Source organism: Blautia sp. DFI.9.10, from assembly GCF_024461705.1.
GTDB lineage: Bacteria > Bacillota > Clostridia > Lachnospirales > Lachnospiraceae > Blautia_A > Blautia_A fusiformis.
The window spans coordinates 1-96915 of sequence record NZ_JANGAA010000013.1 but is presented as its reverse complement, the minus strand read 5'-3'; the positions used below and the strand labels follow the sequence as shown (position 1 = coordinate 96915).

Below are 96915 nucleotides of genomic sequence, written 5' to 3'. Positions count from 1 at the left end.
GAAAATCGCTATGCCATAGCCTTGGTAGGCCATCGCGCAGCGATTTTGTTCAATTCTTATTTTTCAGTACCCATGTCATGTAATAAATGCCAGCTCCAATCATGGCACTATATAACTGCTGTAAAATATATGTTCCACAAATCATCATGTAATATTTGTTTTTAACAAGAAGCTTGAATGCCTGTACCATTCCGTACTTTTCATTATCATCCTTTACTTCTCCTTCGTTAAGTTCTTCCTCAGGAAGTTCCTTAACTGAAAGTGCTGAAATCGTATTTATGACAAGACCAATGATTGCATAGATAATAGCAACCGTTCTCCATGCCGCAGCATCTCCACCACATTTATCTACAAATCCAACTGTAATCGCCTGAATCAGAAGACTTGTTGAAAACGCAAAAATAAAACGGTAAGATCCCATCTGCACACGCTCTTTGCTGTTCTTTGTAATCAGTGACGTAAGTGCTGAGTAAGCAATATTGTTTGCTGTATAAAACACACCATTTAACAGTGTATAAGAGATAAAGAACCATGCGTATTTAGCCGTTGTTCCAAAGCTGACTGGTACTGCAAAGCAGCAGACCAGCGTAATGGCACAACCAATGTATCCGTATAGCATCCAGGGTTTCGCTTTTCCCATTTTACTGTGTGTTTTGTCAATCATTGATCCAAAAAATATATCCGTAAAACCATCAAATAGTTTTGATACGGCAATCAGGGTACCTACGACACCTGCAGCAAGTCCTACTGAGTCCGTCAGATAGACCATCATAAAAGATGTCAGGAACGCATAGACTACATTACCTGCAATATCGCCTGATCCATATCCAATTTTGTTATACCATTTCAAATACTTTTTTTCTTCCATCGAATTTCTTTGCTCCTCATCTTCATCGCACTTAGAATTTCAAGATGTCTAACAGAGTATGATGTCTAATTCTAGTTTTTTCTCTGTTTTTGTCTGATTGCTCTGTATATCCGGACTTTACATAACAATCAGACTCTCTTTCCTTGTTTACGGGTTACATGAAACTTTATTATCCCTTTACATACGGTATCAGTGTAAACTGAAACCGGAATAATACATCATCAAATCGGTACTGATCCAATACAACTGGACCACAACTATTAGAACCAATGCCATTTAATGCGTAGTCAACGCAAAATACTACACTATCTGATTCTGTCAGTTCATAATTATGCGTTTTCTTCTCAAGTTCTTCCTGCGTATAATAAGAAGCATTGAATGAAAATGCCTTTTCTGCGGATGCCACAATTCCATATCGGCTGTTGTTAAGCTCTACATATTCACAATCATAATGGCTTCCATTTTCCTGTGGACGGATATAGTCCTCATGTAAATCCCCTACATCTGCCCGGTACAAACCGTGGCTCGCAGCCTGATGTTTATCACAATAACTTTCCTGTGGTCCCATTCCAAAGTATCTTACAGCTGAAAGTTTTTTATCCAGGAACATCCTCACACCAAATCTCGGAAGATCCGGGAATTCATCGTCTTTTGTTACTGCAATATCTGCATCAATCTTTCCAGCAGCTTCTATTTTCCATGTAATCGTCACATCAAGAATCTTCTGTACTGTCTCTGCCACAACGGAAGCATGGCTTGTAATCTTCACACCATGTTTTCCCTGCACAACCTCTGTCGTATAGGCTCTTGTGTAAGCCTTATCATAGTGGGCTTTCTTCCATTCAGACTTGATGTACATATCGTTATCTGTTGGAGCTCTCCAAATATTTAATTCCATCGGATGGTTCAAGTATTCCCGCCCTGCGAATTTCATCTCTGTAAAGAGTGCAGTACGTTTGTCTATGGTATAAGCAAATTCACGCCCCTTGATATGAATCTGTGTATCATTTTCATTTACCTGTAATTCAGAGTCCACTACTGTTTTTGGTATCCATTTCTCTGCAAGTTTACATTTTGTATCCTCTTTACTTACCTCAATTTCATCAAATCCAAGAATATGGTCTTTATCCAACAGTGGCAATTCTTTTTTCAGATGGTAAATAAGTTTTAAATAACATTTCCCATTCTCTGGAACATTGATCTTCAGGTTTGTTTTTCCTTCCCCATGTGGTGCCACAGAAAACTCCGGAAGTATGCCTTTGCTGATCACAAGACCATCCTGTGTCAGCTCATAACTGATCTTCACATAATCTTTCAAGTCATCAAAATCCATGTAGTTATGAAGCACCAGTTCTCCGCTTTCTTTGTCATAGGAAATAACCCTTGCCGGTCGATAAACATTCTTGTATTCCAAAAGTCCTGTATGTACCGTTCTGTCCGGATATACTAATCCATCCATACAGAAGTTGCCATCATGAATTTCTTCGCCATGGTCGCCCCCATAAGCATATATAGTCTTTCCATTCTCAGCAGTTCCATGAGCAATCGCATGGTCACACCATTCCCAGACAAAGCCGCCGCACATTTTATCATTATCCTGAATCATCTGGAAGTAATCTTCAAAATCTCCAGGTCCGTTTCCCATGCTGTGACAGTACTCTACCAAAAGGAAGGGTTTGCTTCCATCTTTATCCAGATATTCCTGAATTTCGGAAAGCGCTGGGTACATCCGGCTGTACACATCCAGATTGCTGTAATCATATGTTTCATCATAATTACGGTATCTTGCACTCTCATATTGTGTGATACGGTCTGGATCAAAATTCTTTGTCCATTCCAGTGCTTTTTCAAAGTTGCAGCCATAAGCACTCTCATTTCCCATTGACCACATAACAATACAGAAACGGTTTTTGTCACGTTCCACCATGAGTTTTACGCGATCAACGATTGCCTCTTCCCATACCGGATCATCTGCAATCTTCTCATTCCATCGTTTGAACCGATTGTAATCAGTGTCTTCTTTTCTGTAGATCATAAATGGACCATGAGCTTCAATATCTGCTTCATCTATTACCATGAATCCATACTTGTCACACATTTCATAGAAAAATGGTGCGTTCGGATAGTGGCTGGAACGGATCGCATTAAAATTATGCTGCTTCATTAACGTAAGATCGGTTGTAATCTGTTCCGGATTGATTGTAAATCCAGTAACCGGATCAGAATCATGTCGATTAACACCACGGAATTTAATCTTCTGTCCATTTAAATAAATAACCTGGTCTTTAATCTCTATCTTTCTTAATGCAATGTGATCTACAATTACTTCATTCTCTGTTTCAAGAATCAGTTTATATAGATATGGATTTTCTGTATTCCAAAGTTCCGGACTTGCGATTTCTAATACAGCTGTTCCTTCTTCAGCAATACTTCCTAGTGCTACAACTGCTCCGTTTCTATCTTCAATCGAAATTTTTACATTTAACGGAGAGTAGAATTTCATTTCAATTTCTACTTTCGCAAGCATATCCTCAATTCTTGTTTTAATATGATAATCACTGATTGCCTGTTTTGGGCGTTTCAAAATGTACACATCCCGGAAAATACCACTCATACGGAATTTGTCCTGATCTTCCAAATAGGAACCATCACACCACTTCATTACCAACACTGCCACCGTATTCGTTCCATCCTGAAGTACATCGGTAACATCAAACTCACTGGTCATATGCGAAACCTGGCTGTATCCTATGTAAGAGCCATTGATCCATACGTAAAAGCAACTGTCTACTCCTTCAAAGTTCAAAAAAGATTTTGGCGCTTTCTCATCTCTACTGTACTCAAAAGTATGTACATAGACTCCACACGGAATGTCCTGTGGCACATATGGTGGATCAAACGGAAATGGATACCGGATGTTTGTATACTGGTGTGTATCATATCCAGCCATCTGCCATACACTTGGAACCTGAATCTCATCAAAATTTTCTGTATCATAATTCTTCTCAAAGAAAGAATCCTGAATATCATAGATGCTGTTAAAATACTGGAATTTCCAAGTTCCATTCAATAACTGCATACGATCTGACTCTTCTCTGTGTTCCACCAAGTTATCCATTCTTTTGGATGACGGAATATAATAGGCTCTGGCTGGCATTGTATTTTCGTGCAGTACACTTAGATTTTCATAATAACGTGGTACGATCATAAATAGCTCTCCTCCAATACATATACTTTTTTGTTCTTTGTTTTCCTAAAGCAAACCTTATACTTTACTTTTTGTTTACGTTCCTTAGTTATGCTATATATAGCTTATCCTAATTCGCAAAATATGTCTATGAATTGGATTAGACAAAATATGCACTAAATGATACAATGATAAAAAGTACGAAAAGAGGTGCTGTCCTATGTATTTGAACACCGGTTATTTGAACCACTCACATATGGATTTCAAAGACAAAAGTCGTCCGCTGATTGTAGGTAGCTGTGGTACTTACCGTCTTTCCAGACATCCCAAACTTCCGACCTACCGTCCAAAGGGTCGTCTGGATTATCAGATTATATATATCACTGCTGGTTGTGGGCATTTTCATTTTGATAATGTAAATAATGAAACGATTGTTCCAGCCGGCAACATTGTACTGTACAGACCGAAAGAACTCCAAAAATATGAATATTACGGAGAAGATAAGACAGAAGTATACTGGATTCACTTCACAGGAAGCAATGTGAAAAATATCTTACGTCAATATGGGTTTCCGGATAAAGAACGTGTCTTTCAAGTGGGTACATCTAATGAATATGAACAAATTTTCAAACGTATCATTATCGAGCTGCAACGCTGTCAAGACAATTATGAGGAAATGCTTGTCCTTTTGCTACGTCATCTTCTGATCAGTTTCCACCGGGAACTGACAAGAGAGCACATATTAAAAAATGAATACCTTGATCATGAGATGGATAATGCTGTTACCTTTTTCAGTGAAAACTACAATCAAAATATCAATATTGATGATTATGCTGCCTCACGAGGCATGAGTGTCAGCTGGTTTATCCGAAATTTCAAAAAATATACCGGTTCTACACCAATGCAATTCATTGTGGGAATCCGCATCAACAATGCTCAGATGTTACTTGAAACAACAACTTATTCCATCCATGAGATTTCTAAGATTGTCGGATATGATAACCAGCTTTATTTCAGTCGGCTTTTTCACAAGTTGAAAGGATATTCGCCGAGAGAATACCGAAAAATAAGAAATAGGTTATGAAATCTATAATGTCATAAAAAGTGAACTACTCGGCAACTTAGTTACCAGAGCATCTGAAATCTGGCGGGATACCGCCTTTTTTCAGGGTGCGTCCATGACACCAATACTGCTTGCCTTTCGGCTATACAGCTACTTTTATTACTTCTGGATTTTTTAGTCCGGTTACGGACAGTTCCTTCTGCTTTCCGGATACGGAAAGATATTTCCGCAGGATATTAAATGCGCCTACTGCATCTGCATTGTAGCTTACTCTGTCAGTTATATACATACCCCGTTCTTTTCGGTTTGTTGCTTCTGCATATCTTTTTGATACTTCCGGTGATAACGGGCTGCACTGACTGGTATAGCTTTCCTCCTGTTTTATCAATTGGATCCCATACAGTTTCAGCTTATATCCCAGCATGATATACAGCCTGTTATATGGCAGTCCGTGAAACTTCTGGTTGACCTTATGCCCCATATCTTTCTCTTTACGGATATTTCGGATATCTCCCACAACCACACAGCGGATATCTTCTTTTCTGCAGTATTCTGCAATCCATCTGGTCACTTTATGAAGATAATCCTTCACTGTATTCTGCTTTTTTCTGTAAAGTCTCTGGATATGTTTCGATGATCCTGGATATCTTATCCCTCTTTCCGATTGCTGCGCATACCAAACAGACTGCACTCTGGCGATCTTTTTATGAAAGTATCTTTCCAATGAAAGATATTTCCTTCCAAGGATAAAAGTCCGGCCATTTCCGGAATCATAACAGGTCATCAGATTATGAAGTCCAGGATCAATAGATAAATAATGTCCATTCTGGGAAAGCTGCTCTGGTCCTTCGATCTCATAGATAACGATAAGGTCACATTTTCCGTTTTCCGGCGGATAGATCCGCAATTGTTTTATATGATCCATGTCCCTGAAAATCTTATTTTCAAGATATAGAAATCTTTCATGGATCCCATAGGTTTCTTCCATATAGATTTTCAGATTCTTTGGCAGAGACAGCCGCAGCTGGTCTGAACCTTTCTCATGCCGGATCCCCATCTGCATGTATGTGACCGGGATATTATCCTGTTTAAAACGGGGCGGATTTGGATCTTTGATCCCTCCAGTCTTTTTCAGGACATAGAAAGATCTCCATGCTTTGTCCAGTTGCTTGCAGGTCTCCTGTGCTGTCTGTGACGGAAGCTGCCTGTACCACAGATCTCCTTTATGCGCTTTTTTCTGATAATACCAGTCAGGATACTTTTCCAGTCCCAGCTCTTTATAATGATGACGTTCGTAGTTGCAGACATTCCAGAGTTTGGAAGCTGCATAACACATATGCCCTATGATATTGGAATATTCCGGCCGGATCTTTACAGATGTTCTGTGTGACAGCAGCATTCCTCTTCCCCCTTTGGACAGCTATGCAGATAGAGATCTACACTCCACCTTGGTTTAATACGACTTGCTCTGATGCTCAATATAACGGCGGATATTTTCCTCCGATACAGATCCGATCGTTTCCACATAATAGGAATGGTTCCACAGCTCTCCCTTCCATAGCTGGTCTCTTATTTCCGGAAAACGTTCGAACAGTTTTCTGCCGGTGATCCCCTTCAGATACTTGACGATCGCTGTTATGGACAGTTTTGGTGGAGCTGATACAAAACAATGGACATGATCACCTTCACCACATTCAAATAAATGAACAGTAAAACCTTTATCCTCAGCAATCTGCTGCACCAGTTCCTTTAGGTATTCCTCAATTTCTGGGTCTAATATCTTCCGCCGGTATTTCACCGACCACACCATATGGTAATTAATATTACACACACAAGTCCTGTAATGTATTAGATTTTCTTTCATACATATAGTATAACATAACAAGTAGAAATACACAATAAAAAACAAACATATTTTCGATTGATTATATGCCGGTTACGGCATTAATACCAAGGGATTGGGAGATTATTATATTATTTCAATGTGCAGATATGCACAATCCTGCGCTTTCATCTCGGTAATTGAATTGCCGAGGATTCCCGCTTATTGTCCTAAATGTCAAAAAAGGATGCCAACGAATCAAAGCAGATTACGTGACATCCTCTTCTTTTTATTAGTGCTATTTTATAAATTCAATCGAATAGTAATACATGTACTCATTATCTGTATCTATATGCTCCCCTGCAATATCCTGTATTGGCAACGAGCTTAACCCTTTTTCTCCATAAATCAGTGCTGCTAATCCTTGCTCTGTTCCATACTCTATCTTGCATTTGTTTTCAATAGTCGTTGCTGATCTTCCATAATATTCCCTGCTAAGAGACAAAGTATTCCACTGCGTTCTCAGGGAAGAATTCCTTAAACTCACCATATAACTGAGCCACAAGTGTTTTATTGTGCGCAAGTACCAAAGTTGGCTTGTTTAACTGGGCAATGACATTCGCCATGGTGAAGGTCTTACCGGAACCGGTGACACCCAGCAAAGTCTCGAACTGGTTGCCTTCCTTAAAACCCTTGACCAGTTTTTCGATAGCCTGAGGCTGGTCGCCTGTGGGTTGATATTCGGAGTGTAATTTGAAATGATCCATACGGTTCTCCTTGTTGTTCTGAAATTTGTGGATATGTAAATACTGCCTGTTACTATATGTAAAGAGAGTGCTTTTATCTTTATTATTGTTGCTTTTACAGTATATCGTTCAGCGTAAAAAAAGTATAGGTCAACCGAATATTTGTTCTATACTTTTTACTGCACCACACAAAAAGGCAGCGCCTGCTCCACTCAGACTCTGCCTCTCACTTTTTTCTTTTTATACTGCCGTCATTCTTCTACTTTTCTCTCATAAACGATCTCACCGCCAAGAACTGTCATATCCACTTTCGTGGTCTTGATCTCATCCGGATCAATCTTATAAATATCTTTCTCTAGAACTACGAAGTCTGCATTTTTTTCCACTTCGATGGTTCCGTTCTCGTCTTCTGTATAGGAAGCGTAAGCTGCGTTTTTTGTAAAAAGCTTCACCGCCTCATCTACAGACATTTTTTCGGATGGAATCCAGCCTTCCTGTGGCTGACCGCTGATATTTTTGCGGGTGACTGCAAAATAAATATTCTCCATGGCATCAAAGCTTACCACAGGAGCATCCGAACCGCCGGACGTATGGATTCCCATATCCAGCATGCTCTTCCATGCATACACCTTATCCATACGGTGTGCGCCGATGGCAGGTTCCACTGTGTTCATATCCAGATCGATAAATACCGGCTGGATATATGCCAGAAGATCCTGGTCTTTCATCCCCTGCAAAATACGCGGATTGGTGATCTGGCAATGTACGATACCATGTCTGCCCTTTTTATTATCCTTCCGGTAAGGAGATTTCGCTGCTGCCTCAATGACCATATCCATTGCACGATCACCGATACAGTGTACCGCTGCCTGCATCTGATGCCGGTCAAAAAAAGCAAACAGATCGTCAAGCTCCTCCTGACTGAATGTGATGATCCCGGTATTTCCCGGCGAATCCTCGTAAGGCTCATTCATGGCCGCTGTTCTTGCACCAAGGGAACCATCCTGGATCAGCTTCATCGGTCCGACAGTAAAGTGATCTCCCCTCTGCCCGGTACGATATCCTTCCTCAATAAAAGCCTTTGCATCCTCCGCCCGCTCAAAAAGGCACTGCTCATAATGGCGGATACTCAACTCTCCTCTGGCATCCAATGCCTTGTAGGAGGCCATGATCCGACGCCAGTTTTTTCCCGGAAGTGAAGCAAGATCATCGGACTGTACACCTGTAAATCCACATTCATTCAGCTTCTTCGCACTGTATTTGATGTAGTCTTCCACTTCTTCCTGGGATGGTGCTTCCAATACGGAAGAATAAAACTGTACTGCATTCTCCTTCAGAAGTCCGGTATCCAGGTCAACCTCCTTCTCAATCTCCGGGAACTCCGGGATTTTTTTCAGAAGCTCCAGACCGCAGCTGTTGCACACAGCCACATGCCCGCAGACACGCACCATAATGATGGGGATTTCCGTTGAGAGCGCATCCAGCTCATCCTTGTGCGGATAGCGTGGCTTATCAAAATGCTCCTCATTCCAGCCTCTGCAGTAGAGCCAGGTCAGCTTCTGACCTTTGCTCTCCTCCAGTCTTTTTTTTGCTGCGGCAAGCATTTCCTCAACACTTGTGCAGTCAAACAGTTTTACAGATCTTTCCACAAATGCATAATGCAGCATATGCATATGTGTATCCACAAAACCGGGCAGCATCAGCCTTCCCTTTAGGTCGATCCGCTTTTTGCAGGAAAAAGCTTCTGCTTCTTTATCAGTTCCCACAAAAACGATCCGGCCATTTTCGCTTCCCACAGCCTCTGCCACTTTTTCACTGTCATCCAGTGTTCTTATACATCCGTTAAAAAAAATTGTATCCACTGTTTATTTTTCCTCTTTTTCTTTTTTATCCTCGTAGAAAAGTGCCATATCCTTGTCTACCTTTCCGATTCCCATGTAACGCGCCTTGTAATCCTTCAGCAGTTTAAAGAAAGTACCACTTAAGATAAATAATGTGGCAACATTTACAAATGTAGGGAATACGGTTGTAAAGTCTGCAATTACCCACAGCTGCGCCGGTGTTCCGTTTCCGTAAAGAGTAAGCACTGTGACCAGAAGACCCCATAATGGTGTTCCAAGGATAAAAACCTTCTCTGCGATCTTCAGAACCTTCTGATTATTTTTCAGCCAGTGCTTCAGGATCACGCTGTAGTAGGTGAACCATCCGGTTGATGTTGTTAATCCAAAAAGAAAAATACTGATCGCGATCAGTGCTCTCGCAATGGAGCCCATTCCAGACTCAAATGCTGTCAGTGTCAGCTCTGATCCCTGAAGTCCTGAATTCCAGTAGCCGGTAATGATAACAACAAGACCTGTCATGGAGCAGACTACGATGGTGTCTGCAAATACCTCAAATGCTCCCATCAGTCCCTGTTTTACAGGATGGTCTGTCTTTGCGGAAGCATGGATCATAGGAGATGTTCCCCAGCCTGCCTCGTTGCTGTATACGGAACGGGCAAAGCCAAGACGCATTGCTGTTGCAACACCGGCTCCCATAAATCCGCCGACTGCCGCCTGTGTTGTAAATGCACCCTTGAAGATCAGTCCAAAGGTTTCCGGCAGCTTGTCAAAATTCACTACCAGTATTGCGAGAGAGCCTACAATGTAAAGCATGCACATGATCGGTGTCATATAGGAAGAGATCACGCCGACTTTCTTTACACCGCCGATGATGATCAGATAGATCGCTGCCACATACAAAAGTGACGGTACGATGTACGGCAGGTGGAAGGTACTTCCGACAGCCTCTGATACTGTATAATTCTGCAAAGTAATGAACCATGTCATGAAAATACAGCCGCCGAACAGTACTGCAAAAAGTTTCCAGAAGGGAAGCTTTTTCTCTCCGCCAAGCCCCTTCTGCATGTAGTAGGTCGGGCCTCCCTGGTACTCACCGTTTGGCTGTTTCTCTCTGTAGTATACAGCAAGTGTTACCTCTGCCATCTTGATGACCATGGCAAGAAGCGCTGCGATCCAGAGCCAGAATAATGCCCCAGGTCCTCCTGTTGCAATAGCCGTTGCAACACCGGACATATTGGATACACCAACAGTACCTCCGATCGCAATGGAAATAGCCTGGAACGGTGTCAGGCTCTTTCCGTCATCTCCGCCTTCCTGGCGACGTTCTTTACTGAACATGTTTTTCACAATGTAACCAAAATGGCGAAACTGGAAGAAACCGGAACGTACTGTCAGATATACGCCTGTAGCGAGGATCGTGATCAGCAGCGGCAGTCCCCAGAGCCAGTTGGTCAGATTTTCAAATAATTCAAACATCTTTTCCTCTCCTGTCCTTCTTATTTTTTGTCTTTTGCATCCATTCGGAAAATCTGTGTATAGAATATAAAAAATCCCCGGAACATGAAGGCAGATACGGATACCCGGTGTTCCCGACATACAGCTCTTCTGCCATATATCTGCGAGCCCCGTTTCTATCCTCTTTATCCTTCATGCTCTGGGGATCTTACATTTCAGCCCACGAATCTTCCAAACGATGACAGTATATCACAGTTCCGGAGGAATTTCTACTTTTTCTGTTTGAATTTTGTATTTTTATTCATTTTTCGTGAATATTACTATTTTACCGTATGGATTCCGGATACTCCACCCCTTCCGGCATGGAATCCCATTCGTTAAGGCCAAGGCTCTGCTTGAATTTCGCCTGTTCAAGCGTAAGCGTCGGGAGATCATCCTGCAGATAATCCATCAGCTCGCTGATGCCTTCCCTGGTCTTGTTATTTACCATGAAGATCCGTTCACAGCCCATGTTCTCCATCCACTGTCTGACCATGGGAATGTTGGCATGGGGAGAATCCACCTTGGTGATGATCCCGATCAGCGGCCGTAGTAGAAAATTCCTGCTGCCGTCACTAAACAGGTTAAAGGGCTCATTGGCTGCCTGTACAATGGCGATCACATCCGCCTCAAAGGAAAAGCAGGCCAGTCCTACGCTGAAATGCTTGGATTCCGCATATTCTCCCGGTGAATCAATAGTATCTTCATTTGTATTGGTATACTGAGTCTTATGATAATGAAGCTCTTCCCCTTTAAGCGCCTGTGTCAGGGATGTTTTGCCGGCTTCACTTCGACCCATCAGAAAAATTTTTTTCATTTTTTATCCCGTCCTGCCTCAGCTTCTGTGGATCTTACAGACATCGAATTTCAATGTCTCATGGAAAAATCGTACCACTTCCTCCACAGCTGTCATCACTTCCGTAAAACCGCCTGTCAGGATCAGCGTCCCGCAGAAACGATCCATAAATCCTACTTCCACATGAGCTGCCTTCACTGCAACATCTGCCGCAACTACAATCGCCTCCCAGGGTGTGACTCTGACCATACCAATGGCATCTCCCCTGTGGTCCTCGCCTTCATGGACACCGATATGTAACGCAAGATTCTCATAAACAGATTTATCACTTGGCGTAAAAACATGTGCAAAAGAAAGCTCTTTTCCAGGTACCCGCACACGTGTCAGTCGAAGTCTTTTTCCCTTAAGATTCTCATAATCATCATGAAACAGCCGCTCCAGCAGTTCTTCCTTCGTTATCCGTTCTTCCATGGTGCACTTCCTTATCTCTTGGTGATCTTGCAGACTACATATCCAAGAGTATCACGGAAATAGTCCACGATCTCTTCCATTGCTGTCTGCACATCGGAAATCTCTCCTGTTATGATCAGTGTTCCTGTAAAACGGTCTGCAAATCCAAGATACACATTACCGCTCTTCACAGCAATATCGGATGCGATCACAGCAGACTCGGAAGGTGTCATATTCATGATACCAATTGCAGATGATCCATAGTCCACCTGCGGATTCAGTCCAAGCTTCTGATATATGATAGGTGCCGGACCACCCATGATATGGGCAAATGTGATCTCCTTACCGGCTACGGTTTCCTGTACGATTCTGATCTGGTCTTTATGTTCATCTGCCATTGATGATTCCTCGCTTTCAAAAATTTCGCAACATAGCATTGTCAAGATCAATGCTATCGTTTTCTCTCTCAATCTAATATTCGATAAGCCGGATTTTGTCCATCCGGCTTACAATTTTCCTACGATAAATTTTACTATCTATACCTCTTAATGTCAATACAATTCTTTGAAAACAAGGCAAAAAACAACGTTCTTAAAAATTAAAATCCACATAAAACAACACTCATTTTCACATCAGTCTGGAAAACCAGTCAAAATCTGTTTAAAATTCAAACGCCTTCTTAATACTGTCATAATGCAAAAATTTTCCCTCAGCCGCAAACGCTTTGATCTGATCCAGTGTCGCAAACATATATCCGTCTGTCTCTTCTGTCTGAAGTTTCAGATCCTTGTCTTCCACATCCATGACAAACCGGTACACATCTACAAAGTAATTATCTCCTTCCCCAGGGTTCTCTCTTTTATAGGTAAAAAGATATCCGCCTTCTGCCTGGCTAGCATCCAGTCCTGTCTCCTCTTTTACTTCACGGAGTACCGCATCCCTGGATTCTTCACCTGCCTGGGCAGCGCCGCCGGAAACTTCCCACCAGCCTGGAGCCCAGGCTTTTGTCATCACGCGTTTGGTAATGAGAAAAGTTTTGTCCGGTCTTGCCACCACACCTAAGACTGTCAGATGATATTCTCCATCTTTCAGGCACCAGTCGTTGCGCTTCATGGTACGTCCTGTCGGTTTCTTATCTGCATCGTAAATATCCCAGAATTCCATTTTTCTATCTCCTGTCTTTTTTACATTTCACGGTAATATGGTCTTACATTTCCGTCTCCCCGTGTTCTGTATCTTTTTTATTTGTTATGATAACACGCTAAAGTCCTGTATGTAAACCCTGGAATCTGCTACCCTTTTCCAGTTATTTTTTTCAGCTGCTATCTGCACATTCTGCTCCTTTTATCTCATAAGAAAATCTATAGATTATTTTTATTATATCACTTGTATTATGAATTAGTTTTATAGATATTTTTGTTATATAATTAACACAAACAAACGATTCTATTTAAAATAACCAGGGAGGTTTTTTTCAGATGAAGAATGATTATCCGCATATTTTTTCCCCATTAACTGTTAAAAATATGACTATCAAGAACCGTATTGTTATGATGCCGATGGGCACCAACTACGGTGAACAGAACGGCGAAATGAGTTTTCTTCATATCAATTATTATGAGCAGCGTGCAAAGGGTGGTACAGGTCTCATCATCGTAGAGAACGCAAGCATCGATTCCCCGCAGGGCTCCAACGGAACCACACAGCTGCGCATCGATCATGACAACTATCTGCCACGTCTTTTCAAATTCTGTGAAAACATTCATAGATACGGAACAAAGATCGCGATCCAAATCAACCATGCCGGAGCTTCCGCTGTTTCTTCCAGGATCAACATGCAACCGGTTTCCGCATCTGACGTTCCATCCAAAGAAGGCGGCGAGATCCCGCGTCCTCTTTCCAAAGACGAGATCCTTCACATCGTGAAAAAATACGGTGAGGCTGCAAAACGTGCACAGACAGCTGGCTTTGACGCAGTAGAGATCCATGCAGGACACTCCTATCTGATCAGTCAGTTCCTCTCCCCGATCACAAACAAGCGTACCGATGAATTCGGCGGATCTGTTGAGAACCGTACCCGTTTCTGCCGTATGGTCATCGATGAGGTAAGAAAACAGGTAGGACCTTTCTTCCCGATCATGCTCCGTCTCAGTGCGGATGAGCTGATGGAGGGCGGAAATACACTGGAGGATACTCTGGAATACCTGGATTATCTTCAGGAAGAGGTTGATATCTTTGATGTTTCCTGCGGACTTAACGGTTCCATCCAGTACCAGATCGATGCAAATTATCTCCCGGACGGATGGCGTTCCTACATGGCAAAGGCCGTAAGAGAAAAATTCAACAAGCCATGTATCTCCATGGGTAATGTCCGTGACCCGAAGGTTGCTGAGCGTATCCTGGCTGACGGTGATGCAGACCTGATCGGTATGGGCCGTGGTCTGATCGCAGACCCTGCATGGGTAAACAAGGTTGCCACAGGTCATGAGTGTGACCTCCGCAAATGTATCTCCTGTAACGTTGGCTGTGCCGGAAACCGTATCGGTGTAAACCGTCCGATCCGCTGTACTGTAAACCCATCTGTTCTTGAGGGCGATGTATATAAGAAAAAACATGTAAATAAAAACTGCAACGTGGTCGTTATCGGCGGAGGCACTGCCGGACTGGAAGCTGCCTGTACAGCCGCAGAGGTTGGATGCAATACCTTCCTTCTGGAAAAAGGCAATGAGCTTGGCGGACTTGCATCTCTGATCTCAAAGATCCCTGCAAAGAACCGTCTTGCTGATTTCCCGCACTATCTCATGCATCGTGCTGAACAGCTTGATAATCTTTACATCTTCAAAAACACAGAAGGAACACCGGAAAACATCCGCAAGTTCCATCCGAATATCATCGTAAGCTCCACCGGCTCCGCTCCGCTTCTGCCTCCGATCGCAGGACTGAAGGATCGTATTGACAACGAGAAACATAATATTTATTCTATTCTTGGTATGATCAGCCACATTAATGATTTTCCGAAGGATCTGGAAGGCAAAAAGGTTGTTGTTGTAGGCGGCGGTGCTGTAGGTCTTGATGTTGTGGAATTCTTTGCTGACAGAAACGCAGACATCTCTATCGTTGAGATGATGGATCAGATCGGACGTGATCTTGACCCGGTAAGCAAAAATGATACAAAGACCATGATGAAAAAACACAATGTACATCAGCTTACAAAAACTGCTCTCCTTGAGGTTAAGGATTCTTCCTTCCTTGTCAGGGGCGACGGTGAGCCTTATGAGCTTCCATTTGAGTACGGCTTCGTATGTCTCGGAATGAGAGCTCAGGGACAGCTTTACCAGAACCTCACAGAGGAATTTTCTTCTGAGGATGTTGAGATCATGAACATCGGCGACAGCCAGAGAGCAAGACGAATCATTGACGGTACCCAGGAAGGACGCAATATCCTTACCATTCTTGAGCAGAAGGGATACCTTTAATATTTTTCCGCTATACCCTTTCCGGGAATATCTCAATCCTTCTACCGAAAAGTGTATATAGATTTGTTACAGTTCACTCGGTGATCCGTAACATAGTTTTTCCACGTCTTCCTCCCCAGCAGCCGTCCGGAGAATGTCCGCAACTTCTTCAGATCTATGTGGCGGGAGGTTTAAAAAAGACAAATCTTCATCCAGATTTTACCAATGAGAGGAGTTATTACCATGTCAGAAAGAATCACAGGACATACCGAACTGATTGGTCTTATGGCATATCCGATCCGCCACTCCAGCTCTCCTGCCATGCAGAATGAAGCTTTTGCAAAGCTTGGCTATGATTATGCATATCTTGCATTTGAGGTTAGTGCAGACGAGATCGAGGATGCTGTAAAGGCCATCCGTACTCTGAAAATGAGAGGTTCCAACGTTTCCATGCCGAACAAAACTCTGGTAGGCCAGTACCTTGACGAGCTTTCACCGGCAGCAGAAATGTGCGGCGCTGTAAACACCATCGTTAATGATCATGGTCATCTTACAGGCCATATCACAGACGGTATCGGATTTATGGCAGCACTGAAAGACAATAACATCAACGCCATCGGAAAGAAAATGACCATCGTAGGTGCAGGTGGTGCCGCAACTGCTATCGAGATCCAGGCAGCACTTGACGGTGTAGGCGAGATTGTGATCTTCAACCGCAAAGATGAATTCTGGGACCGTGCAGTATCTACGGTAGAAAAGATCAACACCAGAACTTCAAGCCATGCTGTTCTCTATGATCTGGCAGATCTTGACCAGCTGAAAAAAGAAATGGCTGACAGTTATATTTTCGTAAATGCGACAGGTATTGGAATGAAACCACTGGAAGGTCAGTCCGTTGTTCCGGACAAGTCTTACTTCCGCCCGGAGCTTATCGTTGTTGACGTGCCTTACTCCCCTCTTGAAACTGCTATGCGTTCTATGGCAAAGGAAGTTGGCTGCAAGACAATGAACGGCCTTGGCATGATGCTTTTCCAGGGCTCCGCTGCATTTGAACTGTGGACCGGCGAACCGATGCCGATCGAACATATGAAAGAGATTCTTAACATCAGATACGACGACTAAACTGCTATCTGTTCCTGTCGTATCAGAAAGGACCATTATGAAAACAGTTCAGGTAAGAAATATCACACTCGGAGAGGGAAGACCGAAGATCTGTGTCCCGATCGTGGGACAGACAAAGGATGATATCCTCCTTGAGGCAGGGACCTTCGCAAGGATCCCCGTAGACGTTGTGGAATGGCGTGTTGACTGGTTTGAGGACGTTTTTGACACAGACAAGGTTCTGGATGTGGCAAAAGATCTCCAGACCGTTTTAAAGGACACTCCGATCCTCTTCACCTTCCGTACTGCAAAAGAAGGCGGAGAAAAAGCGATCTCCAACGAAGCTTACAAAGCACTCAACATGGCTGTCGCAAAAAGCGGCTATGTAGATCTCATTGATGTAGAAGCCTTCACAGGTGAGGAGATCGTAAAAAGCATGATCCAGGAAGCACACAGCTATGGCGTAAAGGTCATCGCTTCCAACCATGATTTTGACGCAACTCCTGAGAAGGATGAGATCGTGCGCCGTCTTCGCATGATGCAGGACTATGGCGCAGATATCCCGAAAATGGCTGTTATGCCAAGAAACAAACAGGACGTGCTTACACTCTTAAGTGCCACGCTGGAAATGTCCGAGCAGTTCGCCGACCGCCCGATCATTACCATGTCCATGGCAGGTACCGGTGTTATCAGCCGTCTCGCTGGCGAAACCTTCGGTTCCGCCCTTACCTTCGGTGCAGCTACCAAAGCTTCCGCACCAGGACAGATCAATGTCAACGAGCTTGCACAGGTTCTTGACATTATCCACAAAAGCCTATGATCCTGTAACCTCCCATAAAAAGGATCTACGGTAGATTTTTGTAACAGAACGTGAATTATAAACCAATTTTCAAACCCAATTGATGTAACAAATTATTTCAATTTTAATCCCATAATAGCAAATCTATTAAAATAATAATTAAAAACAACAAATCTCATGACAAAAAGAAGAAGTGTGCTGACCCATCCAGCACACTTCTTCTTTTTCTTTTTTTATATCTTTGTTATTCCTCTAATCAATTTTTATCCTCGATGGCATTCTCCTCTTTCTTTCTGGGGTCCCAGTTTGAAAGGAAGATATTCAGGCCGAAGCCTACAGCCAGGGCCCATGCGGATGCCCATGCAGTTCCCTGGGTTGCAAGCACCGCTGCCATAACACCTGCGATCATCTTGTCACGGTCTGTTCTGCAGTAATCCATACCGATCCTTGCACAGACAAAGGCCTGGAACATCAGAGTAATGGAGGAACCGACTCCGAAGATCGGACGGAAGAAGCTTACAACCGGAATGATCAGCACACTTAAAAACGTTGCAATACGGAAGGATGCCATACCGCCGATCAGAGACTTCATGGCTTTCTTTCCCTCCTTGTAACGGATGGAAACAGATACTGTCATTCCAACCCATAACGGACCGGAAAGCGGCGGAAACGGCGCAATGACGGAAAGGATCAGGTTCCTGATGCCGCTGACCAGGTTGGAACGGCTGGAATTGAAATCAATGTACTCATCATCTCTGGACTGGCGTGCCTCTGTAACCAGTGTCTCTGTGGTAACAAAATCACCAAATGCGATAACATAGCATACAAGTGCCAGAGGAAGCGCTTTGACAAACATGGAGACCGGCGGGATTCCCACACCAAAGATACTTACCTGTGAGATGATCTCTTTGAACTGCGGGATCTTGATAAAGGTTCCCAACTCAAGACCAGGCGCATCCAGCTCTCCTACAAGAAGACCTACCACCATGGCGATCAGATACGGGAAAAGGTTTCCATACCTGGCAACAAGATCCAGGAATTTGTTGTTCTTTCTCTTCTCCTGATATTTATCTGAAAAGCTGATCAGGATCAGAAGGCCTACACCGGCAACGATCGCCAGCGGATACTTATGCATGTTGCCGCCCTCTCCCAGCTGTCCTGCCATAACCGTCACCGGCGCAGCAAGAAGGATACCACCCTTAACAGAATTTGGTACTGCATGGACAAATTTATCCGCAAGTTTGGTGATGCCCATAAATATGAACACGAGACCAACCAGCATCTGCAGGGCGATCATTGCCTGGATACGTTCTTTTCCCATAGGGAAGCCTTCCAGGAATACGATCGTCAGCGGAAGGGTCGGTGTGATCCATCCCGGTACAACCGGGTCACCAAGTAAGCTGTGTAGCATATACAGCATGGTCTCTATGATCACACAGCTCCATGCCAGCTCATAAGGCAATCCCAGATATTGTTCCAGATAAGGAACCGCCGCCAGTGCCGTAACCCCGAGGATCAGGCCCTGGATAAACTCTACGGACTCAATTTTATAGTGAATAAACGGAAAACGAATCTGAAATGGCCCAAACGGAATGTAGGGCAGTTCGTTTTCTCTTCGCTGTCTTGCTGCACGTGCCATAACGATTCTCCTTTGTCGTTTTTTTTGATAATACATATATAGTATCTTTTATTTTATAAGTTTGTTAATTAACAAACATTTTCAAAAACGGTAAAGTCCAATCCGGGAATTGTTCCCGAATTGGAACTTTGTTTTGCACAGATTCAGTCATCTTTGTCTGTATCCATACAATGATTCACTTTTTTTACTGTAGTCAAACGGATATTCACCCCAAGGGATTTCCTTGATTCAGTCAAGCCTCTTTTCCACGGTTCATCTTAACGAACAGTGCAAGAAGGATTCCTATGAATGTCACTGCCATATTGAGAAGCAGGATCATTCTCGGAGCACTGGTTCCGGCAGTCTTTGTAATGTAGCCGGCCAGTGTCAGAATGGTGTAGTTCGCAACGCTGGATGCGATCATGACCATGGATGTTGCAGTTCCCTTGTTTTCCGGGAAGAACTCCGCAGTTGTGGAAACAGCCAGCTGAAGCACACCGCCTGCGCCTGCAAAACCAATCACAAATCCACCGATAAGACAAATTGTCGGATTCTGGATAAAGTAGCAAAGTCCCAGCATGATGAAAGAGATCAGCGGATAAATGATCAGGATATTGATCTCCTTCAGTCCTTTTTTGATAAATACAGAGGAACACAGGATCGCTGCAAAGGTTCCTACTGCATAGAAGGACTGGATCTTGGAAGGATCACTTAAGTTATAAAGCTTTCCGAGCTCCTGGTTACAGTTCAGCCACAGCATGAATGTAGAAGAGCTTGTAAATCCGATGAGAATTGCTGCAAGAGCTGCAGGAGTGATCTTTAATTTTGCTTTTTCTTTCTTTACTGTACCTGCTGTATTTCTCTCCGGGAATGGCAGGAACAGGATCAGGATTCCATCGATAAAGATCGCAGCACCGGCAACAATAAAGATGGTTCTGTAGGACATATTCGCCGCTGCTACAAAGCCGATGAGGAAAGGAAGCAGAAACTGGCTGATACACATGGAGAATTTTGTAAACAGGTTCGCTACAGAAGGATTGTTTACATAAATCTCCATACATGTCGGGCTTACGCAGGTGTCTAGGAAGGAGTTTGCGATACCGCCTACAATGGCAAAGGCGTAGGCAACTCCCATAGACGGAGCAAATGCGATTCCCATAAAGTATGCTGCATAACAAATCACGCCGATGATTCCGCTTAATCTGCGTCCGAATTTGTCGGACAGGGGACCGGAAAACGGAAGAGAGATCAGTCTTCCAAGTCCAAGTGCGGCAATTACAGATACTACCATGCTGACATCCATAGTTCCATCACTTAAAGCCTTTGCTCCCCAGTGAGCAGCAAGCTCCGGCTTGTACTGACCCATGATGGAAGCTCCGATTCCATGGATGAAATATGTAAAATACAGCGCGATAGAAGTAATCACTAAATTTTTCTTACCTGTCTGGCTCATTTTTCTTATTTCCCTTCGTTCTCAGCCTGAAATTTCTGGTACTCATCTGTCGGCATCTCAAGACCTGTGTAAAGCTTGTAAGATGCTGCACCCTGCCACAGAAGCATTCCTTTTCCGCCTACAGCAAGCTTCACGCCTGCTTCTTTTGCTTCTTTTACCATCTTTGTCTCTGCCGGATTGTATACGCAGTCAGCAACAACAAGATCCTTATGGAACATGGATTTATCAACCAGTGTGATGTCATCATGTGGTTTCATTCCTGCAAGTGTTCCGTTCGCGAGGATATCTGCGTTTGCGATCTCTTCTCTCAATTTGTCCTGATCGTCAAGGCAATATACGCTTACTTTGCAGTCCGGTACTTCTTTTGCAAGCTTCTCAGCAGTTCCTTTTGCTCTGTCAAGGAATGGATCGTCAGGGTTGAAGATCGCGATGGATGCTGCTCCGTCAAGGGCACACTGTACAGTCAGAGCTGTAGCTGCTCCGCCTGCTCCGAGGACTACCATCTTTTTGCCCTTTACATCAACACCATGCTCTTTCAGGTTGCGGACAAATCCGATACCGTCTGTGATATGTCCAACAAGTTTTCCATCCTCATTTACGATAGTATTTACAGCGCCGATGATCTTTGCTGCCGGTGAAAGCTCGTCTACACACTGAGCTACTTTGTTCTTGCAAGGCATGGTTACATTACAGCCTCTCATTTTGAACAGACGCATTGCATCAAGAGCTGCCGGAACCTGATCCTCTTTGATATCAAATGCCATGTAAGCATAGTCCAGGTTATGGTACTGGAAGCTGAAGTTGTACATAGCCGGGGATCCGGAATGTCCTACAGGGCTTCCGATCAGTGCAAGTAAACCAGTTGTTCCTTTAATTCTCTGTTCCATTTCTTTTTACCTCCTGCATTTTCCCCTGTCAGACACCGGATATATTTTTTCCGGTGTCTGACAGGGCATCTTTTTAATTTTTGTACTGTCCGGTTTATTGGATAGATTGGCAGATCAGATCCTAGAAGCTACCTCATAAGCCTCTTTTGTTGCATCCAGTGCACGTCTTGCACGGATAGCATCTCCGATCACATGTGTCTCAGGTACAAGGTCTTTGATCTTCTCTTCCAGAGGATTGTAGTTACGGAATCCCATGGAAAGGATCACAGAATCATATCCTCTTGACTCGTGACGTACTCCGTCAGCGGTCTCATATTCTACACCGTCTTCATAGAATTTGCATACCTTTGCTCCGGTGATCTCCTTGATTCCGTAGTCCTCGAAATCCTTCATCAGATATACTCTGTGCTCGTGGATCACGTCTGCACCTACGGTATCACGGAACTCGATAACAGTTACATCATGCTCCTGCTCGCCTAAAAATGCAGCTGTCTCGCATCCAACCATTCCACCGCCGACAACGAGAACCTTTTTGCCTGCTGCTCTCTTGCCATCCAGAAGGTCAGAGCCGTGGATGATAGCCGGATTGTCGATTCCCTCGATCGGAAGGATCAGAGTCTTGGAACCGGTGGCAATGATCACGCTGTCCGGCTTCTCTTCTTTGATAAGCTCCGGAGTTACCTCACAGTTCATCACGATCTTAACGCCATCCTTCTGACAGCGATGGATGTAGCTGCGGATCATGTTTGTGATGTCACCTTTTCCCGGCGGATATGCAGCAAGTCTCATGTTTCCGCCGAGAACATCTCCTGCCTCATAAAGTGTTACCTCATGGCCTCTCTCTTTTGCGATAAATGCAGCGGAAAGTCCTGCAACACCACCACCGATAACCATAACCTTCTTCGGCTCTTCCGCTTTCTCAAGCGGCTCTGCCTCATGACCCAGGAACGGGTTTGTCAGACAGCATACCGGATTTCCTGCATACATGTTTGCAACACAGCCCTGAAGACAGGCGATACAAGGAGTCATATCCTCAAGACGCTCTTCCTGTGCTTTCTTCGGCATAGCCGGATCTGCAAGGCTCTGACGTCCGAATGCTACAAGGTCTGCTCTTCCTTCTTTTACCATCAGCTCTGCGAACTGTGGCTCTGTATAACGTCCAACTGTGATCACCGGGATATTTACCGCACGTTTGATTTCCTCAACCTCTGCTGCAGAGAATCCACCGTGGATAACAGTCGGTGCCCACATAAACTCATCCTTGATATGAACGGCACGGGATACATGGAGTCCGTCCAGTCCGCAGCTTTCCAGATATGCTGCGATTGCTGCACTGTCGTGGACATCAAGTCCTCCCGGAACCTCATCTGCACAGTTGATTCTTGCAAGAACTGCAATTTTTCCCTGTGTTGCTTTTTTAACTTCCTCGATGATCAGACGGGAGAAACGCATACGGTTCTCAAAGCATCCGCCAAACTCATCCACTCTCTTGTTTGTTCTCGGAGAAAGGAAGGTACTTACCAGATAACCGTGTGCCATATGGATCTCAACAGCATCTGCTCCTGCTTCCATTGCTCTTCTTGCTGCCTCACCGTAGCCTTTGATCAGCTCGTAAACTTCCTCAGTTGTAAGCTGCTTCGGAATATCACGGCCGCACACTGACGGGATACTGGTTGCTGCTGTGATCGGTGCTCCTGCGTTCTTTGCATTTCCTTCCGGACCTGCGTTCTGAAGCTGGATGGACACCTTTGCTCCTTCTGCATGACATCCGTCGATGACCTTGCGGAAGCTCTCGATCGTAGAGTCGTCATAAAGACATGGTTTACGCGGGCCACCCTTTGCGCCCTTGTGAACTACAGTAGCCTCAATGGTGATCAGACCAAATCCGCCTTTTGCTCTTTCTCTGTAATATGCAGCGGACTGCTCACTCATTGTTCCGTCTGTGTTTGCAAAGTTATTTCCCATTGGCGGAACAACAAAACGATTCTTTACTGTCATAGGACCGATCTCGATCGGCTGAAACATCGCATTGAATTTCATATGCGTTCTCCTTTCCTTTGAAACAATCTTTTTGTTTCTTTCACGGTAACGCCCTGTCACCGGTATGACGTCGGAAACAGGGGCCCGTCTGAAATATTCGTTTCTTATATTAATTACAGTACTTCCGGCCAAGCCTCTTCCAGTACCTTCTTTGTGTTCTCATATGTATGTTTTGCAGCATACCCGATACCTTTTTCAAGGTTTGCATCGCTGATAACCTCTACGCCGATGGCATTTGGTCTGATGCCTTTTTCTTTGATCATTTTTACGAACGGTACTGTTGTTCCGATTCCTGTTCCAGGAGCAAGACGGTCATGCATGGACTCATCTCTTAAGATCGTTGTTGCATATGGTCTTTCCCATACATCGTTGATCTGGATGGATACGATCTTGTCTGCCGGGATTCCCTCAAGTACGGAAAGCTCGATCGGCTGGTTTGCTCTTACCCAGTGCCATGTATCAAGGATCAGTTTCGCATTCCCGCAGTCAGCAGCTTTTACAACAGCCCAGCCCTTTTTCACATCCGGGATTCCGCTGTATGGCATTGGCTCAACACCGATGATGTATTTGCCTGCTCTGTGGCAAAGCTCACGAAGCTTCTGTGCTGTGTACTCTACGGAATAGTTCTCCATCAGTCCGCAGTTGATCTGTTTTACGTTAAATAATTCACACATATGGAAGCAGAGCTGTTCTTTGTATTTCTGCTCATAGGAACGATGCTCCTCTGCCCACTGCACGATGTACTCAACCTCTGTTACCTTCATGTCATATTTATCCAGGATCGCCAGGATATCCTCGTCGAAAAGTCCCTCATTCAGGGCATCTACGTAGGTTTCTGCTCTCAGGCCGATTCCCTCATAGCCAGCCTCTTTGGCAGCTTTTACACGGTCCTCAAATTTGCACTGATCTCCCAGTGTCCAGGAACTGATTGTGATTGGAAATTCTTTTGACATGATAATTCCTCCTGAAAATTTAAATAATTTTATTTGTTTTTTTTTAATTATTTTGTATCTTTTTTCTATAAGCATTATATAACTTTGTTAAATACAAAACAAATTGATTGTACCAGGAGAATCCATAGATTTTATCAATATATCATGTTATACTATATAAAACATATTCAGCCGTATTGCCGCCGTCACTGCATACGGCCCGGCAAATCTCTTATGTCTGTCAGACTTACCTGGGATCTGTCCGAAGTAAAACATTCAGATAAACTTACGAAAGGAGTATTGAAAAATGAATCTGTATCATCTTCGCTATTTCGTGACACTGGCTCATCTGGAACATTATACAAAAGCTGCGGATGTTCTGGCCATCACACAGCCCAGCCTAAGTCACGCGATCTCTTCTCTGGAGGAAGAGCTTGGAGTGAAATTATTTGAAAAAAACGGACGGAATGTTTCTCTCACCAAATATGGCAAGTCTTTTCTGGAGGATGTGGAACAAACCCTGAACCGGCTGGATTCCTCCGTAAACGGTCTCCAGCTTGCAGGAAAGGGAGAAGGACAGATCGATGTGGCTTTTCTCAGAACTCTGGGTGTTGACTTTATGCCAAAGATCATCCGCAGTTTTCTTAATGCCAATACGGGAAAACAGATCCATTTCAATCTGTTCTGTGATAAGGTGCTTACCGGCGATATCCTCACCGGACTGAAAGAGAAGAAATACGATATCGGCTTCTGTTCCAAATTTGACGACGAACCACTGATCGAATTTATTCCGGTTGCCAAGCAGGATCTGGTCGTCATCGTTCCGCCGGAACATCCTCTTGCTGAGAAATCCGAGATCCATCTGGAGGAAACACTTCCATACAAGCAGATCATCTTCAAGAAGAGAAGCGGTCTCCGCCAGATCATTGACCAGTTATTTAAGAGCATCGGTCAGTACCCGGATGTGGCTTTTGAGATCGATGAGGATCAGGTTGCCGCAGGATTTGTTGCCAATGATTTCGGCATCTGCATTGCACCGGATATCCCGATCCTTCACTCTCTGAACCTTAAGATCCTGCCCCTTGTCTCTCCAAGCTGGCAGCGGAATTTCTACATGGCCATGCTGAAGGATGTATACCATCCGCCGGTCGTGGAAGCCTTTAAGAAATTTGTGATCGAGGAAACCTCGAGGGAGATTTTTTATAAGACCAATTAAACGATCTGTTCATCTGCAAATATATGGTCCGGATCTTTTATATCATAAAGGACAGCTGCCCGATCTCCGTTCTGTTTCTGTACGGTTTATCGAACAGCTGTCCCTTTTATATGTAAAACTATTCTGTTTTATGATCAGCAGTTATTTATTTGCCTCTGCCTCACGAAGTCTGTGGATCAGCTCCTCGCAGATCTCAAGCTCACTCTTTCCGTCTGTCTCAACAACTATATCTGCTGCTGCCTCATATTTCGCGCGACGTTTTTCCAACAGATCAGCGATAAATGAAACATTTTTGTTGTTCTCAAGTAAAGGACGGTCATGATTATCCTTTACACGTTCCAGAATAGTTTCCGGCTTTGCAGTCAGAAGTACAACACGGCCATTTTTTTTCATCTCGGTAACATTGCGCTCCCGCATCGGAACACCACCGCCACAGGATACTACAACATTCGATCTGGACTGCATCTCGATCAGAAGATTTGTCTCGAGCTCACGGAAATACTCTTCACCGTAAGTCTCAAAGATATCGGAAATGCTCATTCCCTGTCTCTCCACGATACACTGATCCATCTCCACAACATCCATGGCAAGAACATTCTTCAGATAATCGGAGATCGTAGATTTACCAGCTCCCATAAATCCGATCAGGAAGATATTATAATTGAAAAGATTTCTGGACTGGATTCTTTTACTGTTCTGTGTGATGCTTGCAAAAACATCATTGACCTCTTTCTTATGACGTCTGCCTTCCATTCTGGCTTCCAGCCATCCTTTCTGCTTCGCCTCCTGTTCCGGCTGAAGTACCGGAAGATCGTTAGCTTCCTTGTATACCATGATGTCCTCTACGATCCTGTTTCTCATAAGGAGTGCGTCCAGGATGATCTCATCGCACTGTCCAAGGCTTTCTCTTAATACTTCTAACTGGTTCATAATATCTCCTTTACTTCGTTCATTTTATTACGGATTTCCGTCATCACTTTATCACTTTAAATCAAGTATCTGTCCTTATTATACCAACTGGTCATTTTTATCTCAACCCAAATTTTCATTGAATTTACACATGTGATCTATAGATTATTTTTATAATTTTTAGTCACGGCAAAGATATCTGACGCAGGACTTCACGCTATGATGGACTGGATTGTTTGCAGTAATTTATGGAATTGCTATAGTATTCATGCCAGGATCTGTGTCAAAAAAATCTCCGCCCTTTTACAGAAGCAGAGATTTTTTACAGAAATTTTATCACCAAGATTCTACTGTATCACTTCATAGATCCGGTAATGCTTGTATATATAATCCCGGAACTGCTCCACAAGCGCACTTGGGTACCGGTTTTTCATCATTCCCATGTATATGTAACGACGGCAGTGCAGATTCTCAATATTTAAGATTTTCACAGGAAGTGTATGGATCACCGGTACATCCGGCACAATGCCTACACCAAATTCCTCCGCCACCATACCTGCCAGTGCACCATCCTCTTCTACCTCAAAGGCCGTCTCCGGTGAAAGTCCTTCCTTTTCGAAAAGCTCCCGGATCACAAAATACAGTCCGCTTGCAGGGGTAAAGGTCACCTGCGGATACTGCCCCAGCTCTTTTATGGTCACTGAATTTCGGTCTGCAAGAGCATGGTTCTCAGGCACTACAGCCACCAGCTTTTCTTCTGACACCGGCACAAAGCTGATCTCCTTCTCGCCCTCTGCCCGGGAACAGAAGATCACGTCGAATTTCTCTTCCTTCAGACCCCGGATCAGACTTCCGGTAGCTGCATTCTGAAAACGGAAATCAATCTTCTTCCCCTCCTGTTCATTAAGGAACCCCCGGACAAGCTCCGGGATAAATCTGCGTCCCTGGGTATGGATATACCCGATGGAAATACTTCCTCCCGGAATCCTTGCCGCTTCCTGTATCCTCTCCACACCAAGATTCAGGATATGTAAGGAGTCCTGCACATATTTCAGAAACATTTCCCCGTATTTGGTCATGGTCACATTTCTTCCGTGACGCTCAAAAAGTGGAACCTGCAGTTCCTTTTCAAGGTTGGAGATCGCATGGCTCAGACTTGGCTGGGTTATATCCAGCCTCTTGGCTGCTCTGGTATAATTTTCGATCTGGGCAAGAGTCACAAAATATGTGAGCTGATTTAAGTTCATATGTCAAAAAATCCTTTCTTTCCTCCGTGCGAGAGACTTTCAGGCAGGTAAGCTCAGACACCTCGCTGCCTGGTCTGTTTCACACTCCAAGGCTCAGGAGTTCTTTTCCCGCCGCAAGTCTCTCATAAAACTGCTCATAAAAATCCCGCTTCTCATCATAAGGCTTCCTGTAAAACTGGTTCACCACATACATGTTCAGGTTTCGGATCAGGTCACTGTCCTCGCTCTCATAGAGAACCGACTGGACATCCAGAAGAAAATAATGCCAGTCACAGACAAATTTTTCGTAATTTCGAAAATCCGGAGTATCTACCCATTTCCGGACCTTGATCTTACTGCGGCTGGTCTTTTTGCACTCGTGGATCTGAAGGATGTATTTAAAACTCCCGTCCTCATAGTATCTTCCCAGCGGGAACAAACGGCAGAAGCCCGGACGAAAGCTGTGGATGGAGCATCTTCCGTTGCCATTCAGAAATACGCATCGTTCCTCTGCCCCTGTCATCCTAAGATGCGGCAGAATATTTCCGTCTGTGACGCCAAGCTCTATTTTTCCGGCAAGCAGCTGGTCCACACTTAAGTGAAGTCCCTGACTTAACCGCCATACATCCAGCGGATCCAGTACAACAGAATCTCCCATTCCCGTACAGCAGTCAAAACAGCCCTTACAATCCTGACAGTCTGCCTTTACCATGTCATTTGCCTCGTATAAACGACCGTCGGAAATTTCCTCCAGTGTAACCTCCCGCCGCATCAGACAAGTGCCTCCAGTCCTGTAACTCCCCAGTCCTCAGCCAGGCTTTTCAACCCGTCCAGGATCTCCTCCCTGGAATAATCGTGATCATCTAGGTAATCTACGTCCATATCATTGAGATGCAGATAAAAGGTAAGGGCAAGCTCCAGATAATCCGGATCATCTTCCTCCATGTTCATAAGAAGCTCATTTTCCGCTCCGTTGATGTCACCCTCATCAGCAAGTCCTATAACCTTCTTAAAAAGCTGGTCTGCCTCTGTATAATCTGCCTCTGCTGCAGGAAGTGTATACTGCGGCATATCTCCCTTAAGAAGAAGTCTTGTGATCAGTCTTGCGATATCCTGAATATTTCCTGACATTCTGTCATCCTGTAATCCCAAATCGTTTTCCTCTCTTTCTGCTGTCCTGTTCTGCCAGACGCATTTCTCCGACCGACGTATCTGCATCCGGTCCTCCGCTCATCCGAACCCCGGATATCTGGACAGGCAATTTATTTAATCCAGTTTAATTCCTGACAACGCCTGTGCAAATGCATTGTTCACCGGCTCATTGGCCTCTTTCTGCTGTTTCTTAAGATAACGCTGCACATCACGCTTATTCACACCTGCACCCTCTTTGGCTCGTCTTGTCTGAAAGGATGAAAGCTTTTCTTTATAGCCGCACTGACATACAAAGGTCTCTTCTTTTCCCTTCAGAAGCATCTCCATACGCTTATGGCATTTCGGACAGCGCGCATTGGTGGTCCTGGATACTGTCTCTCTGTATCCGCATTCCCGGTCCTCGCACACCAGCATTTTGGCATTCTTTCCGTTGACTGCCAGGAGATGTTTGCCGCAGTTAGGGCACTTCTTGTTTGTCATATTGTCATGGCGGAAGGTTCCCTGTCCGCCTTTGATCTCATCTACGATCTCACAGGCATATTTACGAATCCCTGTGAGGAATTTATCCTGACGGAGCTTTCCGTTTGCAATATCACTGAGCTTCATCTCCCAGTCTGCGGTAAGCTCCGGCTTTTTCAGTTCTTCCGGAACCAGCTCCAGAAGCTGTTTTGCCTTGGAGGTAATGTAGATCTCATTGCCTCTTTTTTCCATCATAAAGCTGTTGAAAAGCTTCTCGATGATGTCCGCTCTTGTGGCTACCGTTCCAAGTCCACCGGTCTCACCAAGGGTTTTTGCCGCTTTTTTGTCGTGGCTTTCCATAAAATGAACCGGATTTTCCATGGCACCAAGAAGTGTGGCCTCTGTAAATCTGGCCGGTGGTTTTGTTTTGCCTGCTGTAAGAGCTGCTCCTTCCACAGTAAGTATCTGACCTTCCGTAAGCTCCGGAAGCTTCTGGTCTTTCAGCTTATCACCGGATTCCTCTTCATCCTCATCCTGCCAGCCGCCTTCATAAACCTCTCTCCACCCTGCACTTTTTACAATACGTCCGCTTGCAGCGAAAGTTTCTCCTGCTGCAGTTCCTTCCATGCTTACCAGCTCATATACAGCCGGCGGATACAGCACGCTCAGGAAACGGCGTACTACCATATCGTAAATCTTCCGTTCCTCGTTGGTCATATGATCCAGCTGTACAAACTGTTCTGTAGGAATGATGGCATGATGGTCACTGACTTTTTTGTCATCCACAAAGCCAGCACTGGTCTGGATCGGTTTATTGACCAGCGCACCGGCAAGTTTTCGATAAGGACCTGTCCCGCATGCCTGAAGACGCTCTTTAATGGTAGGAACTACATCTTTTCCTATATATCTTGAATCCGTTCTTGGGTAGGTAAGGACTTTGTGATTCTCGTAGAGCCTCTGCATGATATTCAGAGTTTCCTTTGCAGAAAAGCCGTATTTCTGATTGGCTTCTCTCTGAAGAGTGGTCAGGTCATAAAGCCCCGGCGCATAGGTCTTCTTCGGCTTTCTGGAAACCTTTGTTATGGTAAGGCTGCTTTTTCCTGCCTTTGTCTGGATCTCCTGGGCACGCTCCTTCTTAAAGGTGCGGAGGCTTCCGCTTTTTCCGTCACGCCAGGTCCAGCGTACATTTCCCGCCTGCAGAGTGATCCCGTAATAATCCTCCGGCTTAAATTCCCGGATCTCCTGCTCTCTTCTTGCGATCATGGCAAGGGTGGGAGTCTGCACACGTCCGCAGGAAAGCTGGGCATTATATTTACAGGTCAGCGCTCTGGTCCCGTTCATTCCCACCAGCCAGTCCGCCTCCGCCCTGGCCTGTGCCGCACGGTAAAGATCATCATAATCATGGCCGTTTTTAAGGTGGGCAAAGCCGTCACGGATTGCTTTGTCCGTTACGGATGAGATCCACAGACGCTTAATAGGTTTATGGCAGTCTGCCTTTGCAAGGATCCATCTTGCTACCAGTTCTCCCTCACGTCCGGCATCTGTGGCAATGATGATCTCCCCGATATCCTTCCTGTAAAGCTGGGTTTTCACCGCATTGTACTGCTTGGAGGTCTGGCGTATCACCACCAGTTTCATTTTCTCCGGCATCATGGGAAGCGTGGAAAGCTCCCATTTGGTATATTTTTTATCGTATTCTTCCGGATCTGCCAGTGTTACCAGATGTCCCAGGGCCCAGGTCACTACATAGTCTTTTCCTTCCAGGGTTCCGTTCCCCTTCTGACTGCAGTGGAGGACTCTGGCAATGTCTCTGGCAACGGATGGCTTCTCCGCAATTACTAATGATTTCATATTTTTTTCTTTCACCTCTTACTCTTTGGAGCCTGTTTTTCAGAGCTCCGGGGTTCAACTATTATAGCATGAAAAAAGCACTTCGTCCAGAAAAGGGCCGAAGCCTTTTTCGTCGAAATGCTCTTTACTTTCATATTACTCTCAGCAGCTGTTCATGCACATTTTCCGCTGATCTTATAGCCCACTCCACGAACTGTTTCCACCAGATCTCCTGCCGGGCCAAGCTTCTGGCGAAGGGTACGGATATGTACATCTACGGTTCTGCTCTCTCCGTCGAATTCATATCCCCAGATCTGATTTAAAAGCTGTGTTCTGGAAAGAACCGTACCACTGTTTTTCAGAAGGAGACAAAGCATCTCGTATTCTTTCAGTGTCAGATTCACAGGCTCCTGATCAACAGTTACCTCATGTCTTCCCGGACATACATAAAGATTTTCCATACGATACTCCTCTGCACCATTGTCCTCTGATCTCCGAAGAAGGGCACGTACCCTGGAGATCAGTTCCATCATGCGGAACGGCTTCGGAATGTAATCATCTGCACCGCTGTCCAGACCTACCACGGTATCAAACTCACTTCCTTTTGCAGTAAGCATGATCACCGGAAGTTTCCGCACATCCGGACGGATACGGATTTTTTTTAAAATAGACAGTCCGTCTTCCTCCGGAAGCATAATGTCCAGAAGCACCAGTGAAGGCAGTTCTTTTTCCAGCGCTTTCCAGAAAAGTGATGGCCGTTCAAACCCCTGTGCCTCCAGCCCCTGACTGTTTAATGTATATACAACAAGTTCACGGATACTTTCATCATCTTCCACAAGATATATCATAATTTTCCTCCAGCTTCATTTTTCATCTGATACGTGCAAGTATAAAGTGCATTCGTAAAATCCAACATAGAAAAAAGGTTAAGTTTATGTAAAATATAGAAATCCTTAAGAAATTTTAATTTGTAAAAGCCGAACGTCAATGTTATGATAAAGCAGAGAGTTGTTTGGAGGTTTTTTATTATGTATTCTTTTATTGTGAATCCCAATTCAAGATCCGGTGAGGGACGTAATGTCTGGAACCGGCTTCGCAGCATCATGGAAAGTCAGGGGATCTCATATCAGTATTTTCTCACAGAATATGTGGGACACGCCACAGTACTGGCACGAAGGATTAGTGCCGCCGGAACACCGGAGGATCCGGTAACTCTGGTAACAGTAGGCGGTGACGGCACTATTTATGAAGTACTTACCGGGATCATTGATCTGTCTTCGGTTGTTTTCGGATTTATCCCGGTCGGGTCCGGCAACGATTTCTGCCGCAGTATGGGCCTGCCCTTTGATCCTTTTGAAGCGCTTCGCTCTATCCTTGAGAACAGACGGAACATTTTCATGGATGTTCCTGTTCTCCACCTTGGCAGCCATTCCTACCGTTTCGGCATCAGTGCAGGAATGGGCTACGATGCGGCAATCTGTCAGGAAGTCCTGATCACACCTGGCAAAAAATTTCTCAACCGTCTCCATATGGGTAAACTCATCTACCTTATGGTGGCACTGAAGCAATTTCTCTTCCTTACTCCGTCCCCGGTCACGATAACACTTGATGGGAACAAGCCACAAACCTTCAGCAGGACTTGGTTTGCGGCTGTAATGAACCAGAAATATGAAGGCGGAGGCTTTAAATTCTGTCCAAACGCCAGTCCGGAGGATGGTTTACTGGATGTGATCGTTATTGAAGGAATCTCCAAGCTGAAAATGCTGTTCTGCCTGCCGAGCGCTCTCTGGGGAAAACATACTCGCATTCGCGGTGTACATATTTTACAGTGCAGGAACGTACATATTACAAGTGCCCATTCCCTTCCTGTGCATAAAGACGGAGAATCCGGCGGAATCCAGCGTGAATTTTCTGTGACCATTGAAAAGAAACCTTTAAAAATCATAATGCCTGTGTTATAGTAGCAGGTAGATACTTAACAAAAAAGAAGCTTAAGGCTGACATCAGCCATACCTCAAGAAAAGGAGCGGCAAAATGTTGAGTAAAATAAAAAAATACAGGCACGGTTTTATCATAGCGATCTATTTCGTTGCCTATCTTATCCTGTTTGGATATCTGGAGCAGCGGCCTGTACGAGCCTACCATGTTGTACATACTGTTTTTGATGATATGATCCCGTTCTGCGAGATTTTTATTATTCCGTACCTTTTATGGTTTCCATATGTGGTAATGACGGTTGTGTATTTCCTGTTTCGCAATAAGAATAAAAAGGAATATTTCCAGCTGATCTTCAACCTGATGATGGGAATGACGGTTTTCCTTGTTGTTTCCTACATCTATCCGAACGTTCAGTATCTCCGCCCTGCGGTATTCCCCAGAAGCAACATCTTTACACGACTGGTGGCTGAGATCTATCGGACAGATACTCCCACCAATATCCTGCCAAGTATCCATGTATTTAATTCCCTGGCTGTTTATTTTGCCATTCATCACTGCCAGGCACTAAAAGACAGGAAATGGCTTCAGCGAGGAGCTCTGATCCTTTCTGTTCTGATCATCCTGTCCACCATGTTTATCAAGCAGCACTCCGTGATCGATGTATGTCTTGGTACCACACTGGCACTGTTCGGACATCTCCTGTTCTATCCACAGAGAGTGGAGGATTACGAGGAACAGCGCTCCCTATCCCATATGCGCAAGAAGAAGCCGGAACAGAATTTATAAAAAAAAGCCCCGTTGGGGGCTTTTTTTAATTAAATCCATAAAACTTCTGACAGATCTTATATGCTGCCACAAACATCTTTCTTCCACCTTTTCCGGGAAGATTGGACACTCTTCCGAAGAGACTTCTCCGAAGCTTCCGGTATAGTCCCATATTCTGGTCTTTGATGTAATCCTGCAGCTCCTGTTTTTTATCCAGGCATTCCTGCGTTGCAGCTCTTACCAGCATGATCGAAGAAACGGTTGTGATGATATCCAGATAGCTGAACATATAAGCACGAAGTCTGCGGTTGCTTACATTAGCCTTCAGATAGGCGTCCACCATCAGTTTGTTTACACGGATCTGCTGATCGATACGCTTGATCATCACTTTCTCATTGACAGACTGATCATCTCTTCCAATAAAATACCGATAGAAATTTACATCCAGATAATAGAGATTTTTTACATAGGGAAGCGGCTCAAACGCAAACAGGTTATCTACGTAGAACGTATGCTTCGGAAGCTCCATTCCACAGTCATGGAGAAGTTTTGTACGGTATATCATGGAATGCATAAGGAGATACTGGCCTTTTTTCATGTGGCGTACCTCATCCCATCCAAAAATCTGGTTTGTCGGAAAACAGTGTCTGTACTGCATGATCTTTTTGCGGGTAGCTCCCTGCTTCTCATAAACGAAATTACTGATGAGAAGATCCACGGTCTCAGCCCCACGTGTCAGTTCATAAAGTGTTTTCAGGACCTCATAGTAGGCGTCCTGATTTACCCAGTCATCACTGTCCACAACCTTGAAATAAAGTCCTGTTGCGTTTTTGATCCCTGTGTTGACTGCCTGTCCATGACCGCCATTTTCCTGATGTATGGCTTTTACGATAGTTGGATATTTCTCGGCATAATCATCTGCGATCTCGGCAGTACGGTCACTGGAGCCATCATCTACAATGATGATCTCCACTTCCTCTCCTCCGATCAGCAGGGAATTGATGCATTTTGACATATAAGCCTCTGAATTATAGCATGGTATTGCTACGCTCAAAAGTTTCATGAGTTTTCCTCCTTCATATATCTGGTGTATGCGCGAAACGCAGATGGTATTGCATATTTTTTATCGGATTCTCTCTTATCCACAAACAGGAACTCCCCCTGCGGTGCTTCTTCCAGAGAGGATACAGCGATACGATAAGCACACATCCTCCATTCAATATGGGAAAAAATGTGCTTCGCATCCGGCAGTGCTTCGATCCGCAGTGGTTCCAGCCCCATGGCTTTTACCCGGGCAAGTGCCGCCTTCTCCGTCAGATGTCCTTCCACATTTGGAAGCTCATAAAGGCCTGCCAGAAGTCCTGTATCCGGACGTTTACGGATCGCTGTACCTGCTCCGTCCTGGATCACAAGGACCGTTCGCTGTTCTATGGTGCGGGCTTTCTTCGGTGCTTTTACGGGAAGTTCTTCTACAGTTCCATGCTTTCTGGCAAGGCAAAAATGCCCCAGCGGGCATTCTTCGCACTTTGCTGCTCCGTTTGGAACACAGACTACAGCTCCCAGCTCCATCATAGCCTGGTTGAAATCCCCTGGTCTGTCCTCAGACATCTGCTCTGTAAGATCATTTTCCACCGATTTCCGTACAGACTGTTTCATGATATCTCCACGGTTTTCGGTGAGTCTTGCGTATACCCGCAGCACATTTCCATCTACTGCAGGGACTTTCTTTCCGTAGGCAATGGACGCAATGGCACCTGCCGTATATCTTCCTATTCCTTTTAACGAGAGAAGTGTCTCAAAATCCTCAGGGATCCTGCCTCCATATTCTTCCATGACCTGAACAGCCGCTTTCTGCATGTTGCGGACACGGCTGTAATAGCCAAGGCCTTCCCACAGCTTGATGATCCTCTCTTCCGGTGCCGCCGCAAGGGCTGTTACATCCGGAAGTTCCTGGATAAAGCGCTGAAAATAAGGTTTCACCGCTTCCACTCGGGTCTGCTGGAGCATGATCTCAGATACCCAGGTATAATAGGCATTGTCTTTATCTCTCCAGGGCAGGAGCCTTTTGTTTTTATCGTACCATTTCAGAAGGGGTTCTGCAATGTTTTCAGGCATATCATTTCCTTTCTATAATCTTACCGGTATCGGATCACAGATCTTCATGGAATCTTCCGTGACGGCACAGTCATAGGCCAGGATGTGAACACCGGCATCTGCTGCCGCCTTAAGTGTTTCTCCAAATTCCGGATGTGTCTCCCGATTTGGTTCAAAATACCTTACATCCTTCATCTGGATCACCAGAAGAAGATACGCCTCATAGCCGTCAGCTGCTGCATGCATCAGCTCACAGAGATGCTTGATCCCCCGTTCTGTAGGTGCGTCCGGAAAGCGCACGATATTATTTTCTTCCAGAGTGACGCCTTTTACCTCGATAAAAGCCTTTCGCTTCCCGGATTCCACATACAGGTCAAAACGGGAATTTCCGTATGTCTTTTCTCTCCTGACAGTCACTTTCTCCGGAAAAAGATTTCCGGCCGCCACCCACTCTTCTGCTGCTTTATTTGGGGCCTGGGAATCCATATTGATCCAGCGGCCCTCCTTGTTCACACTGATCAGATCGTATTTCGTTTTCCTGGCAGGATTATCACTCTTTTCCAGGATCACTTCTGCTTCCGGAACAAGAAGTTCCCGGCATCTGCCTGTATTCTTCACATGGACCGTTTCCAGCTGATCCCCGATCTGCACATGAGCGATAAAACGGTTAGGCCTGTCTTTGAATATACCTCTGATCGTATTCTTATAATTCATAGTTTTTCCCTCGTAACCCTTACTATAACATAAAATCTTCAAAAGCGCAGTTGCTTTTTTTTCTTTTCTCATATAGAATTATTTTGATAACTGTTCACTGGTAATATTCCGCGAGGTGTTTTTTGTGAGCGAAGGTCACAGAAAACCCGAAACATACCGCGCGAATTTATGCGATTAGCATAAATTCTGTGCATCGCGAAGCGTATTGCTGAGAACGGAGTGAACAGTAACTTTTTTGTACTATGTACAGTACAAAGGGTTGCTTTTTTTACATATCATAGTTTTTTGGGGAGGTTTTTCTGATGGACAGTATTATTTTTGATGTTGACGGTACGCTCTGGGATTCCACCGGAATCGTAGCTGAGGCCTGGAGTGATTACCTTATCCATACGGAGCACATGGATACCGACGTAAGTGCCAAACGACTGATGGGGCTTTTCGGCCAGCTGCTGCCGGATATCGCAAAGGCTCTTTTCCCTGAGCTTCCGGAAGCAGAACAGCTTCGTATCATCGACGGCTGCTGCCAGGCAGAGCACGAGGCACTGCTTCGCAAATGTGCTCCGCTGTATCCGGATCTTGAGAAAACACTGAAGATTCTTTCCAGCCGTTTTCCTCTTTTTATCGTCAGTAACTGCCAGGCCGGATATATTGAAGTGTTCCTGAAATCCACAGGCTTCGGACACTATTTCAAGGGCCATCTCTGTCCCGGTGACACCGGCATGGCCAAAGCGGAAAATATCATGAAGATCCGCGAGGATAATAATCTTTCCGATCCGGTTTATATCGGTGATACTATAGGAGACTTTAATGCCTGCCGGAAAGCAGGAGTTCCTTTTATCTTTGCTGAATACGGTTTCGGTCAGGTGGATAAACCGGATTACCGGATCACCAGGCCTTTTGACCTTACGGAGATATGCAGATGAGTATGAAAAGATCAAAATCCATAGACCTTACTTCCGGTCCGATCCTGAAAACGCTTTCAGAGCTTGCTCTTCCTATCATGGCATCTTCCCTTCTTGGAACTGCCTATAATATCACAGACATGGCCTGGATCGGGCTTCTGGGCTCCAAGGCAGTTGCCGGTGTCGGTGTGGGCGGCATGTATGTGTGGCTTTCCCAGGGACTGGTAGCCCTTCCACGAATGGGCGGACAGGTAAACACCGCACAATCCTGCGGCCGGAAGGATTATAAAGAGGCACGTTCCTACGCGGCCAGTGCCCTGCAGATGACCATTCTCTTCGGTCTCTTATTTTCTGCAGCAAGTATTATATTTCTTGATCCTCTGATCGGATTTTTTAATCTGACAGACCCGGAAGCATATTCTTCTGCCAGATCTTATATGCTGATCACCTGCGGACTGATCATTTTTTCCTTCCTGAACCTGACTCTCACCGGACTTTTTACAGCCCAGGGAGATTCCAGATCTCCGCTGATGGCCAATTTTCTTGGACTTGTGGGAAATATGCTCCTGGATCCGCTCCTGATCCTTGGCATTGGACCTTTTCCACGGCTTGAAACGTTAGGTGCTGCCATTGCCACAGTAACTGCACAGTTTCTGGTTTTTGCAGTGCTGGTTTTCCGGATCTTTACTTCCGGGCTGGAAACAAATGTACTTCGTGAACTTCATCTTTTTTCACGTTTTCCGGGAAAATTTTATAAAAATATCTTCCGCATTGGTTTTCCAACCGCTATCCAGAGCATGCTCTACTGTATGATCTCCATGGTACTGACCAGAATGGTTTCCGCCTTCGGTGCTGCTGCCATTGCTGTCCAGCGTGTGGGCGGACAGATCGAATCCGTTTCCTGGAACACCGCGGACGGCTTTGCCTCTGCCTTAAATGCTTTTACCGCACAGAATTTCGGTGCAAAAAAATACGACCGCATCCGCCAGGGCTACCGTATTTCCTTTGGTATCCTGACAATCTGGGGCCTTATCATAACTGCAGCCTTTGTGCTGCTCCCACGCCCGATCTCCGGACTGTTTTTCCATGATCCGGAATCCCTTGGGATTTCTGTAAATTACCTGATCATCATCGGCTTCTGTGAGGCTTTCATGGCCATTGAGCTGATGACCATCGGTGCACTGTCCGGCCTTGGTATGACCAAGCTCTGCAGTATCATCAGTATTATCCTGACAGGGGCCAGAATCCCGCTTGCCATGCTGCTGACTCATGCGGGAATGGGACTCAATGGTATCTGGTGGGCACTTTCCCTTACTTCTATCGTAAAGGGAATCATCTTTACTCTGACATTCCGGCAGACCAGCCGAACGAAATTAAACTAAATACAGACAGAAAAACTCCCCGCGGATACCGGAGCCTGATCAGACAGGTTACCGTTTCACGGGGAGTTCTGCTTTTTTACCTAAAGGATAGTTCTGATACTTCTGATCATTTTTTGATACATTTTGTTCTGAGTACAAACAGAAATACCGCAAGTATCACAAACAGAATTACTACATAGGCGATCTTTGCTGCTACACTTGTGGTGAATGCGTCAACTCCTGTAGCCACTCCGATAAGTATCAGACAGATTCCTGAAACCTTTTCCATTTTTTTCTCATCATACTTCTGGGCTCTGGCCTGTGTGTTTCCGCCTTTCATAAAAAAGGAACCGTGTCCGGTAAAAAGCATAAATCCTACTACCAGTGCTGCGATTGTAAGTATAAAGCTGAATGACTGATCAAACATAATATTTTCCTCCTGCTAAAGAACAGGAGCCACACACCGGATCACCGGCTGGCTCCTGTTTGTTTTTTGACTACAGATCCGATCAATAGAAACAGACGATCGGAACATTATACTGGATAATGTTGTAAAGCTCTCCCGCTTTATCCGGCGGCATATTGATACAGCCGTGGGAACCTCCGGTTAGATACCGGTCGCCTCCAAAGTACGGCTGCCAGTCTGCATCATGGAATCCAATGCCTCCGTTAAACGGCATCCAGTAGGTTACCGGCTGTTCATAGGAATAGGTTCCGTCTGGTTTCTTGGTGCCACGTAACACATCCGGGCTCTTCTTATAGTACAAGGTGAAGATTCCAGGAGGTGTTTTTCTCTCCGGATCACTTGCAAGTCCGGATACGATATCTGATTCAAAGATCACATTTCCATCCTGATAATACCACATATACTGTTCTGTAAGGTCCACTTCAATGTAGGTATTTCCCAGATCATTCACACCATAAGAATTGGCTCTCATGGAATAAACCGGCTCTCTGGTCGTCTGAGCTCCGGACTGGATCTCCTGGGTAAGCTGTGCCACCTCTCCGTCCTGATCGATCTTCCAGCCATATGCAGAACCGGAAACCGAAACGGTTCTTCCGCTTGTTGTCTGGAACTGACGCTCTGTACCTACTGTATCATGATCCGCTGCAAGCTGTGCCACATAATCCACGATATGCTGTTTGAAGGATGCATCATCCTGGATCAGCTGGCCCTTTTCGTCAAACTGCAGCCAGTTCTTGATGGTGCTTCCATCAAGTGTTACTGTCTCATCTCCAAATGTGTAGGTGATACTTGCCCTCGCAAAGTTATTATATGCATCCACCGTTGCCTGCAGATCTGCACTGTCGCTGGTCACATCTGCTTTCACATAAGCATCTGGGTTACTGCCAAGATCTACTTCCCCGTCATCGCTGCTGATAGCATCACTGATCATCTGATAGGCTTCTTTTACCTTCAGTTCACTTCCCTCTGTCTCCGGCACGATCGTAAACTCGGAATCATTAAAGCTTACGTACGCATTCTCCGGTGCTACCTGATTCTCTTTCTGGGCACAGTTCAGTGCTTTCACTTCTGACTCCAGCTTTGACTTGTCAAAAGCTGTCTGCTCACTGGCTGTGTAAGTCGTCTTTTCAAAAAATCCTCTCACCCATTCATAGGGCTTCTGCGCTTTCAAAAGCTTCAGAACTTCACCACTGGATATATAACGATAACTGATATCCGTTCCTTCTATAGTCTGCGGTTCCTGATCTCTGGCCTTTACCTGGATGGAATAGCCTTCCATTTTTTTTGCGATCTCCTGCTCAACCTCATATGCAGTCCTGTTGGAGCTGTCGATCCCGTTAATCGTTGTGCCCTCAAAGAAATGACTGGTGTAATAATAAGATACTCCTGCATATGCACAGCCTGCCACTACCAAAACCATGGCGGCGATCATTCCGGTTACCTTCAGTGCCTTATGCTTTTTCTTTTCGGGTATAACAATAGGTTCAAATTCAGATTCATCGATAGGTACGTAGGTGATCTTCCTTGGCCTTGCTGATTTCGAAGGTCGTGCCGACTTGTGAGCAGCTGATCTGTTATTTTTATTTTCAGGCTGAGGCTCTCCTGCAGTATCACTGACGATCTTTGCCATGGCATCATTGATCCTGTCCTCGATATCCCTCTTTTCATCGTTGCTCATATTTATTCACCTCTATGTTCATGTGCCTTCAAAAAAGGCATCTTTCCATTGATACTTTCTGGTCTTACTCACCAGCTTTTTCATTATATCATACTTTCCGGAAATTGCATCTCATTTCACGGTTTTTTTATAACTTATTTGTACCGTACAGCTTCCGCGCCATATCTTTCATAACATAGAAGTACATTACCCAAAGGAGCACTGACGCAAAGATCCAGGCCACCGGACTTGCAAGACACGTACCGATATAGCTGCTTTTTCCGGCTGCAACGGTAGCGGTGATCCCTCTTCCTGCAAGCTCAGCCACACCGGCCATCATAGGAAGAAGACCATATCCCATTCCCTGGATCCCGTTTCGCAGTACATTGACAAAATACAGAGGAATAAAAAACAGTGCCACACATTTTACATAGATTGCTACCATAGGAAGCACTTCTTCAATGTTATCTGAGATAAACAGATATGCAAAATATTTTCCCGCAAAGAACAGAAAACTACCAACAACAACAGAATATACAATTCCTATAAAATGCGAAGCCCGGAAGCCTTCCCGCACTCTCTCAAGCTTTCCGGCTCCGATATTCTGTGCATTGTAGGTAGCGCTGGCAGTTCCCTGTGCCACATATGCCTGGGTGAAGATCTGCTCGATCTTACTTCCTGCTGTAAACGCCGCCACCGCATAAGAGCCAAGCATATTTAAGGCTGACTGTACCATCATGGTTCCGATCGCCGTAATGGAATACTGCAGTCCCATTGGGATTCCCACACCGATCTGCTTGGCTGCGAGGTTACATCTGAAATACCAGTCTTCTTTTTTCATACGGAGCTCCGGCACAAACTTCCAGATATATACCAGACATAAGACTCCTGAAACTCCCTGGGAAATAATGGTAGCCCAGGCTGCTCCAGGCGCTCCCAGCTTAAACACGATGATAAATACAAGGTCAAGCACAATATTCAGCATTGCAGATAAGATCAGAAAATACAGTGGTACCTTACTGTTTCCCAGTGCACGGAGGATACTGGCCAGGATATTATATAATGCCTGGGCAAAAATCCCTCCGCAGATGATCATAACGTAAGCATATGCATCCTTGAAAATATCATCCGGCGTATGCATAAATTTCAGAAGTGCATGCATACCTGTCATGCTGACTGCTGTCATCACTGCCGAGATCAGCGCTGTCAGGATCAGTGCATTTCCCACGGTCTGACGCATCTCATCCATTTTTCCCGCACCGTACTTCTGTGCAGTCAGTACGGTAAAACCGGCAGTAAGTCCCAGAAGAAAGCCTATGATCAAAAAGATGATAGTTCCTGTTGAGCCAACTGCCGCCAGTGCCTTTGTTCCTACAAATTTTCCTACAACCACCGCATCTACCATATTGTAGAACTGCTGAAATACATTACCAATAAATACCGGGATCGTAAATCCCAGGAGCACTTTTATCGGTTTTCCCTGTGTCATGTCTGTTTTCATGAAATCTTTTTTCCCCCCATTTAATTTGATCGTTCCTAAACTTTGTGCTGCTTTTTGTTATTCTTTTTATTATTCTTTCTGTAACTTTACAGTTGCTCAAAAGTTACCTGTTTTTATGTATCAGAGGGATTATAGTTGAAATGGAATGATTTTACAAGATGATTTTGAAAATTTTTTTCATATGTGGAAACAGAAACAATCGGATGAAAAAATCCCGGCAGATCCGTAAAAATCTGCCGGGATTCCGTGAAGCTTATTTATTTCTCAACAAGAAGAGACTCTCCTGTCATTTCCTTCGGCTGCTCCATACCCATAAGCTGGATCAGAGTCGGAACGATATCTGCAAGACATCCGTTCTCACGAAGTGTGTATTTCGGATCTGCGTTTACAAGGATAAACGGTACCGGGTTCGTTGTATGAGCTGTCCACGGCTCACCTGTTTCATAATTTACAAGCTGCTCTGCGTTACCATGGTCAGCGCAGATAAAGAGCTGTCCGTCAACCTCTTTGATTGCCTCTACAGCCTTACCAACACACGCATCAACAGTCTCAACAGCCTTGATCGCAGCTGCCTCAACACCTGTATGGCCAACCATATCCGGGTTCGCAAAGTTGATGATGATCACATCATATTTGTCAGATTTGATTGCCTCTACAAGCTTCTCGCAAACCTCCGGTGCACTCATCTCCGGCTGCATATCGTAGGTCGGAACCTTCGGGGATTTTACAAGGATTCTGTCCTCTCCTTTGTTTGGCTCCTCAACACCACCGTTGAAGAAGAATGTAACATGTGCATATTTCTCTGTCTCGGCGATACGTGCCTGTGTCATATCGTGAGCTGCAAGGTACTCACCGAAGGTATTGTGAAGAAGAACCTTGTGGAATGCTACCAGCTTATTCTGGATGGTATCATCATACTCTGTGAAGCATACGAATGTGGTATCCAGTCTCTTTGCTCTCTCAAAGCCCTTAAAATCGTCATCACAGAAAGCTCTTGTGATCTCTCTTGCACGGTCCGGACGGAAGTTGAAGAATACAACGGAATCCTTATCAGAAATAGTTGCAACCGGTTTGCCGTCCTTCTCGATAACAGTCGGAAGCACAAATTCATCTGTCTTGTCATCATCATAGGAAGCCTGAACTGCTGCTGCAGCATCTGTTCCCTTTACGCCTTCACCCTGTGTAAGAGCTTTATATGCAAGCTCAACACGATCCCAGCGGTTATCACGATCCATTGCATAATAACGTCCGGAGATCACACCGATCTCGCCAACGCCGATCTCTTTCATTTTAGCTTCCAGCTGCTCTACAAACTCTTTACCGGATGCAGGCGGTGTGTCACGTCCATCCAGGAAGCAGTGTACGTAAACTTTCTTGAGTCCCTCTCTCTTTGCCATCTCAAGAAGTCCGTAGAGATGTGTATTGTGGCTGTGTACTCCACCGTCAGAAAGAAGTCCCATAAAATGGATCGCGGAATCGTTGTCTTTTGCATTCTTCATAGCAGAAAGAAGTGCCTCATTCTTGAAGAAATCGCCGTCCTGGATCTCTTTTGTGATCCTTGTAAGCTCCTGGTATACGATACGGCCTGCGCCCATGTTCATATGACCAACCTCGGAGTTACCCATCTGTCCGTCCGGAAGACCTACCGCAAGACCGCTGGCATTGCCTTTTACAAACGGATAATCTTTCATGAGTCCGTCCATAACCGGTGTTTTTGCCTCATATACAGCATTTCCGTCATGTCTGTCATTGAGTCCGTATCCATCAAGGATCATTAAAACTGTTGGTTTTTTGCTCATAATTTTCCCCTTCTTATCTTTGATCGAAAATCTGTCCGGCACAGCTCTTCACTGATTCTGAAACCCTCTGTACCATTCAGGATTCTTTTGTTTTCCATTTTATATAGTACCAAAATCCAGAAATTTTGCAACGTTTTCTTTGACAAAAATTTGTCTGTTTTCAATTTCCCGACAACTGATACGGCTGATCTGTAAATTTACGCGAAAGATATTATTTCTGGTATACACGGATCATAGAAGAAATCTTTCTTACAGATGCGCTGTTTTCCAGTTCTTCCTTAACCTTAAAGAAAGCGCCCTCGCTTACAAGTTTGGTGATCACAACAACCTCTGCGGTATCCGGTCTCTTGCTTTCTTTCTGCATGATCTGTGCCACGCTTGCCTGATATTTTGCAAAATGCTCCAGGATTTCAGCCAGCACACCGCAGCGGTCCTCTACCTGCAGGCGGAGGAAATAACGGTTATGGGTATCTGCCATATTTTTTACCGGAAGTGTCTTATAGCAGGTGCAGCCTACTCTTCCACAGCAATCTGCCTTCATATTACGGACTACCTCAAATACATCACCGGCAACCGCACTTGCTGTAGGAAGCTCACCTGCTCCACGTCCGTAGAACATGGTATCTCCTACTGCATCTCCGTGTACAAAAACCGCATTATAAGAATCATTGACGGATGCAAGGGGATGCTCTGCCGGGATCAGCATCGGGCAGACATAGGCCTCAACGCCGTCCTCCTGACAGCGTGCAACACCCAGAAGCTTGATCTCGCAGCCCATTTCTTTTGCGTAACGGATATCCTTTGCCGTGATCTTTGTGATTCCCTCTATATGAACATTATCAAGGGTAACTCTGGAATTAAAGGCAACTGATGCAAGGATGGCAACCTTTCTTCCAGCATCAATTCCCTCGATATCTGCAGTAGGATCTGCCTCTGCATATCCAAGTTCTGTAGCAAGAGCAAGAGCATCTGAAAATTCCATTCCCTCCTGGGACATCTTGGTAAGGATAAAGTTCGTAGTTCCGTTTACAATTCCCATAACTTCCGTTACATGGTTAGCCTCAAGACTGTTCTTCAACGGGCTGATGATCGGGATTCCTCCGGCAACTGCTGCCTCAAACAGAAAATCCTTCTGCGCTGCCCTGGCAGTTTCCAGGATCTCTTTTCCGTGGACTGCGATCAGATCCTTGTTTGCAGTTACAACGTTCTTGCCGGCTTTCAGTGCTGCAAGGATATAAGTACGTGCCGGCTCGATCCCGCCGATCAGCTCGATCACAATATCAATGGAAGGATCTCCCTCAATATCTGCCCAGTCTGTTGTAAGAACAGAAGGATCGTCTACCTTCCCGGACGCTTTCTCAAGGTTACGCACCAGGATCTTTGTGATCTTTACCTGGCATCCAAGCTTGGCTGTCATTTCCTGCTCCTGGCTTTTGATCACTTTATATACACCGGTTCCTACTGTTCCGAGACCAAGAAGGGCCGCATTTACGACTTTTTCGTTCATTTTCTGATGTCCCCTTTCCGTTTTTTCCAATTTTTATCAGAGTAACTCCTATGTTATGGCAGAAAACGCTTTTTGTCAAGTTCCGGCAGAGGAAGCAATTCCAGCCAGCTGCCAAAAAGTCCGGTGATCAGTTCCTGCACCATAGCTTTTGACTGTGGTTCCAGTTTATCCAGCTGGCGCACCATGGCAGCCAGACTTTTCAGACCACCTTCCTGGATTTGGGAAATGGTATCTGCTCCGGTTGCTTCCAACACAGAAAAGAGTTCCCCGATGAGATGCTCTCTCTGCTTTTCATCCATATGGTCGATCCATTTATGAAGACTTCGATCTGACGCCGCAGCTCTTCTTGTCAAACTTTCTTTCTCTATAAAGGATGGCCCCATTACCTCCCAGGTAAAAGCATCATGCTGCAGGATCCCCTTCTGTGTACTGGCTACAATCCGCGGATCTTTCTGGTGGCTGAGCAGCATACCGATCACAGATGCCTCGGGAATGATACGAGTGACTTTTGGCAAAACCCTTTCCACTCTTCCGGGACTGAAAAATCCTTCCGGGAAACCCGGGCCATCATTATCATAGACAGAAAGAAGCTTTTCCTGCAGGATGTCACTGCACTGCATCGCTGCATACATAGCCAGATTTCCGCCTTTGGAATGACCGCCGATCCGCAGCATGGACTGTATATAAGTTCCATGCGTTTCCAGATATCCCAACGCCTTTCTGTGCGAAGGAACAACTCCGTTGCTTAAGTTAAAATCCTCCTTCCATCCCACAATGGTATCATCGGTTCCCCGAAAGGAAATATATGTGGTTCCATCATCCAGTCCTATAGTCACTGCCGCAAACTGCTGAGCCTGACTGGAAAGGATTTCATTGACAAAGCCTCCTACTGTACATTTCCGGAATCTCTCCGCACAGGCCATTTTTTCAAGGAGCACCGGTGTATTCTGCAGAAATGCACTTTCTGCTTTCAGATCCTTCTTCATTTCCCGTCTGGAAAAAGCCGCAAAGAGTTCTTCTACAGAAAGAGTATTTCCGTTTTTTACTTCTGCCCTCTCATCCAGATCAAGATAGGAAAAACACGCCAGTATCAGATTGTCAACTTCATTAAAGGGTGACTGCTCAAAGGTAAGATCTCCTCTCCAGTCAAGATAATCCAGAATATTCCCCATAAAATCCTCCGCAAATGATCATATAAGCGTCTTACGCACAGCTGCAGGCTTTCTTTCTATTATAATACGTAACGGCTGCATCACAGCACAGCCATCTGATGCGTTTCTGCCGTTATCAGATAACCGTTTTCTGAAACGACATACCCTGCCAGATATTTATTGTTATCATACCATAAATCCTGATCATTTGCTCCTTTCATCCATTTTTTTTCTGAGATAAAGGATGTAATGAATGCAGCCGCAGGTAAAAGCTGGAAACAGTATCGACAGGCCTGCTGCTGACATCATATAGATCACTGCCCCTTTTCCGTCATCCGGTGTTCCTGCCACAAAGCAGTAGAACATGGTAGCTGAAAAATACAGTGTGATCACCACTGAAATTAAGATTTTAAAAAACTTCCTCATTGCTTCTCCTTTCTATAGTGTCGATATAAGGACACTGTTGTGATTCCAATTTTACCTTCATAATAAGATTAATTCAAGGATGAATCGGACAGGATATATATATGATAAAATATGACAGATTTTGGGTCACGATGAAGGAGCGTGGGATCACTCAGTATGATCTTTATGAACATTACCAGATCACCCGTTCACTTCTGGACAGACTTCGAAAAAATAAAAATGTTGAAATTTATACCATAGACAGGCTGTGTTCCATTCTCCACTGCGAGATCGAGGACATTGTGGAACACGTTCCCGAGCCTGACGAAAGGAACGAACATACAGAAAAAGCTTCAGAGAAAAACAATCCTTACTCTGAAGATAAGAAAAACTCTCTCTGACTGTGATCAGATGCAGCTTTTTTGTTGGCTGTGTTATCCGTGTCAGGGAGAGTTTTTCTGATTTTTTCTATAAGTAGATATAAAAAAAGGGGCCGAAGCCCCTTTTTAAATAGATCTTATTTGTAGTTTACGATCTTTCCGAAATCTGGTTTCAGGGAAGCGCCGCCTACAAGACCGCCGTCGATATCAGCCTGAGCGAATAAGTCAGGAGCTGTTGCAGCGTTTACAGATCCGCCGTACTGGATACGGATCTCTGCTGCTGTAGCGTCATCATAGATCTCAGCGATGCATTTACGGATATCAGCGCAAACCTCCTGAGCCTGCTCTGTTGTAGCTGTCTTACCTGTTCCGATAGCCCAGATCGGCTCGTAAGCGATAACTGCTGTCTTAGCCTGATCAGCTGTAACACCCTGGAATCCAACCTTAACCTGCTGACGGATGAAGTCCATTGTTACGCCCTGCTCTCTCTGAGTAAGTGTCTCACCACAGCACATGATCGGTGTGATGCCATGCTCGAAAGCTTTGAGCATTTTTTTGTTAACGTCCTCGTTTGTCTCACCGAAGTACTCTCTTCTCTCGGAGTGTCCAAGTACAACGTACTTAACGCCTGCATCTACGAGCATAGCCGGAGCGATCTCACCTGTGTAAGCGCCTTTCTCCTCGAAGTACATGTTCTCAGCACCAACCTGGATGTTAGAACCTTTAGCTGCCTCAACAACAGGGATGATGTCGATAGCCGGTACGCAGAATACTACGTCAACTTCATCGTTAACAACAAGCGGTTTTAAAGTCTCAACAAGCTTTACAGCCTCGCTTGGTGTCATGTTCATTTTCCAGTTTCCAGCAATAATTTTCTTTCTTGCCATTGTTTTTATCTCCTTTTCGTGTTCGCGGAACACTTTATTTTTTATCAGTCTTTATCGTTAGCTGCTGCTACGCCCGGAAGCTCTTTGCCCTCAAGGAACTCAAGAGAAGCACCGCCACCTGTGGAGATGTGTGTCATCTTGTCGCCATATCCAAGGATATTTACAGCTGCTGCGGAATCACCACCACCGATGATGGTTGTTGCATCTGTCTCAGCAAGAGCTTTGGCAACTGCTTCTGTACCATGAGCGAAGTTCGGCATCTCGAAGCATCCCATCGGTCCGTTCCATACAACAGTCTTGGCATCTTTTACAGCGTCTGCAAAAAGCTTCTCAGTCTCCGGTCCGATATCCATTCCTTCCCATCCGTCCGGAATCTCACCACGTTTTACAACCTGGATATTGCAGTCATTGGAGAAGTTATCACCGATTCTGTTATCTACAGGAAGAAGAAGCTTCACGCCCTTCTCCTCTGCTTTCTTCATCATGTCAAGAGCATACTGAAGGTAATCATCCTCGCAGAGGGATGTTCCGATATGTCCGCCCATAGCCTTGGAGAATGTATAGGACATACCACCACCGATGATTAGTGTATCTACCTTGTCAAGAAGGTTGTTGATTACAGAGATCTTGCTGGAAACCTTAGCACCGCCAAGAATTGCTACGAATGGTCTCTCCGGATTGTTTACAGCGTTTCCAAGGAAATCGATCTCTTTCTGCATCAGATATCCTACAACTGCTGTTTTTACATATTTGGTAACACCTACGTTAGAGCAGTGAGCTCTGTGAGCAGTTCCGAATGCATCATTTACAAATACATCACAGAGGGAAGCAAGATCTTCGCTGAACTTGTCTTCGTTCTTTGTCTCTTCTGCACGATAACGTGTGTTCTCAAGAAGAACTACATCGCCATCTTTCATCTCTGCTACAGCAGCTTTTGCGTTCGGTCCTACTACCTCAGGATCTGCTGCAAATTTTACTTCCTGGCCAAGAAGCTCAGAAAGACGAACTGCTACAGGTGCAAGAGAAAGCTCCGGTTTCGGCTCTCCCTTCGGTTTTCCAAGGTGGGAGCAAAGGATAACCTTTCCGCCGTCTGCGATCAGTTTCTTGATTGTAGGAAGAGCAGCTACAAGACGGTTCTCATCTGTGATCTTTCCATCCTGAAGCGGAACATTGAAGTCGCATCTTACAAGTACTTTCTGTCCTTTTACATTGATATCGTCAACACTTTTTTTGTTCAGCATCTCTATATCTCCTTAACTTTTATTTCTGCAAAAGCAGATGAATAAGGGCGAGCGGTATTGTTGTCCGCTCTGTTAACAGTCATTCCTCAGACATTTTTTTGTTTGGTCTTTTGGAAAAAAAGGGCCCGGTCCTCTTCAGACCGGACCCTTTCTGAGTCTATTCTTCTACACCCGTTCGCAGAAAATTAAGCGTTCAGAAGTTTTCCGAAGTGCTTGATTGTACGAACCATCTGGCTTGTGTAGGAGTTCTCGTTGTCATACCAGGAAACTACCTGAACCTCTGTTGTGCCATTCTCAAGTGGAAGTACCATTGTCTGAGTAGCATCGAAGAGGGAACCAAATCTCATACCAACGATATCGCTGGATACGATCTCATCCTCGTTGTATCCGAAGGACTCATTGGAAGCTGCTTTCATAGCTGCGTTGATCTGCTCTTTAGTAACGTTTCCTTCAACTACTGCTGTAAGGATTGTTGTAGAACCTGTTGGGGTAGGTACACGCTGTGCAGAACCGATAAGTTTGCCGTTAAGCTCTGGGATAACAAGTCCGATAGCTTTAGCAGCACCTGTGCTGTTCGGAACGATGTTAACTGCAGCTGCACGGGATCTTCTCAGATCGCCTTTTCTCTGCGGTCCGTCAAGTGTCATCTGATCGCCTGTGTAAGCGTGGATTGTGCACATGATACCGGATTTGATCGGTGCAAGATCGTTAAGAGCCTTAGCCATTGGTGCAAGGCAGTTTGTTGTACAGGAAGCTGCGGAGATGATCTTGTCCTCGTTTGTAAGACCCTGATGGTTTACGTTGTAAACGATTGTCTTAAGGTCGTTTCCAGCCGGAGCGGAAATAACTACGTGCTTAGCACCTGCATCGATATGAGCCTGAGCTTTGTCTTTGGATGTGTAGAAACCTGTGCACTCAAGAACTACGTCTACACCGATCTCTCCCCATGGAAGCTCTGCAGCGTTAGCCTTAGCATAGATTTTGATCTCTTTTCCGTCTACTGTGATGGAATCCTCGCCTGCTGTTACTTTATCAGCAAGAGCATATCTTCCCTGTGTAGAATCATATTTTAATAAGTGAGCAAGCATCTTAGGAGATGTAAGATCGTTGATTGCTACGATCTCAAATCCTTCTGCTCCAAACATCTGACGGAATGCAAGACGACCGATACGTCCAAAACCATTAATTGCAACTTTTACTGCCATGATAAATTCCTCCTATGAATTGAATGGTGATTTAAATCGTTCCTTTGTTAAAGAAACATCAACCTGTTTCATATTGTACCTAATTCCAAACAAAAATTCAAGAGCTATTTATAAAAAAGAACATTAAAATAAATATTAAGAAAATTTCTGAAAAATGTGCTATAATTCTCTGATAGAAAGTTCTGTCCTGCTGATTCCCAAAACGGATATCTATATTCCCGCTGGGAGTTTGACTTTCCCGGATTCATAACAGGCAGATACGATCATTGTCACAGAATATAAAGGCTTGAATATGGAGGTACAAAATGGACCAGAAAATTTTATGGGACTGCCATATGCACTCCTCTTTTTCCGCAGATTCCGATACACCGATGGAAGAAATGATCCAGACTGCCGCAGACCAGGGTCTCACGGGAATCTGTTTTACTGAACATTTTGATCCGGATTATCCCGATACTCCGGAAAATCTTGATTTTTCCCTGAACATCCCTGCATACCGCCAGAAACTTGAGAGTCTTGCGGATGCTTTTAAAGACCAGATCCAGGTTAACTTCGGGATCGAGCTTGGACTTCAGCCTCAGCTTGCAGAATCTTTTTCCGATCTTCTGAAAGAAGTTCCCTTTGATTTCGTTATTGGTTCCTCCCATGTGGTGCACGGATACGATCCTTATTATCCTTCTTATTTTGAGGGCCGTAAGGAATCCGCATGCTACATGGAATATTTTGAATCCATCCTGGAAAATATCGCTGCTTTTGACGAGATGGATGTGTACGGACATATCGACTATGTAGTACGTTATGGTCCAAATCAGAACCGTCAGTATTCTTATGGAAGATATAAGGAGATCCTGGACGAGATCCTGCGGACATTGATCCGCAAAAATGTGGGAATCGAGCTGAACACAGGCGGTTATCACTACGGGCTTGGTGAACCGAATCCATGTGTCAATATTATCCGACGTTACCGTGAGCTTGGCGGTGAGATCATCACCATCGGTGCAGATGCCCATACTCCGGATAAGATCGGCTATGCCTTTGACAAGGCGGCTGATGTTCTCCGTGAATGTGGTTTTTCCTATTATGCTGTATTTAAAAACCGCCGTCCTGTTTTTCATAAGCTGTAGCTCTGTTTCTCTCTCCGGTGAGAGAGTTTACATTTTATACCGAAAATATCATTTTATCTAAGGAGGAACTCTATATGTCAACAAAAAGACTCCAGAAAAAGAAAGCTGCCATGCAGGCAAAAAAAGAAAAGCAGCTGAAAAAAAATACCAGTGCTGCCAAATCTGTTGAAAATGCTAAAGCCGAAGTGAAAAAACTTGAAACCGTAAAGAAGGAAACGCTTAAAGTCGAGACTTCCAAGACCGAACCGATCAAAGTCGAGACTTCCAAGACCGAACCGATCAAGGTCGAGACTTCCAAGATTGAACCGACCAAAGTCGAGACTTCCAAGACCGAACCGATCAAGGTCGAGACTTCCAAGACCGAACCGATCAAGGTCGAGACTTCCAAGACCGAGCCGATCAAGGTTGAGACTTCCAAGACCGAACCGATCAAGGTCGAGACTTCCAAGACTGAGCCGGCGAAAGTTACTACTTCCAAGACCGAGCCTCTGAAAGTCGAAACTTCCAAGGAGGACACAGCTTACGATGCCCTCTACGAGAAACGTCTGAAACACTACTACAATGATCTGAAATGGCTTTACTGCGAACTGTTCCGCGATCACCCGGAAGTTACCGGCACATTCTCAAGCCTCACAAAAAAGATGAAAGAAATCTACCGTGAGCGTTCTCTTTCCATGAAGGAAGCCGACCAGAACTGCGCTGCAGATCCTGATTGGTTCCGTAAGACTACTTTCACCGGAATGGCTGTAAATCCTGCTGACTTCGCAGATACTCTTTCCGGGCTGTCCGATAAACTGGACTATATCAGTGAATGCAAAGCAGACACTCTGTACCTGACAGATCTTTTCCAGGCAACCTCCAACTGCTCCCTTCGCATTATCCCGGAGATTGGAACCTCCGAAGATCTGCATACACTTGCAGCTAACTGTAGGAAAGCAGGTATCCGCCTGGCTCTTGAGATCCCGTTAAGTCTTTCTGTGGATGACCCACAGTCCGGTGCGCCATGCGTGCTCCAGACTCCAGCTTATTTCAATGCAATGCTTCTTCAGATCCTGGAGCTTGCAAATGAAGGTGCTTCTATATTCAGCCTTGGTGTCCTTCCGATGATACCGGAAGAAAATCTCTGGAAGCTTCACTCTCTGCTGCGTATGACCCGAATGGTGTGTGAGATCGTATGCCCCGGAATTCTTCTCCTTGGTGAAACAGACCGCCCACCTGCAGAGGCTGCTGCATTTGGCGGAACTTCCGATATGCCGGAACTTCACATTGTAAACAGCACCCAGCTGATGTCCGATCTCTGGCATACCGTTGCCACAAAGGACACTGCCCTTCTCCGCCGGGGAATCGACAGAGCTGCAAACCTTCCGCAGGCACCGGTATTCCAGAATTACCTCCGTAACCGCAACACGGTACACTGGAATCTGGACTATGATTTCCTGAAAGGAAGCTTTATCACAGAAGGGCCTCACAGAGATTATCTGAATGAATTCCTGGCAGGTATTTTCCCTGATTCCTTTGCCCGGGGTGAAATTTATGTAAATCCGGAAACCGAGGAATCTGAGCTCTGCGGAACAACCGCATCTCTTGCAGGAATCGAGCGTTTTGATTATGAAGGAAATATGGAGGGTGTCAGCCGGGGAATCCGCTATGACGTAGCACTTCATGCATTGCTTCTTTCCCTCCCCGGAATTCCGGTACTTCGAAGCGGTGACGAGGTCGGACAGCTGAATGACTATACCTATAAAACAGACATTTCCAAAGCAGCTGATCCCCGCTGGCTCCACAATGGACGTTTCAACTGGGCACTTGCCCGGAACAGAGCCGATGCCGAAACGATCCAGGGACGCATTTTCAACAGCCTTGAGCAGCTGGAATCCATCCGTGCCAGCCATCCGGTATTTGCACCTGAAGTTTCTGCACATACACTGGAAACCTGGGAAAAAGCTCTCCTTGCCCTGGTAAGAGAAACTTCTGAAGAAAAGCTGATCTGCATCTACAACTTCAGCGACCAGGATAAGGTAGCCTGGATCAACGAACAGGACGGTACCTACACAGATCTTCTCACAGGAGTTCAGAGAGACGCACAGGCTGTAGAGATTCCGGCCTTCGGATTTATCTGGCTTATGCACACGAAATAATAGCTTTGTCAGGCGAATATCCACAATCTACATTCTCTACACAGCTCTGCACCGGATAACTGGATAACTGCTTCACAGTTTATTTGCAAAAAAGGACACTGCCATTTTCAACGGGCAGTGTCCTTTTTTATTTCTCATATTATTATTTTCTCAGCTTATCAATAAATGCAGCAAATTTCCCCTGTTCCCCACTATCCAGCGAACGGCTGTAAATATTTCTGAGCCAGGCCGTGATCACATCGATCAGGATCGGAGAAAATGTCATCAGAAGGAACACCAGAATGATCATTCCGAATTCCAGCGATCCCAGTGTCAGAAGATTCTGCAGAACCACCGCCGCACCGAAAAAGATCACCTGCATACTGTAAATGATCACCTTTCGATACTTATTCAGAGGTGCGTAAACTGTCTTAAGTGCCGCCATATAATTCCATCCTGTTACAAGCACACAGGCTGTATTCAGCATAGCATTGGAATGGTATACATTCTGGCATACCAGCATCACACTGAACACACAGCCCGTGATGGTCACAGCAGCCGGAAATGCATTCATAAATACATGACGCAAAAATGTATGGTCGATCTTCTCATAATTATTCTCCTGTGCCAGAAGGAATGTAGGAATACCAACAGCGCAGGCACTGATCAGAGACATCTGGATCGGCTCAAAGGGATAGGAATCCCCGAAGAAGATCGTGATCAGTGACAGCAGCACGGAAAAAATCGTTTTGATCAGAAACATAGATGCCGCAGTACGGATATTATTTACAACCCGGCGTCCCTGATTCACAATTTCCGGCATTGCTGCAAAATTAGAATCCAGCAATACCACATTGGCAATATTCTTGGCAGCATCACTGCCCTCAGCCATGGCAATACTGCAGTCCGCCTCTTTAAGCGCCAGAACATCATTGACACCATCACCGGTCATGGCAACCGTATGCTTCTGAGCCTGCAAAGACTTCACCATTGCCTGTTTCTGCTGAGGTGTTACACGCCCGAACACACTATATTCTGCAACTGCCTCGTCCATCTGTTCCTGAGTTGTGATCGTTGTCGCATCTATATAATGCTCTGCATTTTTAAGGCCGGCACGTCTGGCAATTGCAGAAACCGTCACCGGATCATCACCGGAGATCACTTTCAGATCAACACCCTGACTTTCGAAATATGCCAGCGTATCCGGTGCCTCTGCACGGATCACATCGGTAATAAGCAAAAGTCCGACAGGTTCCAGTCCCTCCGGAAGCTCCGCTCCCTCACTCACATTTACACTATGGGCAAGAACCAGCACACGAAGACCTTCCTCTGCAAATCTGCCACAATACTCCATCAACTCCGGGTTCCCTTCCGGAAAAAGAAACTGCGCTGCACCCATCAGATAAGTACCTGTATCTGTAAATGCAGCTCCGCTGTACTTCCTGTCAGAAGAAAATGGGATCACATGATCCAGCTCCATATCCTGAGATACTTTAAATCTCGCCCTGAGTGCATCGGCAGTGGCATTCTGATCCTTCAGCACAGAAAGCAAATTTCCCATGATATGCTCGATCTCCCGGATCTTCTCCGGATCTTCCTGACTATGTTTCTCCGGGTCAGCTTCTGACTTTTCCTGTAATACGAGATTCGCGCTTCCATCCTCCTTTGCGATCGCATCTGTTGCTGAAACTGCAGAAGTCGCAGAACTCTCAGTTCCATCGCTGTCACCTTCGCCGGATTCAGGATCTTTCCCGGATATTTTCTCTGAAATCTCATCATACACCGGCGGATAGCTCTCCACCGCCTCCACACACATGGTACCCTCTGTGATAGTTCCTGTCTTATCCAGGCAGAGCGTATCCACGCGTGCAAGAGTTTCTATACAGTACAGCTCCTGCACCAGCGTCTTCTTCTGGGCAAGCTTCAGCGCACCCAGAGTCAGTGCCACACTGGTAAGAAGGACCAGCCCCTCCGGGATCATTCCCAGGACCGCTGCAACCATATTGACAACAGAATCCCGGATATTGTCTCCCACAAAATAATACTGTTTATAAAAAAGCAGCGCACCCATTGGTACGATAATGATACTGATCACCTTCAGAATGGCATTCAGGGAATTTCTAAGCTCTGAATTATGGCGTTTGAATTCCTTTGCCTCGCTGGTGATCCTTGACGCATAGTTGTCACTTCCCACATGGATGATCTGGCAACAGGCCTGTCCCGCCGTCACAAAGCTTCCGGAAAAAAGCTCATCTCCCGGATTCTTCGGAAGATTGTCTGCCTCACCGGTAAGCAGAGATTCATTGACCTCAAGACTTCCCTCCAGGATCTTCGCATCTGCCGGAACCTGTTCTCCGGCCTTCAGGAATATCAGATCATCGACAACCAGCTTCTCTGTAGAAATTTTCCATTTTTTTCCTTCACGCAGAACAACCGTCTTGGATTCTGTCAGGATGGCCAGCTTGTCAATCGTCTTCTTAGCACGGACCTCCTGAATGATCCCGATCACGGTATTAATAAAAATGATTCCTACAAACATGGAGTTTTTGTAGGAACCAACCAGCAGTACGAGAACCAGCAGCACCAGGTTCAGAAAATTGAAGAATGTCAACGTATTCTCCAGAATGATCTGCTTATATGTCCTGGTGTTGGGGTTTTCGTTATTATTTACCTGGCCCTGCGCAATTCTTTCCTGAACTTCTTCGTTCGTAAGTCCTGTCATGCTTCTTACTTACCTGTCCTTTCAATGGCTTACGGTTCTGTTCGACTGAAGCTTGCTCATGCCCCGGTTATGATCGTAAATAAAAGGAATCAATACTCCTCTTCTGTATCCTCTTCACCCTCGTGGATATCAGACTTCGGTTTGGAAAGACCCTCGATCTTAATGTGATGTTTCTCTGCATAATCCCAGAGAGCTGCATGAATTGCTTCCTCAGCAAGCAGGGAACAGTGGATCTTTACCGGCGGAAGTCCGTCCAGAGCCTCCATAACGGCCTTGTTGGTTACTTCCATAGCTTCCTCAATGGTCTTGCCCATTACAAGTTCTGTTGCCATGCTGCTTGTTGCAACTGCTGCACCGCATCCAAATGTTTTAAATTTGCAGTCTTTGATAATATGAGTTTCGTCATCGATATCAAGGAATATTCTCATAATATCACCGCATTTTGCATTTCCTACAGTACCCACGCCACTTGCGTTCTCGATCTCACCGACATTACGTGGATGCTGAAAATGATCCATTACTTTTTCACTATACATTATTTTTTCCTCCTGGCAAGTATTTTTATTATTTTTTCTGCTTTTTAATAAAATCTTCATATAATGGAGACATGCTTCTTAAGTTTGCAGTAATATCTTTCAGCTTATCTACTACAAAATCAACATCCTCCATTGTCGTCTCCTCGCTTAAGGTCATACGGAGAGATCCGTGTGCGATCTCATGAGGAAGACCGATAGCTAACAGAACGTGTGACGGATCCAGAGAACCGGATGTACATGCGGAACCGCTGGATGCACAGATTCCGAAATTATCAAGCATCAGAAGAAGTGACTCTCCCTCGATGAACTGGATGCTTACATTTACGTTGTTCGGAAGACGTTTTACTTTATCTCCATTGAGACGTACGTACGGGATCTCTGTGAGGATCCTGCTGATCATATGATCTCTGATCTCGATTTCTTTTGCAGTACGCTCTTTCATGGACTTGTTTGCACGCTCTGCTGCAAGACCGTATCCTACGATACCAGGAACGTTCTCTGTACCTGCACGACGTTTTCTCTCCTGTGCTCCGCCATGTACGAAGGAGCGGATCTTAACGCCCTTACGGATATAAAGGAAGCCGATTCCCTTCGGTCCGTTGATCTTATGTCCGCTGGAGCTGAGCATATCAATATTGAACTCATCTACATTGATCGGGATCTGGCCGAATGCCTGAACAGCATCTGTATGGAACAGGATTCCATGCTCATGTGCGATCTGGCCGATCTCTTTCAGCGGCTCAAGAGTACCAATCTCATTGTTTGCAGCCATAACAGAGATCAGGATGGTCTCCGGTGTGATGGCTTTCTGAAGCTCATCCAGGTCAATGAAACCATTCTCATCTACATCCAGGTATGTGACCTTGGCACCACGCTCTTTTTCAAGGTACTCGCAGGTATGAAGGATGGCATGATGCTCGATCTTTGTTGTGATGATATGGTTTCCTTTATTTTTATATGCCTCAAAGGTCGCTTTCAGAGCCCAGTTATCAGACTCGGAACCACCTGCTGTAAAATAGATCTCCTCTTTTTTGGCTCCGATCACATCTGCGATCTGCTGTCTTGCCTTTGCGATGGCAGCCTTGCTGTTTGCCGCAAAATCATAAACGGTTGAAGCATTTCCATAAAACTCTGTAAAATACGGCAGCATAGCCTCCACAACTTCCGGTGCGGTCTTTGTGGTAGCCGCATTGTCCAGATATATCATTTTTCCCATTTTCTTTTCCTCCTGTTCAGGATAATTATTTTTCGTGTATTCTCCGGCTTTCTTCGATCAGCTCACTGAGCATCAGGGTATCCACTGCATCTGTGATGCTGTCGTTGATCCTCTTCCACACTAATTTAGCCACGCAGAGATCAGAACCCTGGCAGCCACCGTCACCTTCTGTTCCCGGACATGTTGCAGCCTCCAGGCCACCCTCCAGGACACGAAGGATATCTCCCACTGAAATCTCTTCTGCCGGTCTTCCAAGAAAGTATCCTCCGGCTGCGCCGCGGACACTCTTCACAAGGCCCGCTTTCTTCAAAAGTGCCATCAGCTGCTCCAGATAGCTGACTGATATATTCTGACGGCCCGCAATACTCTGAAGCGAGACCGCTTCTTTTTCACTGTAAAGACCAAGGTCTATCAAAGCCTTAAGTCCGTATTTTGCTCTTGTTGACAGTTTCATCCGCTCACCTCTTTTTTTCAATTCCCAGTGTTTCCCTCGGATTTCATGTTTACTCTATCAGAAACATATGGTTCTGTCAAGACTAACTTCTTCATATACTGACAAAAAAGACTCAAGGTTATCCATGTCAAAAAAAATATTTCTCAAAGGAACCCTGATTCTTGCCTGCACAGGCCTTATCAGCCGTATCGCAGGTTTCTTTTATAGAATATTCCTCTCCCATGCCATTGGTGCGGAAGGTCTTGGTTTGTATCAGCTGGTTCTTCCTCTCCAGGGACTTATGGCCGCTTTATCCTATACAGGGATCCAGTCTGCCCTTTCACGCCTGATCGCGTCCAGACTTGCCCTTCAGGAGAAAAAGGAGGCACGTTTTTCGCTTGTCACAGGAACACTTATGGCTGTCTTTTTTTCTGCTGCAGCCGGTTTTCTGCTTTTTCAGCACGCATATTTTTTTGCTTCCGCAATTCTGAAAACACCGCAGACTGCCGGTCTTCTTCGCATAACAGCTGTCAGTATTCCTCTCTGTGCCATTCATTCCTGCATTGACAGCTATTATTATGCCCGAAAAAAAGCCTCTGTTCCGGCAGCCGTGCAGCTTTCGGAGCAGTCTGCCCGGATCGGCACTACCTATATCCTGTATCTGATCTTTCTTTCCGAAGGACGTCCGATCACTGCATTGATCGCAGCGGGAGGTTCCCTTGCCGGAGAGACTGCCGCTTCGCTAGTGTCGCTGCTGGTAGTTTCCTTTCATTTCGGAAATCACCCTGTACACGAAAAGACTCCCGTCAGGATCTTTCCGCTGATAAAGGACCTTTTCACACTGTCTTTTCCCATTTCCCTGAACAGGATCCTTCTGACACTTCTCGGCAGCATAGAAGCGGTCCTGATCCCACAGATGCTTCTGCGTTCCGGCATGACAGCCTCAGACTCACTGAAGATCTATGGGATCTTTACAGGAATGGCACTGCCCCTGCTCCTGTTTCCTTCCACACTTACGTCTTCCGCCGCTGTAATGCTGATGCCTTCCATCGCACAGCTTGATGCACTGGGAAAGCAGAAGCAGATCCGCCGTGTCACAGACCAGACCTTTTTTCTGTGCATGTTCCTGGGATTTCTATGCGGAAGCGGATTCTTTCTTTTTGGCCCATTCCTCGGAACATTGCTTTTTCACAGCCAGACTGCCGGAATCTACATACGGTATCTGTCTTTTATCTGTCCTTTTCTTTATACAAACACCATGCTCACCAGCATCCTGCAGGGACTTGGAAAACCGGGGCTCTGTCTGATCCACAGTATTGCCGGCATTCTCATCCGTATTTTCTCCGTTGTTTTTATAATTCCGGCAACGGGGATCCGAGGCTATTTTTACGGAATTTTTCTGGGTGAGCTGCTGCTTACTCTTCTACACGTGAAAGCGCTAAAATTTCCCTATCGACAATCGGCCAATAATCGTTTATAATAAATAATCGAAATGTCTATAGTTATGGAGGAATAAAGTACTATGAGTTTTGAATTCATAAAAAAACTGCCAACTCCTGAGGAAATCCGCAATCAGTATCCGCTCGATGCTGAACTTCAGGCACTCAAGGAGAAACGCGATGCTGAGATTCGCGACGTTTTCACCGGAAAATCCGATAAATTCCTCGCTATCATCGGACCATGTTCTGCAGATAACGAAGATGCCGTATGCGATTATCTTTTAAGACTTCGCAAAGTTCAGGAAAAGATCGAGGATAAAGTCCTTATCATCCCGCGTGTTTACACAAACAAACCACGTACGACCGGTGAAGGATACAAGGGAATGGTCCATCAGCCGGATCCTGAGAAAAAACCGAACCTTCTTGCCGGACTGATCGCGATCCGCAAGATGCACATGCGTGCTATCCGCGAAAGCGGCTTCACCTGTGCAGATGAGATGCTTTACCCGGAGAACTACCGTTATCTCTCTGATCTGCTTTCCTACGTTGCTGTAGGCGCACGTTCTGTTGAAGATCAGCAGCACAGACTCACTGTCAGCGGCATGGATGTTCCGGCTGGTATGAAGAATCCTACCAGTGGTGACTACAGCGTTATGCTGAACTCCATTGTTGCAGCACAGGGCGCTCATCGTTTTATTTACAGAAGCTGGGAGGTTGAGACCACCGGCAACCCACTCTCTCACGCAATCCTTCGCGGTGCGGTAAACAAGCATGGGGAAGCGATCCCGAACTACCATTACGAGGATCTTCGTCTTCTCTATGACAAATACCATGCAAAGAACCTTGCCAACCCGGCAGTGATCGTGGATACCAACCACTCCAACTCCAACAAGCATTACGAGCAGCAGGTTCGTATCGCAAGTGAGGTTCTTCACAGCCGTCAGGTAGATCCTGAGCTTCACTCCATGGTAAAGGGTCTTATGATCGAGAGCTATATCGAGCCAGGCAACCAGAAGATCGGTGGAGATCACATCTACGGAAAATCCATCACAGATGCCTGCCTTGGTTGGGATGAGTCTGAGAAGCTGCTTTACACGATCGCTGAAAATTGCTAAGTTCTGTCTGATCTGCACTTCAGGGAACAGACATTTGTGATCATTCTACAATTTATGTTCAAAAAAAGAACCGACATTCTTCCATTTTGGAAACTGCCGGTTCTTTTTTGAACGCGTTTTTTATATTATTTCTTACAGATCAATGCCTCGGATGTGCTTTCATATATACGTCTCGCATTTTCGCAACGCCAAAATTCAGATAGACCTGTGTGGTGGAAATATCCGAATGTCCAAGCATTTCCTGCACACTCTTCACGTCCGCTCCATTCTGCAGCATATGTGCGGCAAAAGAATGTCTCAGTGTATGCGGCGTGATATCATGCTGGATCCCGGCTTCCTCTGCATATCCCTTCAGAACCTTCCAGAATCCCTGTCTGCTCATGGATTTTCCTGAACAGTTGGTAAAAAGACTCTCCGTCTCATTTTCTTTCACAAATTTTCCACGGGCTTCCTTCAGATATTTCTCCATGGCTGTTTTGCATACATTTCCTATCGGGATCACCCGTTCCTTATCCTCATCGTGACAGACTACATAACCAAGCCGCAGATTGAGATCCTCCAGATTCAGCCGCAAAAGTTCACTGACACGCATTCCTGTAGCATACAAAAGCTCCAGCATGGCACTGTCCCGGATTCCCTTCGGTGTATTCAGATCCGGCTGTTTCAAAAGGCGGTCTACCTCATCCACAGTAAGGATCTCCGGCATCCGCTTCTCAACCTTGGGCGGCTTCAGTTCCAGAGACGGATCCCTCTCGATCCTGTTCTCCTGATAAAGATACTGAAACAAGGCACGGATAGATGCTACATTTCTGGAGATCGTTGAGGAAGCGAACTGTCCTCTCTCCATATAGCTGAGATAGCCTTCCAGCTCCAGTTCTCCTACATCTCGGATATCATAGATCCCACGATCTGCAAAATACACTGCCATCTTCTTCAGGTCTCTCTGGTAAGATACTTCTGTATTATGTGACGTCCTTTTTCTATTATGTAAATATGTAATAAATTCCCGTATCTCTATGTCCATTTCTCTGCATCCCGTTTCTCTAAAATCATACTCGTTTATGACTGAATTATACTGTGAATTTTACATAAAATCAAACAGTTTTTCATCGTAAAACCGCACAATTTCAACACTTTCCGGCACAAACCACCAAATATCGCAGATTTTATGGAAACCATCACTAGATATTGTGGAAATTTTCCTCAAAAAAATTTCAGGCCCTTTATAACTTTTTCTACGATCCAAGGATTCAGAAAACTTTCTGCGAGGATTCCTCCTGTATACAGCAGAAAAACTGTGATCCCCTGCCGAAAATAAGCCCCTGTTTTCTGCGGCACAAGTCCATAATTTTTCCAGATCCCATACGATTGTCTGTATACGATACCTGCAAGATAAAAATACGCCGGAATATAGACCAGATACTGCGGCATCAGAAGTCCGGCGCCGGCCACACCGCCATAAATACCAAATTCCAGAACCGATAATGCCAGAATCATTCCTGTCTCCATTCCCAAAAACAGCATATATGCGACCGTCAAAGGCACTCCGAATATTGTAAATCCGCATAAAAACAACAGAAGAAAAAAACCTCCTCTTCGTCGCAGCACTTCCAGGAAATAAGCTCCGCCGGAAATATCTTTTCCTGCAAAGCTGCGGATCAGATAAAAAGAAGCCAGGGTTTTCTGTTTCCACTCCATTTTCCAGATCAGATTCGGCAACACATTTCCCGCAAAAAATCCGGTCATAAAAAGAAGCTCCGCCGGAAAACGTCCGGCATTTTTCCACTTCCGGTTCTCTGTCTTACTCTCCATTTACTCACCCTGTACCAGTTTACGCCTGTTTTTCCAGTAATATGACCGTTTTTCCACATGACAAAAAAAGGCCGGCCAGCTAAAAAGCTGTCCGGCCTTTGATATTTCCAGAACTTTCTTCCATTGAAAGCTTATTTTGCGTAGTCAACCGCTCTGCTTTCACGGATCACATTAACTTTGATCTGTCCAGGATACTCAAGCTCTGCCTCGATCTGCTTTGCAATATCTCTTGCAAGGAGAACCATATCTGCATCACTTACATGATCCGGCACGACCATAACACGAATTTCTCTTCCTGCCTGAATAGCAAAAGATTTCTCTACACCCTTGAATTCATTGGTGATATCCTCAAGCTGTTTCAGACGATTGGTATAGGTTTCCAGGGTCTCACGTCTTGCTCCAGGTCTTGCTGCGGAAATTGCATCAGCAGCCTGTACAATACACGCGATCAGAGATTCCGGCTCCACATCACCATGATGAGACGCAACCGTGTTGATAACGATCGGGGACTCCTTGTATTTCTTGCAGAGATCTACACCGATCTGAATATGAGAACCTTCTACCTCATGGTCAATGGATTTACCAATGTCATGAAGAAGTCCGGCACGCTTGGCCATACGCACATCCACACCAACTTCTCCTGCAAGAAGTCCGGAAAGCTGTGCAACCTCAATTGAATGTCTCAGAGCATTCTGTCCATAGCTTGAACGGAATTTCATACGTCCAAGAAGCTTCAGAAGTTCCGGATGGATTCCATGTACCCCTACATCCATGGCAGCATTCTCACCGTCTTCCCGGATCTGTGCTTCCACTTCTTTCTGGGCTTTCTCTACCATCTCTTCAATTCTTGCCGGATGGATACGTCCATCCACGATCAGTTTCTCAAGAGCCACTCTGGCGATCTCTCTCCTGATCGGATCAAATGCGGAGAGTACCACTGCCTCCGGTGTATCATCAATGATCAGATCCACACCGGTAAGTGTCTCAAGTGTACGGATGTTACGGCCTTCACGACCGATGATCCTTCCCTTCATTTCATCACTTGGAAGCTGTACCACAGAAATCGTTGTCTCGGAAACATGATCCACTGCACATTTCTGAATGGCATTGACTACATATTCCCTGGCTTTCTTATTGGCATCTTCCTTGGCTCTGTTCTCAAGCTCTTTATAGAGTCTTGCAACATCCACCTTTACGTCATCTTCTACAGATTTCAGTAATTCTTCTTTTGCCTGTTCGGAGGTAAGACCTGAAACTCGTTCCAGTTCCTGTACTCCTTTTTCCTCAAGTTCATTTACTCGTTTTTCTTTTTCTTGTAACTCGTTAAATTTCGCTGTACATTCCAGCTCACGCTTCTCCACTGCATTGGCTTTTTTGTCAACAGATTCCTCTTTTGACAAAACTCGCTTTTCGTATCTCTGCAGCTCGTTTCTCCGTTCCTTGGTTTCCCTTTCCAGTTCATTTTTAGTTCGCAGAGATTCTTCCTTTACTTCAAGTAAAGTTTCGCGTTTCTTGGTCTCTGCTGCTTTCAATGCTTCATCAAGAATATTCCTTGCCTTATCCTCTGCTGTACCTATGATTTCCGCATCCTTGCGTACTTTCTTGTCAACAGCAACCTTGCAAGTAACAGGAACTGCAATAAGTAGCGTGACTACCACAGCGACAATAACACCGATAATTGTGCCTGCCACAGGAGCACCTCCTTATTTAGTTTTCATTGTACAAATACAACAATACAAGTTTAGCTGTTTTTCACATTTATGTCAAGTTTTTCTCATGAAAAAGCAGATTTTGGTTAGCATATATAAACTGGCTCTTTTTCTCCGCAGAGTTATTGTTACTGTTCACTCCGTTCTCAGTAACACGCTTCGCGATGCACAGAATTTATGCTGATCGCATAAATTCGCGCGGTATGTCTCGGGTTTTCTGTGACCTTCGCTCACAAAAAACACCTCGCGGGACATTACCGGTGAACAGTAACGAGTTATTCCATATCACGGTTCACCCGGATGTTCATTTCTTCCAGGGTATGGGAAATATCCTCATACCGGAACGCTCGTCTGGCCAGATATCCATACAACCTTCGCATCTGTCCTTCATCAAGCTCTGTGTCCGGCGCATATTTCTTTTCGATCGTCCTGCGTAATACCTCCCGCTCGTCCGGTTCCATAAGCTCTTCCATCTCATTCCAGGCATCCAAGGCAGTCTGACGGTCCACACCCTTTAACTGAAGTTCCGAGAGGATCTTCTGACGGCTCCTGGTTTCCATGCGGAAGGAGATATAGGTTCTGGCATAACGGGCATCGTTGATGTACCCATAGGACTTCACATAAGCAATGGCATCTTCTACTGCCTCCGGTGAAAATTCAGCCTGACGGAGTTTATCCGTCAGGCCTTTCTCTGTGCGGTCCATATGTTCCAGAAGCCGCATGGCTTTCTTTCTTGCACGGTTTCGTTCTTCCAGATCCAGCATGGATTACTCTTCCTTCTCTGTATCTTCTGCCTGTACTGCTGCTTCTGCTGTCTCATCTGCCGGATCCAGATGATAATGTACACGAACCTTCTTCTCGATCTCATCGCGGATCTCCGGATGCTCTCGCAGGAATAATTTGGCATTCTCACGTCCCTGTCCGATCTTATCCCCCTCATATGCATACCAGGCTCCGCTCTTGTTTACGATGGAGCATTCTGCAGCCAGATCCAGGATATCTCCCTCTCTGGAAATACCGGTTCCGAACATGATATCAAACTCTGCCTGCTTAAATGGCGGAGCGACCTTGTTCTTAACTACTTTCACACGGGTGTGGTTTCCGACCATCTCACCACCCTGCTTCAATGTTTCCACACGGCGTACATCCATACGGACAGATGCATAGAATTTCAGCGCACGTCCACCGGTTGTAGTTTCCGGATTGCCAAACATCACTCCAACCTTTTCACGAAGCTGGTTGATAAAGATCACCACGCAGTTGGACTTGCTGATAACAGCTGTCAGTTTACGGAGTGCCTGTGACATCAGACGGGCCTGCAGACCTACATGGCTGTCTCCCATATCTCCTTCGATCTCAGCCTTGGGGACTAGGGCTGCAACAGAGTCCACGATCACGATATCCACAGCACCGGAACGTACCATAGTCTCTGTGATCTCCAGCGCCTGCTCTCCGTTATCCGGCTGTGAAATATAAAGGTTGTCGATATCAACACCTATACTCTTGGCATAAACAGGATCAAGAGCATGCTCCGCATCGATAAATCCTGCGATTCCGCCTCTCTTCTGCACTTCAGCGACCATATGTAAGGCTACCGTTGTCTTACCACTGGACTCCGGTCCGTAGATCTCCACGATACGTCCCTTGGGAACACCACCTACACCAAGGGCGATATCCAGGCTTAAGCATCCTGTGGGAACTGCCTCCACCTGCATATGGGAACTGGAATCTCCAAGCTTCATGACAGAGCCTTTACCGAACTGTTTCTCAATATTTCCAAGAGCCGCTTCCAGCGCCTTCTGCTTCTCTTCACTGATCATTATGTAATCTCCTATTCTTTATTCTCTTTCTAATCAGGTTTCCTTTAATCCGAACCTTTGTTCGTGTTTTCTGTATTACATAGTATTATAAAACGGAATGATTGTCAATAAGATACTTGAAAATCCCTCTTTTTTTTTGTTGACAGGATCTCTGAAAATCCGACAAAAGGCTTCCCATACATGATTTCTTTTTCCTCTCTGAATGCCAAAAAGCAGATAAAAAGATTTCCCTCTTCATCTGCTTTTTATGCAATATATTTCCTGTCACTGATCGTTGGTCAGCTTCAGTTTGTCCAGAATATAGAATACAAGGCTTAATGCCATGGCAACCACACATGCCAGCACCATACCGGTAAGCTCAACATTTCCAAGCTTCAGGGCAATTCCGGAAAGACCTACAACAAAGACAACGCTTGTCAGCGTCAGATTTCTGGACTTGCTGTAATCCACGTGATTGTCAACCAGCATACGAAGGCCGGAGGTTCCGATCATTCCGTAAAGAAGGAAGGAAATCCCACCGATCACCGGACCGGGAATGGTACTGATCAGGGCTGCCAGTTTACCGAGGAAGGAACAGCAGATAGAAAGCACTGCCGCACCACCGATCACCTGTACACTGTAAACCTTTGTCACTGCCATGACACCGATGTTCTCACCGTAAGTAGTTGTCGGTACAGAACCAAGGCATCCGGAAACTGTGGTAGAGAAGAAATCTGCAAACAGGGATCTGTGGAGACCCGGATCTTTCAGAAGATTTCTTCCAACGATCTTTCCGGTTACGATCTGATGGCCGATATGCTCGGAGGTTACCAGAAGCAATGCCGGAAAGATCGTCATAATGGCCTCAAAATTAAATTTCGGAGATGTAAAGTTGGGAAGAGCCAAAAATGCCGCTTCCCTTACCTGTGTAAAATCCAGAAGCCCGCATGCACCTGCTGCCACATATCCCGCAATGATCGCGATCAGGATCGGAATAACAGAAAGGAAGCCCCGGAACAGGATCTGCCCGAATACCGCAACTCCAAGTGTGACCAGAAATACGATCACATTCTTCGGATCTACCTTCTCGTCCAGAAGTCCTGCCGTACTTGCTGCATTTCCCGCAAGTTCCAGACCGATCAGTGCCACTACCGGTCCCATTGCCGCTGTGGGAAGCACGATATCGATCCAGTCTGTTCCGCACTGGCGGACGATCAATGCCACGCACATACCAGCAATACCCAGAACAACGAAACCACCAAGGGCATACTCATATCCATACTTGCTGATCACCAGAAGAGCCGGTGAAAGGAAGGCAAAACTGGAGCCCAAATAAGCCGGTGCTTTTCCTTTTGTAATGAAAATAAAAAGGAGTGTTCCCACACCATTCATCAGAAGCACAATAGCCGGACTGATACCAAAAAGGAATGGCACCAGTACGGATGCTCCGAACATGGCGAACATGTGCTGGATACTTAACGGTATCAGCATCTTTGCAGGTACTTTTTCTTCGACCTGTATGATTCTTTTTTCCACTCTCAAATCCTCCTGTTTTTTATTATCCCACAGATTATAGCACAGGTTTTCATATCGTGGGAAATTTTTTCTGAAAATATACGGATACTGTGTGGTATACTGTTATTATCTCCGGAAAAACAGGCGGATTCCATAAATACAGCTGCCGTCTGTTCCGGAAGGAATTTTTCAGAAAGGAATATTCTTCTATGAAAGCATACCAACGACTTCTATCCTATGTAAAAATATCCACACCCAGCAATGAAGAAAGCTCTTCTTCCCCCTCTTCCCAGTGCCAGTTTGACCTGGCCCGGCTTCTTGTGGAGGAACTGAAAGGCCTTGGGATCTCTGATGTGTCTCTGGATGAACACTGTTACGTTTATGCACATCTTCCTGCTACAGAAGGTCTGGAGCACTGCAAAGCACTGGGCTTTATCGCTCATATGGATACGGTTTCCGATTTCTGCGACCATGCAGTCACACCGATGATCACAGAAGATTACGATGGAAAAGAGCTCCCTCTCGGCACAAGCGGCAGAACTCTTTCCCCGGAAATGTTCCCCCATCTTGCTTCACTTGCCGGACGTACCCTGATCACCTCAGACGGAACCACGATCCTGGGCGCAGACGACAAGGCCGGCATTGCAGAGATCCTCACTGCGCTGGAGCATATCCTTACGGAAAAAATACCTCACGGACCTCTCTGCGTTGCTTTTACTCCGGATGAAGAGATCGGCATGGGACCGGCCCACTTTGATGTAAAAAAATTCGGTGCGGATTATGCATATACCCTGGACGGTGATACGGAAGGCGAGATCCAGTACGAAAACTTTAACGCCTGCAGTGCAAAAGTAACCTTCCAGGGTGTTAATGTACATCCCGGTTCTTCCAAAAATACTATGATCAACGCAGCCCTCATTGCCATGGAATTTAACTCCATGCTTCCGGCAGCGGACACTCCCAGGAATACAGAAGACTACGAAGGATTTTTCCATCTGTGTTCCATGAAAGGAGATGTTTCCCAGGCTGAGCTTCAGTATATTGTCCGGGATCACGATGCCGCTTCTTTTGAGATCCGTCAGAAAACGCTCACCCATATCACGGAGATCCTCAATGAAAAATGGGGGGAAGGTACCGTAACTCTTACCATCACCCAGCAGTACCGCAATATGAAAGAGATCATCGATACCTGCCCATGGCTGATATCTCTGGCAGAGGAAGCCTGCCACAGCTGCGGTGTCACACCGCTGATCCTGCCTATCCGCGGCGGCACAGACGGTGCACAGTTAAGCTTTATGGGACTGCCCTGCCCGAATCTCGGAACCGGCGGACATGCCTATCACGGGCCTTATGAGCATATTACAGCAGAAGGAATGGATGCCGCTGTGAACGTTACTCTGGAGATCATAAGACTGTTTTCACAGAAAAAAGTCTAAAAGGAATCCATTCTTCAAAAGCCTGCATTTCCAGAGACCTGATACAATAAAAAATACTCACAGATCCTCCGGCTGGAAATCTGCCGGAACAAATCTGTGAGTATTTTTTCCTGTGCTAGCTGTGTTCACTTTGAGTTCTGCACCGAATAACTGTATTGCCGTTTACTGATCGGACTTACAGATCAGATGATCTTCATCATTCTCGCCAGCTTCTTCATATATCTTCCACCAGGCATCATACCCAGCTCTTCTTCACCGGGCTTGCTTACAAACAGATATACAATAAAGTATACAACTGCTGCCAGGATCACGGAAATACCTAGGCAGATCACATTGGAATGAATCAGTGCATACAGACCGTAATACACCACTCCCGCAACAACCCCCATCGGGATAGATGCAAGGAACGGGCTTAAATAAGCACTTCTCCATGGATTCTTATAGCCCATATATTTCTTGATGGAACGGTCGTTGAGAAGACACATCACAACTGCATAAACGATCTGGGCGATGACAATGGTATAAACGCCAAGATTGGTAAATACCAGAAGCAGGGCCATGGCTATCACATCTGCCACCAGTGCAATGGCTGCATGGATCATCGGGAGCTTCGGCTTGCCGATTCCCTGAAGTACACCGTTGGTGATATTGGAGTTGCCATTCAGGATAATGGTGATTCCTCCCAGGATCAGAAGCTGTCCGCCTACGCCATTGGTTCCCGGGAAGATCAGTCTCGTGATCGGTCCGGAAAGAACTGCAAGACCTACTGCCGCCGGAATGGAGATCAGCATACTGATCCATGTGGCACGGTCTGTCTTCATATTTGCACCTTCAATATCGTGCATTGCATAATGCGCGGAAACCTCAGGGATCATAGATGTCGGTGCTGTACTTGCCAGGGTAAGCGGGATATTGATCAGTGTCATATAATATCCGTACTCGGAATACAAGGTCTGGATCACGTCCTTGGCAGCACCCTTGATATCCATGATACCGGAATACATATAGCTGTTGATATATCCGTTTACATTATAAATAAAAGCACTAAGAATGATCGGCATGATGATGAGCACGATATTACTCATTACATGACCCATACTCTCATTTACAGAATGGCGGTCATTGACGATCCTTTTCCGGATGATCTTACGGTTTACCCCATAAACGATCAGCATAAAGATCAGCGCGGAAGCCACACCTGCTCCGGTACCCATGGTAGCACCTGCCGCACCCCAGCGATGGACCAGATCCATATCTCCTGTTGCGGAAAAATGCTGGATAAATACATGTGACATCAGAAGCGCAAAGGTTGCCACAAAGATCTGCTCAATGATCTGCGAGATCGATGTAGGCATCATATTGCGGTATGCCTGGAAATATCCACGGAATACACCGCAGAGACCGGACATGAAAATTGTGGGCGCAAGCATCTGCAGTGCCAGACGGGCGTTAGCCATACTGTCCGGAACCAGGATCCCTGCACCAAATACACAGATCAGCGCCACGATACCGCCGGCAACTGCCGCATAGATCAGTGCACCGTAAAATACCTTCTGTGCATCCTTATATCTGTGAAAAGCGATCTTCTCCGCCATGATCTTGGATACAGCCTGAGGAATACTGAAGGACGCGATCATCAGCAGGATAAAATATACATTCTGTGCAAACTGGAAAAGTGCAAAGCTCTGACTTCCCAGTGTAGTTGAAAGCGGACTCTTGTACAGCATTCCGATGATCTTGGAGATCAGCGCCGCAACCATAAGAAAAGATGCGTTTTTCACAAGTGTGTTATCATTTTTTTTACCCATTTTACTTTCCTTAACTTAAATATTCTCAATCTGCCAGTCAACAGGTTCTACCCCATTGGCTTTCAAAAATTCATTAGCCTTGCTGAAATGCTTGCATCCGAAAAATCCCCGGTAGGCAGAAAGGGGACTTGGATGTGGTGCTTCCAGGATCAGATGCTTCGGATTATGAAGCATGGATGCCTTCATCTGAGCAGGCCGCCCCCAGAGAAGAAACACGATCGGGCGATCCTCCTGGTCCAGGATCCGGATGGCCGCATCAGTAAACTGTTCCCAGCCGATCCCTCTGTGGGAATTGGCCTGATGTGCACGTACAGTCAGCACTGTGTTCAAAAGAAGCACGCCCTGCTTTGCCCATTTTTCCAGATTACCGTTGTTTGGGATATAACATCCCATATCATCCTCAAGTTCCTTATAAATATTCACCAGAGATGGCGGTGTTTCCACACCTTTTTTTACGGAAAAGCAAAGCCCATGAGCCTGTCCGTCATTGTGATAGGGGTCCTGTCCCAGGATCACAACCTTTACCTGATGCAGAGGCGTAAAATGAAACGCATTGAACATATCTTCCGGCGGCGGAAAAATCTTTCTTGTTCTGTATTCTGTCATCACGGTTTTATAAAGTTTGGCATAGTAGGGCTGATGAAACTCACCTTTCAGTGCCTCCTGCCAGTCTCCTGCTATAGGAGCCATATCTATCACCTCTCATCTAACTTATCTTCTCACGGAAATTCCTTTTTCCGCAAGGTAATCCTTCACTTCCCGGATCTCCAGCTCTTTATAGTGGAACAGAGATGCTGCCAGTGCCGCATCTGCTCCGCCTTCTGTCAGTGCATCATAAAAATGCTCCAGGGTTCCGGCACCACCGGAGGCGATCACCGGGATGGAAACCGCATCTGCAACGGCTCTTGTAAGTTCAATATCATACCCGGCCTTGGTTCCGTCACAGTCCATGCTGGTAAGAAGGATCTCACCTGCGCCAAGTTCTTCCACCTTCTTTGCCCATTCAAGAGCATCAATACCGGTATCCAGTCTTCCGCCATGTTTGTAGATATTCCAGCCGCCATCCTGTCTTCTCTTGGCATCAATGGCAACTACTACACACTGGCTTCCGAATTTCTGTGCGGCCTCATGGATCAGCTCCGGACGGTCGATAGCTGCGGAATTTACAGAAATCTTATCTGCACCTTCACGGAGAAGCTTCCGGAAATCATCTACGGTACGGATTCCTCCGCCTACGGTAAACGGGATAAATACGTTGGCTGCAACAGCTCTTACCATATCCACCACGGTATCACGCTCCTCGCAGGAGGCAGTGATATCAAGAAAAACAAGCTCGTCCGCACCGGCTGCATCGTAAGCTTTGGCAATTTCCACCGGATCTCCGGCATCCTTAAGATCAACAAAATTCACGCCTTTTACTACACGTCCTTTATTTACATCCAGACATGGAATGATTCTTTTTGTAAACATGATTATGCCTCCTTTCCGGTGCCTGACTCAAGTGCCGCAAAATTCTCAAGGATCTTCAAGCCCCACCGGCTGCTTTTTTCCGGATGGAACTGACACGCAAATACATTTCCCTTCTCCACAGACGCATGGATGCATGTGCTGTACTGAGTGGTCGCTTTCACGATCTCTTCCTCCTCTGCCTGAAGATAATAGGAATGTACAAAGTAAACGTAGGTGTTTTCCGGAATACCCTTAAATAATCTTCCGCTGTTCTGAATATGCAGGGAATTCCAGCCCATATGCGGAATCTTCAGTCCCGTACTTGGCGGGATGCGCAGGATTTTCCCCTTCAGGATTCCAAGACCTTCCACTCCCGGTGTCTCATCACTGCTCTCAAAAAGCAGCTGCAGTCCCAGGCATATCCCAAGAAAGGGCGTTCCCTTTTCCACGATCTCATGTATTACCGGAACAAGTCCGTATTTTTTGAGATTTTCCATAGCATCACCAAAGCTTCCAACCCCCGGAAGGATTACTTTATCTGCTTTCAGAAGCACCTGGGGATCTCTTGAGACGACAGTCTCCTGTCCCAGATACTGAAGTGCTTTTTCCACACTTTTGATGTTTCCTGCATCATAGTCAATGATTCCTATCATAATAATGCTTCCTCCTGCTCTTTTGTATCTCGATATTCCTCTCTCACCTTCGATTTACATTGCTTTAGTATAACGCAAAAACAGGCGGTTGCAAAGACTTTTCTCTGCTGCCGCCCATTTTTTCACATTATCACGGTAAAGTTTTATTATTTCCGGTCCAGTGTAAACCAGAATTCCACGCCATTATCAAAGTTCTGCACGCCATATTCCTGGTTCATGCTTTCCATAATGGCCTTTACAATGGATAAACCGATACCGCTTCCGCCGTATTCCCTGGTTCTCGCTTTATCAACTTTATAAAATTTATTCCAGAGATTCGGTACATCTGCCTCAGGGATCGGAGTCCCTGTGTTAAACACACTGATCTTCACACGGTTACCCTCATCCTGCAGCTTGATCTCGATTTCTTTCTCTCCCTCCAGATGGTTCAGGGCATTGCTTACATAGTTTGTCACAACCTCTTCGATCTTAAACTCATCGGCCCATACATAAACCGGCTTCTCCGCCTCAAAGATCACTTTTGCATTCTTCTGCCCGATCATGATATTCATGGTCTGAAGCACGCCGCGGATCAGGGATACGATATCAAACCGCTCCATTACAACTGCATCTTTGCCGGATTCCAGCTGATTCAGTGTGAGAAGATTTTTTACCAGTTTATTCATCTTGGAGGCTTCATCCATAATGACATCGCAATAGAACTCTCTGCTCTCAGGATCATCAGAAATATTTTCTTTTAAGCCTTCTGCATAGCCCTGGATCAGGGCAATGGGAGTTTTCAGTTCATGGGACACGTTATCCAGAAATTCCTTTCGCATCTTGTCGATCTTGATCTTGTCCTCAATGTCACGCTGCAGTTCATTATTTGCAGATTTCAGTTCACTGATGGTAGTCTCCAGCTGTGAGGACATTCGGTTGAAATTATCTCCCAGAACATCGATCTCATTGCCGACCTTGCTCTCGTATTTTGCCTCAAAATCCAGATCTGACATTTTTCTGGAAAGTTCCGTAAGCTCACTGATGGGACGGGTGATCCTCCTGGTCACGACCATAATGACCAGACCACTTAAGATTATGATCATCAGACCTACCGCAAAGTAAAACTTATTGGAAATATCAGCGCTCTCCCGGATGCTCTCAAGGGGTGTCCTTATGATAAAATAATGTTCCTCATCCAGCTGTCCCCAGCATTCCACATAATCCATTCCCGCAAACCGGTCATGCGACTGCTGGATGGTATAATTGTCACCCTGCTTCAAGGTCCGGCTCTTATCTCCGTCCTCATCCAGATCATAGACATATCCGAACAGCTTGCTCTGAAGCATTTTTTCATTTTCGCCCCAGGAAAGCCAGCTGGTATTGCTGCTGTCAATGATAACCCAGGAAAGATTGTTTCTGGAGCAGGCTCTCTGGATCTCATCGGGAATACTCTCCATACCTTTCGAGCTATTGCTGTTCATCATCTTGTCAATATCTGTATTTTCCAGAGTTGTTCGGAGATTCAGAAGTACATCGATCTTTTTTGTCACATAATATTTTTCAAGAAAGGCTCCGTTGATCACGGTAATAGTCAGAATGGATAAAAACAGCAGACCGATAAAGTATGCTGTGATCTGATGACGGAGACTGTGGATCTTTTTTATTTTTTCCTTCGGTTTTTTCATTCTCCTACCTCAAACTTATAGCCCATCCCCCAGACTGTCTTGATATACTCGCCCTTATCGCCCATTTTACTTCTCAGTTTTTTGACATGAGTATCAATGGTTCTGGCATCTCCGAAATAATCATAATTCCACACAGAATTCAGGATCTTTTCTCTGGAAAGAGCGATTCCCTCATTCTCCAGGAAATAAGTCAGAAGCTCAAATTCCTTGAAGCTCAGATCCATCGGTTTATCATCTACCGTTGCCTGATGCGCTGCCTTGTCAATGACAATCCCACCTGCTGAAAGTATCTCATCCGGGTTGCTCTGTCCCGTTCTTCGAAGAATGGCTTCTACACGTGCTACAAGGATCTTGGGGCTGAAGGGTTTGGAAATATATTCGTCCACCCCGAGTTCAAATCCCAGAAGCTCATCACGCTCATCTCCTCTTGCTGTCAGCATAATGATGGGAACCTTGGAATTTTTGCGGATCTCACGACATACTTCCCAGCCATCCATCTTCGGCATCATCACATCCAGGATCAGAAGCGCAATATCCTTTTCTTTATAAAAAATATCCATGGCCTCCTCACCGTCACCTGCTTCCAATACCTGGAAATTCTTTTTGGTGAGAAAATCCTTTACCAGTTTTCTCATTCTGCTCTCGTCATCTACTACAAGAATTTTTAATGCATCCATTCTATCTTCCTCCGTTTCTCAGTCGCTGTTCCGGACAGCTGCTGACAGCCCGAAATGCTCTGTATCATCCCTCTTTACAAAAAGCTGAGCTTTTACTTCCGGTTCATTCTAAAGCGGATATTTCCATTCCGCTTTGCTACTGCTCATAATATATCACAGGTTTGTGTTGTGTGTGTGAACGTAATTTCATTTTTTTTATTTTATCCGCAAAAAAGGAGAACCCTCTAAAAGGATTCTCCGATCTTTTCTCCCATGAATACTCTTGTTTCAATTCCTTCACGGGAATTGTTTAAAATATCTTCATCCGGCTTTACCGCATTTTTTTCGGTGATCAGCACAATGGTGGAGCCGCCGAAAGCAAAATTTCCTTTTTCGTCTCCCCGTTTCACAAATGCTTTCCCTGGCCGGTTTTCGATCCTTCCGACAAGAAGAGCACCTACCTCCATCATCAGCACGGTACGGAAATTCTCTGTTTTCAAAAGAGAATACTCTCTGCTGTTTTCCTTGTAGATCGGATAGGCATCGTTGGCCACGGGGTTGACTGTATGCAGGATCCCCGGGATCCTGATGCGTCCGGACTCCGCCGCATTGTCCGGATAAATATATCTGTGATAATCCTGAACACAGAGACGAAGCACCCACACATAGCCACCCTGATATCTTTTTCCAAGAGAAGGATTCCTGAGAAGCTCATCTATGGTATATTCGGTCTGTTTGATATGAAGACTGGCTTTTTCATCTACCGGATACACACTCACCCTGCAGTCACAGGGACTGATAAAATGTCCCGGTTCCATATCAATATGGCGGGCACCCTCCCGGATCTTCCGCTTGAAAAAATCATTGTAGGAAGTATATTTACGCTTTTCATAATCACTCATATCCAGATGATTGAACCGTATAAAGGGTTTCACCGCTGCTGCCGAAAGCCTGGAATCCAGAAGCTTTCCCATGGCAATGGAAACAACAGGAGTGACCAGCGGCCGGATCAGCATGCGTCCGGCTACAGAACCGTAGATTTTTTCCATAAGGTTGTTCTGAAAGGAATCCTCCTCTGTAATATGCCCCATTCTGTCCGCTGTCCGGATCATAGATTACCCCCTCTCTCCATGGAAAGCTTATAGAGATAATTGAACTTCCACCATCCTTCGTTGTAGAAAAGTACAAGAAGAACTGCCACAGCAACTACCGCAACAATGATCACCAGCTCCCTGTTGGTGGGCTTACGGAATTTAAAATCCAGGATAAACAGAAGTCCTACCGTCAGCATTGCGATATGAAGGAGCACCACAAACCATTTATACTCCGGAAAAAGCAGGGATACCACAAATAGAAGCGGCAGGACCACAGACATGGATGTGATGGGAAGTCCCTGATAATATTTTCGGTTTTCGGAGGTTTCATTCTGACGTTTTTCCTCCATAACATTGAAGTATGCCAGACGGATCAGGCCTGCCAGACCGTAAAATAAAAGAATAGCTATTCCGTAAATATGACACATTCCAAGCTTAAATCCTAGCACAATGGGAAGGATCCCGAAACAGACGATATCTGCAAGGGAATCGATCTGGATCCCGAAGCATTTCTCTTCCTCCGTTCTGTTCTTCTTAGTTCTTGCGATCTTTCCGTCAAACATATCGCACAGTCCGGAAAATGCAAGACAGCACACCGCTGCTGAAATATGGTCCGTCACAGCGCAGAAGATTCCGATCATGGAAGAAACTACGCTTATGTAAGTCATTATTACCGTATAATCATAAAATCCTATCATTTGCACACCTCTTTTTTCTTTTTCATGTCAGGCTATATTCACAGTCCCACAGGGGACTTACCTGATCTGGGTCAAGCAGATCTCCGCGATCTGCATTCGATCAAATCTTTTCAGGATTCCTTTTTTCCGATAGTGAGCTGAGCCACCGCAGTAAACACCGCACTGATCAGCAGCTCTCCGTAATATCCCAGCCCTCTGCTAAGCACCATTCCCGGAAGCAGCAGGCCACCGAATACCGGACTGAAAATGGTAAGAAACAAAGTCTCACTGATTCCCATTCCTCCCGGAAGCGGCAGCATATCCACAGATACCGATATCACTGCCTGGAGAAAAAGGATATCCCAGAAACCGGTTCCATGGAGTCCAAAAGCCTGATATACGAACCAGGTTACTGCAAACAGTGCCATACGCTGGATAAAAGTGATCTCTATTACTTTAACGATCACCAGCGGATTATTCTTCAGATATGCCGCAGTATTTCGGTAAGTATCCATGGAAGCTTCCAGTTTTTTCAGCCGTCCCTCTTTTTTCCTCATCAGATGAAACCGTTCCAGAAGCTTCATGCCCTTCATCAGGATCGCTTTTGCCAAAAGCGGATGAAATACCAGAATGGTCATAAAAGTGACACAGAAGATATTCAGCATCAGCCCCAGATAAAACACCGGCAGGATTCCTTCCAGATATTTGTGAAGAAATCCTCTTCCGAAAATCGCGATCCCAATACCGATCACCACAAGCACCAGCTTATAGGTAATCGTCACGATCATCAGGATCACCGTTGACACCGGAATGGAAATCTTCTCTTTTTTCATATAGTAGATCTGCATGGGCTGTCCGCCGCTGGCGGATGGTGTGATACAGCTGAAAAAGAATCCTACAGACGAAAACAGAAAGCAGGTTCTTTTTTTCAGATGGATCCCGCTGGAACGCATCATATACCAGATAATGATGGATTCCCCCCAGATAAAAAATGCTACCAGTGCAATTCCCGGAAGCAGCCACCGTTTATCTGCCCTATGTATGGCATCCATCATGGAAGACAGGTCTTCTCCGTGAAAAACGCCGTAGATAGTCAGGGCAAAAACTACTGCCAGGAACACTCCGTTAAATACGATCTTTTTTCTGCTCTTCATCACTTGACACCTTCTGTATAGCTGTTGATCTTCTTTTCAATTTTAGTTCCAAACCGTTCATAAATATGCCAGAGTTTTGTTTTCTGTCCCAGAATAAAGCATACCTGAGCCAGGATCACACCACCTGCCACATCCACAAGTACATGCTGCTTGGTAAAAATGGTAGACAGAAAAACCAGCACAGCCAGTGTAAACGATACCCCCTTATACCATGTCGGAATTCTTTTCTGATCCTTGATCCCCAGAAAACAGAACCAGCTTACCAGACAATGGATAGATGGAAACAGGTTATCTGCCGCATCAATGGAATACAGCCAGCCGGCCAGCAGATCCCAGATTCCGTTTCCTTCGATCACCGGTCTTGTATTGGTAGTGGGATATGCCAGAAATATGATCAGACACACACAACGGGATATAATATCCGCAGTAAAAAAACGGTAAACCTGTTCCCGCTCCTGCCTTGCCGCAAGGATATAATTCACTGCCCAAAATACATAACATCCAAAATAGATAATCAAAAACTGCGGCACAAATGGGAGCCGCAGATCAAGATTACTTTCTATATTGTGATGATACCAACCGCCTGCGATCGCCCTTGAACCGGAATATACAAGACAGTTAAATACAAATGAAAAAACAAGGGGAAAAAGCCCGTACGCAGGTACGATCCCTGTTACATATTTCCAAAAACATTTCATAAATTCACGCCTCATTATTTTATTGATATCAGGAATAAAACATATTCTTCTCCTGCTAACATCTGCTAGTCACAGTATAACAGTCGGGGCGTATGGTTTCAACTAAATATGGAAAGTTTAAGAATTGTTAAGATTTGAGTTCAGTTATTTTTTCTTTTTTGTTCATACTTTTTTCAGAATGACGTCACAGAATGACCACAAAATATGAGTATATTATTAGATGTGCAAAGGGTACTACCTTTGATAACACTTTTTTCTTTTTCATACTGCCGGGGCTACCTCCAAACAAAGCCCCGGCCTCCTTCCTTTTTATTTTCCCATTTTTTAATTATGCCATGCAAGACGTACACTGGACGGATGTACTTCTTTTGTCATCCAGTCCACATCGTTGGTGATCCAGTCCATGATCCCGAGCTGGCGTGTCTCCCATGCTATGGTTGCCTCTCTTGCTTCCGGTGTTTCTTCCACTTCCATGGTTGTGTCGATCTCATCATATCCAAAAATATATCCGCCTGCACTCCAGATGCTGAAGTTGCTGTCCGGGCCCGGATCTATTGTTTCGCCTCTCTGCGCCACAAGTCCGTCATGACGGGCTTTATATTCTTCCTCACAGCCGTCTTTTAATTTTGTCATGAACATTCTGTGGCGGATCAGCTCTTTGTTTTCTCTCACAACACCAAAATTATGATACATCAGGCGCATGTCTTTTCCAGGAGTAGAGATCCAGGTAAAGGTATCTCCGATCTTTTCAGTCAATGCTGCCTTTACTTTCTCCTCTTCCGGAGAGATCACCTCTCCGTCTGCATTTTCGTAATATCCGAAGATCAGGTCTGCCGCATTCCAGATGCTGAAATTATGGATGCCGTTACGGTCAAGATATGCAGTAAGCTCCGGCCAGATCTCGCCTAAGGTCTTACGGTAATCATTCATTTTTCCTTCTTTTACTTTCATTGCAAAAGCATGTCGTTCCATTTATGCTATCCTCCTGTTTTGATGATCGTGTGCTATGTTTTCTACTATGAGCAGATGTAGTTCTTCTGCCCTCATATGATTTGATTCTATCACTTTTATTTTGTTTTTACAATTATGAGGGCAGGATTTCCGATCACTGTTCACAGGTAATATCCGCAAAGCATGTTGCCTGACACAAAGTTATCCGTAACGATTCCCTGAGATGCTCAGGCAAGATACAACATGACCATCAGCGGCATGGTTATGATACTTACCAGCGTTGTCATTACATTGATGGTGCTGGCATAGACCGGGTCCTGATCGTAGAGCTGTGCCAGCTGTACAATCGTTGTTGCCGACGGTGTGATCACTGCCATCAGACTGATAAGCAGAATGGTTTTTCCATCCTTTACCATTGAAGCCAAGGGCAGATACTTCAAAAACAACAGTATGAGCAGCGGAGTCACCACCATTTTCAAGATCGTGATCAGATAGATCCTGGAATGGCTGAAAATATCTTTCCATTTTACCTCCGTCATGGTCATTCCAAGCATGATCATACATACAGGTCCCAGGGTGGCTGAAATCTGGCTCATGGTGTTTCCAAGGATCACCGGCAGTCTGATCTGCGTGAAGAACAGAACGATTCCAAGGACAATAGCGATCAGATTGATGTTGCAGAGGATTTTTTTCCAGTTGATGCCGGCCTTCGCCTCCATCAGCGACTGTCCGTGGGTCCACATCAGGATCATCTGCACACTCAGGAAAGCACTGGCATAAATCACCCATTTTTCACCAAGGACTACCGTTACAAGAGGGATCACCAGATTTCCGGAATTGGAATAGATGATGGATTCTTTTTCTACCACACTTAATTTCAGTGGCTTGCCGATGATCTGTACAAATACCAGAAGAAAAATATGGATCAGGATGGCTGCTGCCACTGCCAGAAGGAAGCCATTCCGGATGCTTCTGGAATATTCGATCTGAAAAGCATTGATCATTACACAGGGCATGATGATGTAGATACAGATGACTGAAAGTGTCCTGCTGCTTTTTGCATCGATAAGTCCGCATTTTACCACTGTAAATCCACAGGACATCATCAGAAAAAATACGATGATCTGCTGCAATAATTGTAAAGTTATCATTTTTTCTCTCCTCCGAACGCATCAGCTCTGTCCTATCTCTTTCAGGGCTGTCTGAAGCTGCGTGTCTTCTTTATGTGTAAGTTCTGTCCAGTCTGTGATGTCTCCGGAAAGCTCTGCTTCCACATCCGGAGTGATTCCTTTTTTGTTGATATCATTGCCCTTTGGCGTAAAATATTTTGCGATGGTGATCTTTACCGCACTGCCATCGGTAAGAGGCTGGATGGTCTGCACCACACCCTTCCCATAGGTAGTTGTTCCTACAATCGTTCCAATCCCATAGTCCTTTACCGCCCCCGCAAAGATCTCCGACGCACTGGCACTGTTTCCGTTTACCAGAACAGCCAGTGGCATGTCCAGTTCATTTTTTCCGTCGCAGGTCTCCTCTTCCCTTTTTCCATTTTTGTCCTCTGTATAGACGATCCGTCCTTCCGGAAGAATCTGGCGTAACACGCCGCAGACTGCAGTAAGAAGGCCTCCCGGATTATCACGGAGATCCACAACCAGCTTCTTCATTCCCTGTTCCTTCAGATCTGCAAATGCTTTTTTATACTGATCGCTGGTCACCTCAGAAAATTCGGAGATCCGGATATAGCCGGTGTCTCCGGAAAGCATCTCATGGGAAACCGTCTGGATCTCCACATCCCGGATCTCCACTTTGACATCCCGGGTTTTCTCTTCGTTTTCCCGCTGTATGGTCAGCATTACGGAATCTTTCTCACTGTCACGGACCATGGCAGCAATATCTGAAGTTTCTTTGTCTGTAACATCAGCTCCATCTACTGCCTTGATCACATCTCCCTTTTTCAGTCCCGCCTGTTCTCCAGGGCCACCCTCATAAAGCTGTATGATCTTTGCCCCTCCGGTGTCATCCTTCTGAAGAACGGCACCGATCCCTACGTAGGAGCCTTCATTGGAAGTATTCAGCTCTTTATACTGTTCTGCTGTGTAATAGGTGGAGTACGGATCCTTCAGGCCGGCAAGCAGGCCAGCATAAAGCCCCTCACGCAGGCTGCTTTCGTCTTTTTCATCCAGATATTCTTCATCGATCAGTTCTTCCAGGTAATTCAGCTTCTGAACCGTTTTCACATCGGAAAGCGCATTGCCTTTCGGAAACAGTACTTTCTGATAGCTGGTAAAAACAGCGCCTGTCACAACCAGCGTTGCTGCCACTCCAATGGCTATACCTTTTTTGAATTCTTTATTTTTCATATTTTTCCTTTCTTCTGCACAGCCGGTAAAGCCGATAAGATCACAGATTTTCTGTACTCCTCTGTGCGCCGTTCGGTTTTTATATACTGAAAACGGCTGCCGATATTCCGACAGCCGCTGTATATCTTATGATCACACATCTTGCGGATACATAAGATCCTCTGCTATTTGGTTATACTCTGAGATGTTTTCTTGTTGTGAAAAAGCTTCCCAAAAGACCGATTCCCACACCAAGTCCAAGTCCCATGGGAACCAGACCCTCATAAATCTGCCAGATTGGAATGAAATCCACGATTCCTGTCAATACATTGAATTTTGTCAGAATAAACTCTACAGCGGAATTATACAGGAAAAACAGGCAGATCAGCGGTATCGCCGCACCGATCACACCGAGGATCATACCTTCCAGAAGGAATGGCAGTCGTACAAAAGCATCTGTAGCTCCTATGTATTTCATAATTCCGATTTCTTCCTTGCGGACAGAAATACCCATAGATACTGTATTGCTGATCAGGAATATGGAAATGATCAAAAGGATTGCGATCACGGCAATCGACACATAAGAAACCAGCTTGTTAATGGAACCAAGTGTCCTGGATGCCTGTTCAGACTGATTTACCTTCCGGACATGTTCCAGTCCCTGGATATAATTCACCAGTTCTGTCTGCTTGGTAATATCATTAAGATATACCTGATAATTGGATGAATTGGCAAGAGGGTTATCATCTTTAAATCCATCTGCCGCATCTTCATCTCCAAAATATTTCTGTTTGTATTCTTCCCATGCCTGATCTGCGGACTGATAGTCCATCCTGGCCACTTCCGGCCTGGACTGAATAGCATCGCCGATCGCCTGGATCTCTTCCTCTGAAGTGCCCTCATCAAAGAATACTGTGATCGGTACTTCTTCTTCCACCTTATGGGCAATATTACCGACGTTGTTCACGATGGAATAGAAAATGCCTACCAGAAAAATGCAGGCTGCCATCGTGATGATACATGCCAGGGAAAACATCCAGTTTCTTTTTATATTCTTAAAGCCCTGCTTCAGGGTATACCAGATCGTACTAGGCCTCATGATATCCTCCCTCTTTCTCATCGCTGATGATCTTGCCGTTGTGCATGGTGACTACTCGCTTGCGCATGGCATTGACGATGTCCTTATTGTGGGTAACTACCAGAACTGTGGTTCCTCTGTCATTGATCTGCTCCATCAGAGCCATGATCTCTTCAGAGGTTTTCGGATCCAGGTTTCCGGTCGGCTCATCTGCCAGAAGGATGTCTGGGCGGTTTACCAGTGCTCTGGCAAGAGCAACTCTCTGCTGCTCACCACCGGAAAGCTCATCCGGGTATGCCTTATACTTTCCTGCAAGTCCTACCTCCTGGAGAACCTCCGGCACACGTTTGCGTATCACACGGGTAGGTCTTCCTATGACACGCTGCGCAAATGCTACATTCTCATATACATTACGGTCTTTTAAAAGACGGAAATCCTGAAATACTACCCCAAGCTTTCTGCGATACTTGGCAACGCGTCTGTGTTTCATCTTCTCCAGACGTTCCCCGCTGACTGTGATCGTTCCGCTGGTAGAATCCAGTTCTTTCATCAGAAGCTTGATCAGTGTGGATTTACCGGAGCCACTGCTTCCTACTACAAATACGAATTCCCCTTTATCAACATGTAAGTTCGCATGATTCACAGCCGGAAGACCCGGACCGTAAGATTTGCTCACATCTACAAGATCGATCATATATATCCTCCTCTATATTATAAAAGCATAATTTTCTTAATTTTTTTGTAACATTATTGTAATATATTTTCTGTTTAAATGCAAGAATAAATTTCCCGGGCCCTACAACTGTTACTGTTCACGTTACTGTTCACTCCGTTCTCAGTAACACGCTTCGCGATGCACAGAATTTATGCTGATCGCATAAATTCGCGCGGTATGTCTCGGGTTTTCTGTGACCTTCGCTCACAAAAAACACCTCGCGGGACATTACCAGTGAACAGTAACCTGTTCACTCCATTCTCATTAATGCGCTCCGCGGAATATTACCAGTGAACAGTAATCAACAGCCCTCTTCAAATTATTTATTTTAACGTAAAAATACCAAAATTACAATAGAGTCATGGATGTTATCTGTGAAGTTCATGTGAATTCGTTACTGCTCACTCCGTTCTCAGTAACACACTTCGTGAATGCTTCCAAACAGGAGGGACATTTACAACAATATTCCATGATGAAAAACGCTCATACAAAAACTGCCACCTATTCCGGGAAGGAATAAGCGGCAGTTTAAAAGTTCTAATATGTTACCTTAATATAGCAAACTATCATCTTGCATTCCGAATGCTATTAATACTCTAAGGTTTCCATATATTTCATATATCGAACAACCATCAGCGCGATCTTAAATGTAATGGCATCCTCAAACACTCTCAAATCAAGGCCTGTACTCTTCTGGAGTTTATCCAGACGATATACCAGCGTATTTCTGTGGATATACAGCTGACGTGAAGTTTCAGATACGTTCAGACTGTTCTCAAAGAATTTATCGATGGTGACAAGTGTCTCCTCATCGAAATCATCCGGAGATTTGTTGTCAAAGATCTCGCGGATAAACATCTTACACAGAGGAATAGGCAGCTGATAGATCAGGCGTCCGATTCCAAGTGAGCTGTATGCGATAACTTCCCTGTCTCCGAAGAAGATCTTACCTACATCAAGGGCCATACGCGCTTCCTTGTAGGAACGTGAAACTTCTTTCAACTCATTGACAATGGTACCGTATGCCATATGGACATCCTCACCATCTTTATTCAGATCCAGAGTATCCATAATCGTATGAGCCAGCTTATCCATCTCCGGATAGCCCTCTCCCTCTTCCAGTTCCTTGACTATAATGATGCTCTTCTCATCAACAGCAGTGATAAAATCTCTGCTCTTTCCGCCAAAAAGGCTTTTCACGCTCTCTACAGAGCTGTGATCTTTCTCCTGGTTCAGTTCCAGGATCATAACTACACGACGGACATCTGCTTCAATATGAAGCTTCTTCGCTCTGTTGTAAATATCCACCAGAAGAAGATTATCAAGAAGAAGATTCTTGATAAAGCTGTCTTTGTCAAAACGCTCCTTGTACGCAACGATCAGATTCTGGATCTGGAAGGCTGCAAGCTTGCCTACCATATAAGTATCCTCATCATCTCCGTGGGCTACCAGGACATATTCCAACTGATAATCATCACAGACCTTAAAGTACTGAAATCCCTTGACAAGCTGGCTGTCCGCCTGGGATTCTACAAAAGCCTGGATATCTGCCGGCTGGATCTCAAAATCAGAAAAGGTAGACGCAAGTACCTTGCCGTCTGTGTCAATGACACAAAATTCCGTCCTTGATATTTCTTTAAGTCCCTCGAGCGTATTCTGTAACACCTGATTCGATATCATTCCGTTCAATCCCTTCTCACTTATGTGTATGCTTATCTTCTGTCTTTCCCTCTCTATCTATGGCTATTTTAATACAAAATCACCAAAAATGAAAGAGTAAAACTGAAAAAATTTACAAATTTTTGTTGAAATCCGCCTAATTTTTCTCTATAAAACCTTCCCCATGAACTTCTCTTGCATCGGAAACGATCACAAAAGCGTTGGGATCAATATCATCTACCAGCTCTTTCAGCTTCACAATTTCCTTTTTGTTTACCACACAGAAGATGATCGTCTTCTCCTGACCGGAATACATCCCCTTGCCACAGATCCCTGTCGCTCCGCGATCTAGGTCTTCCATAATGACTCTGGCAACCTCATCCGGCTTCTCCGTGATGATAAATGTCTGTTTGGAAAACTTCAGACCTTCGATCAGACTGTCGGATACTTTTGTTACCAGATAAACCGCAATGATGGCATACAGGGCCCGCTGGATACCGAACACATACATTCCTACGATCACAATAAGTCCATCAATAAACTGCATGATCTGTGCGATGGAATAATGACGCATATACTTCTGGATCAGTGCTGCCATCATATCCGTTCCGCCTGTGGTTCCCTGTCCAAGGAAAACCATTCCAATGCCGATTCCCAGGATCACACCACCGTATACAGCAGCCAGAAGGAGATCATCTCCCGCAATATTCCACACCGGCTGAATGGCAAGCCAGGTTGAGAGGGAGATCTCACCGACCAGAGCTTTTTTTACAAAGGAAAAGCCTTTGATCCGCCATCCCAGAAAAAACAGCGGAATGTTCAGCGTGATATTGGTAAGCCACAGCGGAACCCCGCCATCTATGATCTCACCGGTCCAATGCTTCACCAGGATCGCTATACCGGAAAAGCCGCCTGTTACCAGCCCGGTTGCATCAAAAACGGAATTGATGGCAAGTGCCATCAGCCCGGTTCCTACTATGATCAGAAGATAATCCAGATACCAGTCCTTTTTTTTCACAAGACTCATAAAGTGCTCCTTTCATTTTTTACAGCAATTCCCGGAATTTCTGTCTTGAAATGTCCTCAATATTTCTATTCCGCTGTGAAAATCCCAGAAATGCTATAGTATCATATGACAACTGCATCAGTTTCCCGCACTGACGTGTCATAAAAAGAACGGGACCGTACACTATTCTGCGTCCGTTCCCGTTCTCCATGCTATTTTTCTGTCTTTTTATTTATAAAATGAACAAATTCATAGCTTTCCATTATCTGAAAGTATTTTACGATTCTCGGATAAAGCGGTTCTGCCTTATCTCCGAAATGCTCTTTCACCAGCAGGGCAAGCTCCTGCACGGTTTTGGCTCCATCGATCTCAGGCCAGATAAAAGTTCCCATTTCATCAAGATGAACCTTGGAAAACCTTGGCTTGCCAAAAACCTTCTGCGCGATGGTATTGAACATACCCTTATTCTCTATCTCAAGAATGATCCGCTGCTTCAGGTCCCGGTGCCACCGGATCGACTGGTTTGTTTCCGGGATCAGATCAAGATAGTTGATATCCTGTTTCTTATCCTTTTTGTTTTTTCTCATCAGGCTTTCTTCTTTCTCCAGATAGAGAATTTAAGCAGTGACAGGATCATGATGATCATCAGCACAACGCCGCCGATATTTCCAAGGTTTACAACGCCGGACATATCAAGGCTGATACCGACAACTGCAAAGATCGCAAGAAGAATTCCAACAAGACCCTCGCCGGCGATCATACCAGCACAGTACAGGGTACCATCTGTGGACTGAGCTGTCTTGGTTTTTTCGTCAACACCTTTTCTGCTGTCAAGTAATCCACGAACGATACCACCGATCATGATGGTTGCGTTCAGGTAGATTGGAAGGTAAAGACCGATTGCGAAAGGCATTACCGGGATACGGAGGATCTCAAGGCAGATTGCAAGGAATACACCTACAAATACAAGTCCCCATGGAAGGTTTCCGCCCATGATTCCCTCAACGATCATCTTCATAAGCTGAGCCTGTGGCGCAGGAATCTCTGCTGTACCGTAGCCCCATGCTGCATCCAGAAGATACAGAACACCGCCGATAGCAAGGCCGGAAACAACAACACCGAGCATCTCGCCCATCTGCTGCTTCTTAGGTGTAGCACCGAGAAGGTATCCTGTCTTAAGGTCCTGAGAGGTATCACCGGCGATCGCTGCGATGATACAGATAACAGAACCAACAGCGATCGCTGCTGTCATTCCGTCGATACCTGTTTTACCGGAGCTCTTGATCGCAAATGTAGCAATCAGAAGAGTAGCGATAGCCATACCGGAAACCGGGTTGTTGGAGCTTCCTACAAGACCTACCATACGGGAAGATACTGTTGCAAAGAAGAATCCAAAAACTACGATGATAACTGCACCAAGAAGAGTTACCGGGATTGCCGGAACGATCCAGATGATAAATACCATTGCTATAACACCGAGAAGGATGAACTGCATCGGAAGATCCTGTGCGGTTCTCTCTGTGCTTGTGTTCTTGCTTCCCTTCATGCTCTTCATGGAGTCACGGAAGGTTGTAACGATCAGCGGCAGGGATTTGATCAGGGAAATGATACCACCTGTTGCGATAGCACCTGCGCCGATATATTTAACATAAGTAGACCAGATTGCTGATGCTCCGCCGTTTGCGTAAAGCTGGGCAATGGTCGTTCCCTCTGCTGCCGGATACATCCATGTATCAGGTCCGAACAGGCAGATCAGCGGAATGATGACCATCCAGCCGATAAGAGAACCTGTAAACATGTAGGATGCGATCTTCGGTCCTACGATATAACCAACACCGAGAAGTGCCGGATAAACCTCCATACCGATCTCACCCTTGAAGGATTTAAATGCTGCAGAAACATCTGCCGGAAGAAGCTTCAGTCCATCAACAACAAATTTGAAGACAGCAGCAAGTCCCATACCGGAGAATACTGTGGAAGCATTTGCTCCGCCTTCCTCACCGGCAAGAAGAACGTCTGCGCAGGCAGTTCCTTCCGGATAGAGAAGAGTTGCATGCTCTTTAACAATGAGGGCATTACGAAGGGGTACCATGAAAAGTACACCAAGGATACCACCGCAAAGTGCGATCAGAGTGATCTCAACGATGCCTGGTTTGCTTGTAAGTCCTTCCTCTGCCCAGAGGAACAGTGCAGGCATGGTGAAGATAGCACCTGCTGCAAGAGACTCACCGGCTGAACCGATAGTCTGGACCATATTGCTCTCCAGAATGGAGTTTCTGCGAAGAATCACGCGGATAACACCCATGGAGATAACTGCCGCCGGAATGGAGGCAGATACTGTCATACCAACACGAAGACCAAGGTAAGCATTGGCTGCGCCGAAGATGACAGCAAGAATACATCCCATAATCACAGATGTAACTGTGAGCTCCGGAGTGATTTTCTCCGCAGGAATGTAAGGTTTGAACTCTGTGTTTTTGTTCATATTTCCTCTCCCTTTATCTAGTAAATTAGTAACGTTATATAGTATAGCAAATTTCGCAGTATTTTGCAAGAAATTATATCTGAGATATTATATATTATTTACAATTTTCTGTATAATTATAAGCAAATAATTGGTCACTATGCAGCTTTTATGCTAACATAGTGACCTTATTCCTTACAATTGAATATTATACATTTAAAATAAAATACTTTTTTTTTTCAGTTGTCCGTTTCCAGCTGTTTTGTCAGATATCGCCCTACAATCTTCGAGAAATTTCCGATATCCCGGATATAGGCAAAATCCTTTCCAAAAATCTTCTTTTCCGCCGGAAGATCCTTCTCTTCACCTGCAAATACCCCCAGAACACTGACGCCCTGGCTCCGAAGACGCCGCACCTCTGTTGCAGTATCTGAAATGGCATATTTTCCCTGATAAGGGGCCGGATTTTTTGCATTGGGGCGGTTTATGATCACATCGTAGGGGCGTCCGTCACTTAAGATGATCAGGATCTTTTTTTCCTCTTCCCTCTGCAAAAGACTGTATCCCGCTGCTTTTATGGCAAGCCCGTCCCGATTATTGGAGGAAGTCACATAATTGAAAATATCCTCATCTGCCGAAACCGGATCATCATATTCCCGGAACCTGTGCAGGATCGTATGATCCCAGAATGTGCAGTAGCTCATAACCCGATGAGGGATTTCCACATTGCTCAGGGCAGAGCTGATCATATAAGCCTGCAGTGCCACATCTCCCTGTCGGCTCATCTGTGAACCACTGGCATCGATCAGTATATCCACCACAAAATCCGTATTGTCTCCACGAAGAATCCTCTTAAAAAGATTTGCCTCACCGCTTCTGCCTATACGCCACAGCCTGGAAGGAACGATAGTTCCCCGGTCTGATAGGACTTCCTGGTTTTCACTTCGGATCACCAGTGCTTTTTTCAGGAGTTCAGTCAATATGGCAATATTTCGTTTTGCAATTCTGTGCTTGTCATGATAGATCCATATGTTCTTATTACGCAGACGCTTTGCATACTGGTACTGATAATTATCACGAACCGGATTTTTCAGGATTCCTTCTGTAAAATACAGGCTACAGTCTCCGTGTATTCCCCGGCACATAAGATGGTTCATTCTTTTTTCTTCCGCAGGTGTGAGATAGGTTTTTCCAAAATTCAGTTCCACATAGGTATGAGCTTTCTGAAGAGCTTCCTCTGAAATCACCGTGATCTTGTTTTTCACCTTACGTTTTTCTTCCATATCCTGTGTCAGCGAGGAATCTTCAATATCTGTCATCCGGTCTGTGAGCTTTTCCACATAATTTTCCAGAGCTTCCTCATACATCTCTTCATTAAGGTAGTCTTCCCAGCCAAATTCCGTCAGTTCTTCCAGCGTCACCGCCATTACCCGTTCAAGGGAACCGTTTTTCTTCTCAAAGTCCGGATCGATGACCGCATTATAGAGGCTGTCGATGATCCGAATCAGTTCCATGGTGTCTCTGCTTTCTGCGCAGGCATAGATCTGATCCCGGAATGCAGACAGTTTTTTCTCCAGAGGCTGTACGCTTCCTGTAAGTACATCACGGAATACTGCAATTTTCAGCCTGTCTAACAACTTATCGTAGAAAGGCAGGGTTTCATATTCCTGATCCAGGATATCTTCCAGAGCTTTTTTTCTCATGCGGCGAACCCCGGGGCGCTCTTCACAGATCCGCTCTCCCACTGCCGCTTCGATACAGAGCTGTGTCAGCCCGGTCAGCTCCGTCTCAGAGGCATCCAGATAGATTTTTTTTACAAGATAAAGGCCAAGCAGATTTTTGTCAAAATATCTGGCAAAAGCCCCCTGTTTGATTCCATCGTAAAGAGCGATCTCTTTTGAGCGGAGAAACAGCGATACATCCGGCTTCACATCCAGGGTATAATCGCCGCTTACCGTCCAGAGGAGATTACGGATCCGGTTTTCCAGCTCCATCTTGTAATCTTCTATAGAAAGTTCTTCTGTCAGATCTTTATGCATAGACATCGTCCTTTGTCCACTCTTCCGGGATCCTTGTACGGACTACATCGTCCACGATCTCCTTTTCAAAAATATCGAAGGTTTTGTTCACCACTCCCATCTGCACTGCTGCCAGGGGAGAAAGTCCTGCACGAACGATCTTCATAGCAGCCAGAAGTCCTCGAAGATCCAGCGCTTTTGTGGAGATCTCACTGTTTACGGATTTCTTCTGAAGATCCATAAATACACCGATAAACTGTTCCACTGCCTTTTTCTTTGCCTCCGGGAACATTTTGCGGAAAATAAATCCCAGGGTTTCTTCTGTCTGCGCTGGCATATCGATCACCAGGAAACGAGAAACCAGAGCTTCGTTCAGCTCCTTTGTTCCTGCATATCCGTAGTTCATGGTTCCGATAAAACGTGCCGCAGGATGAAGGTCGATCCGGTCATAGCCCGGAACATCAATGGAGCGACGATAGTCCAGAGTTGCATGAAGGACAGAGACCGCATCGTTCTTTGCCATATTGATCTCATCCAGAATACCGAAGCCACCATACTCGGCACACTGATAGATGCTGCCCTTTCGGAGGCAGACTTCATTGTTTACAAAGGTATCCGTTCCGATCAGGTCTCCGCTGTTTGTATTGACATGGAAGGAAACATTATAAACCGGGCGGCCAAAAGCATATGCCAGATTTTCTGCTAGGATATTTTTTCCCGTGGCCTTTGGGCCTGCAAGAAGAAGATTTTCTCCTTCCAGAAGTCCTGCAATGGCCATTTCCAGGATTTCTTTTCCGTAGAACGGTATGGACGGTCTGGTAACTCTGGCTGCAGCCCCCTCGTCAACGTTATAATTTTTTCGAAACTCCTCGATACCGTGGATCAGGCTTTCGGAAACGTTCTGTTCTTTTAAAAATTCTAATTCTATCATATATATTTACTCCTGAATCTGATTGAATACCGCAGATATCCTCATCCGCAGTTATTATATGATCCTATGACGGATAACCGCTTACAGATTTTTTCTCCGCCAGGTAAAAAACGGGACAGATCTTACATCTGTCCCGTCATTTGATCTCAAAGATGCCGCTGCACCCAGGGAACATCTCTTATTTCCTGTATTTTATTTAACCGATCATACCTCAAAGATCAGATCACCGTAGGATGGCATCGGCCACATATCTTTATCTACGATCATCTCAAGCTCGTCTACAGGTTTTCTTAAAGCCTGCATTGCCGGTACCACGCTCTCTCGGAAGAATACAGCACGGTCACGTCCCTCTTCATGGGATTCCGACTCAGCGATCAGTCCGGAAAGCTTATCCATAGCTGTCTTGGTCTCAGCAAGAAGTGCGGAGGTTTTTTCCAGAAGACTTGTCTGTACACTGACATCAAGCGCTGCGCTCACTGCCTTCACAGAATTGATGGACTCTGCAAGAACCGTTGTATAACGGATCACTGCCGGGATGATCTGCTTGGTAGCTACATCCACCATGGTCTTGGCCTCAATGTTGATAGCCTTTGCATAGCCTTCATACTGGATCTCTGCTCTGGACTCAAGCTCTGCTCTTGTAAATACATTAAAGGATTCAAAAAGCTTCACAGCCTTATCTGTAGTCAGCGCAGGAATGGCATCTACCATGGACGGAAGGATCGGAAGTCCACGTCTCTTTGCCTCTGCCTCCCACTCCGGTGCATATCCGTTTCCGTTGAATACAATACGCTGATGCTGGATCGCATACTCCTTGATCAGGTCATGTACTGCAGTATCAAAATCGTCTGCTGCTTCCAGACGGTCGCATGCATCGCGGAATACTTCTGCTGCAATCGTGTTCAGAACTACGTTGCACTCGGAAATGGAATCACGGGAACCAACCATACGGAACTCAAATTTGTTTCCTGTGAACGCAAATGGTGATGTTCTGTTTCGGTCTGTAGCATCCTTCATGAAATCCGGAAGTGTCTTAACACCGGTATCCAGGATCTCGCCGGTCTTACTGTGTGTGGCGGTACCTGTGCTGATCAGCTGCTCCAGAACATCCTGAAGCTGCTCACCAAGGAATACGGAGATAACTGCCGGCGGTGCCTCGTTTCCTCCGAGACGTTCATCGTTTCCAACGTCTGCTGCAGACTCTCTCAGAAGATCTGCATGCTCATCAACGGCTTTCAGGATACAGGTGAGAACAAGAAGGAACTGGATATTCTCATGAGGAGTTTTTCCCGGCTCAAGAAGGTTGATCCCGTCATCCGTTGTCAGGGACCAGTTGTTGTGCTTACCGGAACCGTTAACTCCTGCAAACGGTTTCTCATGAAGCAGGCAGCGCATACCATGGCGGCTTGCAACTTTTTTGAGGATACGCATCATGATCTGGTTGTGATCTGCTGCAATATTTACCGGTGCGTAGATCGGTGCCAGCTCATGCTGTGCAGGTGCAACCTCATTGTGCTGTGTCTTTGCTGTTACGCCCAGCTTCCAGCACTCCTCGTTGACTTCCTTCATGTATGCGGAGATTCTCTGACGGATGGTTCCGAAATAGTGGTCATCCATCTCCTGTCCCTTCGGCGGCATAGCACCGAAAAGAGTTCTTCCTGTATAGATCAGGTCTTTTCTCTGGAGCCATTTCTCCTTATCAACCAGGAAATACTCCTGCTCAGCTCCAACGGAAGGAGTTACTTTTTTTGATGTTGTATTTCCGAAAAGGCGAAGAAGTCGAAGCGCCTGTGTATTGACCGCTTCCATGGAACGAAGAAGCGGTGTTTTCTGGTCAAGCGCCTCTCCTGTGTAGGAGCAGAATGCTGTGGGGATACATAAGATCCCGCCGGCTGCGTCATGACGTACAAAGGCAGGTGATGTGCAATCCCATGTTGTATAGCCTCTTGCCTCGAATGTTGCACGAAGTCCTCCGGATGGAAATGAGGATGCATCCGGCTCACCCTTGATCAGCTCCTTGCCAGAAAAGCTTAAGAGTACCTTTCCGTCCTCTCTTGGCGCTGTGACAAATGCGTCATGTTTCTCGGCAGTAACACCTGTCAGCGGCTGAAACCAGTGACAATAATGAGTAGCACCTTTCTCAATAGCCCATTCCTTCATCTCATGTGCAACCACATCAGCGATCTCCATGGACAGCTCCTTACCCTCTTCTATTGTCTTTTTCAGTTCGCGGTATACCTTCTTCGGCAAACGGTCCTGCATAACAGAATCGTTAAATACATCGCAGCCAAAGATTTCCTTTACGTTGATATAATCTCCCATTTCTTCCTCCTTTTCGTTCCTGTATATCCAGTCTTTCTTATGAGGAAAGACATTTTCACCTCTGTATGATCACCTTGTCTTCGGATACTCGGATCATTCTTCGCTCTTCTGGGTAATCTCCTTGATCTCCTGCATTTTCTGGTTCAACCGGCTTTTTTTCTGTTTCTTACTGCTGGTAAGATAAAGGTTCATGGCTTCATGAAGATTATCGATCTCCACACGGGTCTGATCTCCACCGAATTCTCCATCCAGCGTCCACGGAACAGCCTCCTCTGACTCTATCACAACATGCGCAGACTTAAAAGAATAGATCAGATCTGTATTATCCTCTGCAGTAAGAAGCGCAGTCATGATCTCCTGAAGCTCCAGCGGATTCTTCGGATTGGTGATCAGTGTCACCTCAAACAGTCCGTCATTCATATCCACGTTTTTTCCGGTAAGATTCTTAAATCCGCCTACAGATCTGGAATTGCTAATCATACCGTAGATAAAATCATTCTCCACAGTCAGCTCATCGGAGGTTACCTTCAGATGATAGGATTTCACCTCAAAAAGCTGCTTCATCCCTTCCAGCACATAGGCAACATGTCCCAAGATATTTTTCAGATCCTGGTCTGTCTCATAGGAAACATTGGTAAACAGTCCAAACGCAGCCACATAGGCAAATGTCTGGTTATTAAATTTACCGATGTCACAGTGATAGATCTGCTCCTCCATGATCATGGAGGCAGCTGCAGTCATACTCTTCGGCATAAACAGACTGTTGGCAAAATCATTGGTGCTTCCTGCAGGGATATACCCGATCGGTGTCTGGCTGCCCACTTCCACGATTCCGGTAACCACCTCATCCAGTGTACCGTCACCTCCACTGCAGGCGATCAGATCTACCTGATCTGCATATTCCTTCACCTGTTCATAAGCATCCTTCGGTCCCTGCGTGGCACGGATGATCACTTCGTACCCACCTTTATTAAAGATATCCACAATGTCCAGCAGATGCATCTTGATTCTTCCTTTTCCTGATTTGGGGTTGAAAACAAAAAGCATTCTTTTTTTCATTATACAATCCTCATTTCCCGAAATGATTCGTTATGTCTATTCTTTTACTATGATAAAAAAAACGATGTAAAATGTCAATCTTAACTTTTCACATCTGGTCTTACCACAGGCAGCCGGAATTTTATAACAAAAAAAGTCCGAAAACCCAATAAAATTGAATCTTCAGACCTTTTGTTAAATAGCGAGAGGGGGATTCGAACCCTCGACACCACGGGTATGAACCGTGTGCT

The 96915-nt window shown here is 45.3% G+C and carries 82 protein-coding genes and 2 pseudogenes; 15 read left to right on the top strand and 69 right to left on the bottom strand.

All coding sequences use genetic code 11. From position 1 onward, the window contains the following. Window positions 1-52 precede the first annotated feature (52 nt). Both NE671_RS09605 and NE671_RS09600 read right to left on the bottom strand, forming a co-directional pair. Window positions 53-868 (bottom strand): annotated as a pseudogene (locus tag NE671_RS09605) (MFS transporter); the annotation flags it as partial. A gap of 169 nt (window positions 869-1037) precedes the next feature. Beyond that, window positions 1038-4076 (bottom strand): glycoside hydrolase family 2 TIM barrel-domain containing protein, encoded by a 3039-nt coding sequence (locus NE671_RS09600; RefSeq protein ID WP_256163914.1) that lies wholly within the window; start codon window positions 4074-4076, stop codon window positions 1038-1040. Window positions 4077-4275: 199 nt separating this feature from the next. Here NE671_RS09600 and NE671_RS09595 point away from each other — a divergent pair, with 199 nt between their 5' ends. Then, complete coding sequence (locus tag NE671_RS09595) at window positions 4276-5139, top strand: AraC family transcriptional regulator (protein ID WP_044961974.1); 864 nt, start codon at window positions 4276-4278, stop codon at window positions 5137-5139. A 121-nt stretch (window positions 5140-5260) separates the two neighbouring features. Here the strand turns inward: NE671_RS09595 and NE671_RS09590 are convergent, their stop codons facing one another. The 10 genes and pseudogenes from NE671_RS09590 to NE671_RS09545 all read right to left on the bottom strand — a co-directional run bounded on the left by NE671_RS09590 (window position 5261) and on the right by NE671_RS09545 (window position 13431). Continuing rightward, complete coding sequence (locus NE671_RS09590; RefSeq protein WP_227945541.1) at window positions 5261-6517, bottom strand: RNA-guided endonuclease InsQ/TnpB family protein; 1257 nt, start codon at window positions 6515-6517, stop codon at window positions 5261-5263. Between the two features lie 54 nt (window positions 6518-6571). Beyond that, entirely contained in the window at window positions 6572-6982 is a 411-nt protein-coding gene (gene tnpA / locus NE671_RS09585) for an IS200/IS605 family transposase (protein WP_044961972.1), read from the bottom strand. Window positions 6983-7437: 455 nt separating this feature from the next. Next, a pseudogene (locus tag NE671_RS09580) lies at window positions 7438-7707 on the bottom strand (DEAD/DEAH box helicase family protein); the annotation flags it as partial. 230 nt (window positions 7708-7937) lie between these two features. Then, on the bottom strand, window positions 7938-9548 hold the full coding sequence (locus tag NE671_RS09575) for an amidohydrolase (RefSeq protein WP_256163913.1): 1611 nt from the start codon (window positions 9546-9548) through the stop codon (window positions 7938-7940). Between the two features lie 3 nt (window positions 9549-9551). Beyond that, window positions 9552-11003 carry an alanine/glycine:cation symporter family protein gene (locus NE671_RS09570; protein WP_021652308.1) on the bottom strand — a complete coding sequence of 484 codons (1452 nt, stop codon included), beginning with the start codon at window positions 11001-11003 and terminating at the stop codon, window positions 9552-9554. Next, window positions 10996-11178 (bottom strand): hypothetical protein, encoded by a 183-nt coding sequence (locus NE671_RS09565; protein WP_015527038.1) that lies wholly within the window; start codon window positions 11176-11178, stop codon window positions 10996-10998. The genes NE671_RS09570 and NE671_RS09565 overlap by 8 nt, the downstream gene beginning before the upstream one ends. A gap of 129 nt (window positions 11179-11307) precedes the next feature. Further along, window positions 11308-11838, bottom strand: coding sequence for a EutP/PduV family microcompartment system protein (locus NE671_RS09560; RefSeq protein ID WP_022426452.1), 531 nt, complete (start codon window positions 11836-11838; stop codon window positions 11308-11310). 18 nt (window positions 11839-11856) lie between these two features. Further along, a complete protein-coding gene (locus tag NE671_RS09555; RefSeq protein ID WP_118608568.1) occupies window positions 11857-12288 on the bottom strand; it encodes a BMC domain-containing protein in 432 nt (143 codons plus the stop codon). A gap of 11 nt (window positions 12289-12299) precedes the next feature. Beyond that, a complete protein-coding gene (locus NE671_RS09550; protein ID WP_021977225.1) occupies window positions 12300-12665 on the bottom strand; it encodes a BMC domain-containing protein in 366 nt (121 codons plus the stop codon). A 262-nt stretch (window positions 12666-12927) separates the two neighbouring features. Beyond that, complete coding sequence (locus NE671_RS09545; RefSeq protein WP_148447374.1) at window positions 12928-13431, bottom strand: NUDIX hydrolase; 504 nt, start codon at window positions 13429-13431, stop codon at window positions 12928-12930. A 314-nt stretch (window positions 13432-13745) separates the two neighbouring features. Here NE671_RS09545 and NE671_RS09540 point away from each other — a divergent pair, with 314 nt between their 5' ends. The 3 genes from NE671_RS09540 to aroD all read left to right on the top strand — a co-directional run bounded on the left by NE671_RS09540 (window position 13746) and on the right by aroD (window position 17643). After that, complete coding sequence (locus tag NE671_RS09540) at window positions 13746-15743, top strand: oxidoreductase (RefSeq protein ID WP_110102510.1); 1998 nt, start codon at window positions 13746-13748, stop codon at window positions 15741-15743. Between the two features lie 222 nt (window positions 15744-15965). Further along, window positions 15966-16844, top strand: coding sequence for a shikimate dehydrogenase (locus tag NE671_RS09535; RefSeq protein ID WP_173740416.1), 879 nt, complete (start codon window positions 15966-15968; stop codon window positions 16842-16844). Between the two features lie 37 nt (window positions 16845-16881). Continuing rightward, window positions 16882-17643 carry a type I 3-dehydroquinate dehydratase gene (aroD, locus tag NE671_RS09530; RefSeq protein WP_173740417.1) on the top strand — a complete coding sequence of 254 codons (762 nt, stop codon included), beginning with the start codon at window positions 16882-16884 and terminating at the stop codon, window positions 17641-17643. Between the two features lie 235 nt (window positions 17644-17878). Here aroD and NE671_RS09525 read toward each other — a convergent pair whose 3' ends face one another. From NE671_RS09525 to NE671_RS09505, 5 genes are all read right to left on the bottom strand, one after another. Next, the gene (locus tag NE671_RS09525; protein ID WP_015527029.1) at window positions 17879-19261 is read right to left on the bottom strand and encodes a hypothetical protein; all 1383 of its coding nucleotides are present in this window, start codon (window positions 19259-19261) and stop codon (window positions 17879-17881) included. A 232-nt stretch (window positions 19262-19493) separates the two neighbouring features. Beyond that, window positions 19494-20693: an MFS transporter gene (locus NE671_RS09520; protein ID WP_021652301.1), complete on the bottom strand. Its 1200-nt coding sequence runs from the start codon at window positions 20691-20693 to the stop codon at window positions 19494-19496. 5 nt (window positions 20694-20698) lie between these two features. Beyond that, complete coding sequence (gene aroE / locus NE671_RS09515; RefSeq protein WP_015527027.1) at window positions 20699-21580, bottom strand: shikimate dehydrogenase; 882 nt, start codon at window positions 21578-21580, stop codon at window positions 20699-20701. Window positions 21581-21694: 114 nt separating this feature from the next. Further along, a complete protein-coding gene (locus NE671_RS09510; RefSeq protein ID WP_015527026.1) occupies window positions 21695-23620 on the bottom strand; it encodes an FAD-dependent oxidoreductase in 1926 nt (641 codons plus the stop codon). Window positions 23621-23733: 113 nt separating this feature from the next. Further along, window positions 23734-24573 (bottom strand): sugar phosphate isomerase/epimerase family protein, encoded by an 840-nt coding sequence (locus tag NE671_RS09505; protein WP_059085373.1) that lies wholly within the window; start codon window positions 24571-24573, stop codon window positions 23734-23736. A gap of 286 nt (window positions 24574-24859) precedes the next feature. Between NE671_RS09505 and NE671_RS09500 the strand changes: the two genes are divergently transcribed. Next, entirely contained in the window at window positions 24860-25768 is a 909-nt protein-coding gene (locus NE671_RS09500) for a LysR family transcriptional regulator (protein WP_147603351.1), read from the top strand. Window positions 25769-25909: 141 nt separating this feature from the next. On the opposite strand, the gene NE671_RS09495 is transcribed toward NE671_RS09500, so the two are convergent. The 6 genes from NE671_RS09495 to NE671_RS09470 all read right to left on the bottom strand — a co-directional run bounded on the left by NE671_RS09495 (window position 25910) and on the right by NE671_RS09470 (window position 32192). Beyond that, window positions 25910-26698: a shikimate kinase gene (locus NE671_RS09495; RefSeq protein WP_021652296.1), complete on the bottom strand. Its 789-nt coding sequence runs from the start codon at window positions 26696-26698 to the stop codon at window positions 25910-25912. A gap of 326 nt (window positions 26699-27024) precedes the next feature. Further along, window positions 27025-27924, bottom strand: coding sequence for a LysR family transcriptional regulator (locus NE671_RS09490; protein ID WP_015527022.1), 900 nt, complete (start codon window positions 27922-27924; stop codon window positions 27025-27027). A gap of 79 nt (window positions 27925-28003) precedes the next feature. Further along, a complete protein-coding gene (locus NE671_RS09485; RefSeq protein WP_114002017.1) occupies window positions 28004-28675 on the bottom strand; it encodes a YkgJ family cysteine cluster protein in 672 nt (223 codons plus the stop codon). Continuing rightward, window positions 28675-29055, bottom strand: coding sequence for a DUF6483 family protein (locus tag NE671_RS09480; RefSeq protein WP_022426444.1), 381 nt, complete (start codon window positions 29053-29055; stop codon window positions 28675-28677). The genes NE671_RS09485 and NE671_RS09480 overlap by 1 nt, the downstream gene beginning before the upstream one ends. 114 nt (window positions 29056-29169) lie before the next feature. Continuing rightward, window positions 29170-31365 (bottom strand): DNA topoisomerase III, encoded by a 2196-nt coding sequence (locus NE671_RS09475; protein ID WP_173740418.1) that lies wholly within the window; start codon window positions 31363-31365, stop codon window positions 29170-29172. Between the two features lie 152 nt (window positions 31366-31517). Next, a complete protein-coding gene (locus NE671_RS09470) occupies window positions 31518-32192 on the bottom strand; it encodes a response regulator transcription factor (protein WP_021652293.1) in 675 nt (224 codons plus the stop codon). 180 nt (window positions 32193-32372) lie between these two features. On the opposite strand from NE671_RS09470, the gene NE671_RS09465 reads away from it, so the two are divergent. Together NE671_RS09465 and NE671_RS09460 are read left to right on the top strand one after the other, a co-directional pair. After that, complete coding sequence (locus NE671_RS09465) at window positions 32373-33305, top strand: diacylglycerol/lipid kinase family protein (protein ID WP_173740419.1); 933 nt, start codon at window positions 32373-32375, stop codon at window positions 33303-33305. Window positions 33306-33378: 73 nt separating this feature from the next. Further along, complete coding sequence (locus NE671_RS09460) at window positions 33379-34068, top strand: phosphatase PAP2 family protein (protein ID WP_110102518.1); 690 nt, start codon at window positions 33379-33381, stop codon at window positions 34066-34068. Window positions 34069-34093: 25 nt separating this feature from the next. Here NE671_RS09460 and NE671_RS09455 read toward each other — a convergent pair whose 3' ends face one another. Genes NE671_RS09455 through sfsA form a run of 3 tightly spaced genes read right to left on the bottom strand, consistent with a single transcriptional unit; the run spans window position 34094 to window position 36855 of the window. Beyond that, complete coding sequence (locus NE671_RS09455; protein WP_059085369.1) at window positions 34094-35110, bottom strand: glycosyltransferase family 2 protein; 1017 nt, start codon at window positions 35108-35110, stop codon at window positions 34094-34096. After that, window positions 35107-36162 (bottom strand): A/G-specific adenine glycosylase, encoded by a 1056-nt coding sequence (mutY, locus tag NE671_RS09450; protein WP_244095950.1) that lies wholly within the window; start codon window positions 36160-36162, stop codon window positions 35107-35109. The genes NE671_RS09455 and mutY overlap by 4 nt, the downstream gene beginning before the upstream one ends. 12 nt (window positions 36163-36174) lie before the next feature. Continuing rightward, entirely contained in the window at window positions 36175-36855 is a 681-nt protein-coding gene (gene sfsA, locus NE671_RS09445) for a DNA/RNA nuclease SfsA (RefSeq protein ID WP_173758972.1), read from the bottom strand. Between the two features lie 302 nt (window positions 36856-37157). On the opposite strand from sfsA, the gene NE671_RS09440 reads away from it, so the two are divergent. Together NE671_RS09440 and NE671_RS09435 are read left to right on the top strand one after the other, a co-directional pair. Next, window positions 37158-37778, top strand: a complete 621-nt coding sequence (locus NE671_RS09440; protein WP_144094241.1) for an HAD family hydrolase — start codon at window positions 37158-37160, stop codon at window positions 37776-37778. Between the two features lie 2 nt (window positions 37779-37780). Further along, on the top strand, window positions 37781-39139 hold the full coding sequence (locus tag NE671_RS09435) for an MATE family efflux transporter (protein WP_044962002.1): 1359 nt from the start codon (window positions 37781-37783) through the stop codon (window positions 39137-39139). Between the two features lie 106 nt (window positions 39140-39245). On the opposite strand, the gene NE671_RS09430 is transcribed toward NE671_RS09435, so the two are convergent. The 7 genes from NE671_RS09430 to NE671_RS09400 all read right to left on the bottom strand — a co-directional run bounded on the left by NE671_RS09430 (window position 39246) and on the right by NE671_RS09400 (window position 47625). Continuing rightward, the gene (locus NE671_RS09430) at window positions 39246-39545 is read right to left on the bottom strand and encodes a DUF3784 domain-containing protein (protein ID WP_015527011.1); all 300 of its coding nucleotides are present in this window, start codon (window positions 39543-39545) and stop codon (window positions 39246-39248) included. An 82-nt stretch (window positions 39546-39627) separates the two neighbouring features. Then, window positions 39628-41262, bottom strand: coding sequence for a L,D-transpeptidase family protein (locus tag NE671_RS09425; protein ID WP_243113434.1), 1635 nt, complete (start codon window positions 41260-41262; stop codon window positions 39628-39630). 127 nt (window positions 41263-41389) lie between these two features. After that, window positions 41390-42742, bottom strand: a complete 1353-nt coding sequence (locus NE671_RS09420) for an MATE family efflux transporter (RefSeq protein WP_173740420.1) — start codon at window positions 42740-42742, stop codon at window positions 41390-41392. 257 nt (window positions 42743-42999) lie between these two features. Next, the gene (gene gpmI / locus NE671_RS09415; protein ID WP_015527007.1) at window positions 43000-44541 is read right to left on the bottom strand and encodes a 2,3-bisphosphoglycerate-independent phosphoglycerate mutase; all 1542 of its coding nucleotides are present in this window, start codon (window positions 44539-44541) and stop codon (window positions 43000-43002) included. 211 nt (window positions 44542-44752) lie between these two features. Continuing rightward, a complete protein-coding gene (locus tag NE671_RS09410) occupies window positions 44753-46048 on the bottom strand; it encodes a homoserine dehydrogenase (RefSeq protein WP_021652282.1) in 1296 nt (431 codons plus the stop codon). 53 nt (window positions 46049-46101) lie between these two features. Further along, window positions 46102-47220 (bottom strand): Mbeg1-like protein, encoded by a 1119-nt coding sequence (locus NE671_RS09405; protein WP_173722595.1) that lies wholly within the window; start codon window positions 47218-47220, stop codon window positions 46102-46104. A 183-nt stretch (window positions 47221-47403) separates the two neighbouring features. After that, complete coding sequence (locus tag NE671_RS09400) at window positions 47404-47625, bottom strand: hypothetical protein (RefSeq protein ID WP_021652279.1); 222 nt, start codon at window positions 47623-47625, stop codon at window positions 47404-47406. Between the two features lie 101 nt (window positions 47626-47726). Between NE671_RS09400 and NE671_RS09395 the strand changes: the two genes are divergently transcribed. Then, window positions 47727-48005 (top strand): helix-turn-helix domain-containing protein, encoded by a 279-nt coding sequence (locus NE671_RS09395; RefSeq protein ID WP_015527002.1) that lies wholly within the window; start codon window positions 47727-47729, stop codon window positions 48003-48005. A 116-nt stretch (window positions 48006-48121) separates the two neighbouring features. On the opposite strand, the gene tpiA is transcribed toward NE671_RS09395, so the two are convergent. The 3 genes from tpiA to gap all read right to left on the bottom strand — a co-directional run bounded on the left by tpiA (window position 48122) and on the right by gap (window position 51317). Then, the gene (gene tpiA, locus NE671_RS09390; RefSeq protein ID WP_021977259.1) at window positions 48122-48871 is read right to left on the bottom strand and encodes a triose-phosphate isomerase; all 750 of its coding nucleotides are present in this window, start codon (window positions 48869-48871) and stop codon (window positions 48122-48124) included. Between the two features lie 44 nt (window positions 48872-48915). Next, window positions 48916-50112 carry a phosphoglycerate kinase gene (locus NE671_RS09385; RefSeq protein WP_015527000.1) on the bottom strand — a complete coding sequence of 399 codons (1197 nt, stop codon included), beginning with the start codon at window positions 50110-50112 and terminating at the stop codon, window positions 48916-48918. Between the two features lie 185 nt (window positions 50113-50297). Beyond that, window positions 50298-51317, bottom strand: a complete 1020-nt coding sequence (gene gap, locus NE671_RS09380; RefSeq protein ID WP_021652276.1) for a type I glyceraldehyde-3-phosphate dehydrogenase — start codon at window positions 51315-51317, stop codon at window positions 50298-50300. Window positions 51318-51622: 305 nt separating this feature from the next. On the opposite strand from gap, the gene NE671_RS09375 reads away from it, so the two are divergent. Together NE671_RS09375 and NE671_RS09370 are read left to right on the top strand one after the other, a co-directional pair. Further along, on the top strand, window positions 51623-52441 hold the full coding sequence (locus NE671_RS09375) for a histidinol-phosphatase HisJ family protein (protein ID WP_022426901.1): 819 nt from the start codon (window positions 51623-51625) through the stop codon (window positions 52439-52441). 74 nt (window positions 52442-52515) lie between these two features. Further along, entirely contained in the window at window positions 52516-54579 is a 2064-nt protein-coding gene (locus NE671_RS09370) for an alpha-amylase family glycosyl hydrolase (RefSeq protein ID WP_256163911.1), read from the top strand. Between the two features lie 142 nt (window positions 54580-54721). On the opposite strand, the gene NE671_RS09365 is transcribed toward NE671_RS09370, so the two are convergent. From NE671_RS09365 to NE671_RS09350, 4 genes are all read right to left on the bottom strand, one after another. Continuing rightward, on the bottom strand, window positions 54722-57280 hold the full coding sequence (locus tag NE671_RS09365) for an HAD-IC family P-type ATPase (RefSeq protein WP_114002023.1): 2559 nt from the start codon (window positions 57278-57280) through the stop codon (window positions 54722-54724). An 89-nt stretch (window positions 57281-57369) separates the two neighbouring features. Beyond that, entirely contained in the window at window positions 57370-57816 is a 447-nt protein-coding gene (nifU, locus tag NE671_RS09360; RefSeq protein WP_015526995.1) for a Fe-S cluster assembly scaffold protein NifU, read from the bottom strand. A gap of 28 nt (window positions 57817-57844) precedes the next feature. Further along, a complete protein-coding gene (gene nifS, locus NE671_RS09355) occupies window positions 57845-59032 on the bottom strand; it encodes a cysteine desulfurase NifS (protein WP_021650819.1) in 1188 nt (395 codons plus the stop codon). A 25-nt stretch (window positions 59033-59057) separates the two neighbouring features. Beyond that, window positions 59058-59486, bottom strand: coding sequence for an RrF2 family transcriptional regulator (locus tag NE671_RS09350; RefSeq protein WP_015526993.1), 429 nt, complete (start codon window positions 59484-59486; stop codon window positions 59058-59060). 124 nt (window positions 59487-59610) lie between these two features. Here NE671_RS09350 and NE671_RS09345 point away from each other — a divergent pair, with 124 nt between their 5' ends. Together NE671_RS09345 and NE671_RS09340 are read left to right on the top strand one after the other, a co-directional pair. Further along, window positions 59611-60945 carry a polysaccharide biosynthesis protein gene (locus NE671_RS09345; protein ID WP_173740422.1) on the top strand — a complete coding sequence of 445 codons (1335 nt, stop codon included), beginning with the start codon at window positions 59611-59613 and terminating at the stop codon, window positions 60943-60945. Window positions 60946-60987: 42 nt separating this feature from the next. After that, window positions 60988-62019 carry a 3-deoxy-7-phosphoheptulonate synthase gene (locus NE671_RS09340; RefSeq protein ID WP_015526991.1) on the top strand — a complete coding sequence of 344 codons (1032 nt, stop codon included), beginning with the start codon at window positions 60988-60990 and terminating at the stop codon, window positions 62017-62019. Window positions 62020-62158: 139 nt separating this feature from the next. Here the strand turns inward: NE671_RS09340 and xerD are convergent, their stop codons facing one another. The 6 genes from xerD to uraA form a co-directional block, all read right to left on the bottom strand. Further along, entirely contained in the window at window positions 62159-63043 is an 885-nt protein-coding gene (gene xerD, locus NE671_RS09335) for a site-specific tyrosine recombinase XerD (protein WP_015526990.1), read from the bottom strand. 179 nt (window positions 63044-63222) lie between these two features. Beyond that, window positions 63223-63831 carry a stage II sporulation protein M gene (locus NE671_RS09330; protein WP_092069579.1) on the bottom strand — a complete coding sequence of 203 codons (609 nt, stop codon included), beginning with the start codon at window positions 63829-63831 and terminating at the stop codon, window positions 63223-63225. Between the two features lie 131 nt (window positions 63832-63962). Continuing rightward, entirely contained in the window at window positions 63963-65522 is a 1560-nt protein-coding gene (rny, locus tag NE671_RS09325) for a ribonuclease Y (protein ID WP_021650814.1), read from the bottom strand. A 293-nt stretch (window positions 65523-65815) separates the two neighbouring features. Continuing rightward, window positions 65816-66304 (bottom strand): regulatory protein RecX, encoded by a 489-nt coding sequence (locus NE671_RS09320; RefSeq protein ID WP_022426695.1) that lies wholly within the window; start codon window positions 66302-66304, stop codon window positions 65816-65818. Window positions 66305-66307: 3 nt separating this feature from the next. Further along, window positions 66308-67360 carry a recombinase RecA gene (gene recA, locus NE671_RS09315; RefSeq protein ID WP_015526986.1) on the bottom strand — a complete coding sequence of 351 codons (1053 nt, stop codon included), beginning with the start codon at window positions 67358-67360 and terminating at the stop codon, window positions 66308-66310. A 264-nt stretch (window positions 67361-67624) separates the two neighbouring features. After that, window positions 67625-68875 (bottom strand): uracil permease, encoded by a 1251-nt coding sequence (gene uraA / locus NE671_RS09310; RefSeq protein ID WP_021650809.1) that lies wholly within the window; start codon window positions 68873-68875, stop codon window positions 67625-67627. A 188-nt stretch (window positions 68876-69063) separates the two neighbouring features. Between uraA and pepT the strand changes: the two genes are divergently transcribed. Then, the gene (gene pepT / locus NE671_RS09305; protein WP_021650807.1) at window positions 69064-70290 is read left to right on the top strand and encodes a peptidase T; all 1227 of its coding nucleotides are present in this window, start codon (window positions 69064-69066) and stop codon (window positions 70288-70290) included. Window positions 70291-70472: 182 nt separating this feature from the next. On the opposite strand, the gene NE671_RS09300 is transcribed toward pepT, so the two are convergent. The 23 genes from NE671_RS09300 to NE671_RS09190 form a co-directional block, all read right to left on the bottom strand. Next, the gene (locus NE671_RS09300; RefSeq protein WP_021650806.1) at window positions 70473-72098 is read right to left on the bottom strand and encodes a putative polysaccharide biosynthesis protein; all 1626 of its coding nucleotides are present in this window, start codon (window positions 72096-72098) and stop codon (window positions 70473-70475) included. A gap of 15 nt (window positions 72099-72113) precedes the next feature. Continuing rightward, entirely contained in the window at window positions 72114-72788 is a 675-nt protein-coding gene (gene ung, locus NE671_RS09295; protein WP_021650805.1) for a uracil-DNA glycosylase, read from the bottom strand. A 21-nt stretch (window positions 72789-72809) separates the two neighbouring features. Beyond that, complete coding sequence (gene hisF / locus NE671_RS09290; RefSeq protein ID WP_059085355.1) at window positions 72810-73568, bottom strand: imidazole glycerol phosphate synthase subunit HisF; 759 nt, start codon at window positions 73566-73568, stop codon at window positions 72810-72812. Window positions 73569-73570: 2 nt separating this feature from the next. Beyond that, window positions 73571-74200 (bottom strand): imidazole glycerol phosphate synthase subunit HisH, encoded by a 630-nt coding sequence (gene hisH / locus NE671_RS09285; protein WP_118368452.1) that lies wholly within the window; start codon window positions 74198-74200, stop codon window positions 73571-73573. A gap of 146 nt (window positions 74201-74346) precedes the next feature. Continuing rightward, window positions 74347-75864, bottom strand: coding sequence for a sensor histidine kinase (locus NE671_RS09280; protein ID WP_022426553.1), 1518 nt, complete (start codon window positions 75862-75864; stop codon window positions 74347-74349). Beyond that, entirely contained in the window at window positions 75861-76541 is a 681-nt protein-coding gene (locus NE671_RS09275) for a response regulator transcription factor (protein ID WP_015526981.1), read from the bottom strand. The genes NE671_RS09280 and NE671_RS09275 overlap by 4 nt, the downstream gene beginning before the upstream one ends. A 224-nt stretch (window positions 76542-76765) precedes the next feature. After that, the gene (locus NE671_RS09270) at window positions 76766-77632 is read right to left on the bottom strand and encodes a phosphatidylserine decarboxylase (protein ID WP_256163909.1); all 867 of its coding nucleotides are present in this window, start codon (window positions 77630-77632) and stop codon (window positions 76766-76768) included. Continuing rightward, window positions 77629-78312 carry a CDP-alcohol phosphatidyltransferase family protein gene (locus NE671_RS09265; RefSeq protein WP_021650799.1) on the bottom strand — a complete coding sequence of 228 codons (684 nt, stop codon included), beginning with the start codon at window positions 78310-78312 and terminating at the stop codon, window positions 77629-77631. The genes NE671_RS09270 and NE671_RS09265 overlap by 4 nt, the downstream gene beginning before the upstream one ends. A 110-nt stretch (window positions 78313-78422) precedes the next feature. Continuing rightward, window positions 78423-79445, bottom strand: coding sequence for a lysylphosphatidylglycerol synthase transmembrane domain-containing protein (locus NE671_RS09260; protein WP_256163908.1), 1023 nt, complete (start codon window positions 79443-79445; stop codon window positions 78423-78425). After that, window positions 79445-80143, bottom strand: a complete 699-nt coding sequence (locus NE671_RS09255) for a phosphatase PAP2 family protein (protein WP_118608632.1) — start codon at window positions 80141-80143, stop codon at window positions 79445-79447. Before NE671_RS09255 ends, NE671_RS09260 begins: the two co-directional genes overlap by 1 nt. A gap of 324 nt (window positions 80144-80467) precedes the next feature. Continuing rightward, window positions 80468-81115, bottom strand: coding sequence for an L-rhamnose mutarotase (locus tag NE671_RS09250; RefSeq protein WP_015526977.1), 648 nt, complete (start codon window positions 81113-81115; stop codon window positions 80468-80470). A gap of 206 nt (window positions 81116-81321) precedes the next feature. Next, window positions 81322-82245 (bottom strand): AEC family transporter, encoded by a 924-nt coding sequence (locus tag NE671_RS09245; RefSeq protein WP_173745729.1) that lies wholly within the window; start codon window positions 82243-82245, stop codon window positions 81322-81324. 21 nt (window positions 82246-82266) lie between these two features. Continuing rightward, window positions 82267-83454, bottom strand: coding sequence for a S41 family peptidase (locus tag NE671_RS09240; protein ID WP_256163907.1), 1188 nt, complete (start codon window positions 83452-83454; stop codon window positions 82267-82269). A gap of 172 nt (window positions 83455-83626) precedes the next feature. After that, a complete protein-coding gene (gene ftsX, locus NE671_RS09235) occupies window positions 83627-84532 on the bottom strand; it encodes a permease-like cell division protein FtsX (RefSeq protein ID WP_015526973.1) in 906 nt (301 codons plus the stop codon). Then, window positions 84522-85205: a cell division ATP-binding protein FtsE gene (gene ftsE / locus NE671_RS09230; RefSeq protein WP_015526972.1), complete on the bottom strand. Its 684-nt coding sequence runs from the start codon at window positions 85203-85205 to the stop codon at window positions 84522-84524. Before ftsE ends, ftsX begins: the two co-directional genes overlap by 11 nt. 609 nt (window positions 85206-85814) lie before the next feature. Then, window positions 85815-86906, bottom strand: coding sequence for a PucR family transcriptional regulator (locus NE671_RS09225; RefSeq protein WP_015526970.1), 1092 nt, complete (start codon window positions 86904-86906; stop codon window positions 85815-85817). A gap of 136 nt (window positions 86907-87042) precedes the next feature. Continuing rightward, window positions 87043-87912 (bottom strand): YitT family protein, encoded by an 870-nt coding sequence (locus NE671_RS09220; protein WP_059085351.1) that lies wholly within the window; start codon window positions 87910-87912, stop codon window positions 87043-87045. 191 nt (window positions 87913-88103) lie between these two features. After that, on the bottom strand, window positions 88104-88478 hold the full coding sequence (locus tag NE671_RS09215; protein ID WP_021650789.1) for a PqqD family protein: 375 nt from the start codon (window positions 88476-88478) through the stop codon (window positions 88104-88106). After that, on the bottom strand, window positions 88478-90376 hold the full coding sequence (locus tag NE671_RS09210) for an OPT family oligopeptide transporter (RefSeq protein ID WP_173740424.1): 1899 nt from the start codon (window positions 90374-90376) through the stop codon (window positions 88478-88480). Before NE671_RS09210 ends, NE671_RS09215 begins: the two co-directional genes overlap by 1 nt. A 218-nt stretch (window positions 90377-90594) precedes the next feature. After that, window positions 90595-92394, bottom strand: a complete 1800-nt coding sequence (locus tag NE671_RS09205; RefSeq protein WP_173740425.1) for a nitric oxide reductase activation protein — start codon at window positions 92392-92394, stop codon at window positions 90595-90597. After that, window positions 92387-93304, bottom strand: a complete 918-nt coding sequence (locus NE671_RS09200) for an AAA family ATPase (protein ID WP_173740426.1) — start codon at window positions 93302-93304, stop codon at window positions 92387-92389. The genes NE671_RS09205 and NE671_RS09200 overlap by 8 nt, the downstream gene beginning before the upstream one ends. Before the next feature lie 204 nt (window positions 93305-93508). Then, on the bottom strand, window positions 93509-95626 hold the full coding sequence (locus NE671_RS09195) for a glutamine synthetase III family protein (protein ID WP_021650786.1): 2118 nt from the start codon (window positions 95624-95626) through the stop codon (window positions 93509-93511). A 93-nt stretch (window positions 95627-95719) separates the two neighbouring features. Beyond that, window positions 95720-96685, bottom strand: coding sequence for a diacylglycerol/lipid kinase family protein (locus NE671_RS09190; RefSeq protein WP_161208724.1), 966 nt, complete (start codon window positions 96683-96685; stop codon window positions 95720-95722). Window positions 96686-96915: the final 230 nt, after the last annotated feature.

Coding starts and splice junctions, on each gene's coding strand:
- NE671_RS09255 (WP_118608632.1), bottom strand. CDS start 80,143: ATGAAATGTTTTTGGAAATATGTAACAGGGATCGTACCTGCGTACGGG.
- NE671_RS09460 (WP_110102518.1), top strand. CDS start 33,379: ATGTTGAGTAAAATAAAAAAATACAGGCACGGTTTTATCATAGCGATC.
- tpiA (WP_021977259.1), bottom strand. CDS start 48,871: ATGGCAAGAAAGAAAATTATTGCTGGAAACTGGAAAATGAACATGACA.
- gap (WP_021652276.1), bottom strand. CDS start 51,317: ATGGCAGTAAAAGTTGCAATTAATGGTTTTGGACGTATCGGTCGTCTT.
- NE671_RS09590 (WP_227945541.1), bottom strand. CDS start 6,517: ATGCTGCTGTCACACAGAACATCTGTAAAGATCCGGCCGGAATATTCC.
- NE671_RS09555 (WP_118608568.1), bottom strand. CDS start 12,288: ATGGAAGAACGGATAACGAAGGAAGAACTGCTGGAGCGGCTGTTTCAT.
- NE671_RS09350 (WP_015526993.1), bottom strand. CDS start 59,486: ATGAAACTGTCAACAAGAGCAAAATACGGACTTAAGGCTTTGATAGAC.
- NE671_RS09345 (WP_173740422.1), top strand. CDS start 59,611: ATGTCAAAAAAAATATTTCTCAAAGGAACCCTGATTCTTGCCTGCACA.
- NE671_RS09540 (WP_110102510.1), top strand. CDS start 13,746: ATGAAGAATGATTATCCGCATATTTTTTCCCCATTAACTGTTAAAAAT.
- nifS (WP_021650819.1), bottom strand. CDS start 59,032: ATGGGAAAAATGATATATCTGGACAATGCGGCTACCACAAAGACCGCA.
- NE671_RS09205 (WP_173740425.1), bottom strand. CDS start 92,394: ATGCATAAAGATCTGACAGAAGAACTTTCTATAGAAGATTACAAGATG.
- NE671_RS09430 (WP_015527011.1), bottom strand. CDS start 39,545: ATGTTTGATCAGTCATTCAGCTTTATACTTACAATCGCAGCACTGGTA.
- NE671_RS09525 (WP_015527029.1), bottom strand. CDS start 19,261: ATGGCACGTGCAGCAAGACAGCGAAGAGAAAACGAACTGCCCTACATT.
- NE671_RS09565 (WP_015527038.1), bottom strand. CDS start 11,178: ATGAAGGATAAAGAGGATAGAAACGGGGCTCGCAGATATATGGCAGAA.
- NE671_RS09370 (WP_256163911.1), top strand. CDS start 52,516: ATGTCAACAAAAAGACTCCAGAAAAAGAAAGCTGCCATGCAGGCAAAA.
- NE671_RS09240 (WP_256163907.1), bottom strand. CDS start 83,454: ATGAAAAATAAAGAATTCAAAAAAGGTATAGCCATTGGAGTGGCAGCA.
- NE671_RS09395 (WP_015527002.1), top strand. CDS start 47,727: ATGATAAAATATGACAGATTTTGGGTCACGATGAAGGAGCGTGGGATC.
- NE671_RS09600 (WP_256163914.1), bottom strand. CDS start 4,076: ATGATCGTACCACGTTATTATGAAAATCTAAGTGTACTGCACGAAAAT.
- NE671_RS09320 (WP_022426695.1), bottom strand. CDS start 66,304: ATGCTGGATCTGGAAGAACGAAACCGTGCAAGAAAGAAAGCCATGCGG.
- NE671_RS09495 (WP_021652296.1), bottom strand. CDS start 26,698: ATGAACCAGTTAGAAGTATTAAGAGAAAGCCTTGGACAGTGCGATGAG.
- NE671_RS09485 (WP_114002017.1), bottom strand. CDS start 28,675: ATGCGGCGGGAGGTTACACTGGAGGAAATTTCCGACGGTCGTTTATAC.
- NE671_RS09535 (WP_173740416.1), top strand. CDS start 15,966: ATGTCAGAAAGAATCACAGGACATACCGAACTGATTGGTCTTATGGCA.
- pepT (WP_021650807.1), top strand. CDS start 69,064: ATGAAAGCATACCAACGACTTCTATCCTATGTAAAAATATCCACACCC.
- tnpA (WP_044961972.1), bottom strand. CDS start 6,982: ATGAAAGAAAATCTAATACATTACAGGACTTGTGTGTGTAATATTAAT.
- NE671_RS09570 (WP_021652308.1), bottom strand. CDS start 11,003: ATGTTTGAATTATTTGAAAATCTGACCAACTGGCTCTGGGGACTGCCG.
- ung (WP_021650805.1), bottom strand. CDS start 72,788: ATGGCTCCTATAGCAGGAGACTGGCAGGAGGCACTGAAAGGTGAGTTT.
- nifU (WP_015526995.1), bottom strand. CDS start 57,816: ATGTATAGTGAAAAAGTAATGGATCATTTTCAGCATCCACGTAATGTC.
- ftsE (WP_015526972.1), bottom strand. CDS start 85,205: ATGATCGATCTTGTAGATGTGAGCAAATCTTACGGTCCGGGTCTTCCG.
- hisH (WP_118368452.1), bottom strand. CDS start 74,200: ATGATAGGAATCATTGACTATGATGCAGGAAACATCAAAAGTGTGGAA.
- NE671_RS09190 (WP_161208724.1), bottom strand. CDS start 96,685: ATGAAAAAAAGAATGCTTTTTGTTTTCAACCCCAAATCAGGAAAAGGA.
- NE671_RS09545 (WP_148447374.1), bottom strand. CDS start 13,431: ATGGAATTCTGGGATATTTACGATGCAGATAAGAAACCGACAGGACGT.
- NE671_RS09510 (WP_015527026.1), bottom strand. CDS start 23,620: ATGAAATTCAATGCGATGTTTCAGCCGATCGAGATCGGTCCTATGACA.
- NE671_RS09215 (WP_021650789.1), bottom strand. CDS start 88,478: ATGAGAAAAAACAAAAAGGATAAGAAACAGGATATCAACTATCTTGAT.
- xerD (WP_015526990.1), bottom strand. CDS start 63,043: ATGGACATAGAGATACGGGAATTTATTACATATTTACATAATAGAAAA.
- ftsX (WP_015526973.1), bottom strand. CDS start 84,532: ATGAGGCCTAGTACGATCTGGTATACCCTGAAGCAGGGCTTTAAGAAT.
- NE671_RS09440 (WP_144094241.1), top strand. CDS start 37,158: ATGGACAGTATTATTTTTGATGTTGACGGTACGCTCTGGGATTCCACC.
- NE671_RS09420 (WP_173740420.1), bottom strand. CDS start 42,742: ATGAAAACAGACATGACACAGGGAAAACCGATAAAAGTGCTCCTGGGA.
- NE671_RS09300 (WP_021650806.1), bottom strand. CDS start 72,098: ATGGGTAAAAAAAATGATAACACACTTGTGAAAAACGCATCTTTTCTT.
- NE671_RS09490 (WP_015527022.1), bottom strand. CDS start 27,924: ATGAACTTAAATCAGCTCACATATTTTGTGACTCTTGCCCAGATCGAA.
- NE671_RS09425 (WP_243113434.1), bottom strand. CDS start 41,262: ATGAGCAACGATGAAAAGAGGGATATCGAGGACAGGATCAATGATGCC.
- NE671_RS09520 (WP_021652301.1), bottom strand. CDS start 20,693: ATGAGCCAGACAGGTAAGAAAAATTTAGTGATTACTTCTATCGCGCTG.
- NE671_RS09410 (WP_021652282.1), bottom strand. CDS start 46,048: ATGAACGAAAAAGTCGTAAATGCGGCCCTTCTTGGTCTCGGAACAGTA.
- NE671_RS09245 (WP_173745729.1), bottom strand. CDS start 82,245: ATGATAACTTTACAATTATTGCAGCAGATCATCGTATTTTTTCTGATG.
- NE671_RS09505 (WP_059085373.1), bottom strand. CDS start 24,573: ATGTCAAAAGAATTTCCAATCACAATCAGTTCCTGGACACTGGGAGAT.
- NE671_RS09455 (WP_059085369.1), bottom strand. CDS start 35,110: ATGAAACTTTTGAGCGTAGCAATACCATGCTATAATTCAGAGGCTTAT.
- NE671_RS09400 (WP_021652279.1), bottom strand. CDS start 47,625: ATGAGGAAGTTTTTTAAAATCTTAATTTCAGTGGTGATCACACTGTAT.
- NE671_RS09500 (WP_147603351.1), top strand. CDS start 24,860: ATGAATCTGTATCATCTTCGCTATTTCGTGACACTGGCTCATCTGGAA.
- NE671_RS09465 (WP_173740419.1), top strand. CDS start 32,373: ATGTATTCTTTTATTGTGAATCCCAATTCAAGATCCGGTGAGGGACGT.
- recA (WP_015526986.1), bottom strand. CDS start 67,360: ATGATCAGTGAAGAGAAGCAGAAGGCGCTGGAAGCGGCTCTTGGAAAT.
- NE671_RS09340 (WP_015526991.1), top strand. CDS start 60,988: ATGAGTTTTGAATTCATAAAAAAACTGCCAACTCCTGAGGAAATCCGC.
- NE671_RS09475 (WP_173740418.1), bottom strand. CDS start 31,365: ATGAAATCATTAGTAATTGCGGAGAAGCCATCCGTTGCCAGAGACATT.
- NE671_RS09595 (WP_044961974.1), top strand. CDS start 4,276: ATGTATTTGAACACCGGTTATTTGAACCACTCACATATGGATTTCAAA.
- aroD (WP_173740417.1), top strand. CDS start 16,882: ATGAAAACAGTTCAGGTAAGAAATATCACACTCGGAGAGGGAAGACCG.
- NE671_RS09260 (WP_256163908.1), bottom strand. CDS start 79,445: ATGAAGAGCAGAAAAAAGATCGTATTTAACGGAGTGTTCCTGGCAGTA.
- NE671_RS09385 (WP_015527000.1), bottom strand. CDS start 50,112: ATGCTGAACAAAAAAAGTGTTGACGATATCAATGTAAAAGGACAGAAA.
- NE671_RS09210 (WP_173740424.1), bottom strand. CDS start 90,376: ATGAACAAAAACACAGAGTTCAAACCTTACATTCCTGCGGAGAAAATC.
- sfsA (WP_173758972.1), bottom strand. CDS start 36,855: ATGAATTATAAGAATACGATCAGAGGTATATTCAAAGACAGGCCTAAC.
- aroE (WP_015527027.1), bottom strand. CDS start 21,580: ATGGAACAGAGAATTAAAGGAACAACTGGTTTACTTGCACTGATCGGA.
- NE671_RS09405 (WP_173722595.1), bottom strand. CDS start 47,220: ATGGGGAATATTCTGGATTATCTTGACTGGAGAGGAGATCTTACCTTT.
- NE671_RS09220 (WP_059085351.1), bottom strand. CDS start 87,912: ATGAGTCTTGTGAAAAAAAAGGACTGGTATCTGGATTATCTTCTGATC.
- NE671_RS09265 (WP_021650799.1), bottom strand. CDS start 78,312: ATGATAGGATTTTATGATTATACGGTAATAATGACTTACATAAGCGTA.
- mutY (WP_244095950.1), bottom strand. CDS start 36,162: ATGCCTGAAAACATTGCAGAACCCCTTCTGAAATGGTACGATAAAAAC.
- NE671_RS09225 (WP_015526970.1), bottom strand. CDS start 86,906: ATGATATCGAATCAGGTGTTACAGAATACGCTCGAGGGACTTAAAGAA.
- NE671_RS09280 (WP_022426553.1), bottom strand. CDS start 75,864: ATGAAAAAACCGAAGGAAAAAATAAAAAAGATCCACAGTCTCCGTCAT.
- NE671_RS09250 (WP_015526977.1), bottom strand. CDS start 81,115: ATGGAACGACATGCTTTTGCAATGAAAGTAAAAGAAGGAAAAATGAAT.
- NE671_RS09200 (WP_173740426.1), bottom strand. CDS start 93,304: ATGATAGAATTAGAATTTTTAAAAGAACAGAACGTTTCCGAAAGCCTG.
- NE671_RS09435 (WP_044962002.1), top strand. CDS start 37,781: ATGAAAAGATCAAAATCCATAGACCTTACTTCCGGTCCGATCCTGAAA.
- NE671_RS09330 (WP_092069579.1), bottom strand. CDS start 63,831: ATGGAGAGTAAGACAGAGAACCGGAAGTGGAAAAATGCCGGACGTTTT.
- NE671_RS09560 (WP_022426452.1), bottom strand. CDS start 11,838: ATGAAAAAAATTTTTCTGATGGGTCGAAGTGAAGCCGGCAAAACATCC.
- NE671_RS09550 (WP_021977225.1), bottom strand. CDS start 12,665: ATGGCAGATGAACATAAAGACCAGATCAGAATCGTACAGGAAACCGTA.
- NE671_RS09270 (WP_256163909.1), bottom strand. CDS start 77,632: ATGATCCGGACAGCGGACAGAATGGGGCATATTACAGAGGAGGATTCC.
- NE671_RS09365 (WP_114002023.1), bottom strand. CDS start 57,280: ATGACAGGACTTACGAACGAAGAAGTTCAGGAAAGAATTGCGCAGGGC.
- NE671_RS09195 (WP_021650786.1), bottom strand. CDS start 95,626: ATGGGAGATTATATCAACGTAAAGGAAATCTTTGGCTGCGATGTATTT.
- NE671_RS09275 (WP_015526981.1), bottom strand. CDS start 76,541: ATGGATGCATTAAAAATTCTTGTAGTAGATGACGAGAGCAGAATGAGA.
- hisF (WP_059085355.1), bottom strand. CDS start 73,568: ATGTTTACAAAAAGAATCATTCCATGTCTGGATGTAAATAAAGGACGT.
- gpmI (WP_015527007.1), bottom strand. CDS start 44,541: ATGAGCAAAAAACCAACAGTTTTAATGATCCTTGATGGATACGGACTC.
- NE671_RS09375 (WP_022426901.1), top strand. CDS start 51,623: ATGGACCAGAAAATTTTATGGGACTGCCATATGCACTCCTCTTTTTCC.
- NE671_RS09470 (WP_021652293.1), bottom strand. CDS start 32,192: ATGATATATCTTGTGGAAGATGATGAAAGTATCCGTGAACTTGTTGTA.